This window comes from Vibrio comitans (genome assembly GCA_024346835.1).
In the GTDB taxonomy this organism is placed as follows: Bacteria; Pseudomonadota; Gammaproteobacteria; order Enterobacterales; family Vibrionaceae; genus Vibrio; species Vibrio comitans.
Genome location: AP024866.1, coordinates 2,248,756 through 2,364,098, shown reverse-complemented (window position 1 = coordinate 2,364,098; position 115,343 = coordinate 2,248,756). Strand labels below are relative to the sequence as shown.

Genomic DNA, 115,343 nt, shown 5'->3' with positions numbered 1-115,343 from the left:
CTAAATGCGTTACAAAGCAAATACCCATCTATACATGTTAGTGACCCTATAGCGTGGGATGATGTTCGCTATCAAGCGCCACAGGTTGAACAGTCTCAGTTAGAAGCCAGTAAAATGCAGCAACAGATAGATTGGCGCTGGAGAATGACCAGTTATTCTGGACTGGTGAAGCAAGGCCATGGCTCAAAGCACCAAGATGAAAGCGTTTGGCTCGATACCGGCTTGGATATTGATGCTTCAGAGGATCAATCGCCGCTGCTTGATTTGAACAAAAAGACTATGTTCAATTTCCCGCGTGGCGCAAGACCCGGCACATTTTTACATACCCTGTTCGAAGAGGTTGAATACACCCAATCAGCCTTTGCCGCAGAGAACGAAGAGATTATTAAGCAGCTTTTACTCAAAGAGCAGTTAGATGAAGAATGGTTGCCGGTACTGCAAGAAATGATAGATAAGGTGCTTAACACTGACTTAGATGGAAGTGGCATCAAACTATCAGAAAAACAGCCACAGCAAAGGCTGGTGGAAATGGAGTTTCTTCTCCCCATCGAAATCTTGTCGGCTCAGCGATTTAATGCCATTACCCACAAACATGACTCGTTGACTGCCCAAGCAGGCGATCTTGGCTTTGCGCCGGTAGAGGGCATGCTAAAGGGCTTCATTGACCTAGTGTTTGAGCACCAAGGCAAATATTTTGTTCTGGACTGGAAGTCCAATCACCTTGGCGATAGTGCCGAGGATTATCATCAGAAGACTCTCGATGAGGCGATGATAGGTCATCGCTATGATGCCCAGTACCAAGTCTATGCGTTGGCGCTACACAGGTTCTTAAAAAGTCGGATACCTGACTACTCATACGATACTCATTTTGGTGGGTGTTTTTATCTTTTCTTACGCGGTATGGATGGCAGTGGTGAGTACGGTGTCTTTTCAGCGAAGCCATCACAGCAGATGTTAGAGGAATTAGATGCACATATTCGTGGCGAGGAGGCTATCTAATGGTAATGACTAGTGAAGCTCTTCCAGAAACGTTAAATATTAATGATATTGCTCCGCAGCAACTGACCCATTACAGGCAAAAGAAGTGGTTAGAATGGCTAGAAGTCATGGCCAGTGTGGGGATGATCCGAGATATTGATTTTCAGCTTGCGAAGTTCTTTGCGGCGCAAGAGAAAGGGGCGTCAGCACAGCGCATTGCCGTCATGGCTTGTGCGGTGAGTTATGAGCTTAGTAAGGGCAATTCATGCCTACCGATTACCGATAACTGGAATCCCTTAAAGGCGCTAGGGGGTAGCCAACTTGAGCCTTTATTTGCCCCCGAGTTACTGCAGTGCGATTGGATTAGTGAGCTCAAAGCTTCTAGTTTGGTCGCCCATGATTTCCAAGATGCAATGCGTCTGCCGCTTGTGTTTGAGTTTGGTAGCTTGTATTTACAAAAGTATTGGCATTTTGAGGGAGCGCTTGCGCAAAAAATACTGGAGTATGCCGAGCCGATTGCAATGGAGGCAAGTAAGCTCTCCACATTGAGGATTCAGTTAGATCAGTTATTCGCTTGGCAGTTAAACTACCTGTTCTCTGAGATACAAGCATTAAAGAAAAGCAATGCCAATACGGCGGTCATTCAACGAGCTATCTGTGAGTCCTTGGATGTGGTTGAGGTTGAAGGCATTGCCCTAGATAAAGTGGTGGCAATAGCGACACAAGCTCGTAATGTTAGCGAACTTGAGGCGCTCAAGGAGTATATCCCTCTCAGCACATGTTTAAATCATCAGAAAGTAGCAGCTGCCACGGCTTTAACTAGGCGTTTTTGCGTTATATCGGGAGGCCCTGGTACCGGGAAGACCACAACAGTGTCTAAACTACTAGCGGCCTTGGTATCATCAAGTGATACTGATATTACGATAAAACTAGCAGCGCCTACGGGCAAAGCAGCAGCTCGCCTTACCGAGTCCATAGGTCAAGCGATAGACTCTTTGCCTGTTGCCCCTGAGATAAAAGAAAGGATCCCAACATCAGCAAGTACATTGCACCGCTTGCTTGGCGCTATTCCTAATCGAACTGAGTTCAAACATAACTCTCACAATCCTCTGCACTTAGATCTATTGATCCTCGATGAGGCATCTATGGTCGATTTGCCTATGATGTATAAATTGCTTAGCGCACTGCCTGCTCATGCCAGATTGATTCTCCTTGGCGACAGAGATCAGCTGTCATCAGTGGAGGCAGGAGCAGTACTAGGGGATATTTGCCAGCTTGGAGGTCAAGGATATGGTTTGGCTCATCGAGAGCTATTAAATAAGCTTACTGGCTATCAATTATCAGTTTCGGCTCATGCTGGAACAGCGATTGGTGATAGCTTATGTGTTTTGCAAAAGAGCTTTCGATTCCATAGCCGTTCTGGGGTCGGAAAACTGGCAAGAGCGATTAATTCTGGCAGCAGCAAAGAGGCTGAACAGGTCTTCTTGTCAGGCTTTGAAGATATAGAGCACTTTGAGGTCACCGCAGAGAGCTACCAACAACTCATCAATACCTTGGTAGGCCGTTATCAAGAATACCTTTCATTGCGTTACGCAAATAATGGCGAAATGACAATGCCTTCATTTGCTCGTAGCGTTTTGCAAAGCTTTGCCAATACGCGATTGTTGTGCGCTGTGCGTGAGGGGGAGTTTGGCGTAGAAGGGACGAATACCAATATAGAGCGGGCATTGGCGCGCAAGAGTCTGATTCCTGTTGAACGAGAGACATGGTATATCGGGCGCCCTGTGATGGTGACCAGTAATGACCATAGTCAGCAATTGTATAACGGAGATATTGGCATTTGCTTGCTTGATGAGAGCTTAGAGGAGCCTCGACTGAAGGTGTACTTCGAGCTTCCGGATGGCAGCGTGAAAGGCGTGCTGCCAAGTCGAGTACCACCGCACGAAACGGCGTATTCAATGACCATACATAAATCTCAGGGCAGTGAGTTTAGCCATACCTTGCTTCTGCTACCTAAGACGCCAACGCCTGTATTAACGCGAGAGCTTTATTACACCGGTGTTACCCGAGCAAAAAATCAGCTCAGTGTATACGCAGATAAAGCCATTATGCAGCGCGCAATAAAACAGAAAACCGCACGAAGCAGCCACTTGTCACAGCGTTTAGCAACCGATGGCTAATGCTCTAGTAGTTGCTCTTTAGGTGACGTCCAGCGCTAGGATTTTTGATTTACGCTGGAAGTTGTAGAGGTCCTGCTTTTTAATTGGCAGGGCCTCAAGATCAATTTCACTGAAACCTTGCTCCCTAAACCAATGTAGGCTGTGGGTAGTGAGAATGAACAACTGCTCGATGCCTAAAGAGTCTGCTTGGTTTTTCATATGTGCAAGTAAGTGAGCACCTCTATTGCCGTCTCTGTATTCAGGATGAATCGCTACACAGGCCATTTCAGCCATTTTATCTTCAATGTATGGGTAGAGCGCGGCGCAACCAATAATAAGCTGGTCTTTGACTATGATAGTAAAGCGCTCAATCTCTTGCTCTAGTTGCTCACGCGAACGGCGTACTAAGATACCGTTATTCTCCAGAGGTTCTATCAGATCCAAAATACCACCGATATCATCAATGCTCGCAATACGCACTTGCTCTGCGCTTGCGGTGACAACTTGCGTGCCGATACCGTCTCTAGAGAAGAGCTCTTGGATTAATGCCCCATCATCCACATAACTAACTAAGTGACTGCGTTGCACGCCTTTTCGGCAAGCTTTTACTGCCGCTTGCAAAAAGCGATGAGTACTCGGCGCATTGTTATTCTCCTCTTGTTGCAGAATATGTTCCACCTCATGAGGAAATAACTCTGCTGCAACCTCACCATTGGGCTTGATATAGCCTTGGTCTGAGCTAAAGCCGATCAGTTTGTCAGCACTTAATTTAATCGCTACCTGCGTCGCTAGCTCTTCTGAAACGAGATTGAAGCACTCTCCGGTAACAGACCCTGCAACAGGGCCAATTAACACAATTGAGCCTTGCTCTAGAGTGCGATTAATCCCTTCTACATCGATACGTCTAACTCGGCCACTGTGCTGATAATCGATGCCATCTTCGATGCCTAAAGGCTGCGCGATAACAAAATTACCACTGACGACGTTTAATTGAGTCCCCGCCATGGGTGTATTGTTTAGACTCATCGATAGATGAGCGGTGATAGCCAATTGCAATTGCCCTGAGGCCTGCATGACATGGGGCAGCATAGAGGATTCGGTTACGCGAATATCTTTGTGATATGGAGAGCTTAATGACTGTTGATTAAGACGCTGATCAATCTGCGGGCGAGCACCATGTACCAATACTAATTTTACTCCAAGGCTATGTAGCAGAGCGATATCACTGACAATATTAGGAAAATTGTCATGGCTAAGGGCCTCTCCACACAGATAGATCACCATAGTGCTATCACGGTGTGCGTTTACATATGGGGTGGACTGACGAAATCCTTTTACCAGCTCAGTACTGCGATACATGGTTAAACTCTTTAAGTGAATTTTTATACAATAATAATGACTGTTTATATAATTACAACTATTAACCGCGTTATGAACAATGGCACACTTCAATGTTAATTGTGTGTGATTTTTCTTACAGGCATTGCGCAAAGCAGGGGAGTTTGTCATTCTGCTTTTCTACGGTTTATTCAAGGACATAAAACCCAGCCAATGCGCAAATTTATACCTCTTCTTACCCTTGCTACTTTGATGGTAGGGTGTGCTCAGCAAGCTGAACGCGGTCAGCAAGATTTTGACCAAGAGTTTCAGCAGCCACTTACGCAAACAGAAACCATTGAGAGTAACGCGTTTAGGGATCTCAATTCATTTGATGCGCAAGCAAAACAGGTGTTGGATAACTCTCCGTCAATGGCAGCCAAGTATCAAGACCTGTATCAGCAATTGTCTGAGTGGGCTTTGCAAAGTGGCGACCCGACTGATCTTGCTAACTATGGAGTGCAAAGTGCTCAGATGAAGGGAGGAGATAGTAAGGGTAATGTAATGTTTACCGGTTACTTCTCTCCTGTGATTGAATTGCGTCACGAGCCCGATGCTACCTATAAATATCCAGTGTATGGTAAGCCAAATTGCACAGGTCAGTGTCCAACTCGCGCTCAGATCTATGATGGTGCGTTAGAGGGGCAAGGGCTTGAGTTGGGTTATGCCGACAATATGATTGACCCATTCTTGATGGAAGTGCAAGGTAGCGGATTTGTACACTTTGGTGATGACAACAGCATGCAATATTTTGCTTATGCTGGAAAAAATAACCGTCCTTATGTCAGCATTGGCCGCATTCTCATAGAGCGTGACTTGGTTGAAAAAGAAAAGATGTCCCTTAAAGCAATCAAGCAATGGGTGACAGAAAATGATGAAGAGACGGTTAAAGAGTTACTAGAGCAAAACCCTTCTTATGTGTTCTTTGTGCCGAAGGATGATTTAGCTGTACGTGGAACAGCAGGTATTCCATTACTACCTATGGCCTCAGTTGCCGGTGATAGAGAGCTTCTGCCTATGGGAACTCCTATCCTTGCAGAAGTCCCTCTGTTAAATGCTGACGGAACTTGGTCAGGGGCTCATGCTTTGCGTTTGTTACTCGTGCTAGATACGGGCGGTGCGGTAAAACAAAATCATCTTGACCTTTATCATGGCATGGGAGCGCGAGCGGGGGTGCAATCTGGTCATTACAAGCATTTTGGCCGAGTGTGGAAATTAGGGTTAGAAAACTCAGAAACGGCTAACCCTTGGCAATTGCCAACCAGCCAATAGAGACTTCACTAGTAGGCCTCTAAACGCCGCAAAAACTAGACATTAATCACAAGAGTGCGTATAAAACGCACTCTTGTTTTTTATGTTCAGAGAAAAATCGTCATGCGAGAATTAACGACCCCAGCATCCGAATCCTATGACCAACGTTTTGGTGGCACTCGTCGCCTGTATGGTAATAGTGAGGTAGAGATTTTACGCGCTGCTCATGTGTGTGTGATTGGTATTGGTGGAGTTGGTTCTTGGGCTGTAGAAGCCTTGGCGCGAAGCGGTGTTGGAGAGCTAACGCTGATTGATATGGATGATGTGTGTGTGACTAACATTAACCGTCAAATCCATGCCATGACAGGCACTGTCGGTAAAAGCAAGATTGAGGTGATGGCCGAGCGTGTCGCTTTGATTAACCCTGATTGTAAGGTAAACCTGATTGATGATTTTATTGATCAAGACAACCAATCTGAGTATCTGAGCAAAGAATTTGACTACGTGTTGGACGCTATTGATAGCGTTAAGGCAAAGGCGTCATTGCTAGCCTATTGTCGTAGTAACAAAATTAAAGTCATTACCATTGGTGGTGCTGGTGGTCAGGTTGATCCTACTCAAATCTGTGTCGCTGACCTTAGCAAAACTGTACAAGATCCACTGGCTAAGAAGATCAAAGACCAACTGCGTCGTTTCCATAATTTTAGTAAGAACCCAAAACGCAAGTTTGCTATCGACTGCGTCTTTTCTACTGAGCAACTGAAATACCCACAAGCAGACGGCAGTGTTTGCGCGGTTAAATCGACAGCAGAAGGTCCAAAGCGTATGGATTGTGCTACCGGATTTGGCGCTGCGACTGTAGTGACAGCAACCTTTGGTTTTGTTGCGGTCTCGCGTATCATTGAAAAATTGATTCAAAAGCACAGCTCGAACTAAGGTCGAATAACCATGACTTATCCTGAAAACTCGACTGAGAACCCTTTTGGCACCTCAATTACAGAGGCGGATATTCTAGCGCAGATGCAGCAATGTCAGGGTTGGGAACAACGCTATCGTCAAGTGATTCAGTGGGGCAAGAAGTTGCCGATAATGCCTGAATCGCTGAAAGCAGAGCAAGTACTGGTTGCCGGTTGCGAAAGTCAGGTGTGGCTTGTTGGAGAGCAAGACAATGGCATTTGGCAGTTTAGTGCGGACTCTGATGCGCGTATTGTGCGCGGTTTGATTGCGTTAGTGTTGGCCGTTTTCAACGGTAAAACTAGTACGCAAATCCAGCAGTTTGACGTGGAAGGTTATTTTGAAAGCCTTGGCTTGTTGCAACATTTAAGCCCATCACGCGGTAATGGGCTTAAGGCGATTGTCGAGCAGATACAGGCTTTAGCTGTTGAATAGCGGTAAGGTTTAAGCGAACCAGTTCTTAGCTTTTAGCTGACCACTGACAGCTTTCTTTTACAACATATCTACAGCCTTGGTGAGAGCAGCAATAAAAGCATCCACTTCTTGCTCTGTGTTGTACACCCCAAAAGAGACTCTCACCGTTCCTTTTATGCCTAAAGCATCCATTAATGGGTGAGCACAATGATGACCAGCGCGTAGCGCAATGCCTTGTTGATCAAGCAAAGTAGCAATGTCCTGATGATGCACGCCCGGCATAATAAAACTGATGACACTCGCACCAGGTTGATAACCCACTAGCTCTATATCTTCGATATTGCAGATAGCCTGATAGGCTTTGTTCTGCAATGCCTGTACATGCTTTTCAGCGTTCGGATGATCAATGTCTGTGAGCCAATCTATAGCACTAGAAAGCGCCAGTGCTCCCGCCACATTTGGTGTTCCTGCCTCAAACTTTCCGGGAAGATCACTGAAAGAAGTACCAGAAAAGCTCACCTTTTGTACCATCTTTCCGCCGCCGTGCCATGGAGGCATTGCCTCTAATAATGCTAACTTTCCATACAGCACACCAATCCCCGTTGGCGCGTATAGCTTATGTCCAGAAAACACGTAGAAATCACAATCGAGCGCTCGTACGTCTATTGCTTCATGCACGATACCTTGCGCGCCATCGACCACTACTATGGTATTGAATTGCCTTGCGAGAGCGATCATTTCCTCTATGGGATGGCGAGTCCCTGTGACATTGGACACCTGGCCAATAGCTAAGATCTTTGTTTTATCACTGAGCAGAGAACGATAAGCATCTAGATCCAGTGTGCAGTTTGCCAGCATAGGGATCTTAACGACGATAGCCCCTGTTTGCTGTGCAACAATCTGCCATGGAACGATGTTGGCGTGGTGTTCCATTTCACTTACCAGTATCTCATCACCTGCTTTTAAATTGTTTCGAGCATAAGTCTGGGCGATAAGGTTGATGGCTTCAGTAGCACCGCGAGTCCACACAATTTCCTTGTTTGAAGAGGCGTTGATAAAGGTGCGTACGTTGTCCCTTGCACCTTCAAAGGCAGTGGTCGCAGATGCCGTGAGGCTATGGCTTCCTCTGTGCACATTAGCATTGTGTTGAGAGTAGTACTGACTAATGGTGTCGATAACTCTAGCGGGCTTTTGGGTGGTGGCTGCGCTATCAAGATAAACCAATGGCTGCTGATTTATTTGTTGTTGCAAGGCCGGAAATTGGGCCCGAATGGCATGAATATCAAACACCTTTAGCTCCTAGTTCGTGATAATGAAGGTTAGGTAGTGGCACCATAGGCTGAGCTACGCTCCAAGCGAAGGCTTTACCAGAAAGCAGAATAATGATTTCCATAGCAAACTCAAAGGCCGTTGCTGGGCCTTGGCTAGTGAGTAGCTTATGGTTCTGATCGTAAGTTACGCGTTTTTCGCGCCAGTTTTGTTCTGAGATATGCGACTTGAAGCTTGGATGACAAGTCATAAGCGCATTTGGGTATAAGTCATGATGCTGAAGCACCAGAGCAGGGCTTGCACAAATCGCAGCATTTAGCCTGCCATCGTATTGCTGCTGTTTTACCATCTCAAGCAGTAGAATGCTGTTTTGGAAAACTTCCGCACCACCCACACCACCAGGCATAGCGATAACGTCAAATTCTTCATCGGCAACATCGACCAGCTTGACTTCAGCGGTGAGAGGAATGCCTCTTGAACCTTTAAATGTCAGTGCTCCTTCCGGATCAACACTGGCGACAGTCACTTTATAATTGGCACGAATAAGCACGTCAATAATGGTAATCGCTTCCATTTCTTCCGTGCCAGGGGCAATAGGTACTAAGGCTTTAATGGTCATTGAGTGCCTCTTTTTGTTTAATCTGGTCAAAGAGCTTTTTGTTCATAGGCGTATCAATGTTATGCGCCAGTGCTCGTTGGAGTAAGTACCCAGTAATATAGTCGATCTCTGTAGGGCGATTGTGATGAATATCTTGATGCATGGAAGAGAAGTTTGCACTAGTGGCTTCAATTACCTGTTTGGTTCGGGTAAATAGCTCGTTGTTGTCGCAAGCAAAACCTTCAGCGTTTATCACCATCGCTATCTCAGTACACAGAGTTTCAATGATCTCCAGAGTATCCTTAGCCGCTAATTCACCATTTCGGCAATCGTGAAGCGCTGTGAGTGGATTGATGCAGCAGTTGATGGCAAGTTTATTCCACAATGCTTGCCCGATGTTATTGTCTGAGAGTGTAGGAGGCATTGCTAGATCAAAAGCCTCGACTAGCTTATCTAACTTTTCATCAGCAAGATTGTTGAGAGAGCCAATGATGGTTTGCCCATGACCGGTATGCTGTATCTGGTTTTTGTCTTTTCGTAATGCGCCATGTGTTGTGGTGGCAAATAAAACGGGGTGATCAGAAATTTGAGGCAAGGCGGCCTCAACAGCGCCCATTCCATTGTGGCTAAACATAATAGAGCAATGGGGTTTGAGTAACGAAATAATCGGGTGAATCGCACTTTCTACCTGCCATGCTTTGACGGTCACGATCAACAAGTCGGCATTAGCCAATTGAGACTCTTGATTACAGGAAAATACAAGTGGTGGGCGTTCGTCTAATGATAGTGAGATTGAAGCCTCAGAACCGCGAGTCCATAGAGAGACTGAGTGACCTGCGTTGTGAAGGTAACTGGCCCAAAGTGAGCCAATGGCACCGGCGCCAAGGATGCAAATATTCAAACCATACTCCAGAGTATTAATGCATGGCTAGGATACTCGTAATGGATTCAATTCGCGAATCTACAAGATCAAAAAAGGCGCTAATAAGCGCCTTTTTTCTAACTTAAAGTTCGACTTAGAACTTGTAAGTTACAGCAACGTAGTGGCCTACGCCTGAAGATTCGAAGCTGTCAGTATCTTTGATACCGTAAACATCTTGGTACAGTTTAAGACCGTAACCTACAGCGTAGCGATCTGAATGCCAGTAGATACCGTTAAACATTGCACCACCATGACTTGAGTTGAAGTCACTTGAATCATCCATACCGAATTGGTAGTCGATGTAACCTTGGTACGAGATGAAAGAACCGTTTTCGAAGAAGTAGAAAGGTTTGAACCAGTTAGTAGATACTTGGTAACCGTTCCAGTCTTTCATGTTTGAATCGTAAACACCGTAGAAGTTAAGACCAATTTTGCCTAACCAAGGAACGTTTACGTCAGAACCTAGACCGATTTTCTGAAGGTTAACACCGAAAGTACCTTTTGCTGCGTTAGTTGTAACGCCATCCCAGTTAATTTCAGAAGCAACATATAGCTCTTGTACAGGACCAAAAGACAGGTCTTTCTTGGTCAATGCATCAAGAGACATACGTGGAGCAAATTTCATGAAGATTTTTGCATCAGCGTCAGCTTTATCAGAGCTTGGATTGCTTAGTAGGTTGAAAACATCAACGTAACCGTAAAGATCGAAGATACCAGAACGACCGCCAAATTCCATTTCTAGGTAGTCGTGGCTAGAGTTGCCAGGCTTTTCGTCGAAAGCACCCATTAGGTTAAATTGCAGCCACTTGTAGTCGTTTTTGTGGATGTCACCGTCTGTGTAGTCAGCAGCCATTACTGGTGCTGAAGTAGCCGCTAGTAGGCCAAGAGTTAAAAGTGATTTACGCATAATGATGGGTACTCTCAAAAATGTTTTTGCGAAAAAATGAACTTGCCATTCCATAGCAACCGTTTCCGTGAAGCGAATAATAGAGATCTGGCACGCAAATGGAAGCGGCAAAATGTAAAAGTTCAATTCAGATCGGTGATCTTGATCACGATTTTAAAAAGTGACTGCTCAAAGGTCGATCAAACGGACAAAATCGAGGGAACTTTTTGGGTAACAAAATGTGGCGGGATTTCTGATCTATCTATTTTCGCTTGCGTAACAGTTTGGGAGATTAATAAAGAAGAGTGGCTTATGTCTGTAATCAAACTGTTTCCCCTAAGTTCAGTAGTTTTGCCTGAAGGGAAAATGAACCTAAGAATCTTTGAACCTCGCTATAAGCGTATGATCAGCGACTGTTGTAAAGCGGGAGAAGGTTTTGGTGTTTGTTTGATTAGCGAGCCAGGTAATTCTTCTCCTAGCAATATCTCACGTGTCGGCACACTTGCAGAAATTATCGATTTTGAACAACTTTCAGACGGCTTCCTTGGTGTAACCATAGTAGGAACTCGTCGCTTCAGGGTGAAGAGGGTTTGGAGTGAGTTTGATGGCTTACGGTGTGGAGAGGTTGAAAACCTCAACAACTGGGACAGTCGAGAACTTTCACGTGACAACCTTTTCATTAGTGATCAATTGCAACGCGTTTATCAGCGGTTTCCTGAAATCAAGAACCTGTACTCACACTGCTTCTTTGATGATGCAACTTGGGTAAGTCAGAGATGGTTGGAACTGTTACCGATAGAGCAGCAGCAATTTGAGCACCTCATCTCCCAAGCGGACTGTGATGAAGCGTTGAGATTCCTCAGCCAGGCTATCGAAGCTCAATGAGCGTGATACGGAGATAAAACCATGTCTAATAAAACACTTTCTGCCGTGCTAGCAGCCTCGGCACTGATTCTTGTCGGCTGTGACGACGATGATGACAACAATGCAGCTCAAACTCGAGTTCAGGCAGTACATGCCTCTTCAGATGCACCCCTGGCTAACGTCACCATCAATGGTGACTCGGCGAGCACTAGTTCGACCTACAACAGTCAAACGTTATCTGGAGTGGATTACGCCACAGCCTCAGGATATATAGCACTTGATGAGGGCGAAAATTCCGTCCAGGTAGACGTACAGCTCCCGGGTGGAGAGGTCGCGACTGTTATACCTAATACCGTGCTCAATTTAGATTCAAGCCTTTTATACACGGTAATGGTAATAGGTAACGCAGACCCGAGTTCAGAGTTTGGTGTAGAGCCTCTCATTATTACTCGCGGTGCAGCAGGAGATGGCGACGCTACCAATGTTGACGTTCAAGTGGTGCATGCATCACCGGGCGTACCAGAGGTGGACGTGCACGTAACTGGTCCCGATGATGATATAAATCCGGCCGCGCCCCTTGCTACTCTTTCATACAAAGCCTCTACAGGAGTGGTTAGTGTGCCCGCCGCAGATTATCGAGTCCGCTTAGCATTAGCCGGCACAGATACCGTAGCGTTTGATTCAGGCACCGTTCCATTGCCAGCGGGTGCGGAGCTCACTATTGCCGCCATTCCAAATGTAAATAATACGTCGGACGAAGACATGCCAGCGGCTCCAGTGAAGCTACTTGTAATGGACGGAAGCGGCTCATCAATTATTCATGATGCTAGCGAAATCGCTCAGGTACGTGTCGGTCACTTGTCTGCCGACGCTCCAGATGTTGATGTGTCTGTGGATGGTGCGGTTGCGTTAAACGATGTGGTATTTACTTTGGTATCAGATTACCTAGATTTGGTGGCCAAAGCTTACGACTTAGGGGTGTTTGCTTTTGATGACCCAACAACACTGCAGATTGATGCGCAAGGGGTTGAGTTTGAGAAAGGTAAAGACTATAGCGTTTATGCCATCAATGACTTAGCGAATATTGATGCGCTTGTTATAGAAGATAACCGTCGTCCAGTGGCAACCAGTGCAACCTTAAGTGTGCTGCACGGGGCATCTTTACCCGCAGCTGCAACTGTTGACGTATACTTAACAGATTCAACGGATATATCGAATAGTGATCCAGCCCTACCTGGGTTTGCGTATACAGATATAGTACAGAACGTTTATGTTGCAGCAGGCACCTACGTGGTGACGGTAACAGGGGTAGGTAGTAAAGACCCTGTTCTACAACTGGAAGGTGTGGCACTAGAAAACGGTAAGGTGTACAAGGCGATTGCAACCAATGGAGGCATACTCGCTGCAGACATCACCGAATAATCTATAAGGGAGGTTCGTCCTCCCTAGCTCTCAAAAGGTGAATCATGGAAACGTTAGCCAAAGCCTCAAACCCGACTCGGGCAGAGTGGAACGAGTGCATGGTCAAAGTACAGCAGGGAGACAAGTCAGCCTTTGCTAAGGTGTTCAAACACTTCTCTCCACGCTTAAAGCAGTTTGCTTATAAGCATGTGGGAAATGAGCAAGTAGCAATGGAACTGGTGCAAGACGCTTTAGCTGCAGTTTGGCAAAAATCTCATCTGTTTGACGGAACCAAGAGTGCATTATCTACCTGGATATACACCATAGCTAGAAACCTCTGCTTTGATCTTCTTCGCAAGCAGAAAGGCCGAGAACTACATGTCCACTCAGAAGATATTTGGCCGGATGATTATTGCCCGCCAGATTTAGTAGACCAGTATTCACCTGAGAGAAACATGCTAAGAGAGCAGATTGTCCGGTACCTAGATACGCTTCCCGTGAAACAGAAAGAAGTGGTAAAGGCGATATACCTTGATGAGTTACCTCACCAAGAAGTAGCAGATAAATTTGATATTCCTCTCGGAACAGTTAAATCGAGATTGAGACTGGCAGTAGAGAAGTTGAAAGACACAATAAGGGCGGATCAAGTATGAAACATCATCCAAGTAACGAGTTGTTGAAAGCCTATGCGGATGGAAGCATCGATGCTTGTAATGGACTGACGCTCGCAGCTCACGTAGAGACCTGTAGTCACTGTCACAGCAAGATAGAAGAGTTTGAGGCTCAAGCTTCCCAATCTTTAATGGAGCAAGACGCAGAGGTTGATTTCGACCAAGATATGATGGAGGCGATGTTCAACGATATCATCTCCTTAGACAAACAGAGCGCTATTAGCAAGCCAAAGCCGGCAGTGAAAATTGCGGTGAACGGCAAGGAGTTTTTCCTTCCCAAGTCTTTGCACAATGTCAGCACAAGATTGAGTGATTGGAAAAGTTATGGCGGCAAAGTCTATACAGCACATCTTGATATCGGAGAGCAGGAGCGAGTCAGCTTGTTGTACATCACCGGAGGCGTGCAAGTTCCTCAACATACTCACAAAGGTGTCGAAACGACATTAGTGCTTCATGGTAGCTTTAGCGACGAAGATGGGCAATATAGTGCGGGCGACTTTACGGTAGCTGATGCATCAACAAAACATGCTCCTCGAACTGAGGATGGGCAAGATTGCTTATGTTTGACAGTGCTCAGCGACCCTATGGTATTCACTCAAGGCGTTGCGCGGATCTTCAATATGTTTGGTCGAGGAATGTACCCGTAAAGGGGACAAACCCAGACACAAAAAATGCCACACACTGTGTGGCATTTTTATTCACGCTAGATTGGAAAATTTACGCAGAGTCAGATTCTTCTTTTAAAGACTGGTTGTGCTGCCTTTCATCTTCTAAACCCCGCAGACGAGCCTTTTCTAGGACGTCATTAAAGTACCCTCTAAGAGAATACAGCATGATCAAGCTTGGTATGACCATAGCGGCGGTGATAATAAAGAACAGTGACCAGTCATTTAGATAGTCAACTAATTCGCCGCTAAAAGAGGCGAGGGTTGTTCGGCCAAAGTTTCCTAGAGAGGCAAGCAGTGCGTATTGAGTTGCAGAGAAGGCTTGCCCGGTTAGAACCGTTAAGAACGAAACAAAGGCTACGGTAGAGAATGCCGTGGTAAAGTTATCGACAATAATTGTGGCTAAGAACAAGGTTTCACTAGGGCCTGCTTTCGCTATCCAAGCAAACATCAGGTTACTGGATGCCATAGCTACGCCACCAATCATCAAACCACGTACAATGCCAAATCTAACGTTGAACATACTACCGACGATAGTAAAGAGTATCGTTGCTCCCCAGCCAATCAGCTTAGAGTAGTGACCGATCTGTTCGTTACTGAAGCCTATCTCTTTGTAGAATGGAATCGACATTCGCCCAAGGAATGCTTCACCAATCTTGAACAAGAAAACGAACAGTAGCAGTGTTATTGCAACTCGAACGCCATTGCGTCTAAAGAAATCAGCGAAGGGTTCAATTAAGGTCACACTTAGCCAAGCCACAACTCGAGAGCCGACAACCTTGCTGTGGCGTTGTTCAGCCTCAGCTTGCAGCTTACTTCGAGCTGTACGGGGCTCTTTGGTAAGCAATGTAAATAGCATGAGTATGCCAATCACGACTGCCATCCCTACGTATACCCCGTTCCAACCTATGCTGTCTGCATTGACGAAGGCTAAGTAACCAGGCAGTGAGTAACCTGTCCACCATCCAACAACGGCCATAGCTGATGCTTGCGGTAATTTTGAGGCTTCACTTTTTGGGAAGCTATCAATTCGGTATGCGTCGATGGCGACATCTTGAGTAGAAGAAGCGATGGCGATGCCGAGTGCTAACATTGAGGTAAACATTAGGCTCTTTGCAGGGTCAACGCCTGAAATAGCCAGAGTACACATCAACATGATCCCTTGGCATAAAAAGATCCACGATCGACGTTGTCCCAATAGGCGGTGCAAAAGAGGTAACTTAACGCGGTCGACTAACGGTGCCCACATAAAGTTAATGGCATATACAGCAAAGACTGAGCCGAAATAGCCGATGGCTGCGCGAGTTAAGCCGGCATCTTTTAGCCAACCAGACATATTCGAGCCAATTAACACCCAAGGGAAGCCACTTGAACAACCCAACATAAATACCCAAAGTAGGCGCTTATCGAGGTAGCTTTTGAACGTCTCACTCCAAGACATCTTTTCCGTCATTCTATTTCCTTTTGCTCACTAGTGACGCAGAGTCAGCCGACCCTGCGTTTACCTTAGAGCAACTCTAGATGAGATCTATTTTTGAATTGTCACTTTTGTGACAACGATAGGCGTGGAAGGAACATCTTTCATGAAACCAGAGCTTTTGGTAGGAACACTGGCCATTTTTTGAACCACATCATAACCCTCGACCACTTGGCCAAATACCGCGTAACCAGGATTTGAAGAAGAGTAATTCAAGAACGCATTGTCTGAATAGTTAATGAAAAACTGACGAGTTGCCGAGTCAGGGTTGTTGGTGCGCGCCATAGCAACGCTCGCTACTTTATTCATTAAACCATTATTGGCTTCATTTTTGATTGGACCATAGGTTTGAATCTGGTTCATCTCTTCATCAAAGCCACCACCTTGTGCCATAAAGCCAGGGATCACACGATGAAAGATGGTTCCTGCGTAGCTGCCATCTTCGACATAGCGCAAAAAGTTGGCGCTAGTGACAGGGGCCTTTTCTTCATCTAATTGAATAGTGAAGTTGCCTAGCGTTGTTTCAAACACTACTTTGGTGCTAGCAAAAACAGATGCACTAAACAGCGCACACATTAATAGTAGTAATCGGCTCATTGAAATTTCTCCTCCATGTAATCGATAAGCTCTATGTCATTCGCAATCTCATTTAACACTATTCTAGAGACATGATTGAGAATGTGTTCAATTTGTTCATTGGACGCACCCATAGAATTGGTTGCTTTGGCGCTGCCAGAATAAGTTTTCACAAATTTTCCACTCGGCGTTTCGGCGGTGACCTTAAGAGTTACCTTCGCATCCATCTCGTTGCTAAATGTGGATGAGTTGACGCGAACTAAGGCTTCTTGAACTTCCAATTCAACGCTGTTTTCACTGCTTAGTGAAATAACAAACCCCTGTGATTCCAAAAGTGACTTCATTGCATTGTTAAAAGCAATGCGGGCATTTTGCTTAGCGTGAATTGGTAGCGCTTTGTCCGCCCCTTTGTTAACTAAAGCGAGATACTGAGCCGTACGCACATCGGTTGTGCTGAGCGCTAGAGACTTTTGTTCATTCAACGTAATCTGGTTACTGTCAGCCGCTGGAGTAAAGTTTAGCTGTTGATCGGTCGGGTTAGCACAGCCGCTCAGGATAAGGGCTGAAAAAGCAACAATCAGCAAGTGTTTCATCGATAGTTCCCTTAATGAGATAGTGAAAAATGAAAGAGTAATCCTGAGACTATCACAAGCCTCAGAATAATAGCGCTATTAGATTGATTTTCTTGGTGCTTTCTCCGCAGAAACTATCGTGAACTTTTTATTGTTTGCCACTACTTTTACCTTGTTTGATCCAAATAGTCGGCCTAATTTGGCGGGATAACCTAGATGACTGTTGCCGATCACCAATAGTTTACCTCCATCTTCTAGCACTTTGTGAGCATCAGTGAACATCTGCCAAGCGATATGGTCAGTCACGGTATTTTGCTGATGAAAGGGAGGGTTGCATACAATGAGGTCATGGCTGCTTGCTTCAAACCCATCAAGGCAATTATTTGCAATAAAAGTGTATCTTTGTGGATTGCTGACATTGGCTTCGACATTAATGCGTGCCGACTCCACGGCCATAAAGCTCTCATCAACACTGGTAATGGCCGATTCTGGGTTGTTTCTTCCTAGCTTAATTGACAGCACACCGTTGCCACACCCCAAGTCAATTATCTTCTTATATTGAGAGTTACTAGGTAAGTGCTCAAGTACAAAGCGAGCACCTAGATCCAAGCTTTCTCCAGAATAAACATTGGCAAGGTTGCACAGGTGCATGTCATGTTCAGGCACTGGCCAGCAGGTTTTAGCTTCTACTTCCTTGATTGGCTGCGTATTGCTTTTACTAAACACCAGTCGGTGCTTCTTCCAAGCAAGGGAGGTGGAGGTTTCGCCTAGGTACTGTTCGAACAATTTTAGCGTTGAGGTATGAATGGCATTCGCCTTGTTCACCGCAACGACAGGAGTATTTTCAGGCAGGGACTGTCTTATTTGATGTAACTGCCAGGTCAAGAATCGATTACTTTTTGGGATCTGTAAGATAACCGCATCAATATCGTTCGGGGTGGTGTCAGTGGAACGCAGAAATTCCAATTTGTTGCATTGATTGCGCTGCAGGTTCTTCAGAGCAGCTTTATGACTGATGAGGGAGTCTGATTGCAGGTACACTTCGTAATCTCTGGAGAACCAGCAACTCAGCGCACCAAAGCTATCGTTTAGGATGAGTATTTTAGAACCTGGTATGAGAGGGTTCTCAACAAAATAGTTGATGATGTACTCATCACCTGCATCCCAAGCTTGAAAGGTCTCGTTCGCCCTCTTGGGAAATCGATGTAGGGTAAATTGTTGGTCATGCAGTGCAAGCTCGGTTTTCATGATTATCAGTGCTAAAAAAGTGGGACTAAACTATGTCTATTGTCGCAAATTAGCCCTATTTATGCGAATTAACTTATTGTTCTGATTTAGAATAAAGAAAATGATTAAGTCCAAATGCGTCTGCATTTCGTACTAGAATGTAGCAATTGGCGAAAAATTAAGCTTTTACATTATACTTAAGCGTATCAACTTAGAGAAACAGCATGCTACAGCAATTAATTGAGCAGAAATTGGATCATCACTTCTCTCCGCACCATCTACAAGTTATCAATGAGAGCTACAAGCACAACGTACCTGAAGGCTCAGAAAGCCATTTTAAGGTCGTAGTTGTGAGTGACAGATTCGAGAACTTACGACTGATTGCCCGCCACCGATTAGTAAATCAAGTATTGAGTGACGAGCTTGCTGGTGGAGTTCATGCGCTTTCAATGCACACCCTGACGAAAGAGGAATGGAAGGAGCAGCAAATTCCAGAATCTCCGGATTGCATGGGTGGGGGACACTAACGAAAAGTCGATAATGGTTTGTTTGTTACATTTTTACGGGTTGTTCACAATTTGACCTTTGTTTCATAAAACTAACGTCTGCGCCGTGCTTTAGATCAAGTTTTATGGCGCTTAGTGACGTAAATTTGTAATTTATTGCTAATCCTTATCGCACAACATGGAATGTATCGGGCTGATGATGTTAGAATTGCAGGCCCGGATGGAATCCCTCTAGCGGATTCGTATGGTAATTAACAAGGATATGTTAGAAAAAACTGACCTATCTGTTATGAACAAGCACATTATGAATGTGCTTGTGTTATGAAAGTCTTTTTTCCTTAAAATAGTGCAAGTGCGTATGATTACAATTAAAAAGGGTTTGGACCTTCCTATTTCAGGCGCTCCTACCCAGGTGATTAATGACGGTAATCCCGTCTCAAAAGTCGCCTTGCTTGGCGAAGAGTACGTGGGCATGCGTCCAACAATGCATGTTCGCGAAGGGGACGTAGTAAAGAAAGGACAGGTTCTATTTGCTGACAAAAAGAATCCTGGCGTAGTATTTACTGCACCTCAAAGTGGTACGGTGACACAAGTTAACCGTGGTGCGAAACGTGTGCTGCAATCAGTTGTTATCGAAATAGCTGGTGATGAGCAAATCACTTTCGACAAATATGAGCAAAACGAACTAGCTAAGCTAGACGCGGACGTGATTCGCAAGCAGCTTGTTGATTCTGGCTCATGGACCGCTTTAAGAACTCGTCCGTTCAGCAAGGTACCAGCAGTCGACTCTACGACTAATGCCATTTTTGTTACTGCAATCGATACTAACCCATTGGCGGCAAATCCTGACGTTATTATTAACGATCAGTCTGAAGCATTTGTTGCAGGTCTCGACCTGTTATCAGTGCTGACCAATGACAAGGTATATGTGTGTAAAAACGGTGGTTCACTTCCTCGTTCAGAGCAAAGCAATGTCGAAGAGCACGTGTTCTCTGGTCCGCACCCTGCGGGTCTAGTGGGTACTCATATGCACTTCCTTTACCCAGTTAATGAAGAGCATGTGGCTTGGAGCATCAGCTATCAAGACGTTATCGCTTTCGGTAAGTTGTTCTTAACCGGTGAGATCTATTCAGATCGCGTTGTTGCTCTTGCTGGCCCTGTAGTAAACAACCCTCGCTTGGTTCGTACTACTGTTGGTGCTTACCTTCCAGAGTTAGCAGACAAAGAAATGATGCCAGGTGAAGTACGCATTATTTCAGGTTCGGTTCTTTGGGGTACCAATGCGGCAGGCCCTCATGCGTACCTAGGTCGTTACCACCAACAAGTTTCTGCACTTCGTGAAGGCAGAGATAAAGAGTTATTTGGTTGGGCAATGCCAGGTAAGAACAAGTTCTCAATTACTCGTTCATTCCTTGGTCACTTATTTAAAGGCCAACTATACAACCTAACTACATCGCTAAATGGCGGTGAGCGTGCAATGGTTCCAATCGGCAACTACGAGAAAGTAATGCCATTGGACATTGAGCCGACACTGCTTCTGCGCGATTTGTGTGCTGGTGATGTAGACAGTGCACAGCGCTTAGGTGTTCTAGAGCTATCTGAAGAAGATGTTGCTCTTTGTACTTATGTTTGTTCAGGCAAATATGAATACGGTGAGTTACTTCGAGAGTGTCTAGACACTATAGAGAAGGAAGGTTAAGTCATGTTGAAGAAATTTATTGAAGACATCGAACCGCATTTTGAAGCCGACGGTAAGTGGGAGAAGTGGTATCCGCTATATGAAGCAGCTGCAACTCTATTTTACACTCCTGGTACGGTAACTAAGACTAAAGCTCACGTGCGTGATAGCGTTGACCTTAAACGCATCATGATCATGGTGTGGTTTGCTGTTTTCCCAGCAATGTTCTGGGGCATGTACAACACGGGTAACCAAGCGATCAGTGCTCTGACCTTCTTGCACTCAGGGTCTGAACTAGCGGGTATTGTGGCAGGCAACTGGCACTACTGGCTGACTGAAATGCTCGGTGGCACCATAAGTGCTGAGGCCGGATGGGGCAGTAAGATGTTGCTCGGCGCAACCTACTTCTTACCTATCTACGCGACGGTATTTATAGTCGGTGGTTTCTGGGAAGTTCTATTCTGTATCGTGCGTAAACACGAAGTGAATGAAGGCTTCTTCGTTACCTCTATTCTTTTTGCATTGATTGTTCCGCCAACACTACCTCTATGGCAGGCTGCACTAGGTATTACCTTTGGTGTGGTTGTAGCGAAAGAGATCTTTGGTGGTACAGGTCGTAACTTCCTGAACCCTGCTCTTGCAGGTCGTGCATTCCTATTCTTTGCTTACCCAGCGCAAATCTCTGGTGATTTAGTATGGACTGCAGCGGATGGCTTCTCTGGTGCAACTGCTCTTAGTCAGTGGGCTCAAGGTGGCGATGCTAACCTAGTTCATAATGTGACAGGCCAAACAATCTCTTGGATGGATGCATTTATCGGTAACATTCCTGGCTCAATTGGTGAGGTTTCGACCTTGTTCCTAATGCTAGGTGCACTGATGATCGTATATATGGGTATTGCCTCTTGGCGTATTATCGCTGGTGTTATGATCGGTATGATCGCAACAGCAACGTTATTTAACCTAATTGGTTCTGATACCAATGCGATGTTTAGTATGCCTTGGCACTGGCACCTAGTTCTTGGTGGCTTTGCATTCGGTATGTTCTTCATGGCGACAGACCCTGTTTCAGCCTCTTTTACCAACAAAGGTAAGTGGTGGTACGGTATCCTGATTGGTCTCATGTGTGTATTGATTCGTGTAGTCAACCCAGCTTACCCAGAGGGTATGATGCTGGCGATTCTATTCGCGAACCTATTTGCACCATTGTTTGACCACGTTGTTATCGAGAAGAACATTAAGCGGAGACTAGCACGCTATGGCAAATAAGAACGATAGCATTAAGAAAACGCTAGGTGTCGTTGTTGGCTTGAGTTTGGTTTGTTCTGTCGTGGTATCTACTGCGGCAGTCGGCCTGCGCGATAAACAGCAAGCTAACGCGGTACTGGATAAGCAAACAAAAATTGTTGAAGTAGCAAAAATCTCTGAGCAAGGCACAATCCAACAGCTGTTTGGTGATTTTATTGAGCCTCGTCTAGTAGATTTCGAAACAGGCGAATTTGTAGAAGGTGATGCAGCAGCGTACGATCAACGTAAAGCCGCTAAAGATCCTGCTGAGTCAATTCGACTAGACGCTGCTGACGATACGGCTAAGATCATTCGTCGTGCGAACGTAGGTACTGTCTACCTTGTTAAGGATGGAGATAGCTACTCAAAAGTTATCCTTCCTGTACACGGAACAGGTCTATGGTCGATGATGTACGCTTTTGTTGCTGTTGAAATGGACGGTAATACGGTTTCTGGCATTACTTACTACGAGCAAGGAGAGACTCCTGGACTAGGTGGTGAAGTAGAAAACCCTAATTGGGTTGGTCAGTTCGAAGGCAAAAAACTGTTCGATGACAACTTTAAGCCTGCTTTGAAGGTTGTTAAAGGTGGCGCAACAGCTGGTGATATTCACGGTGTTGATGGGCTATCTGGTGCGACTCTGACAGGGAACGGCGTACAACATACGTTTGATTTCTGGTTAGGCGACATGGGCTTTGGTCCATTCCTTGCTAAAGTACGCGAAGGAGAGCTGAACTAATGGCTATATCTAAAGAAGCGAAGCAAAACCTTTGGGCTCCTGTTTTAGATAACAACCCAATTGCTTTGCAGGTTCTTGGTGTGTGTTCTGCGCTTGCGGTAACCACCAAGCTTGAAACAGCATTTGTTATGACTTTAGCGGTAATCTTTGTAACTGCTTTATCTAACTTCTTCGTGTCTGTTATTCGTAACCACATTCCAAACAGCGTGCGTATCATCGTTCAGATGGCAATCATTGCATCGCTTGTAATCGTGGTAGACCAAATCCTGAAAGCTTACCTTTACGATATCTCTAAGCAGTTATCGGTATTCGTTGGCTTGATCATTACTAACTGTATCGTAATGGGTCGTGCAGAAGCATACGCTATGAAATCTGCACCACTACCATCGCTACTTGATGGTATCGGTAATGGTCTAGGTTATGGTTTCGTACTGATTACCGTAGCATTTTTCCGCGAGCTTATCGGCTCTGGCAAATTGTTCGGCATGGAAGTACTTCCTCTAGTGTCTGACGGTGGTTGGTACCAACCTAACGGTATGTTCTTACTTGCACCGTCTGCATTCTTCTTGATTGGCTTTATGATTTGGGCAATCCGTATCTTCAAGCCTGAACAAGTAGAAGCGAAGGAGTAATAGCACGATGGAACATTATATTAGCTTGCTGGTTAAATCGATTTTCATCGAAAACTTAGCATTATCCTTCTTCTTAGGCATGTGTACATTCCTTGCTGTTTCTAAGAAGGTAAAAACCTCTTTCGGTCTTGGTGTAGCGGTAGTGGTGGTGTTGACCATCGCGGTTCCTGTGAACAACTTGCTATACAACCTAATCTTGAAAGAGAACGCATTAGTCTCAGGTGTGGATTTAAGCTTCCTTAACTTCATTACCTTCATCGGTGTTATTGCAGCCCTAGTACAAATTTTGGAGATGGTGTTAGACCGCTTCTTCCCGCCTTTGTACAACGCGCTAGGTATTTTCCTACCGCTGATTACGGTGAACTGTGCAATCTTCGGTGGTGTATCTTTCATGGTACAACGTGACTACAACTTCGTTGAATCAGTAGTCTACGGCTTTGGCTCTGGCGTTGGCTGGATGCTAGCAATCGTTGCTCTTGCTGGTCTGCGTGAGAAGATGAAGTACTCAGATGTACCTCCAGGTCTACGTGGCCTTGGTATCACCTTCATCACTGTAGGCTTGATGGCGTTAGGCTTTATGTCTTTCTCCGGTGTTCAACTGTAAGAGTAAATTATAAGGATTAGTCAATGAATACTATCGTTCTTGGCGTAGTGATGTTTACTCTGATTGTATTGGCTCTAGTGCTAGTGATCTTATTCGCTAAATCTAAGCTGGTACCAACGGGTGACGTCAACATTTTAGTAAATGGTGACCCTGAGAAAGGCTTTACGGTTTCTCCAGGTGACAAACTGCTTGGCGCTCTTGCTGGCAACGGTATTTTCGTATCGTCTGCTTGTGGTGGCGGTGGCTCTTGTGGCCAGTGTCGCGTAAAAGTGAAATCTGGTGGTGGTGATATTCTACCGACAGAGCTTGACCACATCAGCAAAGGTGAAGCACGTGAAGGCGAGCGTCTAGCGTGTCAGGTAGCCGTGAAATCAGATATGGCTATCGAGCTTCCTGAAGAGATCTTTGGTGTTAAAAAGTGGGAATGTACTGTTCTTTCTAATGACAACGAAGCGACCTTCATCAAAGAACTTGTACTGCAGATCCCTGATGGCGAGGAAGTACCTTTCCGCGCAGGTGGTTATATTCAGATTGAAGCTGAACCACACCATATCAAGTATGCGGATTTCGATATCCCTGAAGAGTATCGTGAAGATTGGGATAAGTTTAACTTGTTCCGCTATGAGTCTGTGGTTAATGAGCCATCGATTCGTGCATACTCAATGGCATCTTACCCTGAAGAGAAAGGTTTGATTAAGTTAAACGTGCGTGTTGCAACGCCGCCGCCTAACAACCCTGATGTACCACCAGGTATCATGTCTTCTTATATCTGGTCTCTTAAGCCAGGTGATAAGTGTACGATCTCTGGACCATTTGGTGAGTTCTTCGCGAAAGATACAGACAACGAAATGGTGTTTGTTGGTGGTGGTGCTGGTATGGCGCCGATGCGTTCGCACATCTTCGACCAACTGCTTCGTTTGAAGTCTAAGCGTAAGATGACGTTCTGGTATGGTGCACGTTCGAAGCGTGAAATGTTCTACATTGATGACTTCGATAATCTTGCTGCAGAAAACGATAACTTTGTGTGGCATTGTGCGCTATCTGATCCTCTTCCAGAGGACAACTGGGATGGTTACACTGGCTTTATCCATAACGTACTGTACGAAAACTATCTGAAGGACCATGAAGCGCCTGAAGATTGTGAGTACTACATGTGTGGTCCACCTATGATGAACGCAGCTGTAATCGGCATGCTAAAAGACCTAGGTGTAGAGGATGAAAACATCCTACTCGATGACTTCGGTGGTTAAACCGTAATCGAATAAAACAATGGCTGGCTCTTTGAGTCAGCCATTTTGTTTTGTATTAGATAATCCTCGTTTATTTATGGAGATCAAGATGAAAGCTGTAAGTCATCTTATTCAAGGTTCTAAGTGGTTAGTGGCATTGCTGGTAACCACTGTGGCATTAACGGGCTGTGATCAAGCACCAAAGCAAGTTGCATTGAGTGGCAAGACGATGGGGACTACCTATCACATAAAGTATATTGCCGATGATAAGGCGCCACAGCCTGAAGAAATGCAAAAGCAGATAGATATCTTGCTAGAGCAAGTCAACGATCAGATGTCCACATACCGCCCTGACTCTGAGCTGAGCCTTTTCAATCAGCATCAGACGGCAGCAGCGTTTCCTGTATCGAAAGAGACAGAGATTGTGGTTCGCGAAGCCATTCGCTTGAGCGAACTGACGGAAGGTGCCCTTGATGTCACGGTAGGCCCTTTAGTGAATCTGTGGGGATTCGGCCCAGAGGCTCGCCCAGACAAAGTGCCAACAGATGAAGAATTGGCATCAAGGCGTGAAATGGTAGGCATTCAACATCTTTCAGTGACAGAGCAAGGTTTATCAAAGGATATTCCTAATCTGTACGTTGATCTTTCAACTATCGCTAAGGGATGGGGTGTTGATGTTATTGCGGATTACCTTGAGTCTCAGGGCGTTCATCGCTTTTTAGTCGAAGTCGGTGGCGAGCTAAGATTAAAGGGCAATAACAGCGAAGGTATTCCTTGGCGTATCGCCATAGAAAAACCGACGGTAGATGCTCGCGAGGTGGAACTGATTGTCCAGCCTGGTGATATGGCGATGGCAACATCCGGTGATTACCGTAATTACTTTGAGCGTGATGGTGTGCGTTATTCGCACATAATTAACCCAAAAACTGGCAAACCGATCGCACACAAGGTAGTCTCTGTGACAGCGATTCATCCATCATGTATGACGGCCGATGGTTTAGCGACCGGCCTGATGGTGATGGGCGAAGAAAGAGGCCTTCAAGTTGCGAACGAGAATGATCTCGCGATCTTTATGATCGTAAAAACTGAAGATGGCTTTAAAGAGGTGTACTCAGAAGCCTTTGCTAAATATTTGAATAAGTAGGATAGAGCAATGACAACGTTCTTAGTCACATTTGGGATTTTCCTCGGCTTCATTACTTTGATGTCGGTAGGTTATATTATCCAGAAGAAGGTAGTGAAGGGTAGCTGTGGCGGCCTAGACGCAATGGGCATTGATAAAGTATGCAGTTGTCCAGAGCCTTGTGACGCACGTAAGCGCCGAGAAGCAAAAGCTGCAGCGAGAGCTGAGAAAGTCGCGTCTTGGGAAAAAGACCGCATTGCGTAATCGTATTTAAGCAATATAAAAAATGCCAAGCGAAAGCTTGGCATTTTTGTTTTCAACAATAGGGATTATTTTTGCTCTGGATTCTCTTCCATCTGAGCACTATCCACAACATGCGACTCACCAAGATCTCTTGGTAAAACTAAGTTCAGAATAATCGCGACAATACCGCAAAGGCTGATGCCTTGTAGGCTGAACTCACCCACGCCAAATGCCATGCCACCGATACCAAAGACCAGTGTTACGCCCACAATCACAAGGTTGCGTGAGTTATGCAAATCAACGCGGTTTTGGATAAGTGTGTTTAGACCCACAGTGGCAATAGAGCCAAACAGCAGCATCATAATACCGCCCATTACAGGTACAGGTATAGTTTGTAATACACCGCCTAATTTACCCACTAGCGCCAGCACAATAGCGGTTATAGCAGCATAGGTCATGATTTTTGGATTGTAAGACTTGGTCAACATAACTGCGCCAGTCACCTCACTATACGTCGTGTTTGGTGGCGCGCCCATCATGCTTGCCGCCATTGTCGCAACTCCATCACCTGCCATAGTGCGGTGTAACCCTGGCTTCTTCAGGTAGTCCTTACCTGTCACATTAGAGATCGCTAGCATATCACCAACGTGCTCTACGGCTGGGGCAATAGCTACCGGAATCATAAATAGGATGGCATTGATGTTGAACTCTGGGGTAACGAAGTTAGGTAGTGCAAACCATGCCGCATTAGTCACAGGGCTAAAATCGACAATACCTGCAAATAGACTCAAGGTATAACCTACCGCGATACCGCCAAAGATAGGTAGCAGCTTTAAAAAGCCTTTGGCAAATACGCTGATGATTATGGTGGTCAGTAGCGAGGCTAATGAAATCCACAAAGCAATCTGTCCATCGACCAATTGGATAGCACCGTCTCCCGTTTTACCCAGCGCCATATTTACCGCAACCGGAGCAAGGCCTAAACCGATCACCATGATCACTGGCCCTACAACTACTGGTGGCAACAGTCTATGGATGATGGCTACGCCACGAACGCGAATCAGTCCGCCTAGTGCGATATACACAAGACCTGCTGCCATTAAGCCGCCCATGGTCGCGGGAATGCCCCAAGTTTGAACGCCGTAAAGAATCGGTGCAATAAAGGCAAAAGAGGAAGCTAAAAAGATGGGCACCGAGCGCTTAGTGATTAATTGAAACAGAAGGGTACCGACACCAGCACCAAACAGTGCCACATTCGGGTCAAGCCCTGTTAATAAAGGAACAAGAACAAGGGCACCAAACGCAACGAATAGCATCTGCATGCCCTGCAAAATAGAAGTCATGATTTTCTTTCTCCATTTTTTGGAAAATCGACAAATATTAGCATCTACCTATTGGATGTGATGTTTATTAGATCAATTTTTAATTGATTGAGCAGATAAGGTAAGCAAATAGTTTTTGAACAGAGCTGATAGTGGGTTAAAATGACTGTATGCCTGAACAGTACTCTAATGACACTCCGCAACGAAAAATCATCCACATCGATATGGATTGTTTCTTCGCAGCGGTAGAAATGCGGGATTTTCCCGAGTATCGAAACCGTCCACTGGCTGTGGGCGGCAGTGAAACTCAGCGGGGAGTGTTGAGCACCTGCAATTATGAGGCTCGTCGTTTCGGTATTCATTCAGCGATGCCGACCGCGCAGGCTAAGAAGTTGTGCCCTCACTTGTTAGTAGTGCCTGGCCGTATGCAGGTATATAAAGAGGTTTCAGCTCAAATCCGAGCTATCTTTGCTCGCTATACGCATATTATCGAGCCATTGTCGCTCGATGAGGCCTATCTTGATGTCACGCATAGTTCATCATGCAATGGCTCAGCTACCTTGATAGCTCAGTCAATCAGACGCGACATCGAATCAGAGCTTAATTTAACAGCATCAGCAGGGATTGCTCCGATCAAGTTCTTGGCTAAGGTTGCATCGGATCTGAACAAGCCTAATGGCCAGTATGTGATACCTCCTAATCAAGTTCAGGACTTTATTGATAGCATGCCTTTGCAAAAAATACCGGGTGTCGGTAAGGTCGCGTTGCAAAGGTTGCACCGCACCGGCCTTTATCTTGGTGAGGATGTGCGCAAAGCGAATTATCGCGATCTATTAGTACGACATGGCCGATTAGGGGCGTCACTTTGGAAGCGTTGCCATGGTATCGATAATCGCAGTGTGCAGGTTTCTAGAGAGCGCAAGTCAGTGGGGGTAGAGCGAACCTTTACTCAAAATATCGAGACCCTTGAGCAATGTTGGGAGGTCATAGAGCAGCGACTTTATCCTGAATTACAGCGACGCTTAGATAAAGTGGGGGGGGAGCACGTTCGCCCTATCACTAAGCAAGGCATCAAGGTGAAATTTGCTGACTTTCAACTGACAACCATAGAAACAGGTTCCAATAAGTTGAACTTAGCTGCCTTTTATCCTTTGCTAGAAGAAGTCCTTTTGCGTCAGCAAGGTCGTGAAATTCGACTGCTTGGCTTGAGTGTCATGTTGCAACCGGAAGCTCAAGCGAAGCAGTTAAGCTTATTGGATAACGAATAATTTGGCTGTAGAGTAGCCGGATATCATTTAACAAGGAATTTTCAATGATTAAGCGCATTACCTCGAGCATTCTAATTGGGTCACTATTCGTTGCTCCAGTACTTCAAGCGCAGTCGCTAGCGGATTACGAGTCTTGCAATGTCGATTTGAATAATGAGTTGCACCTCGATGGTAAAGAGGTAGAGATCATTGACCGAGAAGGTCACCGAGCAGTATTTGAAGCCAATGGGTTGGTTATCGAAGGTGAATCAATTCCTTTGAATAAAGAGCAACAACAGTTACTCGATCACTACAGAGTGCAATTGAACAACGATATCCCTAAAGCTCGAGAAGTCGCACAGTCAGGTGTATTACTTGCGAATGAAGTGCTTGATGACGTTTCAGCTCAGTTCAATGATACAGATGCGTTTGAGAACGTTCGTCAGGCAATCTCTGATTTTTATGCGAAGTTGGAGCAGCGCTACTATCAAAACGGTGAGTGGGTTTTGAAACCCAATGCCTTTGGCAATATGTTTGATAATTGGCAGCAAGATTTTGCTGATGCTCGTGAGGTCTTTAACCGTGAATTCTTTGCCAGTGCATTCTCAGTACTGCAAGAAAAACTGGCCTCGGAAGAGGGAATAAACTTTACCGAACTGCAGAAACAGTTAAACGACCTTAAGATTTCAGTAGAGGAAAAACTCAAAGAACACTCTTCTGAAATTGCTGGAAAAGCGCAAGATTACTGCGATTCAATGGGCAAACTAGCTGAAGAAGAGAAGTCTTTGGTCGAAACCATCCCTGAGTTGGAAAATTATCAGCTGTTCAATATTTGAGCTATATTTTAGTGGTTTCAGTGACTTGTAAGCTTTGTTACTTTTTTCCGAGAAAATATCTACAGATAATCTAAGAAAAACGTTTACAAAGCTCTAAACTGCTGTAGCATATCACTCGCTTCGTAAGGCAAAGTTGTTAGACAAAATTAAGCAAAAGCAAGTTTCAAATTTTATTGTAAAAAGTAAAGTCGTGTTTTCTGTTTTTCCCTTAACTTAATAGCTAAAGCTTGCGCAGCCGTCATATTAGTGACGTTCGATTAATCTTAAATACTAAGGGACATAACATGTCAAAGACTACTGGTACAGTAAAATGGTTTAACGAAGAGAAAGGCTTCGGTTTCATTTCTCAAGACAACGGCGGCGCAGACGTATTCGTTCACTTCCGTGCTATCGTTTCTGAAGGCTTCAAAACTCTTTCTGAAGGCCAAAAAGTATCTTTCGAAGTTGAACAAGGTCAAAAAGGCCCTCAAGCTTCAAACGTTACTACTATCTAATTTTAATTAGATTAAAAGTTTCTGAAAAGCCTGCTGTTTACAGCGGGCTTTTTTTTGTCTCGATATTTTTTAACCCCGCGCCTCAAGCCTTCTAAGTGATACCTTCAATCCAGCTTGCTCTCAACAGAAGTGATAGATAAAAGAAAGGTAGCCAATGTTAGCTACCTTATAAGACATCTAGGAAGGGGGGCTCTTATCTAAATTGCTTAGCTTCAGCCAGCCACTCGAAGTTGCCCGTTGCCAATTTTTCGATGAGCAGTTGTCTATCGATATCAAAGGTTTTCACTAGCGCATCTAAGTCGCCATTGAAATCATCGCGCAGTTTCATATTGATGATGCTCATCAGCATTACAACATCCATTGTTTGATAGTTGTCTAGATTCATGGATTAGTCCTCAAAATCTGAGATCAACAGGTTTGCTGCGGCAAAAGCGGCACGTTCACGAGTTTCTTTAGGCAGATTAGTATCTGCAGCAACATCATTCAGTGTTTTCAGTGCACAAGTAATCGCTTGTGGGATGTAGCCTTGGTCACCACTACCAATTTGAGCATACAGTTCGCGAACTAGGTCACAGCAATCGTAAATTTTCATTATGTTTCTCCAAAAATGAATAAGGCAGCCGGGGCTGCCTTTATTAGAATCTGTTTTTCCCTTTTCGAGAAAAGGAAATCAAAGCGTAAAGGCTTACTTAAGCAGACCTTGTAGATGAGCAACAATGTTGTCCATTTCTACAGGTACTTTCTCACCATCACGGCGGCTCTTGTACTCAAAGTGGCCATTGTCCATGCTGCGATCACCAATGACCACAGTGTGAGGAATACCGATAAGCTCGATATCCTTGAACATTACACCTGGGCGCTCTTTGCGATCATCAAATAGCACATCAATGCCTTGAGCCGTTAGCTCAGCGTAAAGCTTTTCTGCCGCCTCTTTTACACGCTCAGATTTGTGCATGTTCATTGGAACGATAGCAACTTGGAAAGGTGCAATCGCGTCAGGCCAGATGATACCGTTGTCATCGTGGTTTTGTTCAATCGCAGAAGCAACAACACGAGATACACCGATACCGTAACAACCCATCTCTAGGATAGCGCTCTTACCATCAGGACCAAGCACGCTACAGTTCATTTTATCTGTATAGGTGGTGCCTAGCTGGAAGATATGACCCACTTCTATGCCACGTTTAAGCTGAAGCACGCCATTGCCACATGGGCTAGGATCGCCTTCGACTACGTTACGTAGATCTTCAACCTGACCAAGCTCAACGTCACGACCCCAGTTGATACCAAAGAAGTGCTTGTCGTCGATGTTTGCACCTGCACCAAAGTCGCTCATTACAGCAGCGCTGCGGTCAACAATGAATGGCAGTTTCAGATTTACTGGGCCAAGAGAGCCAGGACCTGCGCCAATGATTGCGCGGATTTCTTCTTCCGTAGCCATTTCTAGTGGAGAGGCTACTTGAGCAAGGTTTTCTGCTTTTACTTCGTTTAGCTCGTGGTCACCACGGATGATAAGACCAACAAGTTCTGCATCAACTTCGTCAGAAGCTTTCACAAATAGAGTTTTAACTGTTTTCTCAATTGGTAGCTCAAATTGCTCAACTAGCTCGGCAATAGTTTTCGCATTTGGCGTGTCAACTAGCGTCATCTCTTGAGTTGGAGCTGCTAGTTCACCTTGTGCTAGAGCTTCAGCTTTCTCGATGTTTGCTGCATACTCAGACTCACTAGAGAAGGCAATCAGGTCTTCACCGCTTTCTGCAAGTACGTGGAACTCGTGAGAGCCACTACCACCAATAGCGCCTGTATCGGCAAGTACTGGGCGGTAATCAAGACCCATACGATCAAACGCTTTACAGTAGGCTTCGTGCATTGCTTCGTAAGACTTTTCCAAACCAGCCTTATCAATATCAAAGCTGTAAGCGTCCATCATGCTGAATTCGCGTGCGCGCATTACGCCAAAACGAGGGCGTCGCTCATCGCGGAATTTAGTTTGGATCTGATATAGGTTCAGCGGAAGTTGCTTGTAAGAGCTTACTTCGTTGCGTACATGGCTTGTGATAACTTCTTCGGCTGTTGGGCTAAGAACAAATGGGCGCTCATGACGGTCTGTGAAGCGTAAAAGCTCAGCTCCCATTTTTTCAGAGCGACCTGTTTCTTCCCAAAGTTCGAACGGTTGAACAACGGGCATTAAAGTCTCAACAGCACCTGCATTGTCGATTTCTTCACGAACAATGTTTTCCACTTTACGCAATACACGTAAACCTGTGGGTAGCCAAGTGTATAGGCCTGAGGCAAGTTTACGAATCATACCTGCACGAAGCATTAGCTGGTGGCTAATTACTTCTGCGTCGTTTGGCGTTTCTTTCAATGTAGAAACTAGGTATTTACTGGTACGCATTGATGCTTTCCGTTGTATATGTATATAGAGGGAAGGGTTTAGAACCCTAAAAAATAGCCCTCTATAATACCAGTCTATTGCCTTAGGCTAAAGGGGCAATATCGACCACTTGAATGCCGTCTTCATTGGCTGAAAAACTGACATTCCATTCAAATAAATGCACGGCATAAACCTTTGAGTCAGGCTTGCCTTTCTTGTACGCAGGCCTTGGATCTTGTGACAAGATCTCTGTGAGTGCTTGTGTTCGATATTCATTATCTGGGTGCTTCATAAGCACACATTTTGCAGACTCACTAAACTCAACCGTTACTGGGGATGGAGAGGTTTCTGCGTAACCTCCTTTGGCGTCGGGTATGCTATCGGAATAAGGGATATAAGGTTTAATGTCGATGATAGGAGTACCATCAACTAAATCGACATTGCCTAGTTTAATAATGACCTGTCCGTTTCTTATTTCAACATCCAATAATTCTACCGCTGACATACCTATAGCATTCGGCCTGAAGGTCGAACGACTGGCAAACACACCCACTCGCTCATTACCTCCTAAGCGAGGAGGACGCACTGTGGGTTTCCAACCTGCCTCTATATTCTGATCAAATAAAAACAGTAGCCATAAATGTGAGAATTGTTTTAGCTCGCGAACTGCCGCTTCAGTATTGGCATCCCCTTTTAGGTGTAGTTCAGTCGTAACGCTAGGGGCGAGATTAGGCTGTCTTGGGATAGCAAACTTTTCTTTATAGGGCGTGTAAATAGTGCCTATGGGGGAAATTGTATGCATATTTTTAGCTGTCCTAGTTGATTTCATCGGGGAGAATGTACGCAGAATGTATGCTCTGTGTCACTTTTTTACAATCAGTGGCAATTCGAGCAATCAGAGATTGTAAGAATATGTTAACAATCCTTACCCTTTATGCCACATAAGATTTTTGCTCAATTTCTCCTAAAAATTGACCTTTTTTAACCTTTATTTGACACATTTGTATGATTTTCAAGTGCTTTGCGCCTTTTCAATTGTGTCGTACTAGGGTATGTTTCCGGCTCCTTTTTGCTGCGTTAGGGAAATAACGTGCCACAACCTGCGGGTTGAGAGGCAAAAAGGAAGATAAAAATAATTAAAGGAGAACTCAGATGAGCACATCTGCTTCACAAACACAACAGCCGCCAAAAAAGCCGTTATTCACTCGTTTTCTGGATAGCGTCGAATACTTAGGCAACCTATTACCACACCCAATCACTCTATTTGCTATCTTCTGTGTGGCAATTTTAGTTATGTCTGGCATTGCTGGATATTTTGATGTTTCTGTAATGGATCCTCGTCCAGAGGGTGCAGCAGGTCGTAGCGCCGATGGCGTTATTAAAGTCGTTAGCCTTCTTAATGGTGAAGGTCTTCGTCTTATCGTTACTAACCTTGTAACTAACTTTACAGGTTTCGCGCCTCTAGGTACGGTTCTAGTAGCAATGCTTGGTGTTGCTATTGCTGAGCACTCAGGTCTACTGTCTGCAGCGATGCGTGGCCTGGTAATGAACGCTTCTCAGCGTATGGTTACAGTAACAGTCGTATTTGCGGGTATCATCTCTAACACAGCTTCTGAGCTAGGTTATGTAGTTCTTATCCCTCTTGCAGCGATGCTTTTCCACTCATTAGGTCGTCACCCTCTAGCAGGCCTAGCAGCAGCGTTTGCTGGTGTATCAGGTGGTTACTCTGCAAACCTTCTAATAGGTACGGTTGATCCACTGCTTTCAGGTATTACTGAAACAGCAGCACAAATGATTGACCCAACCTATTCTGTAGGCCCTGAATCAAACTGGTACTTCATGTTTGTTTCTACCTTCTTCATTGCAATCACTGGTGCATTTGTTACTGAAAAGATTGTAGAGCCTAAGCTTGGCAAATATAACGATGAAGAAGCAGCAGAAGACCTATCTAATGACAGCATGGGTTCTCTAAAAGCTGAAGAAAAACGAGGTCTTAAGATAGCGGGTATCGCTGTTGTTGCAGTAAGTGCAATGCTAGCTTTGACCGTTGTTCCTGAGTGGGGTCCATTGCGTAACCCTGAAACAGGTCTAGTTGCTGGCTCTCCATTCTTGAAGAGTATCGTAGCCTTTATCTTTGTATTCTTTGCTATTCCGGGTTTTGTTTACGGCCGCGTTGTTGGCACAATGAAGACTGACCGTGACGTGATTGATGCAATGGCTAAGTCAATGTCTTCAATGGGTCTGTACATTGTTCTAGTATTCTTTGCTGCTCAGTTCGTAGCATTCTTTAGCTGGACAAACTTCGGTCAAGTATTTGCGGTAGCGGGTGCTGACTTCCTACAGACTATTGGTCTAACAGGTCCAATGTTGTTCTTCGCATTCATCGTAATGTGTGGCTTCATTAACCTAATGATCGGTTCTGCGTCTGCTCAGTGGGCAGTAACGGCACCAATCTTCGTTCCAATGCTAATGCTTGTTGGTTACGCACCAGAGACGATTCAGGCTGCTTACCGTATCGGAGACTCGACAACTAACATCATCACTCCAATGATGAGTTACTTCGGTCTTATCCTTGCGGTTGCGACTCGCTACATGAAGAATCTAGGTATTGGTACGCTGGTAGCAACTATGCTTCCGTACTCAATCTGCTTCCTATTTGGTTGGTCTATCCTATTCTACCTATGGGTATTTGTATTTGGTCTACCAGTAGGTCCAGGTGCAGCAACGTTCTACACACCATAGTAGACACGTTAAAATTTGATGAAAAAAGTGGTCAGCTTATGCTGACCATTTTTTTATCTGGAGTTTCACAAAGAGCAACTACCAACACTCCGTATTGATTCCCTGTCGCCTCATTGCCAAGTCAGATTACCTTACCCATCGCGTTAAATACTCAGTGCAAGATTAGATTTAACAATGGTTATTTAAATGGGTTCATATAACACTGCTCACTGCTCACTGCTCACTGCTCACTGCTCACTGCTCACTGCTCACTGCTCACTGCAGAGTTATAGGTTATAGCCTCTAAACCATTCTGAAAGCCGTAGGGCGCTACAAGCAACAAAGAGTGATCGTTTATGGATGGGTAGGGGGCTGCAGGATTTTGAGCTTTAGAGGCTTTTTGCGGGAATATATGGGCATAAAAAAACCGCCACTATGAATAGTGACGGTTGTTTGAAGGAGGAAGCTTAAGGAGTACTGATTACCAGCCCTTAACTACGCCACCTTTAAAGATGTCAGAAGCTGCGTTGTACACTTCTTCAGTTTGGTACGCTTTAACGAAGTTCTGTACGTTTTCAGCATTTAGGTTTTCTTCACGCGATACAATCAGGTTTACGTATGGAGATTCTTTGTCTTCAACAAAGATACCATCACGTTGTGGCGTTAGGTCGATTGAACTTGCGTAAGTTGTGTTGATGATTGAAAGCGCTACGTCGTCTAGAGAGCGAGGTAGTTGTGCTGCATCAAGCTCAACAATAGTGATGTTTTTAGGGTTTGCAGTGATGTCACGAACCGTCGCCAACAGACCGGCGCCTTCACGCAACTCGATTAGACCTTGTTGCTCAAGAAGAAGCAGTGAACGACCAAGGTTAGTTGGATCGTTTGGTACAGCAATGCGTGCACCTTCTTCTAGCTCGTCAACAGACTTGATTTGCTTAGAGTAACCTGCAATAGGGTAAACGAAGGTGTTACCTGCGATAGCAAGTTTGTAGCTACGGTCAGCGATTTGTTGGTCAAGGTATGGCTTGTGTTGGAATGCATTTACGTCCACTGAGCCATCATCTAGGGCTGCGTTTGGTGTAACGTAATCCGTGAATGTCACTAGTTCAACATCAAGGTCGTATTTCTCTTTAGCAACCTTTGCTGCAACTTCCGCAACTTGTGCTTCAGCACCCGCCATTACGCCAACCTTAATCTTGCTTAGGTCTTGTTCTTTATCGCCACAACCAGTCAAGGCTAAAGCCGACGCTGCAATCGCAAGGGTAAAAATGTTCTTTAGGCTAAATTTCATAACTATCTCCGTATAATTTTTCTAAATTCTTATCTGTGGTCAACTTTACGAACCAGTGCGTCACCCACAGACTGAATGATTTGCACCAATACAATAAGCATTACAACTGTCACTGCCATGATCACAACATCATAGCGGTGGAAGCCGTAGCGAATAGCAACATCACCTAGGCCGCCACCGCCCACGGTACCTGCCATAGCTGAATAGCTAACCAGAGTAACCAGTGTGATAGTGACTGAGTTGATGATGGTAGGCAGTGCTTCAGGAAGCAGTACCTTATTAATAATTTGAAGCGGTGTTGCGCCCATGGATTGGGCTGCTTCTACTAGGCCGCTTGGTACTTCAAGCAGCGCACCCTCGATAAGACGAGCCACGAATGGGATAGCGCCAATCGTTAGCGGTACTATTGCGGCTGTTGTGCCGATAAAAGTCCCAATAAGAAGCTTGGTAAATGGAATAATGGCTACCATAAGCACCAGGAAAGGCACGCTTCGCCCTACGTTGACAATGGCGCCTAGGATAGAGTTCAAACGCTGGTTTTCTAGCAAACCACCACGTTTAGTGGTGTGAAGGACTACGCCTAGAGGGATACCAACAGCAAAACCTACAATGCCGGAAAAGCCGACCATATATAGGGTTTCCCACGTTGCTTTAAATAAAAGTCCGCTATTTAGATTGAACCAGTCAACTAGCACATCATAAGACATAGCCAAGCACCTCTACTTTTAGGTTGTTATCTTTTAGGTATTGAATTGCAGCATTGTCTGCTTCTTCATCACCGAAGAACTCAGCCACCATCATGCCGAATTTGACGCCACCTGCGTAATCTAAATCTGAGCTTAGAATTGAGATATCAATATTAAACTTACGAGTGATCTGGCTGATCACTGGTGCATCCACACTAGCGCCAGTGAATTCCAATCGCACTAACGGGTAGCTGCCTTCTTTACGCTCAGTCAATAATCGAGACTCGTAATCCTCAGGGATAGAAAGATCTAGAGTTGAGCGAATAAATTGGTGAGCAAGCTCGGTTTTTGGATGAGCAAAAATCTCACCAACGGACCCTTTCTCAACAAGTTCGCCGCCACCGATAATGGCAACCTCATGACAGATGTTCTTCACTACATCCATTTCATGGGTAATGATGAGGATGGTGATACCAAGTTGACGGTTGATGGTTTTCAACAAGCCAAGGATTGATTGGGTGGTTGCAGGATCAAGTGCGCTAGTCGCCTCGTCACATAGCAATACTTTAGGATCACTCGAAAGTGCACGAGCAATCGCAACACGTTGTTTTTGTCCGCCACTAAGGTTGGCAGGATAGGTATCGCGCTTATCGCTAAGCCCCACTAATCCTAGTAGCTCAGAGACCTTCTTTTCAATCGTTGGCTTATCTTTGCCCGCCAACTCAAGAGGTAGAGCGATGTTTTCGAATACAGTGCGAGACGAAAGAAGATTAAAGTGCTGGAAGATCATGCCAATGTTGCGGCGGGCTTCAGAAAGTTCTTTCTTAGATAGCTTGGTCAGATCAACACCATCAACGATGACTTCACCGCTAGTTGGTGCTTCTAGCATGTTAACGCAACGAATTAGAGTGCTTTTGCCGGCACCGGAAGAACCAATCACACCAAAGATATTGCCCTTGGCGATGGTTAAGTTGATATCTTTCAAGGCGCTAATAGCGGTCTTTCCTTGATAGAATACCTTGTTAACTTGCTTAATCTCTATCATCAAATAGCCTGCATGATTAGGTAGAGGAGTTTAAATCTTGCAGAGATGCTAGATATTTCATTGACCCAAGTCAATAGATATTTTTACGTCTAGACGTCTAAACGCCAAATCAAGGGTGCGAGTGGTAACAAAGCATGCGATAATCGTTACTATCTTTATGAAGCAGAGCAGAGTAGTTACCCGTGCCTAAACCAGCCGTTTTTTTAGATCGTGATGGCGTTATTAATGTTGATCATGGCTATGTGCATGATGAGCATGATTTCGAATATATCCCTGGCGTATTTGAAGCAACCAAGAAGTTGCAGCAGATGGGGTATCTATTAGTATTGGTCACCAATCAATCTGGGATAGCTCGTGGCAAATTTAGTGAAGATCGATTTGAGTCTTTAACGCAATGGATGGATTGGAACTTCTCAGATAACGGTGTTGAATTTGATGGCATCTATTACTGCCCTCATCATCCTGAGCACGGTATCGGCGACTACAAGCAAGATTGTGAATGTCGAAAGCCTAAGCCTGGCATGTTCATCTCAGCTAGAGATTTTTTGAAGATTGATATGCAAAACTCCGTTATGGTCGGAGATAAAGCTGAAGATATGATGGCAGCAGAAGCTGCTGGCGTGGGCACTAAAATCTTGGTGCGCACAGGTAAGCCGGTCACTGATAAAGGCGAGGCTATAGCCAGCGTGGTTTTGGATAGCATAAAGGAAGTGCCTGACTATCTAACTCAAATAAAGTAGCGCACTCAACCTAAATTGCTAATGAGAAAGGGCTTTGAATTATTCAAAGCCCTTTTTTTTGGTTTATGTTATTGATATTGAACTGTGTAGCGAGTTGGCTTGTGGTTCATCCATAAAATCAAATTGATGAACACAGCGGCCAATATCGACCAAGCGATTAGAGTTAAAGGGATAAAATAGAGAGAGCAAATTAAGATAGAAGTATCAAACAAAAGCTGCGTTTTACCCACAGAGATACCCATCTTATCTTGGATTACAAGGCACAATACGTTAGATCCCCCCAAACTTGCTCGATGACGAAAAAGAACCAATAAGCCCAAGCCTATAAACGTTCCGCCAGCGATAGCCGCAAACGCGGGAGTAAGTACTTCAAAGCGCATTACATGGTGTAGGTTATCCGCCATTATGGATACAAGAGATACACAAATGATGCTATTGATGGTGAATCGCTTTCCAAGGCGAGTCCACGCCAAGAAATAAAAGGGAATGTTCACTAAGAAATACATGGTACCGAAGCTCAGGTCGATAAACTGTGTAAACAGCAATCCAAGCCCAGCAGTCCCGCCGACAATCATGGATGAAGATTTTAAAAAGTAGATCCCAACTGCCACTAGTAGAGTACCAGTAAATATAGCAGCGCAATCCTCGAGTAAGCTATGTTTGTTCATTGTACTTAACCTTGCAGATTCAGCCGCGAATAGTATAGGAAAACTGTGCTTTACCGAACTGTTTGCGCAACTTTTTTGTTAACAGCGTGTAATTTTTGATTTACACAGTGTAAAGTTGATGGCTTCAAAAAAGAGAATCCCAGATAGGCCTTTATTCTGTTGGTTATTTAAGCGAATATACCTACAGAAAACAGGGACAAAAAAAATTTGTGATACGAATTTATTTCGGTAAAATGCCGCCATTGCCGTGACGAAAACGTTTGCTTTTGGTCGTTGTGTGGTTTTTTTAGCTATTTACAGTTTAATCTGAGTCAGGAGATACAGATGCTAAAGCGTGATATGAACATCGCTGATTATGATGCGGACCTATTTGCCGCAATCCAAGAAGAGACAGTGCGCCAAGAAGAGCACATTGAGCTTATCGCTTCAGAAAACTACACAAGCCCACGTGTAATGGAAGCTCAGGGCTCTCAGTTAACTAACAAGTACGCTGAAGGTTACCCAGGCAAGCGTTACTATGGCGGTTGTGAGTACGTTGATAAGGTAGAAACACTTGCTATTGAGCGTGCATGTGAGTTATTTGGTGCACAATACGCGAACGTTCAGCCTCACTCAGGCTCTCAAGCAAACAACGCTGTTTACATGGCACTACTTAATGCTGGCGATACAGTATTAGGCATGAGCCTTGCTCACGGTGGTCACCTGACTCACGGTTCGCCAGTTAACTTCTCTGGTAAGTTGTACAACATCATTCCTTACGGTATCGATGAGAAAGGTCAAATTGACTACGAAGAAATGGAAGCTTTGGCTGTAGAACACAAGCCTAAGATGATCATTGGTGGTTTCTCTGCATACTCTCAAGTATGTGATTGGGCTCGTATGCGTGAAATCGCAGACAAAGTTGGCGCTTACTTCTTTGTTGATATGGCGCACGTTGCAGGTCTTATTGCTGCTGGCGTTTACCCGAACCCAGTACCACACGCTCACGTAGTAACAACAACGACTCACAAAACCCTAGCAGGTCCTCGTGGTGGTTTAATTCTTTCTAACGAAGGTGAAGACCTTTACAAGAAATTAAACTCTGCGGTATTCCCTGGTGGTCAAGGTGGTCCTCTAATGCACGTAATCGCTGGTAAAGCAGTAGCGTTTAAAGAAGCACTAGAACCTGAATTTAAAGAGTACCAAGCGCGCGTTGTTGCAAACGCAAAAGCAATGGTTGCTGAATTCCTAGCTCGCGGCTATAACATCGTTTCTGGCTCTACTGAAAACCACCTGTTCCTTGTTGACCTAATCGACAAAGACATCACAGGTAAAGAAGCGGATGCAGCTCTTGGCGCAGCTAATATTACTGTGAACAAGAACTCTGTACCAAACGACCCTCGTAGCCCGTTTGTTACTTCTGGTATTCGTATTGGTTCACCTTCAATCACTCGTCGTGGCTTCACAGAAGAAGACGCGAAAAACCTTGCTGGCTGGATGTGTGACATCCTAGACAACATGGGCGATGAGTCGGTTATTGAAGCGACTAAAGCTAAGGTACTAGAAATCTGTAACCGTAAACCTGTATACGCATAAGATTAAAGTACTCTGAATGACAAAAGCGAGCCTAATGGCTCGCTTTTTTGTTTATTGGTTTTCTAAATACATCATGAAGAGCCGAGCATCAAGCTCAAGCTGGTGATAATCAGGTTCCATATGACAACAAAGTTGATAAAATGCCTTGTTGTGATCCTTTTCTTTCAGATGCGCTAATTCGTGCACGATCAGCATCCGTAATAGTGGCTCAGGTGCATCTTTGAATACGCTAGCAATACGAATTTCGTTCTTTGATTTAACCTTGTTACCTTGGATACGATTTACGTAAGAGTGCAGCCCCAGCGCATTGTTGATGAGGTGGATCTTGTGATCGTAAATTACCTTGCTTAGCGGTGCAGACTTTCTCAAAAATCGATTTTTAATCGCCATGGTGTATTCAAACAAAGCTTTTTCGCTTTTGATAGTGTGTTTGGTGGGGTAACGTTGTTCAAACCATGTGTTGAGTTGCCCTGACTCTACAAGTCGGGTGATAGGCGTGACTATGTGTTCGGGGTAGCCCTGAATGTATCTCAGCGAAGGGTTCATTGTATTCCAAAGCAATGGCAGAAGTGCCCAATTCTACCCAATTCTCAATGTTGAAAAAATGGATTTATTGAGCACCTATAGAATCATCGCTTATTAACCGATGCTTGGCTGCTAACCGCCTTTGTTGATACTCAGCTGCGTGCCTGATTTACAACGGAATGTATAGTAGCGACGGCTTTCACTAAATTTAGATAATCCTTCACCAGAACAGTAATCGATATTGATGTCGCGCATGACCTCTAGAGTTTTTTCATTATCTAAAGCGAATTTAGACCCATCCGCACAAATGATGCGAACCTTGCCATCATCACTTACCGAGTAGAGTGAGACCTCGGTGTTACACAGTTCAAATGATGCTTCTAAGTAATTGTCTTCTTGAGTGTTTTTATCTGCACAGCCCCACAAAAATAGAGCTGACAGCGCGCATAATAACAGTCGCATTAAACGACCTCCCTTATTTATGACCAGTCCTAACTCTAATCATAATGGGCTTAGCGTAGAAAGCAAAAAACCACTGCAATGTGTGGGTGTTTATTTGGGAGTTTTGAGGTTTGTCGCAATTGGGAGGCGAGGTTACTTCAACGCACAGATTCAACCGAAGCAAAGGCGTCATTCTGGAAAGCTCTAAAAGAGCTTATCCAGAACCTTGGAGAGTGCGTTGCTAGGATAATATTGCTCTAAGTTCTTAGAAAGTAGCAAAGATGATAGTAGCGCAGGTTTGAAACAAACAAAGGCGTGTCATTCTGGAAAGCTCAAGGAGCTTATCCAGAACCTTAGAGAGTGCGTTGCTGGGATAGTATTGCTCTAAGTGCTTAGAAAGTAGTAAAGATGATAGTAGCGCAGGTTTGAAACAAACAAAGGCGTCATTCTGGAAAGCTCAAGGAGAGCTTATCCAGAACCTTAGAGAGTGCAATGCTGAGATAAGCGCACTCTAAGATCCTAGATAGTTGCGACGCAACTTCTAGGATTGTGGAATGCAGAGTTGGGCAATAGGGAAGATCCCGGATAAAGCTAGCGCTTTTCCGGGATAAAAAATCCTAGGGGATTTTTTACTTAACCTCTTCACCCTTAGCTTGTAGATCCGCATGGTACGAAGAACGTACAAAAGGACCACAGGCTGCATGAGTGAAGCCAAGCTCTAGTGCAATCTCTTTTAGCTCATCGAACTCTGCTGGTGGAACGTAGCGTTCTACTGGCAGGTGGTGACGGCTTGGTGCTAGGTATTGGCCTAGAGTTAGCATGCTTACGCCGTGCGCTCTAAGATCCTTAAGCACTTCTACGATCTCTTCTTTTGTTTCACCTAAGCCCATCATTAAGCCAGACTTTGTTGGAACGTCAGGGTGTTGCTCTTTGAATTTCTTCAGAAGCTCTAGAGACCACTTGTAGTTAGCACCAGGACGTACACGACGGTATAGGCGCGGCGCTGTTTCTAGGTTGTGGTTGAAAACATCTGGTGGGTTCAGCTTAAGCTCTTCTAGGGCTTTATCCATACGACCACGGAAGTCAGGAACCAGCGTTTCAATGCGAATGTTTGGACTTAGCTTACGGATCTCTTCGTTACAATCAGCAAAGTGCTTAGCGCCGCCATCACGAAGGTCATCACGGTCTACAGACGTGATAACAACGTATTTTAGCTTCATATCCTTGATGGTTTGAGCTAGCTTTTGTGGTTCGTTTGTTTCCGGGGCAACCGGACGACCATGGGCTACATCACAGAAAGGACAGCGACGAGTACAGATAGCACCTAAGATCATAAAGGTTGCAGTACCGTGGTTAAAACACTCTGCTAGGTTAGGGCAAGATGCTTCTTCACATACTGAGTTCAGATTGTTTTTACGCATAGCAGACTTGATGTCTTGAATACGTTGGCTATCAGCAGGTAGCTTAATCTTCATCCATTCAGGCTTGCGAAGGACTTCGCTGCGTTCAACTGGTACTGACTTAGTAGGGATCAGTGCCATCTTATCAGCGTCACGGTATTTAACGCCTTTTTCCATTTGAATTGGTTTACTCATAGCTTTCTGTCATTTCTATTACGTCGGTGTAATCCAGTAAGGCACTTAATTCCTTAACTAGAATACCTTGAATGTTTGCACGCTGATCATCGGTTGTGAAGTCAGCGACCTGAACCATTTCCATACCTGCATAACCACATGGGTTGATACGTAGGAAAGGGGAGAGATCCATATCTATATTCAGAGCTAATCCGTGAAAGGAGCAACCTTTGCGGATTCGAAGTCCAAGGGAGCAGATCTTTTTACCCTCTACATACACGCCAGGTGCATCTGGACGAGCAGCAGATTCGATACCGAGCTTAGCAAGGGTTTGAACTACAGTGTTCTCAATATGAGTCACCAGTTCACGCACCCCTAAACCGCGTCGACGCAAGTTCAGGAGGAAGTACACCACCATTTGGCCTGGGCCATGGTAGGTAACCTGACCGCCACGATCACTTTTTACCACAGGGATATCGCCGGTATTAAGAAGGTGCTCTTCTTTTCCCGCCTGACCTTGTGTAAAAACAGGATTGTGCTCAACAATCCAAACCTGATCAACGGTATTCTCGTCACGCTCATCGGTGAATCGATGCATTCTCTGCCATATTGGTTCGTAATCTTGACGACCAAGATGGTGGATTTCCAATCGATTACTGAGTAGCGATGAGTTTGCGCTTGCTTGTTTCTCTGTGTCGTTAGGCAATTCGTTACTTCCCTGAATCATCTATATCGATGTACGCACATTACTAGCAACCTGAGGTTATTTCTACTAGAAAAAGGCGAATTAGTGCTATTTGTATTACAAAAAGTGGTGCTGAAAGATGCACCACTTTTAAGATCAACGGCTTACAGCTTAGCGGTATCTATGTGTGAGCGGTTATAGCACGACACGAACGATTTCAATCTCACCAAGTTCTTTGTACAGTGTTTCTACTTGCTCGATAGAAGTCGCTGTAATAGTTACAGATACGGCATTGTAAGTGCCTTTGCCACTTGGAGTGATCTTAGGGCTATAGCTACCAGGTGCGTGGCGTTGAATTACTTCCAAGATGAGATCTGGTAGTTCTGGTTTTGCGTAACCCATTACTTTAAAAGAAAATTGGCACGGGAACTCTAACAGGTCTTTTAGTTTTGGCTGCTCTTGCATGGTTGCGACTCCAAATGGAAATAGTGTAAATAAGGGCCATTTAAGGCGCGAATGTTACTTTGAATGGACTGAAAACTCAATATGAGGTTCCATTGCCTGAATTTCAAGCTAGTAATAGGCATAAAAAAGAAGCTGCTATAAAGCAGCTTCTTATCAAATGTATTTAAGCGAGAGGACTTAGAACCAGCTCTTAAATAGCAACACTAAGTAATCGATTAGTCGACTGAATAGGCCGCCCTCATCCACACTTTCTAAAGCAAGTAACGGGTATTCCGCGATGTCTTCGCCATCGACTTGATAGAATACTCGACCCACAACATCACCTTGTGCGATTGGTGCTTTTAGCTCTTTATCAAGAACAAAGCTCGCTTGTAGGTTCTTTGCCACGCCGCGTGGAAGTGTTACATAGGTATCTTCGGCTAGACCCAACTTAACGGTGTCTTGGCTACCCATCCAGATTTTTTCTTCAGCAAACACTTCGCCCTTTTTGTGAGGAGCGACTGTTTCGAAGAAACGGAATCCATAGTTCAGAAGCTTTTTGCTTTCTGCTTTACGAGCGTTAGCACTATCGGTACCCATGACTACGGCAACAAGACGCATTTGACCTTCTGTACCCGAGCTCACTAGGCTGTAACCTGCATTGCTGGTGTGGCCCGTCTTAATGCCATCAACGTTCATGCTTTTATCCCACAACAAACCATTACGGTTGTACTGGGTGATGCCGTTGTAGGTGAATTGCTTCTCTGCGTACAGTGCGTACTCATCAGGCACGTCACGAATCAGTGCTTTACCTAGTAGCGCCATGTCGTATGGGGTTGAATATAGGTTATCGTTATCAAGACCGTGGACGTTAGCAAAGTGTGAGTTATTCATACCTAGCGATTTTGCCCAAGCGTTCATTAGATCAACGAAAGCATCTTCCGAGCCTGCAACGTGCTCAGCCATTGCAACACAAGCATCGTTGCCTGATTGAATGATGATACCGTGATTAAGCTCGTCAACAGTCACTGTTGTGCCTACTTCGATGAACATCTTTGATGAATCAGGGAAGTTCTTCGCCCAAGCATTCTTGCTGATAACGACTTCATCGTCTTTCGAGATGTTGCCACGCTTTAGCTCTTGGCCAATAACATAGCTTGTCATCATCTTAGTTAAACTAGCTGGATGAAGCTGAGTATTCATCTCTTTCTCAGCCAATACTTTGCCTGAGTTGTAATCCATCAGTACATAGCCTTTAGCTGCGATCTGTGGAGCATCAGGTAGTACGATCGGTGCAGCCTGTGAGGTTGCTGCAAAAGCAACTGAGGCAAGGGCACTCGTTACGGCGAGAGATTTAAGTGATTGGGTGATTGTTTTCATCTTTTCCGTGTAATGTCCAAATTGAAGGCAAAACTTTTTGTATAGTAGCAGAATCAAAAGTCTAGACCAGAGAAACTACCATATTGCTTGCCAAAGTGTGATTTTTAATCCGCGCCCGATCTACTCAGGTTTATACTTTTTAATAAAGGCGCTCGGATGTCCATTTTGTTGTAGTTTTTCCAGGAGTTGCTTAGCTTCGAGAGCGTCAGCAATTGGACCAATATAAATCCTATTGATGGCATCCTGCTTTTCTACATAACTTGGCTGCTCATACTCTTCATTGAGTTTGTTGGACAGCTTCTTCGAATTGGTTGCATTTCCAAGGCTCGCTACTTGAATCACATAGCTTGGGTGAGCATCCGACTTTGTATTGTTACCGGCCTTTGGCTTGGTCGTAATAAACTCTATTTCGACGTTGGCCACGCCGGTTTGCACTACTCCAAGCTTAGTCGCTGCCGCATAACTCAGGTCGATAATTCGCCCTTCATGAAATGGCCCTCTGTCGTTGACGCGAACAATGGCCGTTTTACCGTTGTCGACATTGGTGACTTTTACATAGCTTGGAATAGGAAGATTTTTGTGAGCCGCACTCATGGAATACATGTCATAGGTTTCACCATTTGAGGTTAAATGCCCATGAAATTTCTTGCCGTACCAAGAGGCCTTTCCCTTCTCTTTAAAACCCTCAGGGTTATTTATCACAGAATAGGATTTCCCACGTACAGTGTAATCTTTGTTTCCACCTAGACTATAGGGTTCGTAGCGCGGGGTTGCATCCTCGATATGATTCAAAGAGATAGGCGAATCGGGTGGTACGTCTTGTGCGATTGCATAGCGGTCTTTGTCCGATCCTGAACATCCAGCAATGATAGTCAGAGCTGCGCCCAATCCTAGGGTAGTAAGTATTCGCATTAGTTTGCCTTCGAAAGCATTTTTCTATGAGTTTGGATCGACATCAATATGCCGAAGCCCGCCATCAAGGTCACCATTGAGGTGCCGCCATAGCTGATTAATGGCAGGGGAACACCCACAACGGGCAAGATCCCGCTCACCATACCGATATTTACAAAGATGTAAACGAAGAAACTCAATGTCACACTACCTGCCATCATTCGACCAAAGGCCGTTTGGGCCTGACTTGCCAGATACAAACCACGACCAATAATGAATAGATAGACGGTAAGCAAGAAAATGACGCCAATCAGTCCCCACTCTTCAGCGATAACTGCAAAAATGAAGTCAGTATGGCGCTCCGGTAGGAATTCTAATTGTGATTGCGTACCTTGCAGCCAGCCTTTTCCTGTTAAACCGCCTGAGCCGATAGCAATCTTACTCTGGATAATATGATAGCCAGCACCCAAGGGATCGGATTCCGGATCAAATAGGGTTCTAACGCGTACCTTTTGATATTCACGCATTAGGAAAAACCACAATATCGGCACGAATGCACCTACCGCTAGGGCAGCAGATAGAATGATATTCCAACTAATTCCCGCAAGGAAAATCACGAATATACCTGAAGCGGCAATCAAGATAGAGGTACCAAGGTCAGGCTGCTTAGCGATCAATATCGTTGGCAGCATAACCAAGATCAAAGATGTTGCTAGCACCCTAAAGCTAGGTGGAAGAGGGCGGTTACCTATGTATCTTGCGACCATGAGGGGCACGGCAAGTTTCATTAATTCAGAGGGTTGAAAACGCACAAAGCCAAGGTTAAGCCAACGCTGCGCCCCTTTTGATGCCTCACCGAAGAACAGCACCCCTAATAACAGGATCAGCCCCCCAGTGAACAACAACGGAGCGAGAGTTTCATAGGTTCTTGGCGTTATCTGAGCCATGATAACCATAACGCCTAGAGCTAAGATCATGCGCATCATTTGGCGTTCCATCATCGCCAGATTTTGACCACTTGCGCTATACATGATCACTAACGAACATCCCATTAGGATCAACACGCCAAAGATCAACGGAAGGTCAAGGTGCATACGCTCAAATAGAGAGCGGTTTTTGCCTGTTTCAGGATCTAGTTTCATTCTTCAGGCTCGATATAGTCATAAGTTTGATTTAACAAAATATGGTCAAAGATTTGTCTGGCCACTGGTGCACCATGGGTTGAACCACCACCTGCATTCTCTAGCACAATAGTCAAAATAACCTGAGGGTTATCATAGGGTGCGAATCCAGTGAACAAAGCGTGATCTCGCAAGTGTTCAGCAATTTCGTCAGCATCGTATTTTTCATCTTCCGCGAGCCCAAATACCTGTGCAGTTCCCGATTTACCAGCACTCTTATATTTGAGACCTGCAAATGCGCGGCGAGCTGTGCCTCGTTTGCCATGGTTAACTAAATACATACCATGCTTGGCAATGGTCCAAAACTCCTTCTTTACGCCGGTTATTGGCGGATAAAGCTCGGGTTGTTTGAACTCTTCTACAGTGCCATTGTGCTCAACAGGTTTGATGGTTGAGCGAAGGATCTGCGGCGCCATTACCTTGCCTTCATTGATCAACACTGAAGTGGCTTTAGCAATCTGCATTGGGGTTGCAGTCCAATAGCCTTGACCTATGCCAACAGGGATAGTATCCCCTTGATACCAAGGCGTGTTATGTCTGGCGCGCTTCCATTCTCGCGTAGGCATATTGGCCTTGCTCTCTTCATAGATATCGATGCCGGTGTAATCACCAAAACCAAACTCTTGCATCCATTTAGAAATACGGTCGATGCCTAAATCATAAGCAATTTGATAGAAGAAGGTATCCACGGATTCTTCAATGGCTTTATTGATGTCTACTTCACCATGCCCCCAACGTAACCAATCTCTAAATGGACGGGTCTTGGAGTTAGGAATGCGCCAATATCCAGGGTCGTTACGTGTGGTATTCGGAGTAATAACTTTTTCTTGCAAAGCCGCGACAGCAATGAAGGGTTTTACCGTCGATGCAGGAGGATAAATACCTAATGTAGCGCGGTTTACCAACGGGCGATTAATATCACTGAGTAGTGCTCTATAATCTTTGCCTGAAATGCCATGCACAAAGGAGTTAGGGTCATAACTAGGGCTAGACACCATAGCGAGTACTGCATCGGTATGGGGCTCAAGGATTACAGCGCTACCTCGACGACCATCTAAAAGCTCAAACAAATAGCTTTGCAGCTTAATGTCGATGTTCAGAACGATATCTTCACCTGGAGTCGGTGGCTCGTATTTTAGGGTACGGATTACACGTCCACGACTATTGACTTCAACCTCTTGATACCCTGGCTTACCGTGCAGGATATCTTCGTAGTAACGCTCAATCCCCAGTTTACCAATATCATGAGTCGCTTGGTAATCCTGCACTTTATCTTCACGGGTTAGGCGTTGTAGATCACGATCGTTGATGCGGGAAACATAGCCTAGAACATGAGTTAGGATCTCACCATAAGGATAAAAACGCTTTAAGGTAGCGTTCACTTCTACGCCAGGAAACTCATGTTGATGAACAGAGAAAACTGCGACCTGCTCTTCAGAAAGCTGGCCTAGTAACGGAACTGATTTAAATCGTCTAGAGCGCTGACGATCTCGCTGAAATCGTTCTACTTGCTCTTCCGAAATGGCAGGCAGTAGTTGCTGAAGGCGTGAAATCGTCTCATCAAGGTTAGAAACCTTTTCTGGGGTGATTTCTAGGGAAAATACAGGTCTATTCTCGGCTAAAACAATCCCATTTCTGTCGTAGATTAAGCCACGGTTGGGCGCAATAGGTACGACTTTTATGCGGTTGTCATTAGAACGAGTTTGGTAGTCTTGAAACTGATTAACTTGAATGTGGTACAGGTTAACGATAAGTAGGCAGATGAGCACAAGGATGCCGATAAAGGCAACCAAGGCGCGGTTGCCAAAAAGCCGAGTCTCAAGTTTGTGGTCTCTAAAGTGAGAGCGCTTACGCATCATGCTCTGTTACTCACGATGGTACGGGTGGTTCGCGTTTACGCTCCAAGCTCTATAAAGACTCTCTGCCATTACGACGCGCACCAATGGGTGAGGGAGAGTCAAAGGAGAGAGTGACCAGCTTTGTTCTGCTGCCGCTTTACAGGCAGGGGCTAAACCCTCAGGGCCGCCAATTAGGATGGAGACATCTCGAGCGTCAAGTTTCCAGCGATCCAACTGCTTAGCCAGTTGCGGGGTATCCCAAGGCTTACCAGGTATATCCAAGGTGACAATACGGTTACCTTTGGGTACCGCGGCTAACATTGCTTCGCCTTCCTTTTGCAAGATGCGTGCTATATCGGCATTTTTGCCTCGTTTACCAGCAGTAATTTCAATGAGCTCAAGCGGCATATCGTTTGGAAAGCGACGCTTATACTCATTAAAGCCTTCTTCTACCCATTTTGGCATTTTAGTGCCGACGGCAACGAGTTGGATCTTCACTAATTAACCCCAAAGTTTTTCTAGTTGGTAAAGCTCACGATGTTCTTCTTGCATGACATGAACCATAGTAGAACCCATATCTACGACAACCCATTCACCTTCAAGTTCACCATCCATTCCCAGAGGCTCAATACCGATCTTTTTCGCTTCAATAGCAATATGATCAGCAATAGAAGAGACATGACGTTTTGATGTACCTGTACAAACCAGCATGTAATCAGTCACGCTTGATTTACCTTGAACATCTAATGTCACGATCTTTTGTGCTTTCATATCGTCAGCTTTATCAGCTAAAAAGTCTCTTAATTCTTCGCCTTGCAATGCCGGCTCCTTAATAAATTTGTCTTGGTTTAAAAAAGTATATCATGCGTCGCTGTTAAGCGTTTCGTGGCATGCTCATATCGAGTGTCAACTGGGTAAGTATTGGCCATACGCTGTTGTCGTAGTCCGTTTTTACGGTGTGCTCTGCCTGAGCCAATGTGCACACCATGCTATAGAGTGTTTTTGGTGTATGACGGTTAAGTGCCGCCGTATAAAGCGGTCGCTTGTTGTTCCAAACGCGGTATTGATCAAACACTTGCTGTAGGCTTTTACTAGTGAGTTCTTGCTTATAGCTCATCAAAGTATTCAGCTCTTTCTGTAGCGTTCTTAGCAGGATAACCGCTTCCACACCTTCACCATGCAACTCACGCAGAATTCGTTGACTACGTTTTGCCTTACCTTCGAGCATGGCATCAATCCAGTTAAACGCGGTAAAGTGGTTGTGTCTACTTAGTGCTGATTCTATACGAACTAGGGTAAGGACTCCGTCAGGGTAGAGTAAACAAAGCTTTTCTAAACTCTGACTCAGCGCCAATAGGTTCCCTTCATGCCATTGAGCCAGCATTTGAACGGCTTCGGGGTCAGGCTTTAGCCCTAATTGATGACAGCGCTGAAGTACAAACTGAGGTAATCGATGAATATCAGGTGTGAGGCAACTGACCCAAAGGCCATTGGAATTTAGAGCTTTAAACCACTTTGCGTTTTCTTGTGCCTTGGTGAGTTTGCTTCCTGATATGATCAAGATGACATCAGGGTTAAGGACTTGATGAAGGTTAACTAGCTCTTTTGTTATAGCTTGATTGGTACCCGATTCAGGCAACTCTAGCTGTAGAATTTTTTTCTCAGCAAAAAGACTCATTGAATTACATGCATCAAAGACTTCATTCCAGTCAGTTTGCGCAGTAATAGAAAAACGGAACACCTCACTAAAGCCCTCTGATTTGGCTTTATGCTCTATTTGGTCTCGAGATTCTTGAATGAGTAGGGGCTCAGCACCAAACAGCAAATACACAGGATGTAGTTGCCTTTGTAAAGTGTTGGCCAATTTGTCTGCAAAGATGCGCATGCTTAGACTCTATTTTGCCACGTCAGATTCTGAGTCTACAGCGCTACTTGTTTCTGCACTGTTTGTTTCAGATGTGTCTTCTGAATCGGTTTCTACACTTGCTTCTGAGTCATTCTCAGCATCATCGGTAGCCTCTGAAGTCGATGATTCTGGAGTAGCAGTTTGCATCTCGACAGGTATTGTTGCCTGATCGTTTTTCTCGTATTCAGCCTGCAGACTGATCTGATCATCCTTTCTTTGAGAAGGGTCTTCAATCACGCCATCTTCGTTGACATAGCTATCAAATGAGCCGTCATCGTTCTCAAGATCAGTACGTAGGCGAGCCAATTGACGAATAATCTGTCTTGCGGCTTGCTTGCGCATTTCATCTTCAATCATGTCTCTTTCGACTGACTTCGCGAGTGCTGTTAACGGGTTATCGAGATAACTGCGGTTAACTTGGGTGCTGAATGTTCGAGTGCCAACGTCAGGGACGACTACGCGATAGCTCGCTCTTAGAGTCAGCTCTTTTTCCGCTGCACGGCTGTTTTGATAGAGAGAAAGTGTGCGTTCGCTAATGCTCTCGGTGAGCAGGTGAATATTAGTGACATTCGCAGCCGGAGTGACAAGATGTATGCCGTTTTGTCTTAATTCAGTTTTTACATCTCGCGTAAATTGAGCATAGTCATCGTAACTGGTCAAAGACATGGAACTGACTTCTTCAGGCACTAAGTAGCTACCACGAAAATGAAAACCACAGCCGCTCAGTAACGAGGCAATAAGTAGAGCGATAGCTAGGCGTAAATGAGAAAGGCGTGCAATTTGCATCAAAAGAATACTCTCTTAAGGAAGTTCGGTTCTTATCGTGCTTCTCTGAAACAAGGTTGTTTGTGACAAAAAAGCAGGATAAAAAACGAAAAGTGAGGGCTACGTGACGTAACCCTCAGCTTTAAGCGTAGATTAGTTTGCTACAATATTCAGTAGCTTACCTGGTACGTAGATCACTTTACGCACAGTTTTATCTTCGATGAACTTAACTACGTTCTCATCGTTTAGACCAAGTTCCTCAACTTGCTCTTTCGATGCATCTGCAGCCACGGTTAGTTTTGCACGAAGTTTACCGTTTACTTGAACTACGATAATTTTCTCGTCTTCAACTAGCGCTTTCTCATCGAAAGTTGGCCATGTTGTTGAGTCTACGTTTGATTCACCTAATGCAATCCACATTTCGTAAGAGATGTGAGGAGTCATTGGGTAAAGCATACGAACTACTGCTTTTAGTGCCTCATCAAGGATCGCGCGATCTTGAACGGATTCTTGAGGCGCTTTTGCCAGTTTGTTCATCAATTCCATGATGGCGGCGATTGCTGTGTTGAATGTTTGGCGACGGCCAATATCATCAGTCACTTTTGCAATAGTCTTGTGAACATCACGGCGTAGTGCTTTTTGGTTGCCTGAAAGTGCAGCAACATCAACAGACTCAGCAGCGCCTTTAGAGGAGTGTGCGTGAACCAGTTTCCAAACACGCTTCAAGAAGCGGTTTGCACCTTCAACACCAGACTCTTGCCACTCTAGAGTCATATCTGCAGGAGAGGCGAACATCATGAATAGACGCACTGTATCAGCGCCGTATTTGTCGACCATTTCTTGTGGGTCAATACCGTTGTTCTTAGACTTAGACATCTTGATCATGCCTGAGTGCTCTACGTTACGACCTTGAGTATCTACCGCTTTCTCGATGCGACCTTTACCATCACGTTCAACTGTTACGTCTGTCGGTGCGATCCACTCTTTAGTGCCTTTCTCATTGGTGTGGTAGAAGGCGTCAGCCAGAACCATACCCTGACAAAGAAGCTGCTTGAACGGTTCATCAGAGGTCACGTAGCCTGCATCACGAAGCAATTTGTGGAAGAAGCGAGAGTACAATAGATGCATACATGCGTGCTCGATACCACCGATGTACTGATCTACAGGCAACCAGTAGTTTGCTTTTTCTGGATCTAGGATATCGTCAGCCTGTGGTGAACAGTAGCGTGCGTAGTACCAAGATGATTCCATGAAGGTATCAAAGGTATCTGTTTCACGAAGTGCTGGCTCACCGTTGAATGTAGTCTTCGCCCACTCTTTGTCAGCTTTAATAGGGCTAGTTACGCCATCCATTACCACATCTTCAGGCAAGATCACTGGCAGCTGATCAGCAGGTACAGGATGAACTTCACCATCTTCAGTTGTTACCATTGGGATTGGAGCACCCCAGTAACGCTGACGAGATACACCCCAGTCACGTAGACGGAAGTTTACTGTCTTAGTGCCTTTGCCTTCTGCTTCCAGTTTTGCTGCGATAGCATCAAAGGCTGCTTGGAAATCAAGACCGTCGAATTCACCTGAATCAAACAGTACGCCTTTCTCTGTGTAGGCAACTTCTGAGATATCTAGCTCAGCATCATCAGCAGGCTTGATTACCGGTACTATGTCTAGGCCGTATTTTGTCGCAAACTCGTAGTCGCGCTGATCGTGAGCAGGAACCGCCATAACAGCGCCTGTGCCGTAATCCATCAATACGAAGTTAGCAACAAATACAGGTACTTCACGGCCATTCAATGGATGAATTGCGGTAAGGCCAGTCGCCATACCTTTCTTTTCCATTGTTGCAAGCTCAGCTTCAGCAACCTTGTTGTTTTTACACTCTTCAATGAACTCAGCAAGCTCTGGGTTGTTCTTAGCTGCGACTGCCGCTAGAGGGTGGCCTGCTGCGATGCCCACATAAGTCACACCCATTAGAGTGTCTGGGCGCGTGGTGTACACTTCTAGGTCTTGTTGACCTTTAACTTCAAACTTAAGCTCAACGCCTTCAGAGCGGCCAATCCAGTTGCGCTGCATGGTCTTAACCATTTCAGGCCAGCCATCAAGGTTATCTAAATCGTCTAGAAGTTCTTGAGCGTATTCAGTGATCTTAATGAACCACTGTGGGATCTCTTTTTGCTCTACCGGGGTATCACAGCGCCAGCAACAGCCGTCTTCAACCTGTTCGTTTGCTAGAACAGTTTGGTCGTTTGGACACCAGTTAACAGAAGAGGTCTTTTTGTAAACCAAGCCTTTTTCGTAAAGCTTAGTGAAGAAGCCTTGTTCCCAGCGGTAATATTCTGGAGTACAGGTCGCGAACTCACGGTTCCAGTCATAACCAAAGCCAAGAAGCTTAAGTTGGTTCTTCATGTACTCGATATTTTCGTATGTCCAAGGAGCAGGTGCAGTGTTGTTCTTAACTGCTGCGTTCTCTGCTGGTAGGCCAAACGCATCCCAACCAATTGGTTGCATCACGTTTTTGCCTTGCAGGCGCTGGAAGCGAGACACTACGTCACCAATGGTGTAGTTACGTACGTGGCCCATGTGTAGACGACCACTTGGGTACGGAAACATAGAAAGACAGTAGAATTTTTCTTTGTTTGGGTCTTCACTTACAACAAAGGTTTCATTGTTGTCCCAGTGCTGTTGAACTTTTTGTTCAATATCTTGCGGGTTGTATTGTTCTTGCATCGACGCTATCCATTTTCTTGGAAACTGTGAGAACGATTAAATCAGTTCGTTTTAGATCAGCATAGAATACCTAAAGGAGCTAAAAGCAACAACCACAAAGCAAGCTTTAAGCAATGTTAATTGCCGTTAGGCAAAGGAGGGCATATGCCAAAACGTCAGACGGGTTATGATGAGCTGTTATCCGATGTAGTAGAAACCTTAAAACACAGCCCAGATGAAATAAATAATGTAATTGCTAATTCAGAGAAGGTGGTTGAGGCTGCCAATGATATGACCAAAGACGAATTAGCCTTAGTATCGGCGTATGTTAAGTCGGACCTGCAAGAGTTTGCCAATAACTTTGAAGAGAGTAAGTCGGGGCCTTTCTATCTCATGATTGCAAACACGGTTTGGCAATCTTTATTGGATATTACCGATAAAACAAAAGTCGAATGGGTTGAGTTCTTTCAAGATCTTGAACATCAAGGGGTGTATAAGTCGGGTGAGATTATTGGCTTGGGTGTCTTAATCTGTGAAAAGTGTGGCCACAGAACTCAATACAATCATGCTACTGAAATCCAAGCATGCACGCAATGTGGGCACGATGAGTTTTCTAGACAGCCTTTAAAGCCATAAGTTAAAAGTTAAGAACCGAAAGCCTTTACTAGTTAAGGACTAGTAAAGGCTGGGTCTTAGTACTAAGTATCAGTTAGCTTTTCGAACGATTTCGTACAGATAAAAGTAGTGAGATCAGGACGATACAGAAAACGAAGATATCTAAAGGTAATCCACCAAACTGAACGTAAGGGGTTTTACCGTTGGTTGGTACAACCTTTGCTCTAAGCACCGCTTCCTCAAACTGAGGAAGATCAGCGATGATATGGCCCTTATAATCAGTAACGGCAGTGACACCGTTGTTGGTTGCACGAATCACCGGCATACCAAACTCTAATGCTCTCATGCGGGCGATAGCCATGTGTTGAAGCGGACCTATTGAATCACCAAACCATGCATCGTTAGAGAGAGTTAAGATGTAGTCGGTTTCGTCAGTGATATTGTCTCGAAGCTGCTGACCAAAAATAATCTCATAACATAGCGCCACCACCATATGCATTCCTTTAGCGACGATGTTGTCTTGGATATAATCTCCACGCTGAAAAGAAGACATTGGTAGATTAAAGAAAGGTGCTAGAGGTCTTAAGAAGTCTTCTAGAGGCACAAATTCACCAAACGGCAACAGATGGTGCTTGTGATAGCGAGGCTGAGTGTCGTAGTTGTATTCACCCGATGGTGTCACTCCAACAGTAGTAACACTATTGTAATAGGTATGACGCCCTTCTTGAGTTAGCACTCCTGTGATGACGGCTGAATTGTTCATTCGAGCTGCCTTATCCAGGTTCTCCATAAAAGAAGTCACTTCATCTTCAAATGCAGGTATCGCTGCCTCAGGCCAGATAATAATATCTGCATCCCAGTTTTGACGAGTGTGATCCATATACTTCAATAGTGTTGGCCAGCGCTGGCTTGGTAGCCATTTTGTCTCTTGATGAACATTACCTTGGATCAATGCCACTGTTTGCGCTCGGCTTTCGTCTGGGGTTACCCAATTGATAAAGTGCGTTAACCCAGCGACTGCAAATAACGTGATAGGAATCCACACTAGTTTCCAAGTACGGCGAGTGACAATCATGGCTAGGCTACTGGATATCGCCATAACCCACATGCTAATCAGATCTACACCGCCTATAGGAGCTAATCCGGCTAAAGGCGAGTCTATCTGTGTGTAGCCTAGTAAAAGCCAAGGGAAGCCTGTCAGTGCCCAACCACGTAACCAATCACAGATTAGCCACAATGCTGGAGTGACAAGTAGTGCATTGAACCAGTTTTTGTTTCCGTTGAATCGCGTAAATAAGGCGGAAAACAGTGCTGAGTAGATTGAGAGATAACCTACCAATAAGGCCATTAATAATAGACTGGCGGCTTTGGGCATACCGCCAAACGTATCTATGCTGACATGTACCCAACTAATGCCTGTAGCAAAGAGTCCTATGCCCCACAAATAACCGATTAGGGCAGAAGAGCGTGTTGATTGTCCTTTGAGTAAAAGAAGCAACAACACTGGACTGAGCAGAGCCAGAGGCCAAATTTGAAATGGGGCGAAGGAAAGAGTTGTACTGGCGCCAACAAAAGCGGCCGCAAGCGGCCGCATTAGGCGATGAGTCATCAATGATTTCATCTTAGTATTGAGTCTGTTTCTCTAGAGGGTTATACCTCGTCCTAGAGTCAGCGTGTTACTCGCTATTCTCTTTTTCAGACTCTTTGTCTGGGACGGTAACCTGAAGTTGAATAATACGGCGATTGTCTGCTGACGTGACCTTGAAGCTATACTCCTCGATCTCGACGATTTCGCCTCGACTAGGTAGATGACCAAATTGAGTCATGACCAGGCCACCTACGGTATCCACTTCTTCATCGCTGAAGCTAGTGTCAAAGGTATCATTGAATTCTTCGATAGTCGTCAGAGCCCTGACAGCAAATGTATGTTTGCTGAGCTGGCGGATTTCTAACTCTTCTTCGTCGTCGAATTCGTCCTCAATCTCACCAACGATTTCTTCGAGAATATCCTCGATAGTGACTAGGCCTGATACCCCACCAAATTCATCGACTACAATCGCCATGTGATAACGCTCTTCACGGAATTCTTTAAGTAGGCGATCGACACGCTTACTTTCCGGAACAACCACAGCTGATCGTATAACTTGCTCGATATCGAATGGTGCACTTTCCGAACCCAAATATTTCAGCAGGTCTTTAGCCAGCAAAATACCTTCAACGTGGTCCTTGTCCTCGCTAATAACAGGGTAGCGTGAGTGTTGTGCGTCAGTGATAAGATTGATGAGCGCATCAAGATCGTCAGTGCGTTCGACCGTAACCATTTGCGAGCGAGGGATCATGATGTCACGAACTCTCTGCTCTGCAATTTCCATAACACCCTCGAGCATATCTCGAGTGTCATGATCAATTAGGTCGTTTTCTTCCGAATCACGGATGACATCGACGAGCTCTTGGCGGTCTTTAGGGTCTACTTGGAAAAGTTGACCTAGACGTTCGAAGAAGGATTTCCTACTCGGACCTTCTGATTTTTCCTTTGAGCCCTCTTTAGAGGGCGAGTTGTCTTCGCTGTTCATTGCTTCTCAACGGTTAACGCTATCAAATGTGTAATAGCTCACTGTATCTTTATATTGGGATTACTGCTTTTCTGCAAGATAAGGATCTTCAAAACCTAATCCTTGCATAATTTCAGTTTCTAGAGATTCCATCTCTTCGGCTTCGTCGTCCTGAATATGGTCGTAGCCAAGTAGGTGTAAGCTACCGTGTACCACCATATGAGCCCAATGTGCAGTCAGAGGTTTTTGCTGCTGAACAGCTTCATCTTCAACCACTTGCTTGCAAATGACAAGATCCCCTAGCAAATTTATTTCTACACCAGGTGGAACCTCAAACGGGAACGATAACACGTTGGTTGGCTTGTCTTTACCACGATAGTCGTGATTAAGCTGGTGGCTCTCTTCAGAGTCTACTATGCGAATAGTAAGTTCTGAGTCAGGCTGAAATTGCGTTAAGGTGTAATCAAGCCAAGATTGAAAGTCTTGTTCTGAAGGTAACTGGCTGTCGTCTTCAACCGCCAGTTGTAGGTCCAGGTAAATGGCCATTATTTACTCACAAGTTGTGATTGCTGCTGTGATTGAAGTGCAGCGTCTGCGACAAGTTTAGCTTCACGCTCTTCGCGCTCTTGACGACGACGTTGCTCAATCGCTTTCTTTTCTTTTTGATCTTGCACTTCCCACTTCTCATAGGCGTTGACGATACGTGCCACCACAGGGTGTCGCACAACATCATCAGCCAAGAAGAAGTTGAAGCTAATATCGTCGACCTCAGAAAGCACTTCGATAGCATGGCGTAGACCTGATTTAGCACCGCGTGGTAAATCAATCTGTGTAACGTCGCCGGTGATAACCGCTCGCGAGTTGAAGCCAATACGCGTCAAGAACATCTTCATCTGTTCAATGGTGGTGTTCTGGCTCTCATCCAAAATAATAAATGCATCGTTCAAGGTACGACCGCGCATGTAGGCAAGAGGAGCGACCTCGATAACGTTACGCTCAATCAGTTTTTCAACACGTTCAAAACCTAACATTTCAAACAGTGCATCATAAAGAGGACGAAGATATGGGTCGACTTTTTGGCTCAAATCGCCAGGCAAGAAACCTAATTTTTCACCGGCTTCTACTGCAGGACGAGTCAATAAGATGCGTCTTATTTCTTGGCGCTCAAGTGCATCGACGGCAGCAGCAACGGCTAGGTAGGTTTTACCTGTACCAGCTGGGCCCACACCGAAGGTGATATCGTGGGTGACCATGTTCATCAGGTATTGAGCCTGATTTGGAGTGCGAGGTTTAATCACACCTTTCTTGGTCTTTATGAAAACTTCTTTGCCGTGAGAGAACTCAGCCTCGGCAGCTTGCTCAAGCACGCCACTTTCTTTCACTTCCAGATGGATTTGTTCCGGCTCAATATCCGGGATATTGCCACGAACGGGTGCAGTTTGAACGTAAAGCCTTTTGATGATATCTAATGCCGCAGAGGCGGTATGAGGCTGGCCTACGATGGAGAAGTGGTTACCACGATAGTTGATTTCAACGCCAAGGCGACGTTCTAGGTGCTTGATGTTGTCATCAAATGGGCCACAAAGGCTAGAAAGACGGTGATTATTTGCTGGTTCTAGATCGATCTCTAGGGTAACAATTTTATTGCTCAATGGTGCCTCGCATTTACTGTACTGAAAGAGTTCTCGAAGAGCTCTCGAAGACTCCGAGTGGACTCTTTCAGTATAGCTGTATGTTACTTTAAGGTGTAAATGTCGCTACACCTAATTCATCTTCCTTGCGTGTCTTTGTCATCATCTCAGTTGGAGAGACAGCGATACGAAGGTCCATTTCTGATTCTGTGCGAACAAGTTCGCCACGTAAAGAGTTAGCGAACACGTCTGTGATTTTCACATCAACGAATTGGCCAATTAGGTCAGCATTACCTTCAAAGTTCACTACGCGGTTGTTTTCTGTACGTGCACGAAGCTCCATCAGATCTTTCTTAGATGGGCCTTCTACAAGTACGCGTTGCACTGTGCCTAGCATTTGACGAGAGTAACGCATAGCTTGTGCGTTAACCGTTTGCTGTAGCTCGTACAAGCGTTCTTTCTTCTCTTGCTCTGTCAGATCACATGGGTAATCTGCCGCTGGCGTACCAGGGCGAGGAGAGAAGATAAAGCTGAAGCTCATATCAAAGTCAACGTCACGAATAATCTTCATTGTGTCTTGGAAATCTTGGTCAGATTCACCAGGGAAACCAACAATGAAGTCAGAGCTGATCTGGATATCAGGACGAGCTTTACGCAGTTTACGAATAATTGATTTGTATTCGATTGCAGTATGAGGACGCTTCATCATAGTTAGGATGCGGTCTGAACCGCTTTGCACAGGCAAGTGCAGGAAGCTAACTAGCTCTGGAGTGTCTTCGTAGACTGCAATGATGTCATCAGTAAACTCTAGCGGGTGACTTGTGGTAAAGCGGATGCGGTCAATACCATCGATTGATGCAACTAGGCGCAATAGGTTTGCAAACGAGCAGATGTCACCATCGTGCGTTGGACCACGGTATGCATTTACGTTTTGACCAAGAAGGTTTACTTCGCGTACACCTTGCTCCGCAAGCTGTGCGATTTCAAATAGAACATCGTCCATTGGACGGCTAACTTCTTCACCACGAGTGTATGGTACAACACAGTAAGTGCAGTATTTAGAACAGCCTTCCATAATAGAAACGAACGCTGTTGCACCTTCAGCGCGAGGCTCAGGTAAGCTGTCAAACTTCTCGATCTCTGGGAAAGAGATGTCCATTACTGGAGCGTCATCGCTTTGAGACTGTTTGATCATCTCTGGTAGTCGGTGCAGCGTTTGTGGGCCGAAAATAACATCAACGTATGGTGCACGTTGACGGATATGGTCGCCTTCTTGAGTCGCAACACAGCCACCAACACCGATAACTACGCCTGGTTTAGTGTCTTTTAAAGTCTTCCAACGACCAAGTTGGTGGAACACTTTTTCTTGTGCTTTTTCACGAATAGAGCAGGTGTTTAGTAGTAATACATCCGCTTCTTTAGGATCTTCTGTTAGCTCAAATCCGTTGGCGGCATTAAGCAGGTCAGCCATCTTTGATGAATCGTATTCGTTCATCTGGCAACCCCAGGTTTTGATCAGAAGTTTCTTACTCATTGCATTCACACTCGTGTTAATTAATCACTTTTCAACTGGCTATGTTGCTCAGTATTTCACCACGTATAGTCGTGGCGAGCCGCGTATTGTACTGACTAAATGATGCTATGACTAGCTTTCAAGCTTAAATTTCATCCGTTGCAGGGTAAGGCATTGTTTGTATTGAGCTGCTTTTTTGTGGATTTAAGTAAAACACGCAAAATAGTCAGTGACAAACCAGCAGAGATAACCAAGAGCGTGAATAAATTGAGTCGTCGTACAGGCATTGCTGATCGCTTTTCAGTACAATTAATCAAAAGGCATAATTAGATGTTATTTAAGGATAAAGGGTGGCACACATGCATTTTGATGTAGCGGTGGTAGGCGGAGGCATGGTCGGGGCAACAGCAGCACTCGGCTTGGCAAAGCAAGGTAAGCGAGTTGCGATTGTAGAGGGCTACCGACCTAAACCTTTTGAACATACACAAGATTTGGATATCAGAATATCAGCCATATCAAAAAGCTCCGTTGACCTTTTAGAACAATTAGGGGCCTGGCCACATATTCAAAATAAGAGAGTTTTCCCTTACTCGGGCTTAGAAACCTGGGAGCTTGAAAAATGTTGTACGCGCTTTGAAGCTGCCGATTTGGATTTGGCCCTGCTGGGCTATATGGTTGAGAACCGTGTTTTGCAGTTGGGAATTTGGGAGGCTCTGAGCGAGTACTCGAACGTCACCTTTTATTGTCCTGATTCATTAGTCAGTATTAAGACAAATGAGCAAGGTAAGCTCCTAGAATTGTCCTCAGGGGATGCATTGAGCGCTAGCTTAGTGGTTGGAGCGGATGGTGCTAATTCAAAGGTGAGACAAATTGCTGGAATTGGAGTGACAGCATGGGATTACCGCCAAGACTGCATGCTAATTAATGTGGATACGGACTGCCTTGATACCGATGTGACTTGGCAGTGGTTTACTCCTAGTGGTCCAAGATCGTATTTGCCAATGGGAGAGGGTAAAGGTTGCTTAGTTTGGTATGACTCACCACAGCGCATTAAGCAACTGGCTCAATTGAATGAGGCAGAGCTACAAGCAGAGATACAGCGATGTTTTCCTACTCGAGTTGGCAATGTAACGGTAAAAGAACGTGCTTCTTTTCCTCTTAAGCGTCGCCATGCACAGCACTACTGTAAAGAAGGGGTTGTTTTGGTAGGAGACGCTGCCCATACCATCAATCCTTTAGCTGGACAGGGTGTTAACCTTGGCTTTAAAGATGTTACTGCACTGCTGACGACCCTCAGTGACAGTGATTACTCTCTAAATAATCTTCATCAATATCAGCAACTAAGAAAAACAGACAACTTGATAATGCAAACCGCTATGGATGTGTTCTATGTCGGCTTTAGTAATAATCTGGGGCCTGTAAAGGTGCTGAGAAATGTTGGGTTGAAACTGGCTGACAGCGCCGGGCCTCTCAAGCATCAAGCATTGAAGTACGCTTTGGGGCTATAGCGTTTTTAACGACTCGAATAGAAAGGGCGTAGATAGTATCTCGTCCTTTTTCATATGTACTCTCTTTAGAGCTTTTCTACAGGCAATAAAAAACCCGTCTAAAAGACGGGTTCGTTATATGATGGTGCGGAAGGAGAGACTTGAACTCTCACACCTTGCGGCGCCAGAACCTAAATCTGGTGCGTCTACCAATTCCGCCACTTCCGCATCAATTTTGTAGTCTTAGTCGATGATTGGTGAATCAACTAGACGTTGTGTGCTCTTTTACTAAGAGCTACCACTTAAATAGTGGCTGGGCTACTTAGAGCCGAACCAGGGGGAATAACGAGGCATCAAATGCGTTGTTTCACCCTTGTAATTAGTGGCTGGGCTACCTGGATTCGAACCAGGGAATGCCGGCATCAAAAGCCGGTGCCTTACCGCTTGGCGATAGCCCAACAGAGAAAGTTCTATGAACTCAATCTTTAAATAATGGTGCGGAAGGAGAGACTTGAACTCTCACACCTTGCGGCGCCAGAACCTAAATCTGGTGCGTCTACCAATTCCGCCACTTCCGCATCGCTTTGTTTTATCTCTAAGCAAGAGTTTAGTCTTGGCCGATGATTGGTAAAATCAACCAGACGTTGTATATGGTGGCTACTGCGGGATTTGAACCTGCGACCCCATCATTATGAGTGATGTGCTCTAACCAGCTGAGCTAAGTAGCCACTCTGTTTTAGAGATAACGAGATCTCTAAATTAAATATGGTGCGGAAGGAGAGACTTGAACTCTCACACCTTGCGGCGCCAGAACCTAAATCTGGTGCGTCTACCAATTCCGCCACTTCCGCATCAATTTTGTAGTCTTAGTCGATGATTGGTGAATCAACTAGACGTTGTGTGCTCTTTTAGTAAGAGCTACCACTTAAATAGTGGCTGGGCTACCTGGATTCGAACCAGGGAATGCCGGCATCAAAAGCCGGTGCCTTACCGCTTGGCGATAGCCCAACAGAGAAAGTTCTATGAACTCAATCTTAAATAATGGTGCGGAAGGAGAGACTTGAACTCTCACACCTTGCGGCGCCAGAACCTAAATCTGGTGCGTCTACCAATTCCGCCACTTCCGCATCAATTTTGTAGTCTTAGTCGATGATTGGTGAATCAACTAGACGTTGTGTGCTCTTTTAGTAAGAGCTACCACTTAAATAGTGGCTGGGCTACCTGGATTCGAACCAGGGAATGCCGGCATCAAAAGCCGGTGCCTTACCGCTTGGCGATAGCCCAACAGAGAAAGTTCTATGAACTCAATCTTAAATAATGGTGCGGAAGGAGAGACTTGAACTCTCACACCTTGCGGCGCCAGAACCTAAATCTGGTGCGTCTACCAATTCCGCCACTTCCGCATCAATTTTGTAGTCTTAGTCGATGATTGGTGAATCAACTAGACGTTGTGTGCTCTTTTACTAAGAGCTACCACTTAAATAGTGGCTGGGCTACCTGGATTCGAACCAGGGAATGCCGGCATCAAAAGCCGGTGCCTTACCGCTTGGCGATAGCCCAACAGAGAAAGTTCTATGAACTCAATCTTTAAATAATGGTGCGGAAGGAGAGACTTGAACTCTCACACCTTGCGGCGCCAGAACCTAAATCTGGTGCGTCTACCAATTCCGCCACTTCCGCATCGCTTTGTTTTATCTCTAAGCAAGAGTTTAGTCTTAGTCGATGATTGGTAAAATCAACCAGACGTTGTATATGGTGGCTACTGCGGGATTTGAACCTGCGACCCCATCATTATGAGTGATGTGCTCTAACCAGCTGAGCTAAGTAGCCACTTTAATTTTGAGCGAGAGAGGATAAACTAATCTCGCTTTATTTCCAATGATTTTTTAATAAAATCACGAAATAAAATGTGGCTGGGCTACCTGGATTCGAACCAGGGAATGCCGGCATCAAAAGCCGGTGCCTTACCGCTTGGCGATAGCCCAACTAAATATGGTGCGGAAGGAGAGACTTGAACTCTCACACCTTGCGGCGCCAGAACCTAAATCTGGTGCGTCTACCAATTCCGCCACTTCCGCATATTTCCTAATAACTCTCAAAAAGAAAGCATTTAGGAAATGGTGGCTACTGCGGGATTTGAACCTGCGACCCCATCATTATGAGTGATGTGCTCTAACCAGCTGAGCTAAGTAGCCATTACCATATTGTCTTTCTCAGTGCTGTTAGACAGTGCCGAGAACGGAGCGCATTATGCGTATATCCCCGGAAACCGTCAATAGTTTTTTTGAAGATTTTGTCACTTATAGCGCGTTCGAACTTTTTTTAAACAAAGCGCCCCGTTTTTATTCAATAATGCACTAAGAATTGAACACAAACAGACAACAGAACTTGACTGATTTGTGAGGCTGTTGGAGCATGGCTAGCTAAGTGGTTAGAAAGTTTCACTATGAACGCAAAACAAAAAAGACCGCCGAAGCGATCTTTTTAATCAAAGCTTAATCAATGTTTAACTAAGCTAGAATGGGTTTAATCAAGAAGGGTTCGCGCAGCATACAAGTGTATGTGAGCAAACCCGACGCAGAGTAAATTCATTCTAGCGACGATAAACTTGATTAGACGTTGAAGCGGAAGTGGATTACGTCACCATCTTTAACGATGTAATCTTTACCTTCTAGACGCCATTTACCCGCATCTTTAGCGCCACTTTCACCCTTAAATTGAATGAAATCATCGTAACCAACTACTTCAGCGCGGATGAAGCCTTTTTCAAAGTCAGTATGGATCTTACCTGCAGATTGAGGTGCTGTAGCGCCAACAGGGATAGTCCATGCACGTACTTCTTTAACACCAGCGGTAAAGTAAGTTTGTAGAGTAAGAAGATCATAACCTGAACGGATAACGCGGTTTAGGCCTGGTTCTTCAATACCCATATCAGCTAGGAACTCTTCACGATCTTCATCGTCAAGCTCAGCCATTTCTGACTCGATAGCTGCACAAACAGGAACGACTACGTTGTTCTCTTTAGCTGCAAACTCACGTACAGCGTCTAGGTACGGGTTGTTTTCAAAGCCGTCTTCATTAACATTAGCAATGTACATTGTTGGTTTTAGCGTTAGGAAGTTTAGGTAGCCAACTGCAGCCAATTCTTCTTTACTTAGTTCAACAGTACGAGCCATTCCGCCTTCAGTTAGGACTGGTAGCAGTTTTTCAAGAACGGTCAGCTCAAATTTAGCGTCTTTGTCGCCACCTTTTGCTTTCTTAGCATTGCGTTGCATTGCGCGCTCACAGCTGTCTAAGTCAGCCATTGCTAGCTCAAGGTTGATAACCTCGATGTCTTCGATTGGCGATACTTTACCTGCAACGTGAACGATGTTTTCGTTCTCAAAACAGCGAACAACGTGACCAATAGCATCAGTTTCACGGATGTTAGCTAGGAATTTGTTGCCTAGACCTTCACCACGAGATGCACCTGCTACAAGACCTGCAATATCCACAAATTCCATAGTAGTAGGCAGGATTTTTTGTGGATTTACGATTTCAGCAAGAGCGTCTAATCGTAGATCTGGCACAGGAACAACACCTGTATTTGGTTCGATGGTACAGAACGGGAAGTTTGCCGCTTCGATACCTGCTTTAGTTAGAGCATTGAAAAGAGTTGATTTACCAACGTTTGGAAGACCAACGATGCCACATTTAAAACCCATGATTAAAACCTTATTCTGCTTTGAACGTGTGTAAGCGATTTTGTGCTTTAGTTAAACCGTCTTTTAGCAATATATCTAAACTGCGTACGGACTCGTCGACTACGGCTTCAAGGCATTCTTGCTCTTTAGCTGGAGCTTTGCCTAATACATAGCCAGCTACGCGGTCTTTATGACCTGGATGGCCGATGCCGATGCGTAGTCGGTAAAATTCTTTGTTATTGCCAAGCTTGCTAATGGAGTCTTTTAGCCCATTGTGGCCACCGTGACCGCCACCCTTTTTGAACTTGCCTACACCCGGAGGTAAGTCTAGTTCATCGTGTGCGATCATTATCTCTTCAGGTTTAATCTGATAAAACTTAGCGAGAGCTGCAACAGATTTGCCGGATAGATTCATAAAGGTGGTTGGAATTAACAAACGAAGGTCGTGGCCATTAGCCATGATTCTGCCTGTTAGCCCAAAAAACTTTGGCTCATTTTTTAATGTCACATTGTGTACGCGAGCTAATTCTTCGACGACCCAAGCGCCTGCATTGTGACGTGTTTTAGCGTATTCAGGACCCGGATTCGCCAGACCGACAAGTAATTTGATTTCTTGGCTCAAGATTTGACTCTCGTAAATGTAGGTGACAATAAAAAGCGCGATATGATAGCACGCAACATGGCTAAGAGTAAAAAATCCCGGTGCTTATTACTAAGTACCGGGATTTTCAAAGTTATTTAGGTTCAATTGAACCTGATGTCAGCAGTAATTAGTGGCTGAACATCGCAGAGATTGACTCTTCGTTGCTGATGCGACGAATAGCTTCAGCAAGCATGCTAGATAGAGTTAGCTGAGTAACTTTACCTGTTGCTGCCATCTCTTTGCTTAGTGTGATTGAATCAGTAATGATGACTTGGTCAAGCACAGAGTTTTTGATGTTCTTAGCTGCATTACCAGAGAACACTGCGTGAGTTGCGTAAGCAAATACACGCTTAGCGCCGCGCTCTTTAAGAGCTTCAGCTGCTTTACACAGAGTGCCACCAGTATCAATCATGTCGTCAACGATCACGCAGTCGCGACCTTCAACATCACCGATTAGGTTCATTACTTCTGAAACGTTAGCACGTGGACGGCGCTTGTCTACGATAGCGATGTCGATGTCACCAAGCGCTTTAGCAGTAGCACGAGCACGTACAACGCCGCCAAGATCTGGAGAAACAACTACAGGATCTTCTAGGCCACGGTTTGCCATGTCTTCTAGCAGTACTGGAGTACCGAAGATGTTGTCTACCGGCACGTCGAAGAAGCCTTGAATCTGTTCAGCGTGTAGGTCGATAGTTAGAACGCGGTCAACACCAACGTTAGACAAGAAGTCAGCGACTACTTTAGCCGTGATTGGCACACGAGCAGAGCGCACGCGGCGATCTTGGCGAGCATAGCCAAAGTAAGGGATTACAGCTGTAATACGGCCAGCAGAAGCACGACGCATAGCGTCGATCATTACCACCAATTCCATTAGGTTGTCATTGGTAGGTGCGCACGTTGATTGGATGATAAATACATCGCTACCACGAACGTTTTCATTAATTTGTACAGCGACTTCGCCGTCAGAAAAACGGTCTACAGTAGCATCACCTAGAGAAATGTATAGGCGATCAGCAATGCGTTGGGCTAGTTCAGGTGTTGCGTTACCAGCAAATAGCTTCATATCAGGCACGGTGGAAACCTCAAGGTTGCGTCCAGTTAATTGGGTAGTGTTTGGGCAGTAAACTGCGCCAATGTCAGGTGCAAAGGAGAAATATTGTTTCCTTGTGCAACAAATGCTGTTGTATTTTCGGGGAGTTGTCTTAATATGGTTTCTGCTTCCGATTGAGTATCAAACTCAGCAAAAACGCAAGATCCTGTCCCCGTCAATCTTGACGGCGCGTATTGTAACAGCCATGAAAGTTGCTTATCAACCTCTGGGTACAGTAAACGCACTATTTTTTCGCAATCGTTTTCGTAAGGACTGCTATCTAGTTCATTCCAGCTACGTTTTTTGGTATCTCGCGTCAGATCTGGATGAGTAAAAATATCTACAGTGGCAATGCTCACGTCCGGTCTTACCACTAAATACCACTTTTCTGCAGGAGTAACCTGGGTCAGATTCTCACCGACGCCTTCAGCAAAGGCAGCAAAGCCTTGCACAAATACCGGAACATCTGCACCTAAGCTTAATCCAATCTCTGCTAATTGTGGCAGAGGGATATCCAAATCCCATAAATAGTTAAGGGCAACTAAAGTCGTTGCAGCATTCGAAGAACCGCCACCGATACCACCTCCCATAGGAAGTACTTTCTTTATGTGGATGTCTGCACCGAATCGACATTGTGAGTGTGCTTGCAACGCCGTTGCAGCTTTCCAGATAAGATTTTGCTCTAGCGGCACACCGGCAAGCTCAGGAGCAACCGTAATCTTTCCACTGTCATTGGCTGAAATCGTGAGCTCGTCACCGAAGTTAATGAACTGAAATAAGGTTTGCAGCTCGTGGTAGCCGTTTGCACGACGACCCGTAATGTAAAGAAAAAGATTAAGCTTGGCAGGAGAGGGCCAAGTGGTGGCTGTGGTTATCATTGAATCTCCCACTTGCTAACAGCGATATTTAACTTAATAGGATCACGAGAGAGGGTCATTCTATTGGGAAGAATAACATTATCGTTTTCTTGGTAGCCTTTATAATCCATTAACCAAGTTTGCTCCGCGCGAGTTTGCTGTAGAGAAAGCAAAGTACCGTTGTCGGCTACTTGGAAGTTATCTGCCGCCGTAGGCTGCCCTTTGATCCAGTCTTGCATATAAACGATAGGTAGGCGCATTCCTGTCAGTTGATAGAAAAGTAAGTCGGCATCTTTGTCAAAGTAGCGATTGCCATCAATGTCGGTTACTTTTGCCCCTTCTTCATCGATCACCAGATTCAGCACAGTTTTTCCTAAAAAGGTTGAAAGGCGTAATTCACTTTTCTCGGGAGACTGTTTCCAATGGAAATTAAGGCTTTGGCGCTGGGTTGGGTCTATGTAACCCAGCTTTCCAGTGATGCGAAAATGAGTCAGAGCGGAAAGCTTTTGCTGATGGTCTTGATATTCCACACTGTGCGTAGGCATGTGCTGTGTCGTTTCACAGCCAAATAAAAACAAGACCAAAACAATTGGTGTAAACCTAACCAACCATTTAGAAAAAAGAGATATTTGAGTCATTTGCATGTCAAGAATGAGAGTTCTGATTCAAGGTTTGTGCCAATGATACAATAAAGCCTCTTTTATTGCTGTAGTGGTTCAAGTAAAATTGCGGTTTTGTTTTGTCCATGTCTAAGTAGTCCATGTCTCTATTGACCATAGGAATCAATCACAATACCGCCTCGGTGGAACTGAGAGAGAAAGTCGCGTTTTCTCCAGATAAGATGAGCGATGCCTTGCAGCAGTTGCAATCAATGCCTGTGGTCAGTGGCAGTGTGATCTTATCTACGTGTAATCGCACTGAGCTCTATGTCGATGTTGATGCACAAGCAAGCAGCGATATTGTTGATTGGTTGATTGACTTTCATCAGGTTGATGATGGTGATTTAAAACCAAGCCTTTACACACATAGTGATGAGCAGGCTATCCAACATCTAATGCGGGTGTCGTGTGGACTGGACTCTCTGGTTTTGGGCGAGCCTCAAATCTTGGGACAAGTAAAGCAAGCCTACGCTGATGCGAAAGAGCATCAAGCGGTGCAAGGTAACCTTGATAAGCTTTTTCAAAAGGCTTTCTCTGTTGCTAAGCGCGTTCGTACTGAAACGGACATTGGTGGTAATGCTGTATCCGTTGCTTATGCGGCATGCACGCTAGCAAAACACATTTTTGAGTCATTAGATCGCTCACGAGTATTGCTAGTCGGTGCCGGTGAAACCATTGAATTGGTGGCCAAGCATTTGTCGGACAATGGATGCACTCAAATGACCGTAGCTAATCGAACTAAGGAGCGAGCAGCAGGCCTAGCATCGCAGTTCGATGCGCAGGTAGTGAGCTTAAGTGAGATTCCTACGGCGCTAGTACAAGCAGACATAGTGATCAGCTCTACTGCCAGTCCTTTGCCTATTATTGGTAAGGGGATGGTTGAAAGCGCACTTAAGTCTCGTCGGCATAAGCCAATATTGTTTATCGATATCGCAGTCCCTCGTGATATTGAGTCAGAGGTGTCAGAGTTAAGCGACGCATACCTTTATACGGTTGATGACCTGCAGTCCATCATTGATCAGAACATTGAACAGCGTAGAGCAGAAGCGGTTCAAGCTGAAAAAATCATCGGTATTGAGAGCAAAGAGTTTCAAAGCTGGTTGCGTTCTCGCAAAGCAGTAGAAAGCATTAGAGACTATCGCCGTGCATCTCACACGATAAGACAGGATTTGCTCGCAAAGAGCTTGCAAGCTTTGAACACTGGTGGTGATCCAGAAAAAGTATTACTAGAGTTAAGCAACAAATTAACCAATAAGCTTATCCACGCCCCAACTAAGGCGCTTCAAGAGGCGGCTGAGAAGGGAGAGTTGGATGATTTGGCTGTATTGAGAAAGAGCCTAGGTCTTGAAGACCTTTAACTAATTTAAGAAGAATATGAAAGCATCGATTTTAGTGAAGTTAGAAACGCTGGTTGAGCGTTACGAAGAAGTGCAGCACCTGCTTGGTGATCCCGACGTTATTGGTGATCAAAACAAGTTCCGCGCACTATCAAAAGAGTATTCTCAGCTAGAGGAAGTCACTAAGTGCTTCCAAGCCTACCAGCAAGCTCAAGAAGATCTTGAAGCGGCGCAAGAGATGGCGAACGAAGATGATCCTGAGATGAAAGAAATGGCTCAGGAAGAAATCAAAGATGCAAAAGCAAACATCGAGTCTTTGACTGATGAGCTGCAAATCTTATTGCTACCTAAAGATCCAAACGATGAGCGTAACTGTTTCCTTGAAATCCGCGCTGGTGCGGGTGGCGATGAAGCGGGCATTTTCGCGGGTAACCTTTTCCGTATGTACTCTAAGTTTGCGGAGAAGAAAGGTTGGCGCGTTGAAGTGATGAGTGCTAACGAATCAGAGCAAGGCGGTTATAAAGAAGTTATCGCTAAGATTTCAGGCGATGGTGTGTATGGCACCATGAAGTTTGAATCAGGTGGTCACCGTGTGCAGCGTGTACCAGAGACTGAATCTCAAGGTCGTGTACATACTTCAGCATGTACTGTTGCGATCATGCCAGAGATCCCTGAAGCGGATCTGCCAGAGATTAAAGCAGGCGATCTTAAGATTGATACCTTCCGTGCATCTGGCGCGGGTGGTCAGCACGTTAACACCACTGACTCTGCAATTCGTATTACCCACTTGCCAACCGGTACTGTGGTTGAATGTCAGGACGAGCGTTCACAGCATAAGAACAAAGCGAAGGCGATGTCTGTGCTAGCGGCTCGTATTATTCAGGCAGAAGAAGCTAAGCGTGCAGCAGAGGTTTCTGATACTCGTCGTAACCTACTGGGTTCAGGTGACCGTAGTGACCGTATTCGTACCTATAACTACCCACAAGGCCGCGTATCTGATCACCGTATCAACCTAACTCTTTATCGTCTAAACGAGGTGTTAGAGGGGGATATGCACGCGCTTATCGACCCTGTGATGACTGAGCACCAAGCTGATCAGCTAGCTGCGCTGTCTGAGCACGGCTAATTCGTGTCTTTGCCTAGTATTCAAGAGTCGCTCGTTGCAGCGACTCTCTTGTTAACCGAGTCCGGCGCTGATTCAGCGAAGCTTGATGCATCAGTACTGCTTTGTCATGTATTGCAGAAGCCGCGCAGTTATTTGCTAACGTGGCCAGAAAAAGCCCTAACAGAAGAGCAGAATGAAGATTTTAATGTCTTTATCGAGCGCCGAGTTAGTGGCGAGCCAGTTGCTTATATTACCGGTGAGCGAGAGTTTTGGTCGCTACCTTTAAAGGTTTCTCCTACCACTTTAATCCCTCGCCCAGACACGGAACGCTTGGTTGAGTTGGCATTAGAGAAAATAGATTCAGAGTCAGGTAAAGGGTTAGATCTTGGCACTGGCACTGGCGCTATAGCGCTTGCCTTAGCATCAGAATGTCCCCACTTTGAGTTTATCGGTGTTGATATTCAGGCGGATGCTCAGGCTCTTGCAACAGAAAATGCGAGCCAATTGGGTATTCGTAATGCCCGATTCTTGCAGGGCAGTTGGTTTGAACCTGTTGTCAATGAGGGGCCATTCCAGATTATCGTATCCAATCCTCCTTACATTGACGAGCAAGATCCACATTTAGCTATAGGGGATGTTCGTTTTGAACCAGACTCGGCACTGGTGGCTAAGGAAAATGGTTTAGCGGATCTTAGGCATATTGCATTGCATGCCACGAAGTATCTTGCGGAGAATGGCTGGTTGCTCATGGAGCACGGCTATGATCAAGGCGAAGCAACACGACAAATTCTTACAGAGATGGGCTACGAGTCCGTTTCTACTGAACAAGACTATGCGGGTCAAGATAGAGTGACCTTAGGCCAATTTAAAGGAAGAAATTAATGTACGTTGGATTAAAGCATATTCATCTAATGTTGATAGCACTGAGCGCGGGATTGTTTCTAACTCAGTATATCTTGATGGTGACCAAGTCACCGCTACAAAACAAGACTTTCATTAAAGTTGCACCACATGCCGTAAATGGTTTGCTGATCTTATCAGGCATCATGTTGCTGTTTGTGACAGGTTGGGTTCCATTTGCCCCTGGCTCTGAATGGTTATCAGAGAAATTCACCGCGTTATTGGCCTACATTGCGCTCGGCGTGTTTGCACTGCGTATGGGCAAAAACCAATTGCTACGTGGCTTTGCTTTCTTAGGTGCTATGGGCTGGTTATTGATGGCATTCAAGATTGGTATGACGAAAATGCCAATGTTTATGGGGTAAACAATGTCAGATCTGTGGTTTAACGGTCTTGATGATTTAGAATTGGTCGAAGGCGCACTGCGTCTTTGTTCAGAGGTCGACCCTAGCATTAATGCTACTTGGGTTGAGCTGCAATTAGAAAAGATGCTTGATGAAGCGGAACAGGTTTTATCGAGAGAGACAAGCGAGAAGGCGCGCTTTGATGCCTTATTGCGTATGTTCTACCAAGAGTGGGGCTTTCAGGGTGACTACGAAAACTACTTTTCTTCTGAAAACGCGTTTGTAGAAAAGGTTTTACAACGTAAGAAGGGTATCCCGGTCAGCCTTGGGGCACTACTGTTGTATTTAGGTCGCAAACTTGGGTTTCCAATTGAGGGCGTAAGCTTTCCAACTCAATTCTTGTTAGTCGTTAAATGGCCTGATATGAAGCCTGATTATGTGAATCCGTTTAATGGCGAGTATGTGGCTAAGCATACCTTACAATCTTGGCTTAAAGGTGCTGAGGGTAATGCGGCCATGCTTAAACCTGAGCACTTGTCGATTGCTGATACCTCTACCATTATCGGACGCTGGCTAGGTGTGCTGAAAGGCGCTCTTATGCGTGAGGAGCGCTATACTCAAGCTTTGGCGTGTAGCAATCTTGCGCTTAGCTTGGTACCTGAAGACCCGTATGAGATTCGCGATAGAGGCTTCATCTATCAGCAGCTCAATTGCTTCCAGATTGCACGCAAAGATTACGAGTTTTTCATTGAGAAATGTCCCCACGATCCAGCGGCTGACATGCTCAAGTTACAGTTAAAATCAATTAACGATGAGCCAGTGGTCTTACACTAGCTTTAAAAAAGAGAGATACACATGGAACAAAAAGTAGTTCAGGTTGGTGATATTTCAGTAGCCAATGATAAGCCTTTCACGCTATTTGGTGGGATCAATGTTCTTGAGTCACGCGACCTCGCAATGCGTGCATGTGAGCACTATGTAGAAGTAACGGATCGCTTAGGTATTCCTTACGTATTTAAAGCTTCGTTTGATAAAGCAAACCGTAGCTCAGTTCACTCTTACCGTGGTCCAGGCCTTGAAGAAGGAATGAAGATCTTTGAAGAGCTGAAGTCTACCTTTGGTGTGAAAATCATTACTGATGTGCATACTGAAGCACAAGCTCAACCTGTTTCAGAAGTCGTTGATGTTATCCAGCTTCCAGCGTTCTTAGCTCGTCAAACGGACCTTGTTGAGGCTATGGCAAAAACTGGCGCAGTGATCAATGTGAAGAAGCCTCAGTTCATGAGCCCAAATCAGGTGGGTAATATCGTTGATAAATTTGCTGAGTGTGGCAACGACAAAATCATTTTGTGTGAGCGTGGTGCATGTATGGGCTACGACAACCTAGTTGTCGATATGCTGGGCTTTGGCGTGATGAAGAAGGTATCAAGCGGCAGTCCTATTATTTTTGATGTGACCCACTCACTGCAGATGCGAGATCCAAGTGGTGCAGCGTCTGGCGGTCGTCGTGAGCAAACGGTAGAACTGGCGAAAGCAGGCCTAGCTACAGGCATTGCTGGCTTGTTTATTGAAGCGCATCCAGATCCAGATAAAGCGCGCTGTGATGGTCCTTCTGCTCTGCCTTTAGATAAACTAGAACCATTCTTAGCACAAATGAAATCACTGGATGATTTGATTAAGAGCTTTGCTCATATCGATATCAAATAGGGTTAAATACCTTAACACTGTGATAGTTATAGTAAAAACGGGCTTTGCATTCGCAAGCCCGTTTTTTTGTTGCTATTTTTTGTGCGAATACATTTCATTGGAAAGAAATACATGGAACGGTTAAAAATGAAATCACTAGTCCTAGCTGTTGCGTTTGGTACGCTTGCAGTAGGCTGCGCATCAGACAATATTGTTGAAACCAACGATGTTCAAAAGCTGACAATCTTACATACCAATGACCATCACGGTCGGTTCTGGCCAAACAAATATGGCGAACTAGGTATGGCGGCAAGAAAGACACTTATCGATCAAATCAGAGAAGAAGTTGAATCGGAAGGTGGCGCTGTATTGTTGCTTTCTGGTGGTGATATTAATACGGGTGTTCCAGAGTCAGATCTTCTAGATGCAGAACCGGATTTCAAAGGCATGACGCTACTAGGCTATGACGCAATGGCATTGGGCAATCACGAGTTTGATAATCCATTGTCGGTTCTAGAAAAGCAGCAAGAATGGGCTGAGTTCCCTATGTTGTCTGCTAATATCTATGACAAAGAGAGTCAAACACGTAAGTTCCAGCCTTATCAGATGTTTGAAAAAGAAGGCCTGAAGATAGCCGTGATCGGCTTAACCACCGAAGATACCGCTAAGATCGGTAACCCAGAATATATTCAATCTCTCGACTTCCGAGATCCAAAACCTGAAGCCAAACAGTTATTAGAAGAGATTGAGCAATCGGAACAACCCGATATCACCATTGCAGTAACACACATGGGGCACTACCAAGACGGTCAGCATGGAGGAAATGCTCCCGGTGATGTGGCTTTAGCTCGCTATCTTCCAACTGGGGCTCTAGATATGGTGATTGGTGGTCATTCGCAAGAGCCAGTTTGTATGGAAGGGCCTAATCTGGTTAAGAAGCAATTTAAGCCTGGTGATGAGTGTCAACCTGACCAACAGAACGGCACCTGGATCATGCAAGCCTTTGAGTGGGGTAAGTATGTGGGACGCGCTGATTACGAATATGAAAATGGCGAACTGAACCTTGTTCACTATGAGCTTGTACCTATTAACCTGACTAAAAAGGTTGAGGTTGATGGTAAGAAAGAGCGCGTTATCGTCGGCGAAGAAATAGAGCAAGATTCGGATATTGAAGATTTCTTGGCCCCGTATCAAGAACAAGGTCAGGCAAAGCTGAATGTGAAGATTGCGGAGTCTAACGGTAAACTAGAGGGCGACCGTAATAAGGTTCGATTTGAACAAACGAATCTAGGACGTTTGATTGCTACTGCACACATGACTCGTGCAAAAGCAGATTTTGGAGTAATGAACTCAGGTGGTGTGCGTGATTCGATTGCACAGGGCAGCATTACTTATAAAGATGTGTTAACGGTTCAACCGTTTGGCAATATCGTTACCTATGTCGACATGACGGGTGTAGAGGTATTGGACTACCTGAATGTAGTTGCATTGAAGCCAACAGACTCCGGTGCTTATGCTCAGTTTGCTGGTATTTCTATGACAGTGACAAGTAAAGGTGTTACTGATGTGATGATTGGCGGAAAAGCGATTGATCCAAACGGTATGTATCGCTTTAGTATCCCTAGCTTTAATGCAGCCGGTGGTGATGGTTATCCTGTGATCACTAATCATTCTGGCTATGTGGATACGGGTTTCGTTGATGCTGAGGTTCTGAAAGAGTATCTTGAGAGTCATAGCCCATTAGACGTAACGCTATACGCGCCAAATGGCGAAGTTCGTTACCAGTAAATTAAGAGAGAACCATGACACCTGCTGTTCGTTTATTGAAAAAGAACAAAGTACCTTTTGAGCTTCATCAATATAAGCATGACCCAAACCATGAAAGCTTTGGATTAGAAGCGGTCGAGGCGACGGGTAAGCCAGCGGAGCAGGTGTTTAAAACTCTATTATTCTCAGTGGATGGCAGTGCGCAAGGCCTAGGCGTTGCTGTTGTCCCTGTTAATAAAAAGCTGAACCTCAAGCTTGCCGCCAAGGCAAACAAGCTTAAAAAGGCAGCAATGGCTGATCCTGCATTGGCACAAAAGATCACAGGTTATCTGGTTGGAGGAATTAGCCCGCTAGCTCAGAAAAAACGCCTGCCTACCTTTATTGATCAAAGTGCTGAGCATCAAACGACCATCTGCATTAGCGGTGGTAAGCGTGGACTGGAGATAGAGATCAATCCAAAGCTTTTACTTGAACAAGTAAAGGGTGAACTTACTCCTCTAAGTGAGTAACGCTAGAGCATCGAAACCGCTGATAGCAGTAGTAGTGATGCCATACTTACGTTGAAGCTTTTAATTCGAATTGGGGTAGTCAGCCAGCGTTGCAGTTGCGTGCCTGCTAATGTCCAAAGAGTAACCGATGGTATATTCGCCAAGGTAAAGACTCCAGCTATCACCAGCAGTTCCCACCATGCCCCCGTTGCACTAAATAACGCTATAGCGGTTAACGCCATTGACCATCCCTTTGGATTGACCCATTGAAAGCTAGCAGCACCTAAAAAACTCATTGGTGAGAATGAACCTTGCTCTTTCACCTTACCGCTGGTGGCAATCTTAGCGGCCAAGTAGAGCAAATACCCGAGGCTTACATACTTAAGTATGATGTGGCTTTGTGGGTAGGCATTAAATACGCCAATCAACCCAATGCCTACCAAGATCAGCATTACGGAAAATCCTATGGTAATTCCTAGCATGTGTGGGATGGTTTTTTTAAATCCGACATTCGCACCAGAACTCATCAACATTATGTTGTTAGGACCGGGAGTCGACGTGGATACCAATGCAAACAGCAACAACGCGCCCAAATGATGCAGTTCCATGATTAATGCCTTCTATCGTGAATGGATAGAACAATTTTAATTGGAGCATTGAGCAATTATTTGCTTATATTGATAGTAATTACCTTATTTAAACAATTTGAGTGCGTCATGGATAAGTTTGACGAAAGAATATTGCAAGAACTAAAGCAAAACGGAAAACTAGCCAATGTAGAACTGGCCGAGAAGGTAGGTTTATCGGCTTCTGCAACATTGAGAAGGGTGCAAGATCTCGAGCGTAAAGGCGTAATTAAGGGCTATAGAGTGCTTCTTGATAGAGTGCAGCTTGGCGTGGGCTTCGTCGCTTATGTGTCGATAGGGCTTTCATCTCACAGCAAGAAGGCACAGCATGCCTTCGAAGAGCATGTGCGCTTTGTGGAAGAAGTAGTCGAGTGTCACAACATTACAGGTGCTAATGAATATCTGCTACGAATCGAGACGCAAGATTTAGCCTCGTATAAGCGTATTCATGCCGATGTGCTCGGGGAGTGTGAGTATGTGAAATCAATTACTACTATGGTGGTGATGGATTCACCTAAGGATGAGAGGCAGTAGCTCTTGTAGCTGTCAGCTTGAAGCTGACAGCTACAAGTAAACCTATTTTTTCAGGCTTAATTTCCCTTTCACACGAGGCTTGTTACCCTCGCTTGTCTTTGCTGGGTTGGCTTTTGGCTTAGAGTAACTCTTATTACCTGATGGTTGGCCTGAAGACGGTTTGCCCTTTGGTCTGTGTCTGCTAGGGGTAAACTTACCATCAAACACCTGTTTTTGCTCATCGCGGTTGCGGCGGGCTCTAGAGGCTTGGTTTTCTTCGCGACTATCGTAGAGTTTAGCGTCAGTGGCTTTCCTTATACGTCGACCTTTAGCGTCCTTTACGGATGCCTCTTCTGTTCCTACAGAGTCGCCGCTAAGCTCAAGTAAGGTTTTCACCTCATCGTCGCTTAAGTAGCGCCATTTACCGTTGGGAATACCATCGATGGTGATATTCATGATACGCACTCGGCGCAGTTTGAATACACGGTAATCTAATGCCTCACACATGCGTCGAATCTGGCGGTTTAGTCCCTGGGTCAAGGTGATACGAAAGCTGTATTCTGACTCTTTGGTGATTTCACATGGCAAGGTTACCGTGTCCAAAATTGACACGCCACTTGCCATCTTCTTCAAGAACTCAGGAGTGATGGGTCTATCAACACGAACCACATACTCTTTTTCGTGATTGTTCCCTGCTCGAAGGATCTTATTTACAATATCGCCATCATTGGTTAAGAAAATAAGGCCATCAGAGGGCTTATCTAATCGGCCAATGGGAAAAATACGCTCTTTGTGTCCAATAAAGTCGACAATGTTTCCAGGGATATCGCGCTCTGTGGTACAGGTGATACCTGTAGGCTTGTTGAGTGCAATGTAGATAGCCTTACGTTTTGCTCGTAGTGGTTTGCCATCGACAAGAACTTCATCCTCTGAAGTGACCTTGGTGCCCATTTCTGGATTTTTACCATTAATGGTTACTCGGCCTTGTTCTATCAGTCTGTCCGCTTCTCGTCGAGAGCAGAAGCCAGTTTCACTGATGAATTTATTTAGTCGCTTTGCGTTATCAGACATAGTTCTCTCGGTTTTGAGTTAACCTTGACGTTTTTGATGACGTTCTCGGTTCTCTAGTTTCTTTTCTTCGTTCTTCTTCAGCATTACATAGATTGCGCCAGTTCCACCGTGGAAGGCTTGAGCTGAATGAACACAAAGTACTTCATTAATTTGTTGTAGCCAAAAAGCAACGTAACTTTTCATTAGTGCTGGTGGGTTTGAGTTGTGCCCCTTGCCATGCACGATAATGATCGTTCTTGCCTCAAGCCTTAAGCATTGCTTAAGGAAGTGTACAACTTCATCTCTTGCTTGGGTTAGCGTTTTACGATGAAGATCTAATTTTGCTTGAATTGGGTATTTACCCAATCTTAGCTTACGATAAACGCCATTTTGTACACCGCTACGTTTAAACTCGATAATGTCGTCAGGCTTTAGCATGGGGGCATTATCAAGCGTTAAGTATTCCGGTAGTTCTTCTTCAATACTTACCGCTGCCAGTTGTCTCAGTAGATGGTTATCATCGGTCGTGTGAGACTTTTTATGGACTGCAGTATCTTGATGGAGAGGCTTCACATCTCCCATCATTTCCTGGAAGGAAAAATCATTGTCAAATTCTTCAGACATAGAAATCAAGAAATCGGTTGGGATAGGGAGATTATAATTGGAAAACGACGTACGTCACTTAAAAAAGAAAAACCGAGGCAATTCAGATTGCCTCGGTGCAACAATTGGCTGCTAACTGATCTAGTGAGGAGATTCATCACTCATTGCTGAATGATGTCACCATAGTAATTTGTGACTTGAAAGTAGAGATGATCTGGATCAATTGTTGCTCGTATGTAACTTTAAGTTTGCTATTAATGGTTGGTAGCTCTCATTTTTAATGAGGTAGTGTGTTTTGTCGCCACATAGGTAATTCAAACGCATTTTTATAAAGATAGGTATTGCGCAGTCAGAAAAAATCCGTAATATACGCGGTCTCAGCAGGAAATACTCCTCATTGAGAACTCGGTGAATAGCGCAGCTTGGTAGCGCATCTGGTTTGGGACCAGAGGGTCGGGGGTTCGAATCCCTCTTCACCGACCACATTAGAAAAGCCCGTCAGAAATGACGGGCTTTTTGCGTTTTTGAATAAGCTATTTTGTATTGAAGCGCGGGTCGGGTGCAGAAGCCGGCCACGTTGAAATTCCTCTTTACCGACCATATTAGAAAATCTCGTCAGAAATGATGAGCATTATTCCTCTTAAGATATTTCTGAATTGTATCTTCTTGGTGGCTGTTTTTTGAGCTAAATATTTGCGATATACGTCAATGTTGTCTAAAAATTAAACACCCTCAAAAAGAAGGATCTAGTGATGTTGGACAAATCGATTGTCTGGTGTGGCACCGTTTTATTGTGCATGAGCCAAGGAATCCATGCAGAAGAAAACAATGATGTTACGCTGACAGTGGGTGATGTCATTGATAAACCAGGTGTTCTATCCCCCAAGGGAACTTGGTCCTTAGAAGGTTCCCTTAGCTTTACTCAAAACTCTTCCAATCGTGTTTCTGTCGTTGGTTATACTGTGCTTCCTACGCTAATCGTTGGACGAATAGAGGTGAGCGATGCTGATTTTGTTACGACTACATTCGGGCTAACAGCACGTCTCGGATTAACCAATGCGACCGAGTTTGAGTTGAGGTTGCCTTATGTCTATCGTAATGATCAGGTAGTCGTGAGACCGATCCAAGATGGCTCTCCGGATGTGATTAGCCGTTCGAATAGTGGTGGAGCAATGGGGGATTTAGAGATCGGTTTACGCCACCAGTTTAATTTTGATAGCACGCCCTATTGGATCGGGGGTTTGAGACTGAAAACGAAAACGGGTCGTTCTCCTTATGAAATCGACATTGATGAAACAACCAATACCTTAGAGGATGTTTCAACAGGCTCAGGATTTTGGAGTATTGAACCTAGTCTTACGATGCTTTACCCGACGGATCCCGCCGTGCTATTTGCCAATATAGGGTACATCTATAATATTAAAGATAAAGTAGAGGTAGGAGGCAGTGAAGAACAAGAGATTGATCTAGGGGATACCATATCAATTGGCGGGGGTATGGGCTTTGCTGTTAACCCAGATCTATCCTTTTCAATTGGGGTTAACCACAGAACCATTTTGAAGAGCAAGATCAATGGACAAGAGCCTGACGATGCAAAACTTCTTCATTTAGATTCTTTAACATTTGGTGTAAACCTAAGAATGAACCCGCGCTCTTCACTCAATATAAGCGCGCAAGCGGGCCTCACAGAGGATACCCCAGACTTCCAATTGTCAGTTCGAGTTCCTTACTACTTTTAATAGCTAATAGTATTAGTACCTATGTTGTAGGAGAGATTCTTTTAATCGAAGATCATCACGGATTTGCTTGTTAACGCTTTCGACGCGAGCATCTACATCAACGACGGTATTGAGTCCGAGAACGCTGTTATCTAGAGTGTTTTGAATAATATTTATAATGCCAGGTCCAGTTACTATATCGGGTTTTGTTGGCTCTGGTGAGTTAGGTTGGCTAGCTTTACCTTCTATGAAGTTACCTTCACCTACTTGCACGACATTTACGAGGCTTGGACTCTCTGGAAGACTATTGTCGCTACTTGGTGCAGGTTCAGCGGTCAGACTGCCGTTCCGAAATACCAAGTTGGCAATAGTGGTTTGATAGATATTTTTACCATTCACCGCAGCAGTGATGCTGATTCCAATATCTATGACATAATCATTGCTGAGTCGAAACCCGCCACGCAGAGTTGATAAGGTGTAGTTATCAGCGATTTGGATGTCTGTCATATCTAACTCATCTGCATGTAGCAAACTGATTGGTAGCATCAATAATCCAAACGCGACTATTAATTTGTTAGCCATCATGTGACTCCTAATAATCTCCAGAAGATGGAAGAGTAATACTATGTAACCCGATAGAGTCTCTTATTATTCCTGTCTCTAAAGGAGAGGATGCATAAATGGAGAAAGTATCCGCATCGACAAAGCTAGTCCTTCCGACGTCTGCTTCATTTCGTACCAATAGAACAAGGCCTTGGTAATATTGATTAAATTCGTTTATCGGCATAACCATTGTTCCCCTGGAGGGGTCACCTAACACTACCTTGTCATCACCTATACCTTTGATGACGACAAAATGCATGTAACCGTCAAAATTCACTAATGTGATTCCAGGGACTCCGGCCTTGCGCATTCTTTCTAGGCTTATCTTGAACCCATCGGCTTTTAAACCTACAGATTCAAGGTAGTGCTTCATATCGAGTAGTGAAAATCCTTTTTGATTAATGAGCTCTTTGTTTCCTTTTTCATACATAGCGTTAAAAATTTGCTGTTCTTCAGAAGGGCGTTGATAGTGATACTCTAATAGAGTAGCCAGTGCAGCCGAACCGCAACTGAAATCGTATTGCTGGCGGTAGATATCACCAAACACGATTTCTTTGTAACTTTTTACAGGGACAGAGTAGTTTGCCCTGTGTGGTAGAAATTCAATAGCGAAGGTTGATGCTGACAATGTCAGCATCAACCAGGCTAGGGGACTCATTATCCTCTTCATGTTGCTATTCAATACTCAGGTTGACGACGGTTGAATTCTGGATTAATACGTTATTACCGGTATTTTGAATAACACTAGAAATACCCGAATTATCCGAAAACGCACCTGGGGAGAGAATATTGTCACCACTCACTGTGTGACGTGCCACATTCCCTTTACTAGTACCATCGATATCAGAAGCTAGGCTAGTAACATCCAGTTCTACGGACTGCTTGCCTCTAGATTGTTCCATGACTTCATTGCCGACTGCACTATCAGGTAACATTAGTTCATCCGCGTGCACAGAGAAGGTTAACATCAAACTGATTGTGCACATTATCCAACGCATAGTTCACTCCTAGCTGAGTAAAGCTACTTACTCAGGAATAATGCTCGCATTAGTGTTAACAGATTGTTGAACCAATGAGTTAGCACCCGCATTTTGAGCAACAGACGTAATACCCGCAACATTTCTCATGCCATCAACACTGTTGACTGCACGTAAATTTACTGCTCCAGAAGCTGAAGGTCGACTTGGCCCTTTGCGTCCTCGGTCATAACCAGCACCGCTACTACCAATTTCGACTTCGTTCTCATCAACTTCACCATTTAGTTCTGAAGTAGCTACTACAAAGGTGGCATCTATGTCTAATTCGTAGGTTCTGTTGTTGCTGTTGTTTGTGCTTCCGTCAGCATCAATGTTAAAGCTGTCAGCAATATCAAGGTTTTTACTGTTGTCTGTATCATGAGTACTGTTGTTGCTTTTATCGACATCAATATCAGTGTCAACTTTAAAGCTGTCAGCAACATCTAGGCTTTTGCTGTTGTCTGTATCATGAGTACTGTTGTTGCTTTTATCAACATCAATATCAGAGTCAAGTTTAAAGCTATCTGTTACATCTAGGCTTTTACTGTTGTCATCAGTATTGTTGTGATTGTTACCACTTCCTTGCATGTCTATGTTTGCGCTGTCTTCCCATTGTTTGTTGTTATTACCACCGTTTACGTAGTTGTCATCGACATCAACACTTTCTGACGGAGCAGATTGTTGTTGCGGTCCGCCAGAACCTCCAGGTTTTGCCAGTGCGTTAGCGCTCAATAAAATAGCCGCCAAAGCTATTGCTACGTTTGTTTTATAGAAAGTCATAATAAGTACCCCATTATCCTTGTTCGTCCAATTTGAGGGTTTGCAAAATACCCCTTCACTCCCACTTCTCCTCGAGAGCAATCAGATTATAGGTAAGCAAAAGTGGTGTTTCGGGGGAGAGAAAGGACAACAGACGTTTGGAACCATTATGATACAATAAAATTCAATTAAAACAGTTGGTTATGGTGTTTTCTGTAAGGGTTGCTTAGAGTATGAAAAGTGGTGTTAAAAAAGTATGAATAAGTCTTAGATTTAGCTTTAGAATTTACTAAATTAAGAAGATTCTAAAGTAAAGTATGAGAGATAGGTTTACCTGCAATAACAGTGAGTTGACGCTTTTAGTGGACTATAAAGTTGTAAACTGACATTCAAATCGGTAGTAATTTAGATGAGGAATTAAGCTAGTTTCTCATACAAGGCTCATCTTTTTGTCTATCAGACAAACGATCTTTACACTATATTTACTGTACAAATAATAACCAATATCGTGAGGCGGTGGCATTTTCGAGTTGTAGTGTGAGCCACAAATAATACTAATCATGAACACACGAACTTTGTTGATTCTTGCGGAGAAAAATCTGCAAACTAGTCTTTTAGAGAAACAGCTTGCTACTAACCTGGACCTCAATGTACATACATGCCTGCCCGATGAAGCGATTGCCAACAGCCAAAACCTTGTAGCGGACTTAGTTTTGATAGAGCACAGCTACTTGCGTGATATCGATAGCAAACAAATCTTGCCTGACTTTGATATGTTAAGTTGGCCTCTTATGGTGCACAACGTGCCCGCTACACCACTTGATGAAGACCTTCTACGTTGGAAGTTGCTAAAAGGTGTACTTCTTAAGAATGCGATGGTCGAACATATCAATGAAAGTATTGAATACATTTTCAATGGAGGACTTTGGTTACCTCGACCGTATATGGAGAGATTGGTTTCTAGCTATCGCTGTTCTGATCTTTCAGCAGAGCAACATGACTCTGATTTGACTTCTAGAGAGAAACAAATTCTAGAGTTACTCGCGTACGGGATTTCGAATCAGCAAATAGCTACTCGATTGTTCCTCTCGGAGAGTACGGTAAAAAGCCACATCTATAAGCTATACAAAAAACTAAATGTTCATTCGCGTCATGATGCGATTAAGTACGCACGAATGAATGACTACTCACTGACCAAATAGCAATACTTTCCCTTCGAGAATCTAAATTATACTTTTTATTTCAAGTGGTTACTTTACTTATTCTCGTTATGTAGACATCGCTCACTGCGCCTTTAAGTTGGTCACACTTTTAAATCAATATTTCTAGATTAAGTACTTTTACGACTGTGTTTCTCAATTTCATCACAATCAAGGTCTAGTATTAGTTGTACTAATATCATGATTGTTTTTAGAGCGTGTAAGGGTGTTGGCGCATGAATAAGAGCGTTCTCGTATTCCCGCTATTAGCTGCAATGTCGTTTCCTTCATTATCGATTGAACCTGACAATAGTACCTTTTCTCATTTTTATGCTGGGGTCAAACTAGGCTCTGCCAACTATGGGGACTTGGGTTCGGGGGTAACAGATATCACTGATGTGGATGACTCTCCGTTTGCTTGGGGGATTTTCTTAGGCATCGAAGCGCTGCCTTGGTTAGCTTTTGAGTTGGGGTATCACGATTTAGGTGAAGCGGATCTAAAAGATGTATCGGGCAGGTATGAGGCTAAGACTTTAGATCTGACCACCAAGGGGTCTTATGAAATAGTTGAGCGCCTATCCATTTTCGGTAAGGTTGGCGTTCAAGCGTATGAATGGAAAGCTAACGGAGAAAATGCTTTTGGCGATGATCAAGGCTGGACCCCTCATTTAGGCGTCGGCCTTGAGTTTCAATTCCATGAAAGCTGGTCAGGTATTGCTGAGTACACATGGTATAACGATATTGGTGGACCTGATATTAATTACTACGGGATATCTGCGGTATACCATTGGTTCTAGTATTGCGAATCGTTTGATATGCAAATTAAAGCAGGGTAAAGAGTGACAGTTAAAGAACGGCTATTAATTTGGTGGGATAAATACCTGTCGAGGTATGCATTGGTGTTAGCGAAAACCAATGCGTTGTTTTTGGTATTTGCATATTCAACGCTTGTTTATTTGGGCTACCGAATACTTGGCGAGCATGCACTCACAGATCAGCTTGTCGATTTCATTTACTTTCTTGCTGTTACTGGTTCAACGGTTGGATATGGTGACATGTCACCTTCTACACCAAATGGTCGCCTTTTTACGGCCTTCTTTGTTATCCCTCTATCCCTAGGCTTGTTTGGTGTCATTATCGGCAAGGTGATCAGTGCGTTTTCGACGTTCTGGTTTCGTCAATTTAAAGGAAAACACAACGTGAATTTTACCAACCATATTGTGATTATTGGCTACAATCGAGACAGAACACCACATTTAGTACAAATGCTTAAGCGAGAAGAAAGGCAACGTAAAATTGTGCTTGTCAGTGTTCAAGAAGAACAAAATCCACTTGGTGATGATGTTGAGTTTATTAATGCGCATAGCTTCACTGAAGAAGAGGATTTAAAGCGAGCCAGTATAGATAAAGCGTCGTGCTTGGTTGTCGATACGGACACCGATGAAATGACATTAACCATTTCTTTGTTTGTGGCTAGATTGAACCCGAATGCGCACTTAGTTGCTCACTTTGTTGATGATGTAAAATGTCAGATCCTTTCGGCGCACTATCCAAATGCAGAATGCATATCAAACCTCTCAACTGAATTGCTGGCCAAGTCGGTAATAGATTTTGGCAGTAGCTTTGTGCACAGTGAATTGGTGTCTGCCCACAAGGGGCAGACTCAATACAGTATTGTTGTGCCTCAAGGCGTGCCCGATTTTGAACTGGAAAAAGTGTTCTTAGATTTCAAACAGAACTTCGAGGCGACGATTATTGGTAGTCGTAATATGGCTGGTGAGGTCAATATTAATCAAAAGTTCAGTACTGTGATTAAAAGCGGTGAAATATTGTTCTATATTGCCGATGAGAGAGTCGAATTCTCAAATTGGCCCGAATAGATAGTCACTAAGAGAGAGTCACCAAGGCGATTGACCTGTTCTTAACGTGGACTACTCACTTGCTATGTTCTCTTTCCAGTACCCATAAAGGCCTTCGATATCAGAGGAGCAAAGTAATTTCATCGCACGTTTGATATGCAATTCGCTCCATTCCCACCATTTCATTTCGATAAGTTGGGCGCGCTGATCCTCGTTGAAGCGATAGCGGATATGTTTTGCAGGATTTGCCCCAACAATGGAGTAAGCTTCTACATCCTTGGTTACTACTGCACGACTGGCGATGATGGCACCATCTCCAACCTTTACGCCGCTCATAATCATCGCTTCAGCACCAATCCATACATCATTGCCAATGATGGTATCTCCTGCGCGCTCAAAGCCGTCTTTGGCATCTGAGAAATGTTCGTTATCTTGATAGAAAAAGGGAAATGTACTGGCCCATTGATGCTGGTGGCCTTGATTCCCTGCCATCATAAATACGGCTCCAGAACCGATAGAGCAGTAACTACCGATGATCAATTTATCGACGTCATCTCTATCCGGTAATAAATAGCGAGCGCAGTCATCAAAGCTGTGTTTATGATAATAGCCAGAATAATAGCTGTGTTCACCGACAATGATATTGGGGTTGGTGACTTGCTGTTTAAGTGATTTCCCTATGAATGGGTTTTCAAAATAGTTGGCCATTTTATTGCTTCCTTACATTGATAGATTAAATGTACTGAGGAAAACCTAGACTTTCAACGTCTTAGGGGTGTCATCTTTAAGAACTTGAGTGGTAACGTTTACATTAATATCTGGCCGTTTTATAAGCGCTAAAAGACTCTTATTTGATACTTTGATGTGACTTTTGTGGAAACGTTTACACTAATTGAGATTGATCACAGATCGATCCTGTCATTGATTGCTAAACTGATTGGCAGTTGAGTTATTTATTGTACAGAGAGGTTGCTGTGAAAGTACTTGTTACGGGTGGTTTAGGATATATAGGAAGCCATACTTGCGTGCAGATGATACAGGCGGGTATGGAGCCCATCATCGTCGATAATCTTTGCAATGCAAAAGAAGAAGTCTTGCAACGTATCGCAGCTTTAACTGATACAAAGCCAAAATTTCATCTCGGAGATATCCGAGATGAAGCCTTCTTAGATAGTGTCTTTTCACAGCATGATATCGCTGCCGTCATTCATTTTGCGGGTTTAAAGGCAGTAGGGGAGTCCGTAGCAAAGCCTCTCGAGTATTACGATAATAATGTCAACGGTTCATTGGTACTGTGTCGTGCTATGAGAAAAGCAGGAGTGAAGAGCATTGTATTTAGTTCTTCAGCTACCGTATATGGCGATCCTAAGTTCGTCCCTATCACCGAAGATTCTCCAACGGGCGCAACGACCAATCCGTATGGTCGCAGTAAATACATGGTAGAGCAGTGTTTGTCTGATTTGTTTGAAGCAGAAAGCGACTGGAGCATTACATTGCTGCGCTACTTCAACCCTGTAGGGGCTCACCCAACGGGAACTATTGGGGAAGATCCGCAAGGAATCCCAAATAATCTAATGCCATTTATTGCCCAGGTAGCGGTTGGACGTCGAGAAAAATTAGCGGTGTTTGGTGATGATTATCCAACGCCAGATGGCACCGGTGTCCGTGATTATATTCACGTTATGGATCTTGCTGATGGACACATAGCTGCATTAAAAGCGGTCGGTGAAAAAGCTGGACTGCATGTTTACAACTTAGGAACGGGTAAAGGCTCAAGCGTACTAGAAATGGTTGAAGCATTTGCCAAGGCTTGCGGTAAACCTGTGCCCTACGAGATTTGTCCTCGTCGCCAAGGGGATATTGCAGAGTGTTGGGCGAGCACACAAAAGGCACAGAGAGAATTGGGTTGGAAAGCCAGTCGTAGTGTAGAAGCCATGACCGCTGACACTTGGAACTGGCAATCCCGAAATCCTCAAGGTTACGAATAAAGAGAGCAATAATGTCAAACATCGAATTTAACCCAGTAGATCACCCTCATCGTCGATATAACCCTTTAACAGGACAGTGGATTTTAGTTTCGCCACACCGTGCTAAACGCCCTTGGAGTGGGCAGGATGAGAAACCATCGACACAGGAATTGCCTAGCTACGATCAAGAGTGTTTTTTGTGTCCAAGCAATACACGCATATCCGGTGATGAAAACCCTGATTATGGTGGTACCTATGTGTTTAGTAATGATTTTGCGGCCTTAATGCCTGATTCGCCTGATGCTCCGCAATCAGATAACCCTTTATTTAAGACTCAAGGGGTAAGAGGCTTGAGTCGAGTAATTTGTTTTTCACCAGATCACAGTAAGACGCTGCCCGAATTACCAGTACAAAAAATCAGAGGCATGATTGATACTTGGGATCAGCAGATTGAAGAGTTGGGCAAAGAGTATTTATGGGTGCAGGCTTTTGAGAATAAGGGTGAAACAATGGGCTGTTCTCAGCCACATCCTCATGGTCAGATTTGGGCGAATAGCTTCTTGCCCAATGAGATTGAGCGTAAAGAGAAGCATTTAAAAGAGTATTATCTACAACAGGGCTCAAACCTGCTGGTGGATTATGTTGAAGCTGAAATAAAAGATGGCTCTCGCACGGTTGTTGAAACTGAGCATTGGATTGCGGTTGTACCTTACTGGGCAGCATGGCCTTTTGAAACCATGCTATTGCCGAAAACGCACATTCGCCGTATGAGCGAACTCACTGATGCGCAACGTGATGATCTTGCTGTAGCTATTAAGAAACTCACAAGTCGCTACGATAACTTGTTTCAGTGTTCATTCCCTTACTCTATGGGCTGGCACTATGCCCCTTTCTTTGAAGAGGGTACAGACATAGATCATTGGCAATTGCATGCTCTGTTTTATCCGCCACTGTTGCGCAGTGCTACTGTACGCAAGTTTATGGTGGGTTATGAGATGCTTGCGGAAAGCCAGCGCGACCTTACCGCAGAGCAGGCTGCGCAGCGTCTTCGTGACCTCAGTGATGTGCACTATAAAGAACTGTAATAACTCAATTAATAGCAACTTATTTACACAGGTCTAGAACAGTTGCTTTCAAAAATAAAAATTAGAGAAAAATCTTATGTCTGAACTAATTCAAAACGTGAAAGCCTCATTCGAACAGGTACTTAACTACAAACCCACTCACATTATTCAAGCGCCAGGCCGAGTGAACTTGATTGGTGAACACACTGATTATAATGATGGTTTCGTTCTTCCTTGTGCAATTAACTACCAAACAGTCGTTGCAGCAGCCAGGCGTGATGACAATATCGTGCGTGTGATATCAGTTGATTACGACAACGCGGTAGATGAATTCGATATCACTGAAGAGATTGTATTCCAGCAAGACAAAATGTGGGCCAACTACATTCGAGGCGTAGTGAAGTGTTTATTGGCGCGCGGTTATGAGTTTAAGGGAGCGGACATTTCGGTAACAGGTAATGTGCCGCAAGGAGCCGGTCTAAGTTCATCGGCGGCCCTTGAAGTGGTTATCGGACAAACCTTTAAAGTCCTGTATCAATTAGAGATCAGTCAAGCTGAGATTGCTCTAAATGGTCAACAGGCCGAGAACGAGTTTGTGGGCTGTAACTGCGGCATTATGGATCAAATGATCTCAGCAGAAGGCCGTGAAAACCACGCAATGCTTTTAGATTGTCGTAGTCTGGAAACGAAGAGTGTTTCGATGCCTACAGATATGTCTGTGGTTATTATCAACTCCAATAAGAAGCGAGGACTTGTTGATAGTGAATACAACACTCGCCGTGAACAGTGTGAAGAGGCGGCTCGTATTTTCTCGGTTAAGGCGTTACGCGACGTAACGATTGAGCAATTAGAAGAGAAAGCCTCTTCGCTCGATGAGGTGGTATTTAAACGCGCTCGTCATGTGATTACCGAAAACAACCGCACACTAGAAGCCTGTGACGCGCTTATTGCAGGTGATATGAAGCGCATGGGGGAACTCATGGCTGAATCTCACACCTCTATGCGAGATGATTTTGAAATCACTGTTGGTGAAGTTGATACCCTAGTTGAAATCGTAAAAAATGTTGTGGGCAGTGCTGGTGGTGTTCGTATGACAGGTGGTGGTTTTGGTGGTTGCATCGTCGCATTGGTTCCACCAGGCCTAGTTAATGAGGTTATGTCTTCTGTTGAACAACAGTACGAAGCTGCAACAGGCCTTAAAGAATCAATTTATGTCTGCCAAGCTAAGCAGGGTGCCGGCCTAGTCGAATTGATAGGCTAGGCTGCATACCTTATCGATTCTTTTAACTTAAATCACTCTATCTGCAACGTTGTGAGAACAGAGGAAACAGATAGAGTAGTTCTTTTTATAACATAAATTTATTATTTAAATAAAGTCTAATAATTTTTATTAATGGTAACTTCTCCATATACTCTCTCCATCGACGCAAAACACGAAACTAATTACTAAGAGATTGGAGCAGATTATGAAAATGAATCACGTAGGCATCATGGTTGGCGATATGGACAAAGCGGTTGAGTTTTACACCAAAGCGCTAGGCCTAAAAATCGTAATGAACAACACTAAAGTTATCGAAGAGCGCGAAACCGCTATTGGTCGTATGTGTATCGCTGTATTCGGTGAAGGCTTTAAAGGTTTTAATATTGCACACCTTGTCACTTCAGACGGTATCGGTGTTGAAATGTTTGAAATGAAAGAGCGCCAAGAGCGTCACGAAGTTGACTTCTCTCGCCTAGGCATCTTCCACTTCTGTCTGCAAACTGATGACTTTGAAGGTGCTATCGCTCGCACAGAGCAATATGGCGGTAAGGTTCGTATGGACATCATGCGTTACCACCCAGAAGACAACAGCAAACCTCAAAAAATGGTGTATCTAGAAGACCCGTTTGGCAACTTGTTTGAGCTTTACTCACACACTTATGAAGAAACTTACGCTTCTGATTACTCTTAATCTACAAAGTAAGTGAGATAAAAAGGATTGGCTTTTGCCAATCCTTTTTTCGTTGAGAATGAGTGTGCAGCGCAAAAACCTTACTCTTCTGGAAGTAGTGCTTCGACTTGGCGAAGTAGATCTTGGATTTTTTGCTTTTGGTAGTGAGCTTCTATTTTTGGGTTACTACTTTCACGCTGTATAAGCTCAACAGGAATACGCACTTGTTTAAGTGGGTGTTCAATAAGAGGATCGTGATTCTTTAATTCGATGGCAAGAATCACGGCTTGCTGTCCAATCTCAGTAAAGTCCTGCTTTACCGTAGTTAGGGGAGGGTTGAAGTAAGCACTATCTGCTATACCATCAAACCCAACGACAGCCACTTGCTTTGGTACCTCTATATTCATTTCGTTTAGGGCGCGTAGTGCTCCCAAGGCCATTTGGTCATTGGCAACCAGTATGGCATCAAAGCTTTTCTGTTTTGCTATTGCTTCTCGAACGGCAAGGTATCCGCTTTGAGCTTGCCAGTCTCCTTGATATTGAAAAACCACTGGCTTATTTACATCGTTAAGCGCACTAAGCCAGCTTTGTAGTCGAATTTTAGAGGCGCTGGACTTGCTAGGTCCTGTTACCAGTAAGAAGTGCTCTCTGTTACCTTCAAGTAAGTGGTGCACGGACTGTGCAGCGCCATCTGCATGCGCACCATGAACAAAGTGGACGGGAGTGCCATCAGGCACGTCAATAAAGATAAGGTGAAGGCTTTGAAACTGCTCCACTAAATGAGTTGCATCTTCAGAGGTCAGCGGCACATTTAGGATGACACATTCCACCTGCTGCGCAATAAGCTCACGGATGGATTGTTGAATATTGCTAAGGGTAGGATCAGAAACGACTGAGAATGCAGTACCAAACTGTAACTCATGTGCCTTCATGCGCACGCCATTGGCTATTAAAGCTGCACCATGCAGAGCCATATCAAGAGTGATCAGTCCAATGCTGGTGGAGCGAGCACGGCTAAGCATTTGTGCCCCTTTATTTGGAACGTAGCCTAATTGTTTAATTGCCTTATTAACTTTGTTCCGTGTTTTCTCTGCAACATTCTCAGAGCCATTAGTCACGCGTGAAACGGTTTGTGTCGAAACACCGGCCAGTTTTGCGACGTCTTTGAAGGTGACACTCACTACTATTTCCTCAACTTTTCTTCCCACTAGATTAATACTACAGAATTAATCACAGCATAACCTTGCAGTACTTCAAAAATGTCACAGAAAACATATAAAAATGTTTCCGAAAACAACAAGATCTAAGTCGAACTTTGCATTTTGTTTACTTTGTTTTGATCACACTTAGTCAGCTTTTGGCTAGAAAATTTAGCTATTTGCATCAGTATTGGTTGTAGTTAATGTTTACGAAAACAATGTTGGTTTGCTATGAATGAATTTATTCACCTACAAAGTAAAAATCACAGCTTGATCATTAAGACAGCTCGAGTTCCTGAAGTGCTGCATTGGGGCGCAAAGATCGCCCAGATCGATGAGGATCTATTGCTGTCTACTGAGCGTCCAATTTCTCAAGCGCGTTTGGACGTCGATGTTCCTTTGTCACTATGCCCAGAGTTAGGTAGTGGTCATTTCAATGCTCCTGGCATTGAAGGTCATCGCGATGGATTGGATTGGGCGCCAGTATTTAGCTTGGTCGCAGCCAACCAAAGCGGTAATGCTGTGGAATTTACGCTGCGTGATGATATGGCTAAATTGGAGCTAACCATTGAGTTAGATCTGGATTTTGACACTGACGTACTGAAAAAACGCACCTCAGTGAAAAACCTAGGAGATAGCCGTTATTGCTTAGGTAAGCTTTCATCCACGCTTCCATTGCCTAATCACGCGAATGAGCTAATGACGTTTCATGGTCGCTGGTGCCATGAGTTTCAAACTCAGCGTCAGCATTTTGAGCATGGTGGGTTCATGCAAGAGAACCGCCGTGGCCGTACTTCGCATGAAAACTTCCCAGGGCTGTTTGTGGGTAGTCATGGTTTTAGCGAACAGAGCGGTCAGGTGTGGGGGTTCCATTTAGCTTGGAGTGGTAACCATCAGATGCGGGCTGACGTTCGTAGTGATGGTCGTCGATTTGTTCAGGCAGGAGAGTTGCTTCTATCTGGTGAGTCTATTCTGGATACGGATGAAAGCTATCAAAGCCCTTGGCTTTATGGCTGTTACAGTAACTCTGGCCTCAATGGGATTTCACAGCGTTTTCAACAATTTGTACGCGAGAATATAGTGAAATTCCCAGTAGATAAGCCTCGTCCTGTGCATCTTAATACCTGGGAAGGCATTTACTTTGACCATAAACCTGAATACATCATGCAGATGGCGAGTGAAGCTGCAGAGATGGGGGTTGAACGCTTTATCATCGATGATGGTTGGTTTATTGGCCGTGATGGTGAACGTGCCGCTCTTGGTGACTGGTACCTAGATGAAGTGAAATATCCAAACGGTCTAGAGCCTGTCATTGAACATGTGAATGACAAAGGTATGGAGTTTGGTCTTTGGGTTGAGCCTGAGATGGTGAGTCAAGATTCCAACTTATACCGTAATCATCCTGAATGGGTGCTAGGTCTGCAAGGATACCATCAACCATCAGGTCGTTGGCAGTATGTCCTCGATTTGCAAAATGAAGGTTGCTTCAACTACCTATTTGAGCGCCTAAATGATCTGCTAACTCGCTATAACATTACTTACCTTAAATGGGACATGAACCGTGAACTTGTTCAGCCAGGGCATCAAGGTCGCCCTGCGGTTCATGGCCAAACCATGGCGCTGTATCGATTAGTTGATGAGTTAAACAACGCCCATCCCAATGTGGAAATAGAATCTTGCTCCTCTGGTGGTGGTCGAATTGATTTTGAGATCCTAAAGCGCACGCAGCGATTTTGGGCATCGGATTGTAACGATGCACTTGAGCGTCAAGCGATCCAAAAGGGTATGAGCTACTTTTTTCCTCCTGAAGTCATGGGGGCTCATATCGGTCCTGATGAGTGCCACTCAACGAATCGACGTCACCATATCAATATGCGCGGTGTGACCGCACTTGGTGGCCATATGGGAGTTGAGCTTGATCCTGTAAAAGAACCGCAAGCAGAAAAAGAAGCGTTCTCACGCTACATTGCTTTGCATAAGCAATACCGTCACTTGCTGCACGGTGGTCGTAGTTTCCGTATTGATCCTGCGGACAAGAATCAGAACATCTACGGTGTAGAAAGTGATGATGAAATGTTGATAACTGTTTGCCAGTTAGCAATGCCAGATCATGCGCTTCCATCCCCTCTTCGCATTAACTGCACTGATGCTAATACCAAATACCAAGTGAAATTGGTAGAGATGCCACAAACCAGTTTTCAGTTGATGAAGCACCGTCCTAAATGGCTGGATAAAACACTGACCCTCAGTGGCGACAACCTGAAAGAGATAGGAATAACACTACCTATTCTCGACCCAGAGTCTGCTCTGATTGTGCACCTACAAAAAATCTAATAACGAAAAAACCTCTGTAAAACACTACCGGCAGCGAGGTATTGCTGCCGAAAAAAATAACAAATAAAGGAAAACAAAATGTCTATAACGGTATTGCTATCGTTCTTTCTGTTTACTGGGTTTGTGGTGGCTTACACCTATAACAAAGTAAAGAATGACAAGAACACCTCACAAGACGGCTTCTTTCTCGGCGGAAGAAGCCTAACCGGCGGGTTAATTGCTAGCTCACTTATTTTGACTAACCTCAGTGCAACGAGTTTTGTTGGTATGAGCGCACAAGCTTATACTCACAACATGAGTGTTATGGGGTGGGAAGTTGCCTCTGGTGTGACGCTCGTGATCATCGCCTTGATGCTTGTGCCACGCTATTTGAAGCAGGGTATTACGACCATTCCAGATTTTCTGGAAAGTCGTTATGACCTTTCTGTGAAGAAGTTTGTTACGCTACTTTTCCTTTGTCAGTATGTTATCAACATTTTGCCGACAACTCTTTATGCGGGTGCTGTGGTACTGGGTGAAATCTTTGATGTACAGGCTCTATTGGGCATCTCTGAATTTAGCTCCATTGCTCTGATTGCGGCAACCATAGGTTTGTTGGGTTTCTTCTATGCTATCTATGGCGGTTTAAAGGCGGTAGTTATCGCTGACACGATTAATGGTGTCGGCCTTATTATCGGTGGCCTAATGATCCCTGTATTTGGATTAATGATGTTAGGCGGCGGTAGCTTCGGTGCTGGATTAGATACTTTGCTAACGGCTGCACCAGAGAAGCTTCAGTCTGTAGGTACTTCAACCGATCCACTGCCGTTCTCTACGCTATTTACCGGTTTGCTGCTGGTGAATCTTTATTATTGGGGTACGGATCAGTCGATTATTCAACGTGCTCTAGGTGCAAAGAACCTAAAAGAGGGTCAGAAGGGCGTCATCCTAGCTGGTGCAATTAAGGTTATTTCACCTTTATTTCTTATCATCCCAGGTATTATTGCTTTCCATATTTTCGGAGCAGATGCCGGTAACCCAGATACCATGTACACGCGTTTGGTGAATGAGGTTCTACCTAAACCACTCGTTGGCTTCTTTGTTGCTGTGATGTTTGGTGCCATCCTGAGTACCTTCAACGGTGTATTGAACAGCTCAACAACCTTATTTGCTCTTAATGTCTACAAACCTTTATTTGGCAAAGGGAAGACTGATGAAGAGTTGGTGAGTAAGGGCCGTATCTTTGGTGTGATTATCGCGATTATCTCGGTATGTATTGCACCTTTCATCATGTATGCCCCAGAAGGCTTGTTCCAATATCTACAAATGGTTGCGGGCTTCTTTAGTGTGCCTATCTTTACCATTGTGTTCGTGGGATACATCTCTAAGCGTGTACCTGCTGTTGCAGCGAAGGTTGCTTTGACCGTATTCGTATTGTCTTACGCGGCAATGCAGTTAGTGTTTGATACCCCGATTCACTTCCTGCATCAACTGGCTATCCTGTTTGTAGTATGTACCGCTCTGATGTTCATCATTGGCCACTTCATGCCTCGTGAAACAGAGTATGTAATGCCAATTAACGAGAATATTGATGTCACTCCATGGGCGTTCCGTTTTGAAGCATCTGCGATCATCTTGTACATGGTTCTCGGTGCTTACGTTATGTTCTCAGATGTCGGTTTCGTTTCTAATGATCCAACAATAATGCAAGTCTATGGATTCTGTGGATTAATAATGCTCGCAGGAATAGCCTTCCGCTTACTAAGACGTAAGGCAAAAAACAAAGCAGTGGCATGTGCGTAGTCACTGAGAGTAAAACAACTTAAATCAGATAGATAAAATTGAAAAGCCCTTGCTACAGTCTCCAATGCCCATTGGATGAATGAAGTCGGGGCTTTTTTTTATTAAGCGATTAGAAGTTCTCTGAACATGGTAATTGTTATTTTTAATCGAAAATTTAGTTGGTCATCACATTTATTCTCACTAGCGTGAAGTGTTTGCCATTTTAATGGTCAATTCTTGTGATTAAAGACGTAATTATCTGCGTGATAGTTCTGTGCTTGGTTACTCTCTCTTTATATAGCGTTTCTCTTTAACCCTTGCAGTTACTTGCTTTATGGCAATGTTGCCTTCATTGAAACCTTACGTATTACAGAACACTTCAATTGCAGAGTAGAAAATCAACAGTCCCCGTTAAGATCTAAAAAAACGCTATTTTGACGTTTTTAACAACGAGTGCTGACAATCACACTTTGCATATAAAAATTGCTCAATAAAGTGGATTATTAGAATGGTACGAGAAGCTGTAAATTTAAATTAATCTATATATTTCAGTCTCTTATGTTTTCATTGTGGATGATTTAGAACCGAGTTTTCACTCCTCTACTAAATTTGCATTGCGAATTAATGCATTTTAGATTGTATGCATACCTACTCAATAACTGATTTAGAAAAATTAAAATACCAATAGGGACTTATCATGTTGAAAAAGAGTTTGATTGCTACCTCTGTAATAACCGTACTGGCTGGGTGTTCTTCAATGCAGAACTCACCGCAGAATACCGTTGACCTACTTGCTAACAATCTAGACATCAAATATGAAGTATTAACTAACCACGGCGCAGATGATGGCTTGAAATGTCAAGATCTAGGTGCGGAGTGGGCTTCATGTAATCAAGTTAAAATGACGCTAACCAATGACGGTGAAGCTGTAGATTCAAAAGATTGGACAATCTACTTCCACAGCATTCGCTTGATTTTAGATGTAGATAATGAACAGTTTAAGATTACTCGAGTGACTGGCGATCTGCATAAACTTGAACCAACGGATAAGTTTGAGGGATTTAAAGCAGGCGAGAGCGTTGACTTAACCTTTATCGGTGAGTACTGGCAGCTATTTGAAACTGACTTCATGCCTGGTGCATTCGTTGCAGCCGAAGGTGCAGAGCCTAAACAACTCGTATCTCTGAGCGATGTGGATATGACCGATTTTGTCAGCGGATTAGAAGGTGACAACCTTAAGCGCACTGCGGGTGATAACAATATCATTGCAACTGCGGCATCACGCTTTGATAAGAATAGCGATGTCGCATTGGAAGACGTTTCTACAGCGATTATTCCTGCTCCGTCTTTCACCCAAGCAAAGGAAGGCACACTGGATATCTCTGGTGGTCTAAAGCTAGTAAATGCACCATTTGAGAGTGCTCAAGTGCAGGCCCTTGAAAGCCGAGCAGAGCTACTAGGCGTCAATCTAGCGGGTACTACACCTGTTGAAATCTCAGTGGTTCCTGAAGAATTCAAAGCAGAACAAACAAAATCTGGTGCTTACACACTAAACATTGAAAACGATGGTATTGAGATTAAAGCCTTTGATACGGCAGGTGCGTTCTATGCGATGCAGTCGGTTTTTGCATTGGTAAACCTAGATGCACCAACTGAACTACCACAGGTTGAGATTAAAGATGCACCACGCTTTGACTACCGTGGTGTCATGGTTGACGTAGCTCGTAACTTCCATACTAAAGAAGCGATTCTATCTACCATTGATCAGCTAGCAGCTTACAAAATGAATAAGCTACACCTCCACTTATCTGATGATGAAGGTTGGCGTCTAGAGATCCCTGGATTGCCAGAGCTAACAGACGTTGGTGCTAAGCGCTGTTTCGATTTAGAAGAGAAATCTTGCCTATTACCTCAGTTAGGTTCAGGTGCCACAACGGACAACTTTGGTACGGGTCATTTTACTCGAGCAGATTACCTAGAAATCTTGAAGTACGCTAAAGCTCGTAATGTAGAAGTGATTCCAGAGATTGATATGCCAGCCCACGCAAGAGCTGCAGTAGTGTCTATGGAGGCTCGCTACGATCGCTTAATGGCTGAAGGCAATGAAGAAGCGGCCAATGAATATCGCCTAATGGATCCTCAAGACACATCTAATGTCACGACCATCCAGTTCTATGATAAGAAAAGCTTCATTAACCCTTGTATAGACTCGTCTAAGCGCTTTGTTGACAAGGTCATTACTGAAGTCGCTGCAATGCACAATGAAGCAGGTATGCCTCTAACGACTTGGCACTTTGGTGGCGATGAAGCGAAAAACATCAAGCTAGGAGCGGGTTTCCAAGACATCAATGCGGAAGAGAAAGTGGCATGGAAAGGTAACATCGACCTATCCAAGCAAGATTTACCATTCGCTAAGTCTCCACAATGTCAGGCATTGATCGCTAGTGGTGATGTTGAAGACTTTGGCCACCTTCCAAGCTATTTTGCTGAAGAAGTATCAAAGATCGTTGCAAAACAAGGTATTGCAAACTTCCAAGCGTGGGAAGATGGCTTGAAATATAGTGAAGGTGCTGATTCATTCGCTACGGAAGAAACGCGCGTTAACTTCTGGGAAACCCTGTATTGGGGCGGTGCGGCAAGTATTTATGAGTGGGCTAACAAAGGCTACGACATAATTGCTTCTAACCCTGATTATGTGTACATGGACTTCCCATACGAAGTAGATCCGAAAGAGCGTGGCTACTACTGGGCAACACGTGCGACTGATACTCGCAAGATGTTTGCATTTGCTCCTGAAAACCTTCCTCAGAATGCGGAAACCTCTGTTGACCGTGATGGCAACGGATACACTGCTGCCGGTACGGTTGAGCAAAATCGACCATTCTACGGTATGTCAGCTCAGCTTTGGTCTGAAACGGTGCGTACAGATGAACAGTTTGAGTACATGGTATTCCCACGTGTGATTGCAGCAGCAGAGCGTGCTTGGCATGCCGCTGAGTGGGAAAATGAATATAAGGTAGGTGTCGAATACTCCCTAGAGACTGACCTTGTAAACAAAGATGCACTTCTTGCTGATTGGACTCGTTTTGCCAATGTAATGGGTCAACGTGAACTGGCTAAGATTGAAAAGGCAGGTATTGATTACCGTCTACCGGTACCGGGCGCTGAGATTGTTGATGGCAAGCTTGCTATGAACGTTCAATTCCCTGGTGTAGAACTGCATTACTCTGTAGATGGTGAAAACTGGGTGACCTATCAAGATGAGCAACGTCCATCAGTTTCTGGAGACGTATGGATTAAATCAGTATCCGCTAGCGGTGAAAGGGAGAGTCGAGTTACACAAGTTAAGTAAATTACGTAGGGTTTGTTTATTTCCTCTTGGCCAGCACTAGTTGCTGGCCCTTTTTTTGTCTGCAATAAACTGCTAGAAGCTAGAAGCTAGAAGCTAGAAGCTAGAAGCTAGAAGCTAGAAGCTAGAAGCTAGAAGCTAGAAGCTAGAAGCTAGAAGCTAGAAGCTAGAAGCTAGAAGCTAGAAGCTAGAAGCTAGAAGCTAGAAGCTAGAAGCTAGAAGCTAGAAGCTAGAAGCTAGAAGCTAGAAGCTAGAACCCAGAACCCAGAACCCAGAACCCAGAACCCAGAACCCAGAACCCAGAACCCAGAACCCAGAACCCAGAACCCAGAACCCAGAACCCAGAACCCAGAACCCAGAACCCAGAACCCAGAACCCAGAACCCAGAACCCAGAACCCAGAACCCAGAACCCAGAACCCAGAACCCAGAACCTCGCGTCTTTCTCTCATATATCCATTTGTCTGAAGCTGGTTGTCTAATTTGCGTTAAAGCTTCCAGTTCCTGCTAGCTGAAAGATATTTTCCGCTTTATTTCTATTCCTGCTTTATGTGATGCTGCACTAGCCTTTAGCTGATAGCTCAACATATCACTGCCATTCTCAGCAAAAACTACGACGACTGCCTTTTCTTAAGCTTTTTCTAGTAATGACACATCCATTTTTCGCTAACGACCGCTCTCCAAATACTCAACTTAATTCACATTCTTAATTTAGATTGGGTGGTTTGCCGTTAAAAATGATTTAACGGGAAGTCTTAAGCCTCTATTTTCTGCCCTTTCAATTGCTTACCTTAAACGAAGATCACATTTTCTGTGATTGTTTTGAACTTCTGTAAATTGAAATCTAAATCCAGTATGACGCACTTCAAGTTTTTCTCGTGATCCAAACTTAAAAATAGTATTGGAATGATCGATATTTGCGGTATTAATTAAATTTGACGATTTTGACGTTCTATAACTACTTGAAAACATTGATTTAATTATCTTTAGTTTTTTTGATAGTGAACTTGTTCAAACAAATCCCTTGTACTTATTTTGTGTTTGAAAAAATCTGTAAGAATTAACCCAGTAAACAAAAACGGCACCGGAAGTGCTGATTACACAAATAAAATAATTTATAAAATACAAGGGGTTCCTTCATGTCTCTGTTCAAAAAGTCATTAGTAGCGGTCGCGTTATCCAGTCTTACATTAAGTGGCACAGCACTAGCTGCTGGTATCCAAGGTGAGAATGCTGCAGAAAAATTTTTAACAAAGAGTGATTTTTCATACGAAGTTTACGGCATCATCGCTTTGCAAGCGGCGTACCGTGATTATGATTCTGGTAATTCAGCTACAGATGATGACTTAAGTGGCATGCAGTTGAACAACGAATCCCGTATTGGTTTTCGTGGTAAGAAACAATTTAAGAATTTTGGCCCGACCTTCTTATGGCAAATTGAAGGTGGTTACGTAGATCCTAGTTTTGGTGGTTCAGGTGCAGGTCTTGGTGAACGTGATACTTTCGTTGGTTTTGAAAGTGAAGGTATGGGGCAGGTTCGTCTAGGTCGTGTTTTGACTCCTATCTACGAACTGATTGACTGGCCAGCATCTAACCCAGGTTTGGGTGATGTGTATGACTGGGGTGGTTCAATCGGTGGTGCAAAATATCAAGACCGTCAATCAAACACAATTCGCTGGGATACGCCTAAATATTTTGATGCGCTTTCTTTTGACCTAGCGATGGGTGCTGGTGACGAAGCCGCTCTAGGTGCGGGTGATGATTACTGGTTTGGTGGTGCAGCGCACTACAATGTAGGGCCTTTCCAATTTGATTTGGCTTATGAGCGAAATGATAACTTCGAATCTGAAGGTACAACTTGGACCAATGACACGTATTTGGCAGGCATTCAGGCTTGGTTTGAAAATGGCATCTCGTTCTTTGCTCAGTATAAGCACATGGAAGCATCAACGACTTCTGGCATCGATGAAACTCAAGGCGCTATGTCTACAGGTCTTATCTACACTACAGGTGACTGGCAGTACAAACTAGCGTACGCGATGAACTTTGAGTTAGAGCGCGATGGTCAAACTATCGATAATACCGACGATAACGTCATCTCAGGTCAGGTTCTATACTTCGTTGATCCGTCAGCCGTTCTATACGCTCGTGCACGTACTCTAGACTTTGGTGACAAAGTTCAGGTGACGGATTCTACAGATTTGCGTTGGAAGTCAGAAGACTTCGTAGAAGTGTCAGTAGGTGTTGAATACTACTTCTAATTCAGTCAATTTAATAAGGGCGCTCAGCGCCCTTATTGTCATTAGAATTTTAGGAATTATTTTTATGAAAAAGTCATGTTTAGCCCTAGTTACTGGTCTTTTAATGAGTTCTAGTGCGTTTGCAGACAGTTTGTTGTCTTTTCAAACTGAGATAGTTCCTCAGGTCGTTAATAGTAAGGCGGTGGACAACGGTATCTTCACCGATGTTGACCAGATAAAAATCGGCGAAGGAAGTAACCAAATTGGCGTAACCATTGGCCAAATTGTTTTTGAAGACGGTAAGCGCCGTAAATTTGATTCGAGCTTAATGTTGATGACATTTGAAGCTGCAGATGAGGATAGTTATCAGCTTTCCTACAAAAAGATGCGCACAATTGAAGAAGCAAACAAGTTTGATAAGTCACCTACGTTTGCTTTGACTAATGGCTCGGGTGAACCTGTAGATTTTGATTTAGTTGTGATACCAAAAAGTGGTTTTCAAGGTTTCAATGACTATGAAAAACAAGTCGTTTCATATAATAAATTAGTTGATGCTGGAACTGCGTCGACAACGGCTGCAGTTACTGCTTCTGCTGTACCTTCAGCGAATGGAGTAGCTGTATCAGAAGACATAAAGACCCAATTCTCTGAGCTTTCTCGAGACGAACAACAACAATTTATGCAATGGGCAATGCAGAACCTCAAGTAGAAAAGTTCTTTCTCGTCTGAAATTTAATCTTCAGTTTCTCTTTCTACCGTATAGAGGGTGGTCAATGGGTAGACATCACTTTTGTGATTGAGAGAGGAACTTATGAGATTACTATTAACTGTTGTATGTATCAGCTTGTTGACAGCATGTGCAGCAACGCCATCTAACTCTTCTTGGCAAGAGATAGGTTATAAGCAAGGTGCAAAGGGCTTGCCGATGCAAACCACAGGTAACCTAGAGCAGCGCTTTGATCTCGAAATGGTCAAAGAGGGTGAATACACCGAGTACGTGGCTGGTTTTGAGCAAGGAAAACAGAAATTCTGTAACCCAGTACAAGCCTACGAGTACGGTACCTGGGGTAATAGATATAAAGGGCAGTGCAGCGGACTTCCTGACGAAGCACTAATCGCTGAACAAATGAAGCTAGGTTATGAAAGATATATCTTTAGTGATAGTGAGGGACGTTATCCTTAATGTCATCGAGTGGTTTGAGGCTCCTTGGTACTTTTCATGTTGAGTATTGAGGGGCTTTATTTTTATCGTGAAAATACCTCTTTGTACCAACTCAATTCTCCATTGATATTTAATTTGTCTGTTTTGATCGCAGTATAACTACCGCTACATACTGTGATTATTATCACTTTTTGTTGTTTCAATCACTAAACCCTCCCTAATTTATCTAAATCTGTTTTGACGCAAGTCCCATACTTCTTGGCTAAATAGCGCTTTTCTTGTGATCTTTGTCTGCTTTTTTATTTGTTGTTGAATTCTCTCCAAAATTTACATATCCGATAACTTGTTGTTTGTATTGATTTAATTAACTTTCTCTTTTTTTATAAAGCAGCATGATGTGATACGTGTCGCACTGTTGATGGCTTTATTTTTCTTTGCGAATTAACTGCATCAGGATGCACCTAAGTCATGGAGACGTTGTAGATGTTCAAAGCAGTATTGAAATTGAAGCTCTACTAAAAAGGATTTGTCCTTGGTGTTAGAAGGGATACCAAGGAAATCAATAAAAGGGCTTATTAATTAAGGCTCTCAATAAATTCTAGTTTGATAAATGTAGGTATTAAAATGAAAAAAGTTATCGGGTTAAGTGCACTGGCATTGGCTGTTTCTTCTCCAGCATTCGCATCTTCTTACGTGACGGGTAATGTTCAGTTTCACGATGACGGCCGTATCCACGGCTCAAAATCAACATCGACGCTAGAAGCGGGACATACTTTTGAAAACAGTTTAGGTGGCTTGACTCTTTATACCGAGTTTGATGGTATTCAGCTAGGTGAGCTTGTTGGGCAATCAGCGGCTGAAACAGGTGGTCTTCCTACCGATGGCAATAATACCCCAGCAATTACTGTTGGTGGTGAGCAATCATTCAATATTACCGATGGTTTATGGGTTGCTGCTGGTTACCAACATTTGATTTCTGCGGGCGAATCTATTCAATACCGTCCACTAATTAAGATTGGTTATAACTTTGATAACGGCCTTTCTATTAGCAACCGTACCCGTGCTCATATTGATGCAACTGATGCTGATGCTGATACAGATTACCGCATGGATAACCGCATTGCTTATGACTTTGCCGATATGGATCTTGCTCTAAGCTACAACAACGTTTACATGATTGAAGGTGAGACTATGGATCACGAGATCCGTGCTACTTGGACACGTAACGGCGTTCAGCCATACTTCGAGTTCCGTAGCCAAGCAAATGGTCTTGATAATGCGCAAGGTGACAGCATGACGAACAATGCCTTCGTATTTGGTGCCTCTTACGGTTTCTAAGTTTTATTTCCTCATAGGGCGTTTACCTTTTTCGCCCAAAAAGCACATGGAAGGGTGTTAATTGTTTGATTTGCCGAGCTGGATTGTCAGCTCGGCTTTTTTGTTTTTAATACTCGGCTGTAATTTCGTATGAAGTGAACTTACGCAGGTTGATCACACCAGTATCGAAGTATAAGTATTGGCCCTTGATGCCAAGTAGAGTGCCACCTAATCGAGGCGTTTTATCAAAGTTTAAAGAGCTGATCTTGGTTGGATATTCGGTAACAGGGTAGTCAATCTCAACAACGTCAGCGTCTAGGCGCTCAATAGCATCAGCACCGAATCTAAGTTGAAGCTCTGATAGCTTTTCTTCTATTTGAGGAATGAGTTCTTGTGACCTTTGCTTTAGATCTATGCTTTCTGCTTTTCCTTTGAGCATGTTACGCCAATTTGTTTTATCGGAAATAAACTCTTTTAATGCAGTTTCTACTAAACCCGATTGAAGGCGAGAACTGACCTTAAAAATCGGCAAGGCTTGGTTAGCTCCCTGATCAATCCAGCGCGTAGGTATTTGTGTATGGCGAGTAATACCTACCTTTATGGCCGTAGTATTGGCCAAATAGACGTAGTGAGGGACAAAACAATTGTCTTCTCCCCATTGCGGTTCTCGACAGGTACCTTGATCAAAATGGCAGGTCTCTGGTTTCATTATGCACATATCGCATTTGGCAAGCTTGGTCATGCAAGGGTAGCAAAAGCCTTGTGAATAGCTTTTCTTAGTTTTCTTGCCACACTCTTGACAGTGGATATTGCCAGAATGCTCCAAAATAAGTTGCTTACCAATTAAGGGCATCAGATCAAGTAACTGATCATCTAATGGTAATTGATAGGTGACTTGTCCATCCTGTAGAGCGGAAGTCATCTTGCGGATATGGCCAATTAATTGAGTCATGCTTGCGTTTTCCTTTGTAATTCGCAACCGATGGAGTCTTATTCTTAGTATACCTAACTAAATTGTGACTGTGATCGTAAAGTTTTTTATGGCGAGTTTAGGTGTTTTAATTACTGATTTTGTTACTCTTTGTTTCTGATGGTTGCATATTACAGCTGCTTATTACTATGCAAAAGCGTGACGTAGCTCACTTTATTGGAGGTAATATTGCAATGTGTCATATTAATGAAACATTGGTGTTGTTAAGGGCGGTTAGATGGCGCATATTGAAGGGGTGTTAAACGTAAACAAGGAAAGCTTATGCATCACCCATCTATGATTGAACATTCTGAATTTGGTCTTATCAGCCGTATCGCTCTATTTTCACTAGCCTCACTAATCTGCGTAGTAAGTTTCATATTATGAATACTCTAAGCTAGGGGAGTATCTGCAAAGCTACATTGGTTATTTCAAATACTCCCCGCCCTCGCTTCACTATCTTGAATTTCACTCTATATTCCCCTCTTTAACTAGTTTCAGTTGGATCTCGTTGTACATTTGTACTTCGGTGCTAAAATAGCGACAAATTTTACGCTTATCCAAGCGACTGGACTGTTAAAGGTAAATTCAATGACGGTAAAAACTCGTTTTGCCCCAAGCCCAACTGGCTTCCTGCACGTAGGTGGTGCACGTACTGCACTTTATTCTTGGCTTTACGCTAAAAATCAAGGTGGTGAATTTGTACTGCGTATCGAAGACACCGACCTAGAACGTAACTCTCAAGAAGCAGTAGACGCTATCCTTGAAGGTATGCAGTGGATGGGACTGGATTGGGATGAGGGTCCGTACTTCCAATCTAAACGATTTGACCGCTACAACGAATGTATCGACCAACTTCTAGCAGAAGACAAAGCGTACAAATGTTATGCGTCAAAAGAGTTGCTTGAAGAGATTCGTGCTGAACAAGAAGCAAACAAAGAAGCACCTCGCTATGATGCCAATCACCCTAAAGTTGTTGCAGCAAATGCAGAAGCTAAAGACGGTGATGATTACGTAGTACGTTTCCGTAACCCTAAAGAGGGTAGCGTGGTATTCGAAGACCAGATCCGTGGCCGTATTGAGATTGGCAATGACCAGATGGATGACCTTATCATTCGTCGTACTGATGGCGCGCCAACATACAACTTTGTAGTTGTAGTTGATGACTGGGATATGGGTATTACTCACGTAGTCCGCGGTGAAGACCATATCAACAATACGCCTCGTCAGATCAATATCTACAAAGCACTGAATGCTCCAGTCCCTACCTTTGCACACTGTGCAATGATTCTAGGTGATGATGGCGCAAAACTGTCTAAGCGCCATGGCGCTGTATCAGTAATGCAGTACCGCGATGAAGGTTACTTGCCGAATGCACTAAACAACTACCTAGTTCGCCTAGGTTGGTCTCATGGTGACCAAGAGATCTTCTCGAAAGAAGAAATGACTGAGTTCTTTAGCCTAAACGCTATCTCTAAATCAGCTTCTGCGTTCAATACTGACAAATTGTTGTGGCTGAATAACCACTACATTAAGACTTCAGAACCAGAGTACGTGGCTAAGCACCTACAATGGCACTTGGATCAGCAAAACCTGAACACAGACAACGGTCCTGCAATCACAGAAGTCATCAAACTAGTTGGTGAGCGTTGCAATACCCTAGTTGAACTCGCTGAGCAAGTTCGCTACTTCTATGAAGACTTTAGCGAGTTTGAAGCAGGCGCTGCGAAGAAGCACCTACGCGGTGTAGCAAAAGGACCTCTAGAGTTGGCATTAGCTAAGGCTGAAGCACTGACAGATTGGTCTACTGACGCTATCAAAGAAGGCGTGATCAAAGCCGTATGTGACGAACTAGAAATCGGCATGGGCAAAATCGGCATGCCGCTTCGCGTTGCTGTTACTGGTGGCGGTCAATCTCCGTCTGTAGACGCAGTGATGGAGTTGATTGGCAAAGAGCGCGTTATCGCTCGTATTAAGCTTGCTCTTGAGTTTATCGCACAGCGTGAAGCCAACGCTTAATTAAATCTTTTGGGCTTTTTAGCCATATAAATGAGTCAAACCGCTAACTTTCAGTAAGTTAGCGGTTTTTTTGTATTATAGTTATGCAGATATCCTGATTACACTATGGTGCTTTTTTGAAAACTACCGTCCTGCCATTTATTAAGACAATAACGCTGTGTTTCTCTGTATTTATTGGGGCGTTATTTTCATCGGTGGTTTATGCTGAGATTGAATTTACAGAAGAAGAGCAGGCTTGGCTTAGAGAGGGACAAAAGGTAAACGTGGCGGTCTTTGAGAGCCATTACCCTTTTTTGTTTCTAAATAATCGCGGTGAATATGCTGGCATCGTAAAGGATTATTTGCAGTACATAGAAAAAGCAACGGATATCGATTTTGTCGAAGTGCCAATATATTCGCTTGAAGCAGGCTATCGCGGAATTCAAGATGAAAGTTTGGATCTTTATCCTATGACGTTCAACTTTGAACAGTCAAAACTGAATCTAAACTACTCAATACCTTACCTTCCTTACCATTATTTTGTATTCACTAATGTTAACGATGCCTTAGTACGTACAATGGAACCCAATGATGCCTCCGCATTGAAGCTTGCTGTCATTAAAGGAAGCGCCATAGATCGCTATCTTTTGACACAAAGTTATGACCTTGATATTCAATACTTTAATAATGACCGAGACGCGCTGACTGCCCTTAACAATGGGGTAGTAAAAGCGTATGTAGGAGAAAAAGTATCCTCCCAAAGGCTGATTAAAGGGCTTCATCTTAAAAATATAAAACCGGCTCGACCAACAAGAGAGCTGTACGGCATGCGATTGCAAATGGCGGTGCACCCAGAGGCAACGCAATTGCTCTCAATCATTAATAAGTCATTGAATAGCATGCCTTATGATATTCAGAACGACATTATGGCGCATTGGTTCGACAATGAACCCTATAAAAATAGACTCGATGGGTTTACCTACTTCAATCGAATCCCCTACATGTTTACATCAGATTCTGCTGTTGGGTTGGAGTTTTCAATTTTGCAGCACTTGTTTGAATCTATGGGGTATGAGAATGGAAAACTGTTACCCGGAGACCCGAATTTTGACTATTCGAAGAAGTTGGTTAGTGATGATATGGATTTTGTCACGACGCAAATTATCAGTGATGACGGTCTAGCTAGCCAAGCCAATGAAGGGCTGTTTTATTCTGAACCTTATCTTTCCCAAGAGTACCGCCTGGTATCGCGTGCAGGTGAAAAGGTCGAACTCAATGATTATAACAAATCAATCGGTAGCGTTTTAGGCTCGGATGACGCTGTTATTGCTCAGGCTATCGGTTTATTAAATAAGAGATTTAACCGAGATATTGATAAACGGTACATAGATATAGCACGTGCTATTGATGACCTGGAAGCTAACGAAGTGGATTACTTATTGTTAGATTCAAGGGAGTTGTCGGTTTATTTAAATAGGGCTGGTGGTAAATCAAAGCTCAATACAACTCATGAACACAATACACGTTTTCATGTGCCACTAAGAATCGCCTTTCGAGATCCCTTACTACGTGAAAAGTTTAATGCTGAACTGAGTAAGCTGAAAAGAAGTGCCAAATATCGTCGTCTCGAAAAATTGTATGAAAACGCTGATTTTCAAGGCAAAGCGCAAAGTGGGGCTTTGATGACGGAAATAGTGGCTTATTTGGTTTCCGTTGATCGTGTTGAACTCATTGAAAAGGTGTTCGAGGCATTTAACTTTTCTGATGGGTTTGAGGCTATCACTCTTCAAATCGGTGATAACCCCAATCAAGTTGTGAATTACATAAAAGCTGGCCGCAATCTGAAGAAAGTCGACCAATTTAGCCGACAAGGGCTGATTTCCTTATCTAAGCCACTCATAGAAGGAGATGGCCTTGAGCAGACTTCCCTTGGGACTTTGACCATTTATTCTCAGCTGCAAAACAGTGCCTCTTTCAATCAAAATTACATTCCCCCGCTGAGCATATTTGAAGATTTCAGCTCGATAGATTATGAGCGCATTCGCAGTATTTACGAACGATCCAATTTACAAGTCTACTCACTGAACCTAACACCGCAGGAGTTAAATTGGATTGAGAAAAATCCCGTGGTAACTGTGGGCATTGATCCTGCAGCGTTACCTTACGAAGGGGTACAAAATGGAGAGTACAGGGGCATTATTGCCGATATTTTGCAAGATATGAGCAATAAGGTTGGCGTTAGGTTTGAGCCTCTGCTTGTAGGCTCATGGCAAGAGACGGTTGAAATTGTAGAACAACAGCAGGTGATCATGGTATCAGCGGCTATGGAGAATAGGACGATGTCTTATGACTACAATACGACATTGCCATTGTTTACTGATCAGCTTGCCGTGGCGGGCCGGACGGGCTTAGATTACGGGCACGGTTTAGGAAATATGAAAGGGAGGCGTGTTGGTGCACAGCGCGGTGCCTCTAACACGCCAACGTTAATGGATAGCTATCCAGAAATAGAATGGGTGCTAGTGGAGAGCTCTGCGGTAGGTTTGGACATGCTGGCAAATGAAAAGATTGATGGTTATGTTGATACCACCTATGTGATTAACTACATCTTCAATGAACACTCTTATCGAAATCTATCGATTGTCGACCGCCTAAACTTTACCGTGACGCCTACGTTTCATGTGCGCAAGAGTGACCCCATTTTAAGTTCAATCGTGACTAAGGCTGTTCGTTCTATTAGTGCGAGTGAAAAACAGAAAATTATCAATAACTGGGCATCGAGCCGTGTTGTAGAAAAAATAGATTACCGCACGATGCTAATGATAAGCGGGTTTTCGTTTGTGGTTTTCTTAGTGTTTTATCTCTCCAATAGAAAACTTAAAAAGCAAGTTGCGGCCACTACAGAAGCACAAAAGGAAGTGCTGGCGAGTCGAAACCAACTTTTCGATATTCTAAATACTTCCAGTATCGCCGTAGTGATTGTGCAAAATGAGCGTATTGCATATTCCAACACTAGGGCTTTAGAGCAGTTTAAGTTAAGTAGTGATGACTCTTATGGTTACTTTATTTCTCGGATTTATGCTGACGCCGTGGACAGAGAGAACGTCTATCAAGAATTAGCCTTGCATGGCAAGATCGTTGATCGGGAAATGGTGTTTCAGCGTGAAGATGAGACCTTGTTTACGGCGCTATGTAGTTACTATCAAATTGATTACCTTGATGCTCCTGCCGTTTTGTTTTGGAGCTACGACATTTCAGAGATAAAAAACCTGAACAAAGAGCTTGCTGACGCAATAGTGGCAGCCAATATTGCTAACCAAACTAAGAGTGATTTTTTAGCCAATATGAGCCACGAGATCCGCACTCCAATGAACGCAATTATTGGCATGTCGTATCTTGCTCTTGAAGGTAACTTGAATAGCAAAGCACGAAACTATATCAGTAAAGTTCATCAGTCGGCTCAATCCTTATTATTGATAATCAATGACATATTGGACATATCCAAGATTGAATCAGGAAAATTAGACCTTGAGCAGAGACCTTTTTCTTTAAAGGACACCCTAAGGGATATTGCGAATATATTGAGTTTCAGAATTGCTGAAAAGAACGTGGATTTTATCTTCAATATAGATCGCTCTATACCTAGGATGGTGATTGGTGATGAGCTTAGGTTGTCGCAAGTGTTGATAAATTTGGGCAACAACGCCACCAAATTCACAGATAAAGGCGAAATTCTTATTAGTCTTGAGGCGAAACCAATCAAAGGGCGCGAAGAGTTTTACTGCTATCACTTTGCTGTGCAAGATACGGGTATCGGTATCGCACCAGATAAACTCAATAGACTGTTTGAATCATTTCAACAGGCCGATGCCTCCACGACTCGAGAATATGGTGGTACAGGACTTGGTTTAAGCATTAGTAAGCAGATCATTGAGTTAATGGGTGGGCGAATTTGGGTTGATAGTGAGCTAGGTATTGGGAGTACCTTTCACTTTGAGGTTGAACTGAAAGTCGCGACCAATGCGAACAGGCTCCATCAGCAAGCGTTGAATGACATGAGTGATTTTAACAACAAGTCCTTATGGGTATTAGAATCATCTGAAAAGGCCGTCAATGCACTGCACAATGCATTGGTCGATATCGATATTGCTACCAGTATTGCGGATGACTTTTCTAGCTTGTTGACCGCCTTAAAAGAGTCAAAAGAAGAACAGCCCGTCGTTTATGTCTCGGATATAGCCCTTTCAAAAGATGTTGTCGCGTTCCAGCAACAACTGCAGCAATTGAAGCAAATAGCTCGGGTGATCTTAAGTAGCGCCAACGAAGATAGGGTAACTTTAGCCAGAGAGTTGGGCATTGAAATTTTACCTAGGCCTTGGCTTCCATTTGAGTTCTTAGCTCAGGTGAGTGGTTTGAACCTGAATGATGAACATATTGCCGAGAGTGAGGATATCAATTACGAGGCGCTATTGCGTGGGATGCGAGTTCTCCTCGTCGAGGACAATGAGCTCAATCAAGAGCTCGTTCTTGGATTGCTTGAACCATTTGATCTTGATATCGATGTCGTTGGGAATGGAATGCTGGCCGTAGAAAAGGCTCGGCAGCAAGATTATGCGATTATTTTGATGGACATTCAGATGCCGGTCTTAGGCGGTTATCAAGCTACGGAGCAAATACGAGAATTTGATAAACAAACACCTATCGTGGCGATGACCGCTAACGCGATGGTCGGTGATGAAGAAAAAGCGACAGCTGTGGGGATGGATGATTATCTAGCAAAACCTATAGAGGTTGCTCGTTTAATGACTGTTTTGGTGAATGCCGCTAAGAAACATCACGGTAGGGACGAAACAACGACATCACCAGTGAGTACCGCCACAGCCGTTTCTCAACAACTTGAAGAAGAGCACCTATTCTTGGCGGAAAAAGGATTGCAAACCTGCAATCAGAATAGAGCGTTGCTATCCAAGTTACTTAAAAAGTATCTCGCCAACTCGTCGATGCGTGTTGATAGCTTTGCCAATGCTTTACACGCAAAAGACTGGGAAACAGCAAAGCGCGAGATCCATACGCTCAAAGGCACCTCTGCAAGTATAGGGGCAATGGTATTGACGGGATTATGTATTCGCTATGAACAGCAAATGCAATCCACTAATCCAGAGTTAACACTATTGCAGGTCGAGCGTCTTCATCATGTATTGACCGAGACAGAAACGGCTATTGAAGAATATCTGCATGATAGTCATGCGCTAAAGTTATTGAATCAAAATAGTGAGCAAAGTAATACAGCGATACCTTCGCCAGCATACAGCCATGAAGAGCTAGCGTTGCAGATGAGTGAGCTTAAGTCGTTGGTAGAGAATTACGATCTGCAAGCTGTTGATAGAGTACAAGCGTTGAGAGCGCAGGCTCCGCCAAAAGAGCTACTAACACTGCTTGATACCATTGAAACAGCGTTGGCGAGCTATCAATTTGACGCCGCTTTAAAGACATTGAACGATTGGTTTGAGTTGAATAAATCTTAGGGAACGTGATGCAATCTGATAATACACATCTTCAATCTAGCCAAGATAAGCCCTTGTTATTAATCGTGGATGATACAGCGGAAAATATCGATGTGTTGGCAGGGCTATTGAAAGAAGACTATCGAATCCGCATTGCAACAAACGGTGAGCTAGCCTTAAAGCTCGCACGGGCAATGCCTCTTCCTGACCTGATCTTGCTCGATATTATGATGCCTGAAATTGATGGCTTTGAGGTATGCCGACAGTTAAAAAGCCAAAGTAATACCCAGCATATTCCTATTATCTTTGTTACCGCCAAGATATCCCCTGAAGATGAAATCAAGGGCTTGCAACTTGGGGCGGTGGACTACATAGGAAAACCCATCGTTCCTCCTATAGCCAAGCAAAGAATTGAAACTCATCTCGCGTTATCAAATCAGAATAAGCAGTTGTACCTCAAGGTAAAAGAACAAACGCGAGTAATAAAACAGACCAATGTTGAGCTGCTTAAGAGGCTAGGAAGGGCAGCTGAATACAAAGACAATGAAACCGGTATGCACGTTTTACGTATGGCGAATTATGCGTACATTCTTGCGAGGTCGTGCG

The 115,343-nt window shown here is 44.2% G+C and carries 106 protein-coding genes and 16 tRNA genes (2 of these 122 only partly in view); 54 read left to right on the top strand and 68 right to left on the bottom strand.

The window, feature by feature from the left end; all coding sequences use genetic code 11:
- Together recB and recD are read left to right on the top strand one after the other, a co-directional pair.
- On the top strand, positions 1 to 999 hold the final stretch of the coding sequence (recB, locus tag OCU46_RS10895) for an exodeoxyribonuclease V subunit beta (protein WP_141272072.1). The gene continues 2,586 nt to the left of window position 1, outside the view; only the last 999 of its 3,585 coding nucleotides appear in the window; its start codon lies beyond the left edge, outside the window; the stop codon is at positions 997 to 999.
- Positions 999 to 3,158 carry an exodeoxyribonuclease V subunit alpha gene (recD, locus tag OCU46_RS10890; protein ID WP_141272073.1) on the top strand — a complete coding sequence of 720 codons (2,160 nt, stop codon included), beginning with the start codon at positions 999 to 1,001 and terminating at the stop codon, positions 3,156 to 3,158. Before recB ends, recD begins: the two co-directional genes overlap by 1 nt.
- Positions 3,159 to 3,176: 18 nt before the next feature.
- Here recD and argA read toward each other — a convergent pair whose 3' ends face one another.
- A complete protein-coding gene (argA, locus tag OCU46_RS10885; RefSeq protein ID WP_141272074.1) occupies positions 3,177 to 4,496 on the bottom strand; it encodes an amino-acid N-acetyltransferase in 1,320 nt (439 codons plus the stop codon).
- A 192-nt stretch (positions 4,497 to 4,688) separates the two neighbouring features.
- On the opposite strand from argA, the gene mltA reads away from it, so the two are divergent.
- The 3 genes from mltA (at position 4,689) to csdE (ending at position 7,154) form a co-directional block, all read left to right on the top strand.
- Positions 4,689 to 5,786 carry a murein transglycosylase A gene (mltA, locus tag OCU46_RS10880; protein ID WP_141272075.1) on the top strand — a complete coding sequence of 366 codons (1,098 nt, stop codon included), beginning with the start codon at positions 4,689 to 4,691 and terminating at the stop codon, positions 5,784 to 5,786.
- Positions 5,787 to 5,888: 102 nt separating this feature from the next.
- Positions 5,889 to 6,701 carry a tRNA cyclic N6-threonylcarbamoyladenosine(37) synthase TcdA gene (gene tcdA, locus OCU46_RS10875; protein ID WP_141272076.1) on the top strand — a complete coding sequence of 271 codons (813 nt, stop codon included), beginning with the start codon at positions 5,889 to 5,891 and terminating at the stop codon, positions 6,699 to 6,701.
- Between the two features lie 12 nt (positions 6,702 to 6,713).
- A complete protein-coding gene (gene csdE / locus OCU46_RS10870) occupies positions 6,714 to 7,154 on the top strand; it encodes a cysteine desulfurase sulfur acceptor subunit CsdE (RefSeq protein ID WP_141272077.1) in 441 nt (146 codons plus the stop codon).
- 57 nt (positions 7,155 to 7,211) lie between these two features.
- Here csdE and csdA read toward each other — a convergent pair whose 3' ends face one another.
- The 4 genes from csdA to OCU46_RS10850 form a co-directional block, all read right to left on the bottom strand.
- Entirely contained in the window at positions 7,212 to 8,423 is a 1,212-nt protein-coding gene (gene csdA / locus OCU46_RS10865) for a cysteine desulfurase CsdA (protein ID WP_141272078.1), read from the bottom strand.
- On the bottom strand, positions 8,416 to 9,021 hold the full coding sequence (locus OCU46_RS10860; RefSeq protein WP_141272079.1) for a DJ-1 family glyoxalase III: 606 nt from the start codon (positions 9,019 to 9,021) through the stop codon (positions 8,416 to 8,418). The genes csdA and OCU46_RS10860 overlap by 8 nt, the downstream gene beginning before the upstream one ends.
- Positions 9,011 to 9,901 (bottom strand): 2-dehydropantoate 2-reductase, encoded by an 891-nt coding sequence (gene panE, locus OCU46_RS10855; RefSeq protein ID WP_208733562.1) that lies wholly within the window; start codon positions 9,899 to 9,901, stop codon positions 9,011 to 9,013. Before panE ends, OCU46_RS10860 begins: the two co-directional genes overlap by 11 nt.
- Before the next feature lie 115 nt (positions 9,902 to 10,016).
- On the bottom strand, positions 10,017 to 10,829 hold the full coding sequence (locus OCU46_RS10850) for a nucleoside-specific channel-forming Tsx family protein (protein WP_141272081.1): 813 nt from the start codon (positions 10,827 to 10,829) through the stop codon (positions 10,017 to 10,019).
- 291 nt (positions 10,830 to 11,120) lie between these two features.
- Here OCU46_RS10850 and OCU46_RS10845 point away from each other — a divergent pair, with 291 nt between their 5' ends.
- The 4 genes from OCU46_RS10845 to OCU46_RS10830 are packed head-to-tail and all read left to right on the top strand — an operon-like array spanning position 11,121 to position 14,391.
- The gene (locus tag OCU46_RS10845; RefSeq protein WP_141272082.1) at positions 11,121 to 11,693 is read left to right on the top strand and encodes an LON peptidase substrate-binding domain-containing protein; all 573 of its coding nucleotides are present in this window, start codon (positions 11,121 to 11,123) and stop codon (positions 11,691 to 11,693) included.
- A 21-nt stretch (positions 11,694 to 11,714) separates the two neighbouring features.
- A complete protein-coding gene (locus tag OCU46_RS10840) occupies positions 11,715 to 13,094 on the top strand; it encodes a DUF4397 domain-containing protein (RefSeq protein WP_141272083.1) in 1,380 nt (459 codons plus the stop codon).
- Between the two features lie 44 nt (positions 13,095 to 13,138).
- Positions 13,139 to 13,726, top strand: coding sequence for a sigma-70 family RNA polymerase sigma factor (locus OCU46_RS10835; protein WP_141272084.1), 588 nt, complete (start codon positions 13,139 to 13,141; stop codon positions 13,724 to 13,726).
- A complete protein-coding gene (locus OCU46_RS10830; RefSeq protein ID WP_141272085.1) occupies positions 13,723 to 14,391 on the top strand; it encodes a ChrR family anti-sigma-E factor in 669 nt (222 codons plus the stop codon). The genes OCU46_RS10835 and OCU46_RS10830 overlap by 4 nt, the downstream gene beginning before the upstream one ends.
- Positions 14,392 to 14,461: 70 nt before the next feature.
- Here OCU46_RS10830 and OCU46_RS10825 read toward each other — a convergent pair whose 3' ends face one another.
- From OCU46_RS10825 to OCU46_RS10810, 4 genes are all read right to left on the bottom strand, one after another.
- Positions 14,462 to 15,862 carry an AmpG family muropeptide MFS transporter gene (locus OCU46_RS10825; RefSeq protein ID WP_141272086.1) on the bottom strand — a complete coding sequence of 467 codons (1,401 nt, stop codon included), beginning with the start codon at positions 15,860 to 15,862 and terminating at the stop codon, positions 14,462 to 14,464.
- 75 nt (positions 15,863 to 15,937) lie between these two features.
- The gene (locus OCU46_RS10820) at positions 15,938 to 16,483 is read right to left on the bottom strand and encodes a peptidylprolyl isomerase (protein WP_141272087.1); all 546 of its coding nucleotides are present in this window, start codon (positions 16,481 to 16,483) and stop codon (positions 15,938 to 15,940) included.
- On the bottom strand, positions 16,480 to 17,055 hold the full coding sequence (locus OCU46_RS10815; protein ID WP_141272088.1) for a YajG family lipoprotein: 576 nt from the start codon (positions 17,053 to 17,055) through the stop codon (positions 16,480 to 16,482). Before OCU46_RS10815 ends, OCU46_RS10820 begins: the two co-directional genes overlap by 4 nt.
- A gap of 78 nt (positions 17,056 to 17,133) precedes the next feature.
- Complete coding sequence (locus OCU46_RS10810; protein WP_141272089.1) at positions 17,134 to 18,282, bottom strand: methyltransferase; 1,149 nt, start codon at positions 18,280 to 18,282, stop codon at positions 17,134 to 17,136.
- Positions 18,283 to 18,485: 203 nt separating this feature from the next.
- Here OCU46_RS10810 and OCU46_RS10805 point away from each other — a divergent pair, with 203 nt between their 5' ends.
- From OCU46_RS10805 to nqrM, 9 genes are all read left to right on the top strand, one after another.
- Positions 18,486 to 18,788 (top strand): BolA/IbaG family iron-sulfur metabolism protein, encoded by a 303-nt coding sequence (locus tag OCU46_RS10805; protein ID WP_141272090.1) that lies wholly within the window; start codon positions 18,486 to 18,488, stop codon positions 18,786 to 18,788.
- Positions 18,789 to 19,125: 337 nt separating this feature from the next.
- Entirely contained in the window at positions 19,126 to 20,466 is a 1,341-nt protein-coding gene (locus OCU46_RS10800) for a Na(+)-translocating NADH-quinone reductase subunit A (protein ID WP_141272091.1), read from the top strand.
- Between the two features lie 3 nt (positions 20,467 to 20,469).
- Positions 20,470 to 21,711, top strand: a complete 1,242-nt coding sequence (locus tag OCU46_RS10795) for an NADH:ubiquinone reductase (Na(+)-transporting) subunit B (protein WP_102550596.1) — start codon at positions 20,470 to 20,472, stop codon at positions 21,709 to 21,711.
- Entirely contained in the window at positions 21,701 to 22,468 is a 768-nt protein-coding gene (locus tag OCU46_RS10790) for a Na(+)-translocating NADH-quinone reductase subunit C (RefSeq protein WP_141272092.1), read from the top strand. The genes OCU46_RS10795 and OCU46_RS10790 overlap by 11 nt, the downstream gene beginning before the upstream one ends.
- A complete protein-coding gene (locus OCU46_RS10785) occupies positions 22,468 to 23,100 on the top strand; it encodes an NADH:ubiquinone reductase (Na(+)-transporting) subunit D (protein ID WP_017029135.1) in 633 nt (210 codons plus the stop codon). Before OCU46_RS10790 ends, OCU46_RS10785 begins: the two co-directional genes overlap by 1 nt.
- Positions 23,101 to 23,107: 7 nt before the next feature.
- A complete protein-coding gene (nqrE, locus tag OCU46_RS10780; protein WP_141272093.1) occupies positions 23,108 to 23,704 on the top strand; it encodes an NADH:ubiquinone reductase (Na(+)-transporting) subunit E in 597 nt (198 codons plus the stop codon).
- A gap of 23 nt (positions 23,705 to 23,727) precedes the next feature.
- Positions 23,728 to 24,954, top strand: a complete 1,227-nt coding sequence (gene nqrF, locus OCU46_RS10775) for an NADH:ubiquinone reductase (Na(+)-transporting) subunit F (RefSeq protein ID WP_141272094.1) — start codon at positions 23,728 to 23,730, stop codon at positions 24,952 to 24,954.
- An 88-nt stretch (positions 24,955 to 25,042) separates the two neighbouring features.
- Positions 25,043 to 26,077: an FAD:protein FMN transferase gene (locus OCU46_RS10770; protein WP_141272095.1), complete on the top strand. Its 1,035-nt coding sequence runs from the start codon at positions 25,043 to 25,045 to the stop codon at positions 26,075 to 26,077.
- Between the two features lie 9 nt (positions 26,078 to 26,086).
- Positions 26,087 to 26,320, top strand: coding sequence for a (Na+)-NQR maturation NqrM (gene nqrM, locus OCU46_RS10765; protein ID WP_017029139.1), 234 nt, complete (start codon positions 26,087 to 26,089; stop codon positions 26,318 to 26,320).
- Positions 26,321 to 26,385: 65 nt separating this feature from the next.
- On the opposite strand, the gene OCU46_RS10760 is transcribed toward nqrM, so the two are convergent.
- Positions 26,386 to 27,642 (bottom strand): uracil-xanthine permease family protein, encoded by a 1,257-nt coding sequence (locus tag OCU46_RS10760; protein ID WP_141272096.1) that lies wholly within the window; start codon positions 27,640 to 27,642, stop codon positions 26,386 to 26,388.
- A gap of 149 nt (positions 27,643 to 27,791) precedes the next feature.
- Here OCU46_RS10760 and dinB point away from each other — a divergent pair, with 149 nt between their 5' ends.
- From dinB to cspE, 3 genes are all read left to right on the top strand, one after another.
- Positions 27,792 to 28,889, top strand: coding sequence for a DNA polymerase IV (dinB, locus tag OCU46_RS10755; protein ID WP_141272097.1), 1,098 nt, complete (start codon positions 27,792 to 27,794; stop codon positions 28,887 to 28,889).
- A gap of 44 nt (positions 28,890 to 28,933) precedes the next feature.
- The gene (locus tag OCU46_RS10750; RefSeq protein WP_141272098.1) at positions 28,934 to 29,704 is read left to right on the top strand and encodes a DUF2884 family protein; all 771 of its coding nucleotides are present in this window, start codon (positions 28,934 to 28,936) and stop codon (positions 29,702 to 29,704) included.
- 284 nt (positions 29,705 to 29,988) lie between these two features.
- On the top strand, positions 29,989 to 30,198 hold the full coding sequence (gene cspE, locus OCU46_RS10745) for a transcription antiterminator/RNA stability regulator CspE (protein WP_017029143.1): 210 nt from the start codon (positions 29,989 to 29,991) through the stop codon (positions 30,196 to 30,198).
- Positions 30,199 to 30,391: 193 nt separating this feature from the next.
- Here the strand turns inward: cspE and OCU46_RS10740 are convergent, their stop codons facing one another.
- From OCU46_RS10740 to tsaA, 4 genes are all read right to left on the bottom strand, one after another.
- The gene (locus OCU46_RS10740) at positions 30,392 to 30,583 is read right to left on the bottom strand and encodes a DUF4250 domain-containing protein (RefSeq protein ID WP_141272099.1); all 192 of its coding nucleotides are present in this window, start codon (positions 30,581 to 30,583) and stop codon (positions 30,392 to 30,394) included.
- A 3-nt stretch (positions 30,584 to 30,586) separates the two neighbouring features.
- Complete coding sequence (locus OCU46_RS10735) at positions 30,587 to 30,790, bottom strand: YaeP family protein (protein ID WP_141272100.1); 204 nt, start codon at positions 30,788 to 30,790, stop codon at positions 30,587 to 30,589.
- Between the two features lie 93 nt (positions 30,791 to 30,883).
- Positions 30,884 to 32,596, bottom strand: coding sequence for a proline--tRNA ligase (locus tag OCU46_RS10730; RefSeq protein WP_141272101.1), 1,713 nt, complete (start codon positions 32,594 to 32,596; stop codon positions 30,884 to 30,886).
- A gap of 82 nt (positions 32,597 to 32,678) precedes the next feature.
- Complete coding sequence (tsaA, locus tag OCU46_RS10725; RefSeq protein ID WP_141272102.1) at positions 32,679 to 33,377, bottom strand: tRNA (N6-threonylcarbamoyladenosine(37)-N6)-methyltransferase TrmO; 699 nt, start codon at positions 33,375 to 33,377, stop codon at positions 32,679 to 32,681.
- A gap of 350 nt (positions 33,378 to 33,727) precedes the next feature.
- Between tsaA and OCU46_RS10720 the strand changes: the two genes are divergently transcribed.
- Positions 33,728 to 35,317, top strand: coding sequence for an AbgT family transporter (locus OCU46_RS10720; RefSeq protein ID WP_141272103.1), 1,590 nt, complete (start codon positions 33,728 to 33,730; stop codon positions 35,315 to 35,317).
- A gap of 460 nt (positions 35,318 to 35,777) precedes the next feature.
- On the opposite strand, the gene OCU46_RS10715 is transcribed toward OCU46_RS10720, so the two are convergent.
- Genes OCU46_RS10715 through metN form a run of 3 tightly spaced genes read right to left on the bottom strand, consistent with a single transcriptional unit; the run spans position 35,778 to position 38,318 of the window.
- Complete coding sequence (locus tag OCU46_RS10715; RefSeq protein ID WP_141272104.1) at positions 35,778 to 36,587, bottom strand: MetQ/NlpA family lipoprotein; 810 nt, start codon at positions 36,585 to 36,587, stop codon at positions 35,778 to 35,780.
- 29 nt (positions 36,588 to 36,616) lie between these two features.
- On the bottom strand, positions 36,617 to 37,294 hold the full coding sequence (locus tag OCU46_RS10710; RefSeq protein WP_141272105.1) for a methionine ABC transporter permease: 678 nt from the start codon (positions 37,292 to 37,294) through the stop codon (positions 36,617 to 36,619).
- Positions 37,284 to 38,318: a methionine ABC transporter ATP-binding protein MetN gene (metN, locus tag OCU46_RS10705; protein ID WP_141272106.1), complete on the bottom strand. Its 1,035-nt coding sequence runs from the start codon at positions 38,316 to 38,318 to the stop codon at positions 37,284 to 37,286. Before metN ends, OCU46_RS10710 begins: the two co-directional genes overlap by 11 nt.
- A 182-nt stretch (positions 38,319 to 38,500) precedes the next feature.
- Between metN and gmhB the strand changes: the two genes are divergently transcribed.
- A complete protein-coding gene (gene gmhB, locus OCU46_RS10700; protein WP_141272107.1) occupies positions 38,501 to 39,058 on the top strand; it encodes a D-glycero-beta-D-manno-heptose 1,7-bisphosphate 7-phosphatase in 558 nt (185 codons plus the stop codon).
- A 68-nt stretch (positions 39,059 to 39,126) separates the two neighbouring features.
- On the opposite strand, the gene OCU46_RS10695 is transcribed toward gmhB, so the two are convergent.
- Positions 39,127 to 39,726: a YitT family protein gene (locus tag OCU46_RS10695; RefSeq protein ID WP_141272108.1), complete on the bottom strand. Its 600-nt coding sequence runs from the start codon at positions 39,724 to 39,726 to the stop codon at positions 39,127 to 39,129.
- Between the two features lie 324 nt (positions 39,727 to 40,050).
- Between OCU46_RS10695 and glyA the strand changes: the two genes are divergently transcribed.
- Entirely contained in the window at positions 40,051 to 41,301 is a 1,251-nt protein-coding gene (gene glyA, locus OCU46_RS10690; RefSeq protein WP_017029154.1) for a serine hydroxymethyltransferase, read from the top strand.
- Between the two features lie 51 nt (positions 41,302 to 41,352).
- On the opposite strand, the gene OCU46_RS10685 is transcribed toward glyA, so the two are convergent.
- The 14 genes from OCU46_RS10685 to leuS all read right to left on the bottom strand — a co-directional run bounded on the left by OCU46_RS10685 (position 41,353) and on the right by leuS (position 55,658).
- Positions 41,353 to 41,847, bottom strand: coding sequence for a M48 metallopeptidase family protein (locus tag OCU46_RS10685; RefSeq protein ID WP_141272109.1), 495 nt, complete (start codon positions 41,845 to 41,847; stop codon positions 41,353 to 41,355).
- A 111-nt stretch (positions 41,848 to 41,958) separates the two neighbouring features.
- Entirely contained in the window at positions 41,959 to 42,288 is a 330-nt protein-coding gene (locus tag OCU46_RS10680) for a hypothetical protein (protein WP_119009877.1), read from the bottom strand.
- Positions 42,289 to 42,896: 608 nt separating this feature from the next.
- Positions 42,897 to 43,862 carry a lipoyl synthase gene (gene lipA, locus OCU46_RS10675; protein WP_141272110.1) on the bottom strand — a complete coding sequence of 322 codons (966 nt, stop codon included), beginning with the start codon at positions 43,860 to 43,862 and terminating at the stop codon, positions 42,897 to 42,899.
- Positions 43,855 to 44,568, bottom strand: a complete 714-nt coding sequence (lipB, locus tag OCU46_RS10670; RefSeq protein ID WP_141272111.1) for a lipoyl(octanoyl) transferase LipB — start codon at positions 44,566 to 44,568, stop codon at positions 43,855 to 43,857. The genes lipA and lipB overlap by 8 nt, the downstream gene beginning before the upstream one ends.
- A gap of 153 nt (positions 44,569 to 44,721) precedes the next feature.
- Entirely contained in the window at positions 44,722 to 44,991 is a 270-nt protein-coding gene (gene ybeD, locus OCU46_RS10665) for a DUF493 family protein YbeD (protein ID WP_141272112.1), read from the bottom strand.
- Positions 44,992 to 45,168: 177 nt separating this feature from the next.
- Complete coding sequence (locus OCU46_RS10660) at positions 45,169 to 46,350, bottom strand: serine hydrolase (RefSeq protein ID WP_141272113.1); 1,182 nt, start codon at positions 46,348 to 46,350, stop codon at positions 45,169 to 45,171.
- A 120-nt stretch (positions 46,351 to 46,470) separates the two neighbouring features.
- On the bottom strand, positions 46,471 to 47,262 hold the full coding sequence (locus OCU46_RS10655) for a septal ring lytic transglycosylase RlpA family protein (RefSeq protein ID WP_141272114.1): 792 nt from the start codon (positions 47,260 to 47,262) through the stop codon (positions 46,471 to 46,473).
- A complete protein-coding gene (gene rodA / locus OCU46_RS10650; RefSeq protein ID WP_141272115.1) occupies positions 47,262 to 48,383 on the bottom strand; it encodes a rod shape-determining protein RodA in 1,122 nt (373 codons plus the stop codon). Before rodA ends, OCU46_RS10655 begins: the two co-directional genes overlap by 1 nt.
- Positions 48,380 to 50,281 (bottom strand): penicillin-binding protein 2, encoded by a 1,902-nt coding sequence (gene mrdA, locus OCU46_RS10645; RefSeq protein WP_141272116.1) that lies wholly within the window; start codon positions 50,279 to 50,281, stop codon positions 48,380 to 48,382. Before mrdA ends, rodA begins: the two co-directional genes overlap by 4 nt.
- A 6-nt stretch (positions 50,282 to 50,287) precedes the next feature.
- Positions 50,288 to 50,758: a 23S rRNA (pseudouridine(1915)-N(3))-methyltransferase RlmH gene (gene rlmH, locus OCU46_RS10640; RefSeq protein ID WP_017029164.1), complete on the bottom strand. Its 471-nt coding sequence runs from the start codon at positions 50,756 to 50,758 to the stop codon at positions 50,288 to 50,290.
- Positions 50,759 to 50,761: 3 nt separating this feature from the next.
- A complete protein-coding gene (rsfS, locus tag OCU46_RS10635; protein WP_141272117.1) occupies positions 50,762 to 51,079 on the bottom strand; it encodes a ribosome silencing factor in 318 nt (105 codons plus the stop codon).
- 55 nt (positions 51,080 to 51,134) lie between these two features.
- On the bottom strand, positions 51,135 to 52,145 hold the full coding sequence (gene holA / locus OCU46_RS10630; RefSeq protein WP_141272118.1) for a DNA polymerase III subunit delta: 1,011 nt from the start codon (positions 52,143 to 52,145) through the stop codon (positions 51,135 to 51,137).
- A 9-nt stretch (positions 52,146 to 52,154) separates the two neighbouring features.
- Positions 52,155 to 52,952, bottom strand: a complete 798-nt coding sequence (locus tag OCU46_RS20250; protein WP_141272119.1) for an LPS-assembly lipoprotein LptE — start codon at positions 52,950 to 52,952, stop codon at positions 52,155 to 52,157.
- Between the two features lie 132 nt (positions 52,953 to 53,084).
- The gene (gene leuS, locus OCU46_RS10620; protein WP_141272120.1) at positions 53,085 to 55,658 is read right to left on the bottom strand and encodes a leucine--tRNA ligase; all 2,574 of its coding nucleotides are present in this window, start codon (positions 55,656 to 55,658) and stop codon (positions 53,085 to 53,087) included.
- Between the two features lie 144 nt (positions 55,659 to 55,802).
- Here leuS and OCU46_RS10615 point away from each other — a divergent pair, with 144 nt between their 5' ends.
- Positions 55,803 to 56,273 (top strand): zinc ribbon-containing protein, encoded by a 471-nt coding sequence (locus OCU46_RS10615; RefSeq protein ID WP_141272121.1) that lies wholly within the window; start codon positions 55,803 to 55,805, stop codon positions 56,271 to 56,273.
- A 73-nt stretch (positions 56,274 to 56,346) separates the two neighbouring features.
- Here OCU46_RS10615 and lnt read toward each other — a convergent pair whose 3' ends face one another.
- The 5 genes from lnt to miaB all read right to left on the bottom strand — a co-directional run bounded on the left by lnt (position 56,347) and on the right by miaB (position 61,969).
- Positions 56,347 to 57,873 (bottom strand): apolipoprotein N-acyltransferase, encoded by a 1,527-nt coding sequence (lnt, locus tag OCU46_RS10610; protein ID WP_167495410.1) that lies wholly within the window; start codon positions 57,871 to 57,873, stop codon positions 56,347 to 56,349.
- A 55-nt stretch (positions 57,874 to 57,928) separates the two neighbouring features.
- Entirely contained in the window at positions 57,929 to 58,825 is an 897-nt protein-coding gene (gene corC / locus OCU46_RS10605) for a CNNM family magnesium/cobalt transport protein CorC (RefSeq protein ID WP_141272123.1), read from the bottom strand.
- A gap of 60 nt (positions 58,826 to 58,885) precedes the next feature.
- Complete coding sequence (gene ybeY, locus OCU46_RS10600; protein ID WP_141272124.1) at positions 58,886 to 59,350, bottom strand: rRNA maturation RNase YbeY; 465 nt, start codon at positions 59,348 to 59,350, stop codon at positions 58,886 to 58,888.
- Positions 59,350 to 60,456, bottom strand: coding sequence for a PhoH family protein (locus OCU46_RS10595; RefSeq protein ID WP_141272125.1), 1,107 nt, complete (start codon positions 60,454 to 60,456; stop codon positions 59,350 to 59,352). The genes ybeY and OCU46_RS10595 overlap by 1 nt, the downstream gene beginning before the upstream one ends.
- A gap of 88 nt (positions 60,457 to 60,544) precedes the next feature.
- The gene (gene miaB, locus OCU46_RS10590; RefSeq protein ID WP_141272126.1) at positions 60,545 to 61,969 is read right to left on the bottom strand and encodes a tRNA (N6-isopentenyl adenosine(37)-C2)-methylthiotransferase MiaB; all 1,425 of its coding nucleotides are present in this window, start codon (positions 61,967 to 61,969) and stop codon (positions 60,545 to 60,547) included.
- Positions 61,970 to 62,298: 329 nt separating this feature from the next.
- On the opposite strand from miaB, the gene OCU46_RS10585 reads away from it, so the two are divergent.
- Positions 62,299 to 63,456 (top strand): FAD-dependent oxidoreductase, encoded by a 1,158-nt coding sequence (locus OCU46_RS10585; protein ID WP_141272127.1) that lies wholly within the window; start codon positions 62,299 to 62,301, stop codon positions 63,454 to 63,456.
- Between the two features lie 122 nt (positions 63,457 to 63,578).
- On the opposite strand, the gene OCU46_RS10580 is transcribed toward OCU46_RS10585, so the two are convergent.
- From OCU46_RS10580 to lolB, 20 genes are all read right to left on the bottom strand, one after another.
- Positions 63,579 to 63,663 (bottom strand) — tRNA-Leu (locus tag OCU46_RS10580).
- Between the two features lie 155 nt (positions 63,664 to 63,818).
- Positions 63,819 to 63,893, bottom strand: a tRNA-Gln gene (locus OCU46_RS10575).
- 35 nt (positions 63,894 to 63,928) lie between these two features.
- Positions 63,929 to 64,013, bottom strand: a tRNA-Leu gene (locus tag OCU46_RS10570).
- A 73-nt stretch (positions 64,014 to 64,086) separates the two neighbouring features.
- Positions 64,087 to 64,163 (bottom strand) — tRNA-Met (locus OCU46_RS10565).
- A 38-nt stretch (positions 64,164 to 64,201) separates the two neighbouring features.
- Positions 64,202 to 64,286: transfer RNA gene (locus OCU46_RS10560), tRNA-Leu, on the bottom strand.
- A gap of 82 nt (positions 64,287 to 64,368) precedes the next feature.
- Positions 64,369 to 64,443: transfer RNA gene (locus tag OCU46_RS10555), tRNA-Gln, on the bottom strand.
- Positions 64,444 to 64,477: 34 nt separating this feature from the next.
- Positions 64,478 to 64,562, bottom strand: a tRNA-Leu gene (locus OCU46_RS10550).
- An 82-nt stretch (positions 64,563 to 64,644) separates the two neighbouring features.
- A tRNA-Gln gene (locus OCU46_RS10545) sits at positions 64,645 to 64,719 on the bottom strand.
- A gap of 34 nt (positions 64,720 to 64,753) precedes the next feature.
- A tRNA-Leu gene (locus tag OCU46_RS10540) sits at positions 64,754 to 64,838 on the bottom strand.
- A gap of 82 nt (positions 64,839 to 64,920) precedes the next feature.
- Positions 64,921 to 64,995 (bottom strand) — tRNA-Gln (locus OCU46_RS10535).
- Positions 64,996 to 65,030: 35 nt separating this feature from the next.
- Positions 65,031 to 65,115 (bottom strand) — tRNA-Leu (locus OCU46_RS10530).
- A gap of 73 nt (positions 65,116 to 65,188) precedes the next feature.
- Positions 65,189 to 65,265 (bottom strand) — tRNA-Met (locus OCU46_RS10525).
- 80 nt (positions 65,266 to 65,345) lie between these two features.
- A tRNA-Gln gene (locus tag OCU46_RS10520) sits at positions 65,346 to 65,420 on the bottom strand.
- Positions 65,421 to 65,428: 8 nt separating this feature from the next.
- Positions 65,429 to 65,513: transfer RNA gene (locus OCU46_RS10515), tRNA-Leu, on the bottom strand.
- A 40-nt stretch (positions 65,514 to 65,553) separates the two neighbouring features.
- Positions 65,554 to 65,630, bottom strand: a tRNA-Met gene (locus OCU46_RS10510).
- A gap of 417 nt (positions 65,631 to 66,047) precedes the next feature.
- The gene (ychF, locus tag OCU46_RS10505; RefSeq protein WP_141273475.1) at positions 66,048 to 67,139 is read right to left on the bottom strand and encodes a redox-regulated ATPase YchF; all 1,092 of its coding nucleotides are present in this window, start codon (positions 67,137 to 67,139) and stop codon (positions 66,048 to 66,050) included.
- Positions 67,140 to 67,149: 10 nt separating this feature from the next.
- Positions 67,150 to 67,740, bottom strand: coding sequence for an aminoacyl-tRNA hydrolase (pth, locus tag OCU46_RS10500; protein ID WP_141273477.1), 591 nt, complete (start codon positions 67,738 to 67,740; stop codon positions 67,150 to 67,152).
- A 148-nt stretch (positions 67,741 to 67,888) separates the two neighbouring features.
- Positions 67,889 to 68,836, bottom strand: a complete 948-nt coding sequence (locus tag OCU46_RS10495; protein ID WP_017027129.1) for a ribose-phosphate pyrophosphokinase — start codon at positions 68,834 to 68,836, stop codon at positions 67,889 to 67,891.
- A 26-nt stretch (positions 68,837 to 68,862) separates the two neighbouring features.
- Positions 68,863 to 69,732 carry a 4-(cytidine 5'-diphospho)-2-C-methyl-D-erythritol kinase gene (ispE, locus tag OCU46_RS10490; RefSeq protein WP_141273479.1) on the bottom strand — a complete coding sequence of 290 codons (870 nt, stop codon included), beginning with the start codon at positions 69,730 to 69,732 and terminating at the stop codon, positions 68,863 to 68,865.
- On the bottom strand, positions 69,729 to 70,349 hold the full coding sequence (lolB, locus tag OCU46_RS10485) for a lipoprotein insertase outer membrane protein LolB (RefSeq protein ID WP_337972445.1): 621 nt from the start codon (positions 70,347 to 70,349) through the stop codon (positions 69,729 to 69,731). Before lolB ends, ispE begins: the two co-directional genes overlap by 4 nt.
- A 122-nt stretch (positions 70,350 to 70,471) precedes the next feature.
- On the opposite strand from lolB, the gene hemA reads away from it, so the two are divergent.
- From hemA to ybaK, 8 genes are all read left to right on the top strand, one after another.
- Entirely contained in the window at positions 70,472 to 71,728 is a 1,257-nt protein-coding gene (hemA, locus tag OCU46_RS10480; RefSeq protein WP_141273483.1) for a glutamyl-tRNA reductase, read from the top strand.
- 16 nt (positions 71,729 to 71,744) lie between these two features.
- A complete protein-coding gene (gene prfA / locus OCU46_RS10475; RefSeq protein WP_141273485.1) occupies positions 71,745 to 72,833 on the top strand; it encodes a peptide chain release factor 1 in 1,089 nt (362 codons plus the stop codon).
- A gap of 3 nt (positions 72,834 to 72,836) precedes the next feature.
- The gene (prmC, locus tag OCU46_RS10470) at positions 72,837 to 73,694 is read left to right on the top strand and encodes a peptide chain release factor N(5)-glutamine methyltransferase (RefSeq protein WP_141273487.1); all 858 of its coding nucleotides are present in this window, start codon (positions 72,837 to 72,839) and stop codon (positions 73,692 to 73,694) included.
- Entirely contained in the window at positions 73,694 to 74,077 is a 384-nt protein-coding gene (locus tag OCU46_RS10465) for a SirB2 family protein (RefSeq protein WP_141273489.1), read from the top strand. The genes prmC and OCU46_RS10465 overlap by 1 nt, the downstream gene beginning before the upstream one ends.
- Positions 74,078 to 74,080: 3 nt before the next feature.
- Positions 74,081 to 74,890: a SirB1 family protein gene (locus OCU46_RS10460; protein ID WP_141273491.1), complete on the top strand. Its 810-nt coding sequence runs from the start codon at positions 74,081 to 74,083 to the stop codon at positions 74,888 to 74,890.
- 21 nt (positions 74,891 to 74,911) lie between these two features.
- A complete protein-coding gene (kdsA, locus tag OCU46_RS10455; protein ID WP_141273493.1) occupies positions 74,912 to 75,763 on the top strand; it encodes a 3-deoxy-8-phosphooctulonate synthase in 852 nt (283 codons plus the stop codon).
- 126 nt (positions 75,764 to 75,889) lie between these two features.
- Positions 75,890 to 77,530, top strand: a complete 1,641-nt coding sequence (ushA, locus tag OCU46_RS10450; RefSeq protein WP_141273495.1) for a bifunctional UDP-sugar hydrolase/5'-nucleotidase UshA — start codon at positions 75,890 to 75,892, stop codon at positions 77,528 to 77,530.
- Between the two features lie 14 nt (positions 77,531 to 77,544).
- The gene (ybaK, locus tag OCU46_RS10445; RefSeq protein WP_141273497.1) at positions 77,545 to 78,018 is read left to right on the top strand and encodes a Cys-tRNA(Pro) deacylase; all 474 of its coding nucleotides are present in this window, start codon (positions 77,545 to 77,547) and stop codon (positions 78,016 to 78,018) included.
- Positions 78,019 to 78,020: 2 nt separating this feature from the next.
- On the opposite strand, the gene OCU46_RS10440 is transcribed toward ybaK, so the two are convergent.
- Positions 78,021 to 78,605, bottom strand: a complete 585-nt coding sequence (locus OCU46_RS10440) for a LysE family translocator (RefSeq protein WP_141273499.1) — start codon at positions 78,603 to 78,605, stop codon at positions 78,021 to 78,023.
- Positions 78,606 to 78,713: 108 nt separating this feature from the next.
- On the opposite strand from OCU46_RS10440, the gene OCU46_RS10435 reads away from it, so the two are divergent.
- Positions 78,714 to 79,157 (top strand): Lrp/AsnC family transcriptional regulator, encoded by a 444-nt coding sequence (locus OCU46_RS10435; RefSeq protein ID WP_141273501.1) that lies wholly within the window; start codon positions 78,714 to 78,716, stop codon positions 79,155 to 79,157.
- A 42-nt stretch (positions 79,158 to 79,199) separates the two neighbouring features.
- Here the strand turns inward: OCU46_RS10435 and rluF are convergent, their stop codons facing one another.
- Together rluF and smrA are read right to left on the bottom strand one after the other, a co-directional pair.
- Positions 79,200 to 80,207 carry a 23S rRNA pseudouridine(2604) synthase RluF gene (gene rluF / locus OCU46_RS10430; protein WP_141273503.1) on the bottom strand — a complete coding sequence of 336 codons (1,008 nt, stop codon included), beginning with the start codon at positions 80,205 to 80,207 and terminating at the stop codon, positions 79,200 to 79,202.
- A gap of 18 nt (positions 80,208 to 80,225) precedes the next feature.
- Complete coding sequence (smrA, locus tag OCU46_RS10425; protein ID WP_141273505.1) at positions 80,226 to 80,810, bottom strand: DNA endonuclease SmrA; 585 nt, start codon at positions 80,808 to 80,810, stop codon at positions 80,226 to 80,228.
- A gap of 385 nt (positions 80,811 to 81,195) precedes the next feature.
- On the opposite strand from smrA, the gene OCU46_RS10420 reads away from it, so the two are divergent.
- Together OCU46_RS10420 and OCU46_RS10415 are read left to right on the top strand one after the other, a co-directional pair.
- Positions 81,196 to 81,272: transfer RNA gene (locus OCU46_RS10420), tRNA-Pro, on the top strand.
- Positions 81,273 to 81,541: 269 nt separating this feature from the next.
- Positions 81,542 to 82,528 carry a transporter gene (locus tag OCU46_RS10415; protein ID WP_141273507.1) on the top strand — a complete coding sequence of 329 codons (987 nt, stop codon included), beginning with the start codon at positions 81,542 to 81,544 and terminating at the stop codon, positions 82,526 to 82,528.
- 12 nt (positions 82,529 to 82,540) lie between these two features.
- Here the strand turns inward: OCU46_RS10415 and OCU46_RS10410 are convergent, their stop codons facing one another.
- Genes OCU46_RS10410 through OCU46_RS10395 form a run of 4 tightly spaced genes read right to left on the bottom strand, consistent with a single transcriptional unit; the run spans position 82,541 to position 84,906 of the window.
- The gene (locus OCU46_RS10410; RefSeq protein ID WP_244311469.1) at positions 82,541 to 83,089 is read right to left on the bottom strand and encodes a hypothetical protein; all 549 of its coding nucleotides are present in this window, start codon (positions 83,087 to 83,089) and stop codon (positions 82,541 to 82,543) included.
- A gap of 10 nt (positions 83,090 to 83,099) precedes the next feature.
- Positions 83,100 to 83,768 (bottom strand): C39 family peptidase, encoded by a 669-nt coding sequence (locus tag OCU46_RS10405; protein WP_244311470.1) that lies wholly within the window; start codon positions 83,766 to 83,768, stop codon positions 83,100 to 83,102.
- Between the two features lie 16 nt (positions 83,769 to 83,784).
- On the bottom strand, positions 83,785 to 84,108 hold the full coding sequence (locus tag OCU46_RS10400; protein WP_141273511.1) for a carbon storage regulator: 324 nt from the start codon (positions 84,106 to 84,108) through the stop codon (positions 83,785 to 83,787).
- Between the two features lie 27 nt (positions 84,109 to 84,135).
- Positions 84,136 to 84,906 (bottom strand): hypothetical protein, encoded by a 771-nt coding sequence (locus OCU46_RS10395; RefSeq protein ID WP_141273513.1) that lies wholly within the window; start codon positions 84,904 to 84,906, stop codon positions 84,136 to 84,138.
- A 539-nt stretch (positions 84,907 to 85,445) separates the two neighbouring features.
- On the opposite strand from OCU46_RS10395, the gene OCU46_RS10390 reads away from it, so the two are divergent.
- The 3 genes from OCU46_RS10390 (at position 85,446) to OCU46_RS10380 (ending at position 87,964) form a co-directional block, all read left to right on the top strand.
- Complete coding sequence (locus OCU46_RS10390; RefSeq protein ID WP_141273515.1) at positions 85,446 to 86,087, top strand: response regulator transcription factor; 642 nt, start codon at positions 85,446 to 85,448, stop codon at positions 86,085 to 86,087.
- A 233-nt stretch (positions 86,088 to 86,320) separates the two neighbouring features.
- A complete protein-coding gene (locus OCU46_RS10385) occupies positions 86,321 to 86,881 on the top strand; it encodes an outer membrane beta-barrel protein (RefSeq protein WP_141273517.1) in 561 nt (186 codons plus the stop codon).
- Between the two features lie 42 nt (positions 86,882 to 86,923).
- Positions 86,924 to 87,964 (top strand): ion channel, encoded by a 1,041-nt coding sequence (locus OCU46_RS10380; protein ID WP_141273519.1) that lies wholly within the window; start codon positions 86,924 to 86,926, stop codon positions 87,962 to 87,964.
- A gap of 51 nt (positions 87,965 to 88,015) precedes the next feature.
- Here the strand turns inward: OCU46_RS10380 and catB are convergent, their stop codons facing one another.
- A complete protein-coding gene (gene catB, locus OCU46_RS10375; RefSeq protein ID WP_141273521.1) occupies positions 88,016 to 88,651 on the bottom strand; it encodes a type B chloramphenicol O-acetyltransferase in 636 nt (211 codons plus the stop codon).
- A gap of 266 nt (positions 88,652 to 88,917) precedes the next feature.
- On the opposite strand from catB, the gene galE reads away from it, so the two are divergent.
- From galE to OCU46_RS10355, 4 genes are all read left to right on the top strand, one after another.
- Complete coding sequence (gene galE, locus OCU46_RS10370) at positions 88,918 to 89,931, top strand: UDP-glucose 4-epimerase GalE (RefSeq protein ID WP_141273523.1); 1,014 nt, start codon at positions 88,918 to 88,920, stop codon at positions 89,929 to 89,931.
- A gap of 11 nt (positions 89,932 to 89,942) precedes the next feature.
- On the top strand, positions 89,943 to 90,995 hold the full coding sequence (locus OCU46_RS10365; protein WP_141273525.1) for a UDP-glucose--hexose-1-phosphate uridylyltransferase: 1,053 nt from the start codon (positions 89,943 to 89,945) through the stop codon (positions 90,993 to 90,995).
- Positions 90,996 to 91,071: 76 nt separating this feature from the next.
- Entirely contained in the window at positions 91,072 to 92,235 is a 1,164-nt protein-coding gene (galK, locus tag OCU46_RS10360; protein ID WP_141273527.1) for a galactokinase, read from the top strand.
- Between the two features lie 205 nt (positions 92,236 to 92,440).
- Positions 92,441 to 92,926, top strand: coding sequence for a VOC family protein (locus tag OCU46_RS10355; RefSeq protein WP_141273529.1), 486 nt, complete (start codon positions 92,441 to 92,443; stop codon positions 92,924 to 92,926).
- An 80-nt stretch (positions 92,927 to 93,006) separates the two neighbouring features.
- Here the strand turns inward: OCU46_RS10355 and OCU46_RS10350 are convergent, their stop codons facing one another.
- The gene (locus tag OCU46_RS10350) at positions 93,007 to 94,086 is read right to left on the bottom strand and encodes a LacI family DNA-binding transcriptional regulator (RefSeq protein WP_167495442.1); all 1,080 of its coding nucleotides are present in this window, start codon (positions 94,084 to 94,086) and stop codon (positions 93,007 to 93,009) included.
- 249 nt (positions 94,087 to 94,335) lie between these two features.
- Here OCU46_RS10350 and OCU46_RS10345 point away from each other — a divergent pair, with 249 nt between their 5' ends.
- The 3 genes from OCU46_RS10345 to OCU46_RS10335 all read left to right on the top strand — a co-directional run bounded on the left by OCU46_RS10345 (position 94,336) and on the right by OCU46_RS10335 (position 101,551).
- A complete protein-coding gene (locus tag OCU46_RS10345; protein ID WP_141273532.1) occupies positions 94,336 to 96,438 on the top strand; it encodes an alpha-galactosidase in 2,103 nt (700 codons plus the stop codon).
- A 78-nt stretch (positions 96,439 to 96,516) separates the two neighbouring features.
- Positions 96,517 to 98,220: a solute:sodium symporter family transporter gene (locus tag OCU46_RS10340; protein ID WP_141273534.1), complete on the top strand. Its 1,704-nt coding sequence runs from the start codon at positions 96,517 to 96,519 to the stop codon at positions 98,218 to 98,220.
- A 676-nt stretch (positions 98,221 to 98,896) separates the two neighbouring features.
- Positions 98,897 to 101,551 carry a beta-N-acetylhexosaminidase gene (locus OCU46_RS10335; protein ID WP_141273536.1) on the top strand — a complete coding sequence of 885 codons (2,655 nt, stop codon included), beginning with the start codon at positions 98,897 to 98,899 and terminating at the stop codon, positions 101,549 to 101,551.
- Positions 101,552 to 101,791: 240 nt separating this feature from the next.
- Here the strand turns inward: OCU46_RS10335 and OCU46_RS10330 are convergent, their stop codons facing one another.
- Positions 101,792 to 101,998: a hypothetical protein gene (locus OCU46_RS10330; protein ID WP_337972444.1), complete on the bottom strand. Its 207-nt coding sequence runs from the start codon at positions 101,996 to 101,998 to the stop codon at positions 101,792 to 101,794.
- Between the two features lie 687 nt (positions 101,999 to 102,685).
- Between OCU46_RS10330 and OCU46_RS10325 the strand changes: the two genes are divergently transcribed.
- The 4 genes from OCU46_RS10325 (at position 102,686) to OCU46_RS10310 (ending at position 106,286) form a co-directional block, all read left to right on the top strand.
- The gene (locus OCU46_RS10325) at positions 102,686 to 103,807 is read left to right on the top strand and encodes a porin (protein WP_141272474.1); all 1,122 of its coding nucleotides are present in this window, start codon (positions 102,686 to 102,688) and stop codon (positions 103,805 to 103,807) included.
- Positions 103,808 to 103,871: 64 nt separating this feature from the next.
- Positions 103,872 to 104,495, top strand: coding sequence for a YccT family protein (locus tag OCU46_RS10320; RefSeq protein ID WP_141272476.1), 624 nt, complete (start codon positions 103,872 to 103,874; stop codon positions 104,493 to 104,495).
- Between the two features lie 102 nt (positions 104,496 to 104,597).
- A complete protein-coding gene (locus tag OCU46_RS10315; RefSeq protein WP_141272478.1) occupies positions 104,598 to 104,969 on the top strand; it encodes a DUF2799 domain-containing protein in 372 nt (123 codons plus the stop codon).
- A gap of 603 nt (positions 104,970 to 105,572) precedes the next feature.
- Positions 105,573 to 106,286 (top strand): oligogalacturonate-specific porin KdgM family protein, encoded by a 714-nt coding sequence (locus OCU46_RS10310; RefSeq protein ID WP_141272480.1) that lies wholly within the window; start codon positions 105,573 to 105,575, stop codon positions 106,284 to 106,286.
- Positions 106,287 to 106,392: 106 nt separating this feature from the next.
- Here the strand turns inward: OCU46_RS10310 and OCU46_RS10305 are convergent, their stop codons facing one another.
- On the bottom strand, positions 106,393 to 107,217 hold the full coding sequence (locus OCU46_RS10305; RefSeq protein ID WP_141272482.1) for a DUF2797 domain-containing protein: 825 nt from the start codon (positions 107,215 to 107,217) through the stop codon (positions 106,393 to 106,395).
- Between the two features lie 609 nt (positions 107,218 to 107,826).
- Between OCU46_RS10305 and gltX the strand changes: the two genes are divergently transcribed.
- The 3 genes from gltX to OCU46_RS10290 all read left to right on the top strand — a co-directional run.
- The gene (gene gltX, locus OCU46_RS10300; protein WP_141272484.1) at positions 107,827 to 109,254 is read left to right on the top strand and encodes a glutamate--tRNA ligase; all 1,428 of its coding nucleotides are present in this window, start codon (positions 107,827 to 107,829) and stop codon (positions 109,252 to 109,254) included.
- Positions 109,255 to 109,370: 116 nt separating this feature from the next.
- Positions 109,371 to 114,758, top strand: a complete 5,388-nt coding sequence (locus OCU46_RS10295; protein WP_141272486.1) for an ATP-binding protein — start codon at positions 109,371 to 109,373, stop codon at positions 114,756 to 114,758.
- 8 nt (positions 114,759 to 114,766) lie between these two features.
- On the top strand, positions 114,767 to 115,343 hold the 5' portion of the coding sequence (locus tag OCU46_RS10290; protein WP_141272488.1) for an HD-GYP domain-containing protein. Its footprint extends 488 nt past the window's final position; 577 of the gene's 1,065 nt are visible here — the first part of the coding sequence; the start codon lies at positions 114,767 to 114,769; its stop codon lies beyond the right edge, outside the window.

What these genes read in the sequence shown, in the direction of transcription:
- OCU46_RS10460 (WP_141273491.1), top strand. Translation starts at nt 74,081, where the DNA reads ATGTCAGATCTGTGGTTTAACGGTCTTGATGATTTAGAATTGGTCGAA.
- OCU46_RS10785 (WP_017029135.1), top strand. Translation starts at nt 22,468, where the DNA reads ATGGCTATATCTAAAGAAGCGAAGCAAAACCTTTGGGCTCCTGTTTTA.
- OCU46_RS10435 (WP_141273501.1), top strand. Translation starts at nt 78,714, where the DNA reads ATGGATAAGTTTGACGAAAGAATATTGCAAGAACTAAAGCAAAACGGA.
- gltX (WP_141272484.1), top strand. Translation starts at nt 107,827, where the DNA reads ATGACGGTAAAAACTCGTTTTGCCCCAAGCCCAACTGGCTTCCTGCAC.
- corC (WP_141272123.1), bottom strand. Translation starts at nt 58,825, where the DNA reads ATGAACAGCGAAGACAACTCGCCCTCTAAAGAGGGCTCAAAGGAAAAA.
- csdE (WP_141272077.1), top strand. Translation starts at nt 6,714, where the DNA reads ATGACTTATCCTGAAAACTCGACTGAGAACCCTTTTGGCACCTCAATT.
- nqrM (WP_017029139.1), top strand. Translation starts at nt 26,087, where the DNA reads ATGACAACGTTCTTAGTCACATTTGGGATTTTCCTCGGCTTCATTACT.
- OCU46_RS10340 (WP_141273534.1), top strand. Translation starts at nt 96,517, where the DNA reads ATGTCTATAACGGTATTGCTATCGTTCTTTCTGTTTACTGGGTTTGTG.
- tsaA (WP_141272102.1), bottom strand. Translation starts at nt 33,377, where the DNA reads ATGCATACAATTTCCCCCATAGGCACTATTTACACGCCCTATAAAGAA.
- OCU46_RS10390 (WP_141273515.1), top strand. Translation starts at nt 85,446, where the DNA reads ATGAACACACGAACTTTGTTGATTCTTGCGGAGAAAAATCTGCAAACT.
- OCU46_RS10395 (WP_141273513.1), bottom strand. Translation starts at nt 84,906, where the DNA reads ATGACTTTCTATAAAACAAACGTAGCAATAGCTTTGGCGGCTATTTTA.
- lolB (WP_337972445.1), bottom strand. Translation starts at nt 70,349, where the DNA reads ATGACTCAAATATCTCTTTTTTCTAAATGGTTGGTTAGGTTTACACCA.
- OCU46_RS10440 (WP_141273499.1), bottom strand. Translation starts at nt 78,605, where the DNA reads ATGGAACTGCATCATTTGGGCGCGTTGTTGCTGTTTGCATTGGTATCC.
- nqrE (WP_141272093.1), top strand. Translation starts at nt 23,108, where the DNA reads ATGGAACATTATATTAGCTTGCTGGTTAAATCGATTTTCATCGAAAAC.
- OCU46_RS10860 (WP_141272079.1), bottom strand. Translation starts at nt 9,021, where the DNA reads ATGACCATTAAAGCCTTAGTACCTATTGCCCCTGGCACGGAAGAAATG.
- hemA (WP_141273483.1), top strand. Translation starts at nt 70,472, where the DNA reads ATGTCTCTATTGACCATAGGAATCAATCACAATACCGCCTCGGTGGAA.
- OCU46_RS10365 (WP_141273525.1), top strand. Translation starts at nt 89,943, where the DNA reads ATGTCAAACATCGAATTTAACCCAGTAGATCACCCTCATCGTCGATAT.
- metN (WP_141272106.1), bottom strand. Translation starts at nt 38,318, where the DNA reads ATGATAGAGATTAAGCAAGTTAACAAGGTATTCTATCAAGGAAAGACC.
- OCU46_RS10655 (WP_141272114.1), bottom strand. Translation starts at nt 47,262, where the DNA reads ATGCGAATACTTACTACCCTAGGATTGGGCGCAGCTCTGACTATCATT.
- dinB (WP_141272097.1), top strand. Translation starts at nt 27,792, where the DNA reads ATGCCTGAACAGTACTCTAATGACACTCCGCAACGAAAAATCATCCAC.
- catB (WP_141273521.1), bottom strand. Translation starts at nt 88,651, where the DNA reads ATGGCCAACTATTTTGAAAACCCATTCATAGGGAAATCACTTAAACAG.
- OCU46_RS10345 (WP_141273532.1), top strand. Translation starts at nt 94,336, where the DNA reads ATGAATGAATTTATTCACCTACAAAGTAAAAATCACAGCTTGATCATT.
- ispE (WP_141273479.1), bottom strand. Translation starts at nt 69,732, where the DNA reads ATGATAACCACAGCCACCACTTGGCCCTCTCCTGCCAAGCTTAATCTT.
- lipA (WP_141272110.1), bottom strand. Translation starts at nt 43,862, where the DNA reads ATGAGTAAACCAATTCAAATGGAAAAAGGCGTTAAATACCGTGACGCT.
- OCU46_RS10735 (WP_141272100.1), bottom strand. Translation starts at nt 30,790, where the DNA reads ATGAAAATTTACGATTGCTGTGACCTAGTTCGCGAACTGTATGCTCAA.
- lipB (WP_141272111.1), bottom strand. Translation starts at nt 44,568, where the DNA reads ATGATTCAGGGAAGTAACGAATTGCCTAACGACACAGAGAAACAAGCA.
- mrdA (WP_141272116.1), bottom strand. Translation starts at nt 50,281, where the DNA reads ATGATGCGTAAGCGCTCTCACTTTAGAGACCACAAACTTGAGACTCGG.
- OCU46_RS10720 (WP_141272103.1), top strand. Translation starts at nt 33,728, where the DNA reads ATGAGCACATCTGCTTCACAAACACAACAGCCGCCAAAAAAGCCGTTA.
- rodA (WP_141272115.1), bottom strand. Translation starts at nt 48,383, where the DNA reads ATGAAACTAGATCCTGAAACAGGCAAAAACCGCTCTCTATTTGAGCGT.
- OCU46_RS10795 (WP_102550596.1), top strand. Translation starts at nt 20,470, where the DNA reads ATGTTGAAGAAATTTATTGAAGACATCGAACCGCATTTTGAAGCCGAC.
- OCU46_RS10750 (WP_141272098.1), top strand. Translation starts at nt 28,934, where the DNA reads ATGATTAAGCGCATTACCTCGAGCATTCTAATTGGGTCACTATTCGTT.
- OCU46_RS10810 (WP_141272089.1), bottom strand. Translation starts at nt 18,282, where the DNA reads ATGAAAACCGAGCTTGCACTGCATGACCAACAATTTACCCTACATCGA.
- OCU46_RS10760 (WP_141272096.1), bottom strand. Translation starts at nt 27,642, where the DNA reads ATGACTTCTATTTTGCAGGGCATGCAGATGCTATTCGTTGCGTTTGGT.
- OCU46_RS10820 (WP_141272087.1), bottom strand. Translation starts at nt 16,483, where the DNA reads ATGAGCCGATTACTACTATTAATGTGTGCGCTGTTTAGTGCATCTGTT.
- OCU46_RS10835 (WP_141272084.1), top strand. Translation starts at nt 13,139, where the DNA reads ATGGAAACGTTAGCCAAAGCCTCAAACCCGACTCGGGCAGAGTGGAAC.
- ybeD (WP_141272112.1), bottom strand. Translation starts at nt 44,991, where the DNA reads ATGCAAGAGCAGCCAAAACTAAAAGACCTGTTAGAGTTCCCGTGCCAA.
- lnt (WP_167495410.1), bottom strand. Translation starts at nt 57,873, where the DNA reads ATGAAATCATTGATGACTCATCGCCTAATGCGGCCGCTTGCGGCCGCT.
- OCU46_RS10335 (WP_141273536.1), top strand. Translation starts at nt 98,897, where the DNA reads ATGTTGAAAAAGAGTTTGATTGCTACCTCTGTAATAACCGTACTGGCT.
- OCU46_RS20250 (WP_141272119.1), bottom strand. Translation starts at nt 52,952, where the DNA reads ATGCAAATTGCACGCCTTTCTCATTTACGCCTAGCTATCGCTCTACTT.
- tcdA (WP_141272076.1), top strand. Translation starts at nt 5,889, where the DNA reads ATGCGAGAATTAACGACCCCAGCATCCGAATCCTATGACCAACGTTTT.
- OCU46_RS10405 (WP_244311470.1), bottom strand. Translation starts at nt 83,768, where the DNA reads ATGAGTCCCCTAGCCTGGTTGATGCTGACATTGTCAGCATCAACCTTC.
- OCU46_RS10825 (WP_141272086.1), bottom strand. Translation starts at nt 15,862, where the DNA reads ATGACGGAAAAGATGTCTTGGAGTGAGACGTTCAAAAGCTACCTCGAT.
- OCU46_RS10695 (WP_141272108.1), bottom strand. Translation starts at nt 39,726, where the DNA reads ATGAACAAACATAGCTTACTCGAGGATTGCGCTGCTATATTTACTGGT.
- ybaK (WP_141273497.1), top strand. Translation starts at nt 77,545, where the DNA reads ATGACACCTGCTGTTCGTTTATTGAAAAAGAACAAAGTACCTTTTGAG.
- OCU46_RS10465 (WP_141273489.1), top strand. Translation starts at nt 73,694, where the DNA reads ATGTACGTTGGATTAAAGCATATTCATCTAATGTTGATAGCACTGAGC.
- glyA (WP_017029154.1), top strand. Translation starts at nt 40,051, where the DNA reads ATGCTAAAGCGTGATATGAACATCGCTGATTATGATGCGGACCTATTT.
- OCU46_RS10740 (WP_141272099.1), bottom strand. Translation starts at nt 30,583, where the DNA reads ATGAATCTAGACAACTATCAAACAATGGATGTTGTAATGCTGATGAGC.
- argA (WP_141272074.1), bottom strand. Translation starts at nt 4,496, where the DNA reads ATGTATCGCAGTACTGAGCTGGTAAAAGGATTTCGTCAGTCCACCCCA.
- OCU46_RS10680 (WP_119009877.1), bottom strand. Translation starts at nt 42,288, where the DNA reads ATGCGACTGTTATTATGCGCGCTGTCAGCTCTATTTTTGTGGGGCTGT.
- recD (WP_141272073.1), top strand. Translation starts at nt 999, where the DNA reads ATGGTAATGACTAGTGAAGCTCTTCCAGAAACGTTAAATATTAATGAT.
- OCU46_RS10815 (WP_141272088.1), bottom strand. Translation starts at nt 17,055, where the DNA reads ATGAAACACTTGCTGATTGTTGCTTTTTCAGCCCTTATCCTGAGCGGC.
- miaB (WP_141272126.1), bottom strand. Translation starts at nt 61,969, where the DNA reads ATGAGTAAGAAACTTCTGATCAAAACCTGGGGTTGCCAGATGAACGAA.
- galK (WP_141273527.1), top strand. Translation starts at nt 91,072, where the DNA reads ATGTCTGAACTAATTCAAAACGTGAAAGCCTCATTCGAACAGGTACTT.
- OCU46_RS10415 (WP_141273507.1), top strand. Translation starts at nt 81,542, where the DNA reads ATGTTGGACAAATCGATTGTCTGGTGTGGCACCGTTTTATTGTGCATG.
- nqrF (WP_141272094.1), top strand. Translation starts at nt 23,728, where the DNA reads ATGAATACTATCGTTCTTGGCGTAGTGATGTTTACTCTGATTGTATTG.
- kdsA (WP_141273493.1), top strand. Translation starts at nt 74,912, where the DNA reads ATGGAACAAAAAGTAGTTCAGGTTGGTGATATTTCAGTAGCCAATGAT.
- smrA (WP_141273505.1), bottom strand. Translation starts at nt 80,810, where the DNA reads ATGTCTGAAGAATTTGACAATGATTTTTCCTTCCAGGAAATGATGGGA.
- OCU46_RS10805 (WP_141272090.1), top strand. Translation starts at nt 18,486, where the DNA reads ATGCTACAGCAATTAATTGAGCAGAAATTGGATCATCACTTCTCTCCG.
- OCU46_RS10840 (WP_141272083.1), top strand. Translation starts at nt 11,715, where the DNA reads ATGTCTAATAAAACACTTTCTGCCGTGCTAGCAGCCTCGGCACTGATT.
- ychF (WP_141273475.1), bottom strand. Translation starts at nt 67,139, where the DNA reads ATGGGTTTTAAATGTGGCATCGTTGGTCTTCCAAACGTTGGTAAATCA.
- OCU46_RS10320 (WP_141272476.1), top strand. Translation starts at nt 103,872, where the DNA reads ATGAAAAAGTCATGTTTAGCCCTAGTTACTGGTCTTTTAATGAGTTCT.
- OCU46_RS10355 (WP_141273529.1), top strand. Translation starts at nt 92,441, where the DNA reads ATGAAAATGAATCACGTAGGCATCATGGTTGGCGATATGGACAAAGCG.
- OCU46_RS10770 (WP_141272095.1), top strand. Translation starts at nt 25,043, where the DNA reads ATGAAAGCTGTAAGTCATCTTATTCAAGGTTCTAAGTGGTTAGTGGCA.
- OCU46_RS10800 (WP_141272091.1), top strand. Translation starts at nt 19,126, where the DNA reads ATGATTACAATTAAAAAGGGTTTGGACCTTCCTATTTCAGGCGCTCCT.
- OCU46_RS10715 (WP_141272104.1), bottom strand. Translation starts at nt 36,587, where the DNA reads ATGAAATTTAGCCTAAAGAACATTTTTACCCTTGCGATTGCAGCGTCG.
- OCU46_RS10790 (WP_141272092.1), top strand. Translation starts at nt 21,701, where the DNA reads ATGGCAAATAAGAACGATAGCATTAAGAAAACGCTAGGTGTCGTTGTT.
- OCU46_RS10385 (WP_141273517.1), top strand. Translation starts at nt 86,321, where the DNA reads ATGAATAAGAGCGTTCTCGTATTCCCGCTATTAGCTGCAATGTCGTTT.
- mltA (WP_141272075.1), top strand. Translation starts at nt 4,689, where the DNA reads ATGCGCAAATTTATACCTCTTCTTACCCTTGCTACTTTGATGGTAGGG.
- OCU46_RS10305 (WP_141272482.1), bottom strand. Translation starts at nt 107,217, where the DNA reads ATGACTCAATTAATTGGCCATATCCGCAAGATGACTTCCGCTCTACAG.
- OCU46_RS10615 (WP_141272121.1), top strand. Translation starts at nt 55,803, where the DNA reads ATGCCAAAACGTCAGACGGGTTATGATGAGCTGTTATCCGATGTAGTA.
- cspE (WP_017029143.1), top strand. Translation starts at nt 29,989, where the DNA reads ATGTCAAAGACTACTGGTACAGTAAAATGGTTTAACGAAGAGAAAGGC.
- OCU46_RS10330 (WP_337972444.1), bottom strand. Translation starts at nt 101,998, where the DNA reads ATGAGAGAAAGACGCGAGGTTCTGGGTTCTGGGTTCTGGGTTCTGGGT.
- leuS (WP_141272120.1), bottom strand. Translation starts at nt 55,658, where the DNA reads ATGCAAGAACAATACAACCCGCAAGATATTGAACAAAAAGTTCAACAG.
- OCU46_RS10850 (WP_141272081.1), bottom strand. Translation starts at nt 10,829, where the DNA reads ATGCGTAAATCACTTTTAACTCTTGGCCTACTAGCGGCTACTTCAGCA.
- OCU46_RS10660 (WP_141272113.1), bottom strand. Translation starts at nt 46,350, where the DNA reads ATGAAAACAATCACCCAATCACTTAAATCTCTCGCCGTAACGAGTGCC.
- ybeY (WP_141272124.1), bottom strand. Translation starts at nt 59,350, where the DNA reads ATGGCCATTTACCTGGACCTACAACTGGCGGTTGAAGACGACAGCCAG.
- OCU46_RS10410 (WP_244311469.1), bottom strand. Translation starts at nt 83,089, where the DNA reads ATGGCTAACAAATTAATAGTCGCGTTTGGATTATTGATGCTACCAATC.
- rluF (WP_141273503.1), bottom strand. Translation starts at nt 80,207, where the DNA reads ATGTCTGATAACGCAAAGCGACTAAATAAATTCATCAGTGAAACTGGC.
- OCU46_RS10400 (WP_141273511.1), bottom strand. Translation starts at nt 84,108, where the DNA reads ATGCGTTGGATAATGTGCACAATCAGTTTGATGTTAACCTTCTCTGTG.
- OCU46_RS10315 (WP_141272478.1), top strand. Translation starts at nt 104,598, where the DNA reads ATGAGATTACTATTAACTGTTGTATGTATCAGCTTGTTGACAGCATGT.
- OCU46_RS10325 (WP_141272474.1), top strand. Translation starts at nt 102,686, where the DNA reads ATGTCTCTGTTCAAAAAGTCATTAGTAGCGGTCGCGTTATCCAGTCTT.
- OCU46_RS10310 (WP_141272480.1), top strand. Translation starts at nt 105,573, where the DNA reads ATGAAAAAAGTTATCGGGTTAAGTGCACTGGCATTGGCTGTTTCTTCT.
- prfA (WP_141273485.1), top strand. Translation starts at nt 71,745, where the DNA reads ATGAAAGCATCGATTTTAGTGAAGTTAGAAACGCTGGTTGAGCGTTAC.
- OCU46_RS10710 (WP_141272105.1), bottom strand. Translation starts at nt 37,294, where the DNA reads ATGTCTTATGATGTGCTAGTTGACTGGTTCAATCTAAATAGCGGACTT.
- OCU46_RS10845 (WP_141272082.1), top strand. Translation starts at nt 11,121, where the DNA reads ATGTCTGTAATCAAACTGTTTCCCCTAAGTTCAGTAGTTTTGCCTGAA.
- OCU46_RS10830 (WP_141272085.1), top strand. Translation starts at nt 13,723, where the DNA reads ATGAAACATCATCCAAGTAACGAGTTGTTGAAAGCCTATGCGGATGGA.
- OCU46_RS10730 (WP_141272101.1), bottom strand. Translation starts at nt 32,596, where the DNA reads ATGCGTACCAGTAAATACCTAGTTTCTACATTGAAAGAAACGCCAAAC.
- OCU46_RS10685 (WP_141272109.1), bottom strand. Translation starts at nt 41,847, where the DNA reads ATGAACCCTTCGCTGAGATACATTCAGGGCTACCCCGAACACATAGTC.
- ushA (WP_141273495.1), top strand. Translation starts at nt 75,890, where the DNA reads ATGAAATCACTAGTCCTAGCTGTTGCGTTTGGTACGCTTGCAGTAGGC.
- holA (WP_141272118.1), bottom strand. Translation starts at nt 52,145, where the DNA reads ATGCGCATCTTTGCAGACAAATTGGCCAACACTTTACAAAGGCAACTA.